The sequence below is a fragment of the Streptomyces sp. DH24 genome, from assembly GCF_029813775.1.
GTDB lineage: Bacteria > Actinomycetota > Actinomycetes > Streptomycetales > Streptomycetaceae > Streptomyces.
Map to the genome: position 1 here is coordinate 57,672 of NZ_JARVKW010000003.1, position 113,808 is coordinate 171,479.

Below are 113,808 nucleotides of genomic sequence, written 5' to 3' on the forward strand. Positions count from 1 at the left end.
AGGAGGCGCCGCGCAGCGTCCGCAGGGCGGGGGTGTACGGCTCGCCCTCCGTGCCGGCGGGCAGCCACAGCGTGCTGCCGCCGAGCGCGAGGGCACCGCCGCGCCCGGGGGCGAGCCGGCCGGCGAGGGCGAGGCGGGCCCAGCCCGCGTAGAGCTCGCCGAGGCTCACCCGGTGTTCCGGCCCGGCGTCGGCACCGGGCTCGGCGACCAGGCCGTGCCCCCAGGGACCCATCAGCAGGCGCGCCGAGGGTCCGCCCCAGCGGCGCCACAGGTCGAGGGTGTCCTCGGCGAAGTGGTCGTGGTGGCCGCCCACGGCGAGCAGGGGCATTCCGGCACCGGCCGCCCGCGCGGCGAGCCGGCCGCGTTCGCGGTGGCGCCACAGTCCCGGCCAGGAGGGCAGGTCGCGGCCGAGCCGTGCCGGGAGGCCGGTCAGCGGCAGATGTGTGAGGAGGCCGGGGTCGGTCGCGAGGGCTTTGCCCAGGGCGTGTTCGTCGGAGTCGCGCCGGTCGCCGTGCGCGGCCCACCATCCGGCGCGGGCCGCCAGGCGTTCCACGCCGGAGGGTTCGCGGGCGGTGTCGGCGGCGCCGGGTGCGGGCACGGCGGCGACGACGGCGTCGGGACGGGCGTCCTCGGGCCCGTCCAGCGCGAGCGCCAGAGCGCAGTGACCGGCGTAGGAGGCGCCCGCCGCGACCAGTCGCCCGTCGCTCCAGGGCTGCCGGCGGATCCAGCGGGCGGTCGCGGCCCCGTCGGCGGCCTCGGTGGCGTAGGGGCGCCACTGCCCCGGCGACGCGTGCCGGCCGCGTACGTCCTGGACGACCGCGGCGAAACCGCGCCGGGCCCAGCCGCGCGACTCGGCGCGGTGGCGCCGCCGGTCGTAGGGCGTGCGGACGAGGACGGCGGGGAAGGGTCCTTCGCCGTCCGGGAGTCGTACGTCGGTGGCGAGTCCGTCGACGGCGACGGTGCGGGGTGTCGTCATGCGGCCCTCTTCGGCATGGGGGCCACGGCGGGGACGGGCAGCACGGGGTGTGCGGTGACGGTCAGCGTGCGCAGGTCGACGGTCCGCAGCCGGCGCCGGGCGGGCAGTCCGGCGGCGTCGGGTGTGCCGGTGGCCCACCGGGTGAGGTCGTCGGCCAGCAGCGCGGCGATCGTCCCGGCCGCGGGCGGGGTGAGCCGGAAGGGCGCACCGGACGTGCGCGGTCCGCTCCAGTAGGCGTCCAGTTCGCGGTGCGCGGGTGTGGCGGCGAGGCGGCGGGCGCGGACGTGGGCCGAGGTGACGTCTCCGGGGGTGGCCGCGAGGGGTTCGACGTAGGCCTGCCAGCCCTCGCGGTGGCAGCGCAGCCAGGCGGTCCCGCGTTCGGGCAGCCGGTCGGCGGTGTCCCACAGGCCGTCCGGTACGGGCCCGTTGAGGCACCACACGACCGCGGCGGGCGTTCCGTCGAGCGCCTCACCGGGCGACACGGGGCGCGGCTCGGCGCCGGCCGTGCGCAGGTGTGCGGCGAGCGGTTCGGTCAGTTCGGCGTCGCCCACCAGCCGCACGTCGCGGCGTTCGGCGGGCCAGGCTCCGGTGTCCGGCTCCTCGGTGAGGTACCCGGCGTCGGCGAAGGCCCGCACGAGCCGGTCGAGTTCGGCGTCGGTGGTGCCGGTCGCCGTTCCGGCGAGCCGGGCGAGCAGGGTGCCGGTGTCCGTGTCGCCGGTGCGCACGCCGAGGAACTCCCCGTCCGCCGTACGGACGGCGAGCCCTCGTCCGGGTACGGCGACGACCTCTACACCGGGGGCGAGCTGACTGGGCGACACGTCGGATTCTCCTGTCGGGAAGGCCTGGAAGGAGGGCGTGGGCCCGCCCGGAAGGCAACGGGCGGGCCCACGGTCGGAGCGAGGGGGTTATCCCTCGGTCACTCCTCGGTGTCGTCGAAGGGGTTCTCGACGAGGGCGTTGGAGTGGGAGGCCGAGTCGTGGGCCAGCTGGCCGGGGTCGGCGATCGGGGTGAAGATCTGCTCGTTGTCCATGAACTCTCCTTGTGATGAAGGGAGATGCGGTGTTCGGTCGAGCACCGCGCAGCTCACACTAATGAATATGATTATCATTTACTAGGGGGCAGAGGGTGATCCGGGTAACACACCGGCCAGCCGCCCTCGGGGTCCGTGCCCACCCGGCCCGCCACCTGGAGGACGTCCGCCAGCAGCGCGGGCGTGACGACCTCCTTCGGCGCCCCGTCGGCCACCACACGCCCGTCCCGCAGCGCCACGATCCGCTCGGCGAACCGGGCCGCGTGCGCGAGGTCGTGCAGCACCATCACGACGGTGAGCCCGCGCTCCTCACGCAGCCGCACCACGGTGCGCAGCACGTCGAGCTGGTGGTGCAGGTCCAGATAGGTGGTCGGCTCGTCGAGCAGCAGGACCCGGGTGTCCTGGGCGAGCGCCATGGCGAGCCTGACGCGCTGCCGCTCACCGCCGGACAGCGCGTCGACGGGCCGCTCGGCCCACTGCTCCACGCCCACGTCACGCAGCGCCCGCCGTACGACCGGGTCGTCGCCCTCGCGCAGCATCCCGAGCGGGCCGCGTGCCGCGTACCGGCCCTGGCGGACCAGTTGACGCACCGTCATGCCGGGTACGGCCGGCGCCGACTGGTGCAGCAGCGCGACGCGCCGGGCCGTGTCCCGCCGGGAGAGCCGGGACAGGTCGTCACCGCCGAGCAGGACACGCCCCTCGTCGGGGCGCAGGAGGCCGGCGGCGAGCCTGAGGAGCGTCGACTTGCCGCAGCCGTTGAGGCCGATGAGGGCGGTCAGCTCACCCGGCCCGACGGTCATGTCGACGCCACGCAGCACGGGTCTGCCGGGGTAGCCGAAGTGGGCTCCCTCGACGCGGATCCCCACGGGTTCGGTCATGCTCTGTCCTCCGTCGACGTCAGAAGGTCTGGCCGGGCGCGCGGCGCACGACGATCAGCAGCAGCGCGGCACCGATGCAGGTGGTGAGCGCGCCGACCGGCACCGTGAGCCGCGTGGTGTCCAGCGCGACCGCCAGCAGCCGGGACACGAGCTGTGCCGCCGCGTCCGCCCCGCACACCACCACCGCCCCGGTGAGAGCGGCGCCGGGCAGCGCCACGCGCAGGTCGGCGCCGAGGACGCTCACCGCGACGTGCGGCACGAGGAGCCCGACGAAGCCGAGCGCGCCGACCGCGGCCACCGCTCCGGCCGTCAGCGCCACCGCGCACAGCAGGGCGGCGGTCCGGGCGCGTGCCGTGGACAGCCCGGCGGCGGAGGCGAGTTCGTCCCCGCAGCGCAGCAGGGTCAGCGGACCGGCCAGCAGCCACGCCGCGGCACCCCAGACGAGCGCCCACGGCCACAGCAGGTGCCAGTGCTGCCACACCCGGCCCTCGGTCGTGCCGACGAGCCACTGGACGACGCTGCCCAGCTCGCCCGGCGCGACCAGCAGCACCATGGCGGTGAGCCCGCCGAGCACCGCCGACACGAGCACCCCGTGCACGGCGGTCTGCGCCGGATCGCCCCCGCCGCGCCCGGCGAGCAGCCACAGCAGCGCGGCCCCGGTGCAGCCCCCCGCGCATGCGGCGACGACCACGGCGAGGGGCGACTCCCAGCCCGCGAGCCCGAGGCCGGTCGCCGTGACGGCTCCGAGCACCGCGCCCGGTGTCACGCCCGTGACCTCGGGTCCGGCGAGGGGGTTGCGCAGCGCGGACTGCAGGACGAGACCGGCGACCCCCAGGCAGGCCCCCGCTCCGAGGGCCACCAGCAGTCTGGGCAGCCGGAGTTGGAAGAAGATGTGCCGCTCGGTCGGGTCGCCGCCTCCACCGAGGACGTCCCACGCCACGGCCGGGGACATGCCCCGCCCGGCGAGCAACTCGACGCAGGCGCACACGAGGAGCAGCGCGCCGAGCACGGTGAAACGCCGGATCACCCGAACTCCCCCTTCCGGTTCGCCACGGGTCGTTTCGACGTGCGCCTCGGCCCGCCCGACCGCAGCAGCGCGACCCCGGCGGGCACGCCGAGCAGCGCCGTCCAGGCACCGGCCGGCGTCTCGACGGGCGCGAGTGCGAGGCGGGCCGGGACGTCGGCGACGGCCACCACGACCGCGCCCCACGCCGCCGACCAGGGCAGCCACCGCACCGCGTCGGCGGCCGGAGCGAGCCGGCGCGTCAGATGCGGGGCGAGGAAACCCACCCAGGCCACCGGCCCGCACACGGCCGTCACGGGCGCGATCAGCACGACGGCGATGGCCAGCGCGGCGAACCGGGCCCGCCGCGCCCGGACACCCAGCGCCTCGGCGTCCTCGTCGCCGAGCCGCAGCACCGAGAGCACCGGCGCGCACAGCACGAGCGCCGGGACGGCCACGAGCAGCCACGGCCACAGTCCGGTGACGTCGTCCCAGGTGCGCCCGGAGAGGGAGCCGAGCAGGTAGCGGTAGATGAGCTGGAGGTCGAGCTGGTCGGCCATCACCATGAGGACCAGCAGCGCGGCCTGCAACGCGGCGGCGACGGCGGCCCCGGTCAGCAGCACCGCGGACGGGCTGCGCCCCAACCCGGCCGCGAGCAGCGTGATTCCGCCGCCCAGCACGGCCCCGGCGATGGCGAGCAGCGGCTGGACGACGGCGGGCAGGGACACGGCCAGCACGAGCGGCGCGGCGACGCCCAGCGCTGCCCCCGAGGAGACGCCCAGCATCTCGGGCACGGCCAGCGGATTGCGCAGCGCCTCCTGCAGGACGAGGCCCGCCGCGCCCAGGCAGGCACCGGCGACGAGCGCCAGCACCAGCCGGGGCAGGCGCAGTTCGCCGACGACGATCCCGGCGAGCGAGGCGTCCCCGTCCAGCAGCGCGCCCGGCAGCCGGTGCGGCGGAACCCAGGGCGTGCCCAGACTCAGCGCGCAGCCGGACGCGACGACCAGCAACCCGACGAGGGCGGGCAGTTGCCATCGGTTCCGGGTGCGCGCTGCCGGTCCGGCGGTGGCGTCGTCCAAGTGGAGGGTGGACGCACTCACCGCAGCGCGGCCGTGGCCTCGTCCAGCACGATCCCCAGTGAACGGGTGCCGCGCCCCTTGGCCCACACCTCGGAGTCGACCTCGTGCACGTCCCCGTTCCGCACGGCGGGGATCTTGCCCCACAGGGGGTTCTTGGCGAGCTTCTCCGACAGCTTTCCGTCCGGCTCGCCGAAGGAGATCGTCTCGACGAACATCACGTCGACGTCACGCGCGAGGATCTCCTCAAGGCTGTAACTGCCCTCCACGCCCCGCGACTTCCACGGGTAGTGGGCGATCTTGGGGAAGAGACTGGCGGCCACGTCACCCTCCGGGGTGGCGACGCCGAAGTTCTCGTCGCTGCCGTAGATGACGAGCGCGGTCTTCTCGCTCCTGGCGGCCTCCGCCTTCGCGAGTTTGGTGCGGAAGGCCTTCTCGGCCTTCTCGCCCTCGGCGGTACGGCCGGTCAGCGCGGCGGTGTCGCGCAGGTATCCCACGCTGTCCTGCCACGTCTCGGGCTGCATGGGCCAGAACGTGGTGGCGTCCTTCAGTGCCGGGGCCAGCTTGCCGTGGGTGTCCTCCAGGCCGATCACGAGGTCGGGCTTGTGGGAGAGGATCGCCTCCACCTCGGGGGCGATGAAGCCGCCCGGGACGATGTCGACCTGCTTCGCCCTGTTCTTGCCCAGGAAGTCGGGGTGGGCGAGGAGCGCGCTGTTCGTGGCCGTCGGGACGATGCCGAGCTCGGTCAGGATGTCGTCGCAGAGCGCGAACAGGCAGACGATGCGCCGCGGTTCCTTCTTCAGGGAGATCTTCACGCCGCCCGTGTCGGTCAGCGTGCGCGTGGCCTTGATGGGTTCCACGGTGACGTCCGTCTTCGCGCCCGCCGCGCCCCGATCGTCCCCGGTGGGTTCGGTCGAGGTGCCGCACCCGGCCAGGACGCAGACCACTGTCGCGGCGGTGAGCCAACTTCGGACAAATCTCGACGGTGCGCGCAGCACGATGTCCTCGCTTCTTCTTCAGGGACCCGGAACGCGACGACAATACATGATAATCGTTTTCATTCTCAGGTCGTTCCTCCTCCTTGCCCCCTACCGATGGAGACCTCCATGTCCACCGATCCGCTGCTGCTCGTCTCCGACCATGTGGCCGGAGACGTCCATGTGTTGACCGTTCCGGACGGGGCGGAGGCGGGTCGTCTCGACGGCCGCCACCTGTCCGAGCACGCCGGGTTCCTGGCCCTGCCGGGCGGACGGGTGGCGTGCGTGGACGACCGCAGAGGCGAACTGCTGGTGCTCGATCCGTTCGGCCCCGCGCTCGTGGCGGCCGCGATACCGGTGGCGGCACCGGCCGAGCACCTCGCCGTCGACCCCTCGGGCCGGTGGGCGGCCGTCACGACGGGCCTCGGCAAGAACGGCGAGCCGTGGTCGGACGTACTGACGGTCGCCGACCTGGAGACGGGGGACGCGACGCGGGTACGCGCGCGCGTGGGCGAACCCGGCGTGACGGTCCTCGGAGGCGGCGACCCCCTCGTCGTCCTGCGGCACCGGGAGCCCGGGGCGCTTGACGTCCACCGGTTCGCCGACCTGCTGGCCGCCCCGCCCGGCTGCCCCACCGTCATCCCCTCGGCACGGCTCCCACTGCCCGACGACGGCCACGGCGACGCCCAACACCCCGGCCAGGGGGTGGTGTTCGCGGCGACGGGAGAGGGCGTCCACCGGGCGCGCCGCGCGGGCGAGGGGCTGGTTCCGCAACCGGTGATCCCGTGGGGCGCGGACGCCCGGGGCTGGTATCTGCGCCTCGACACCCGCCGGCCGGCCCTGTGGTCGACGCTGCGGGGCGGTCCCGCGGACCCGCTGCGGTGGCCGGAGTGGACCAACCGGGCCTGGCACCACGACCTGGCGACGGACGCGACGACATTGACCGACCTCGGCCCCGGCCTGGTCTTCCGGCTGGCCCCGGCCAGGGACCACACCGCGTTCACCCGTGTCCACCCGGACGGCGACGAACTGGTCCTGCTCGCCGCCGACGGCACCGTCCGCCGCGTCCCCCTCCCGGCCATGGCCGGCGCCCCGCGTCGCGGCGGCACACCCTGGGAGGGCGTCCAGCGTCGGGCGGTGGCGGCGTCACCGGGCTCGGACTGGGTCGCCGTCACCCGCGGCGGCCACGGCGAGGTCCACCTCTTCGACGCGCGGACGGGCACCGAGGCGGCCCGCCTGAAGCTGCCGACGCCTCTGGACCACGGGGGCCACGCGATTCTGCGCACCCGGTCGGACGGCGCCGAAGGGGATCCCGTGGGGCGGTGAGCAGCGCGCGGGGTGGGGTCAGCCCAGCGCGCCCGCGACGTGCGGCACGACCAATCCCCGGCTTGTCAGGCAAGTCAGCGCAGTTGTCCGACTTGCACATTCCCTTCGGCCTCCGAGCTAAAGTGGCCCTTCCCACTACTTCATGCGCCGAGTGCAATGACCGGCGGGAGTCGTGAGGTCAGGTCGCAGTTCCCGTGAAGGCGAGGGGTTCCGTTGGGGGGAGCGCAGGGGCGCCCTACGGTGGTCGTGCTCACAGCTTTACAGGTGGAGTACGAAGCGATGCGTCGGCACCTGGAGGACGTTCGCGAGGACGTGCTGCCGCAGGGCACCCGCGTCGAAGTCGGCAGGGTACCCGGCCTCGACTGGGAGGTGGCGCTGGCCGAGACGGGTCCCACCAACACCCGTGCCGCGCTCGTCACCCAGCCCACGATCGAGTACTTCGAAGCCGATGCTGTGTTCTTCGTCGGCGTCGCCGGTGCCCTGAAAGACGACGTGCACCTCGGTGACGTCGTCGTCGCCAGGAAGGTCTACGGCCATCACGGCGGCCGTGAAAGCGTGGAGGGATTCCAGGCTCGGCCCGAGGCCTGGGAACCGGCATACGAGATCGACCAGTTGGTGCGCTCGGCCCGCCGCAACGAACCATGGGCCTTCCTCTCCCCGCACACGCAGTCCGCCGCAACACCTCGGGTGCATTTCGAGCCGATCGCCTCGGGAGATGTACTGATCGGCTCCCGTGACTCCGAGACGTTCCACCGGATCCGTAGCCACTACAACGACGCCGTGGCCGTCGACATGGAAAGTCAGGGCGTGGTCCAGGCGGCCCGAATGCATCGCGCGGTACGGGCACTCTCCGTCCGCGGTATCAGCGACCTCGCCGACCCCGGCAAAGCCGCGTCCGACGCCGCCGGCTCTCAGGAAACAGCATCGCGGCACGCTGCCGCCTTCGCGCTGCGCGTGCTGCGCGACCTGCGCCCCGCAAGGCGGCCGGCCCGAGCGCGGTCACAGGGGCCCGCAGTCATCATGGTGGCCGGGCCGGACCGCGGCTCCCGCCCCGAAGCATGGGACGGTCGGCCCACCGTCGAGGTCGAAGGACAGCAGTACCTGCTGTACGAAGGCCCCGGCGACCTTCTCGACGAGGCGCGGGACGGCGACGTGGTACGGCGCCAGGCAGTGGCGCGTGCGCTCTCCGACCGGGATTCCCCCAATTCCTACGCCTGGCTGCGGCAGGTCGAGTGGACACGTCCGCTGCCCGGCCCAGGCCGCTTCGACCCTCTGGCCGCGCTCGAACAGGAAGCCGGGCTGTGCCGTGCCTTCCGCGGGCCCGCCGTCGTACAGCTGGCTCGTCGCGGGAACACCGCCACCCTGGCCCTGGCCTGGCCGGGCGACCCGAAGCTCGGCCGCCCACTCAAGACCCTGCACGAACTGCTGCCCCCTCCGCCCTCACCGACGGACCCGCTGCGGCTGTGGTCGATGGTGAGGGGGATCGCGGAGGTAGCCGAAGTCCTGGAGCGCTTGGCCGGCGAGAATCTCTCACACCGGGCACTCCGGCCGACTGCGATCGTCATAAGCCGCCCAAAAATGGTGCTGCGCGACTTCGGCCTCGCCGCAACGGCCCCTCGCCCGGGCGAAAACCCCGGGCCGTATCAGGCACCGGAGCAGCGGTACGGCTCCGCTTTCCGCCCCGGACCCGCCACCGACGTCTACCAGTTGGGCGCGCTCCTGTATCAAGCACTGGTCGGCCGAACCCTCGATCCCGGGTATCCCGCACTGAGTCCCGCCAACGCCCCGTCCTTCGCTCCCGACAGCCTCGTCCAGGTGGTCGGCAGTGCACTGCGGCAGGACCCGGGCGCGCGGCCAGGCGTGCGCGCATTCCGCCTCGCCGTGCTCGCCGCTGCCAGGGAGCTGTCGTCTGTCGCACCGAGCCAGCGCTGAGGAGCGCCGATGCCCGTCACCACCGTCGCCCTCCGCGCTCCCCTCGTACTGGTCCCAGGGCACGCACTGGACGAACAGCTCCGCGCGAAGGTTGCATCCAGCGCCGGGCTGCCGCCCTCCGTCTCGCAGATCATCCACGATCTGAACCAGCTCGAACGCGGCGTCGCTGTGAGTGTCAGCCTGGGCAACGGTAGGTACAAACCATCGTTACTGGTTCACACGCGCACTTACCGACTGCGCCTTGAGGTGACGAACCGCGGCACCGGCTATTTCGTCAAGCACATCGATCCCCTGCGCCTCACCGACCACGCGCGTCTCGCTCGGTCCTGCCTCCTGGTACGCCCCCCTGCGTGGCGGATGGTGTTCGAACTGCCGGCGGTACCCGAGGGGTCGGACGCTCAGTGGCAGGACATCGCAGAGGCCTGGCGGAATCTCGGTCAAGCGCATTCGCAGCGGCCGGCGATGTCCTCCGTCAGCGAAGCCCAGTCGAAGTTTCTCGACACGGTCGACCAGTTGATCGACGCGACTGAGGAGATCACCACCCGGGAGGCACGCGCAGCCGCCCCGTTCCCGTATCAGCGTATGACGGCTACCGGTGGAAGGCGGAGTAGTACTCCGCGGTCAGTGTATGAATTCCAGCTCCTTGGAGCGGAGTTACCGCCGACCGGTGCCTTCGTTCGCATTGAGGGTGACACCGAGACCCGCGGCCGAGTGAGCCGAGCCGCGGGAAGTTCCGTCACGGTCCGCTTCGACCAGCCTGTCTCGTGGGAGCGGCTACCGGCTCGGGGAGCACTGGAACTCATACCGAACAGCGTGGTCTTCAACAAGCAGCGGCAGGCCGTAGCGAGCCTCCGCACGGGGGACACACGGAATCCGGGTCTGCTCTCCGCATTGGTCGAACACCAGGTACGCCCGATCCCGGCCACCACCGCGCGACCGCATCAAGAGCTCGACCCCGAACAGCTCGATGCTTTCCGCAAGGCGCTGACCACCGAGGACCTGCTGGTGGTGCTCGGCCCGCCCGGTACCGGCAAGACCCGGACCATCACCGAGATCGCCCACACGACTGCGATCACAGCCACCACCGGCGGCGGCCGGGTCCTCGTCACCTCGCACACCAATCGAGCGGTGGACAACGTGCTGGCCCGGCTGCCATCGGACCTCGTCGTCATCCGAGTCGGAGACGAGAGCAAAGTCCACGCCGATGTGAAACCGCTTCTTCTGGAGGAACAGTCGGAGAACCTCGCCGAGGGAATTCGACGCACCATGGCACTGCGCACCCAGGCCTACCGGGAGGCGGAGGCCGCCGCGCCCTGGACGGCAGAACTCGCCGACCGCCTCCGGCAAGTCGACGATCTGGCCCAACAGGTGAGCGTCGCTACCCTGCGTCTGCAAGGCGCGATGCAGACAGCGGCGGCACCCGCCCAGGAGCGATTGGCAGCGCTCCTGCGTGAGGAGGAGGAACGGAAGTCGGGCTTGCAATCGCTGATTGAGCGGGCGTCGCAAATCGAGGCGAAGGTGCAGTCCGCACAACAGCGTTCCAACGCCTGGTTGACCGGTCGATGGCACCGCTCCAGGGCCCGCCGCGCAGAAGAAGAGCTCACCACAGTGCGGCACAAAGTCCGGAGGTTTGAGGCGCAGGGGCCTGAGCTGCGCCAGCAGGCCGAAGCAGCGAGCACCGAGGTGGACCGCGTGGTCCGCGAGTCTCCTGCCGTCGCCTCGGCACTGACCGCCCGACAGGCCCTGGAGCATCAGCTCGGTGAGAGTCTGCACTCTGCCTACGATGCCGCCGACATGGCCGTCCAGGCGCTCGGCACGGTCATGCCTGAGGTGTCCGCACCCACTCGGCTCCTGGATCCGACCGATGCGGCCGCCGCGCTGCACACTCTGCACCGGCAACTGGAGGCGCGGCTGCCGCTCGTTTCCCAACGCCAGGAGCTCACCCGGCAGTGGCAAGCTGCCATTGGCCAGGACACTGGCCAGTTGGTGCCCGAACTCGTGCGCTACGCCCAAGTGGTCGGCGCCACCTGCATCGGGGCCGCGTCTCGCCCTGAACTGTCCGGAGTGGACTTTGACTTGGGCATCGTCGACGAGGCGGGCCAAATCGGCGTCCCCGACGCACTGGTGCCGTTGACTCGAGTGCGCCGCGGCATCCTGGTCGGTGACGACCGGCAACTGCCGCCCTTCCACGATCGTGAGGTGGGCGACTGGGCCCAAGGCGTGGGCGACCCCGAACTGGTCAGTCTGATCTCGCAGAGCGCCTTGGAGCAGTTGCACACCGCGCTGCCCGCCACCCACGTCGTCCAGCTGACCCGGCAGCGCCGGATGCCCGCTGAGATCGCCGATTTCATCTCAACGGCCTTCTACCGTGGGGAACTGCTCACCGAGAAGGAACACCAGCACACCGACCCCTTGTTCGCGAGCCCGATGGCCTTCGTCGACACCGCCTCGCTGCCCGAGCGCGTACGTCGCGAATCAGGAGGGGGTCGTGCCGAGGACAGCGGCCGCAAGGGCACCTCCAACACCTGTGAAGCACGTCTCCTGGCCCGCCTCGCCGCCTTTTACCACCGGCGGGGTTCTGAATGGGTGGTGATCGTCCCGTACCTTGCGCAGCGCGCGGAGGTGATCCGCCACCTCACAGCCTTGATCGGAGATTCCCAGCTCGCCGAGGCCTCGGTCGGCAGCGTCGACTCCTACCAGGGCGGGGAAAGCGAGGTCGTGCTGTACGGCTTCACACGAAGCAATCCCTACGGCCGTATCGGCTTCCTCAAAGAGCTGCGCCGCGTCAACGTCGCCTTCACTCGCGCCAAGAGCCAATTGGTCCTGACGGGCGACTTGAGCACCCTGCTCCGCGCGGACGAGCCCGGCTTTCGCGCTCTTGCCGACGATCTGCACAAGCATCTGCTCGACCGCGGCGACCTGCGGGACTACCAGGACGTCATGGCAGCGCTCGACGAAGCGGCCCCCGACCTGGACGGAACCGCCGACCTGGCCCCGGAATGGGGCCGAGCATGACGTCCACCCGCCGTCTCATGCCCTTTCCCGAAGATCGAGTCCTGGAGGATGCCGCCTTCGGCCAGGGCATCATGCCCACCCGCCTGTACGCCCTGCTGCTGCCTGTCTGGCAGGTGGAGATCCGCGCCGACATCACCGAAGGCGAGGACTTCTTTCTCATCGACCGGTTCCTGGAGCGCGGACTGCGCCACGGCGCTTTGCGCACCGTCGACGAACTCACCGCGTTCTTCGCCCTGGATCGGACCCTGGTCGCGCAAGCTGTGCGCTTCCTCACCGCGATCGGGCACCTTCGAGAGTCCGGGGGCCAACTGTCTCTGACTTCACTGGGACAACGGTCCGTCGACGACGACATCCGTTATGTGGTCACTCGTCAGGACCGCCGCAAACTGTACTTCGAGGCCCTGAGTTGCACCCCGCTGACCCGAGCCCACTATGACGACGAGGTCGTGACTCTGCTGGCCGCTGACGAGTTGACCAGCGTGACTCGGAGCGACCGCTATCCGCGTTTCACCCCGATACACGTGACCTCCGGCTTCGACCGCTCAGCCCTGGACCGTCTCAGAGACCGCAAAGACCGAGTCCGGTTCAATCTGCCCGTCGCCCTGGACGCGATGGAGAGCCTGGAGGAAACACTCGTCTTCCTGCCCGTCTATCTGGTGCGTGGCCGAGAAGAGCTCCTGGTCTACGGCCAGGCCGGGGCCGGAGACACACACGACCCGGAGCTGAGCATGCTCTGCGCCCGCGCTCCAGAGTTGATCAACGCCCTCGACAACGAGGAGCAGGACGAGGAGACGGACGAGCGGGTCCTCCGGGCAGCCCGGAAATGGCTCCGTGAGCAGAACCTCGACTCCGTCGCCCCGGAACAGGACGCCGACGGCACCTGGTCGGTGTCACTCCCCGCCACTGCTTTTGGCGAAAGCGGGATCCCGGTGTCACGCATCGGCACCTACCGCATGGCGGGCAGCCGCTTCTTCCGCGTGTGGTGCTCGGCGACAACACCACGGAAGCGCGCTCTACTGGACCGCCTGGACCAACGCATCGGCTCGCGACGGCAGATCACACGGCAAGAGACGGAAGAACTCATCGCTCGCCTGGCCCGCCAACTTCGCCTGGAAGTGCCCGACCTGGCCCGACTCCGCGTCGGCGCCGGGAAAACCGGCCTCACCGGCCTGGAGGCACAACTGGCCCGACTGGAGAATGAACCAGGGTGATCGGCTCCGGCCGGCTCCTGTCGGGCCTCGCCCGCCTGGTACTCAGCCTGCGGCCTTCCACGCTGGGCGACGCTGTCCCGCAGTGGCAGGTGGCGGGGCGAAGAACCACTGATGAGGCGAGCGAGGTCAGGATCCCGCAAGGGACGTGAAACACACCCTTTGCTCAAGATCACTTGGGGTGGCCCAGGTACAGTCCCAGGCTCCATTCCTGCCAGCAGGCTAAGGGCTGTCCCGTAAGCGATCTTGCTCTGCGATGATCCTGACCGTGCGCCCGAGGCTCGCGTTGCACCCCCGCCAGTGGTTCGCCAAGGACGCTGGGCTGATCGTGGACGGCACTCTGGTGCCCACCCGGGACCATAAGGTGGCCGAGCAGTCGAAGAACTATCGCTATTCCACCAACCATCAGGTGGTCATCGACGCCGGCCGCACCGCCGCCGCAAGGGAGAGGATCTGCCCAACTGGAAACAGGCCCACAACAAGTCCCACAAGCAGGTCGCTCCCGCGTCGAGCACGTCTTCGCTCGGATGAAGACCTGGAAGATCCTGCGCGACTGCCGCCTACGAGGCGACGGCGTGCGCCACGCGGTGCACGGCATCGCCCGCCTGCACAACTCGCCCTTACCGGTCAATAGAGTTGGCATTCCCACGGCTCGATGTCCGGTTCTCCCGGGGGTAGTTCCCCGGTGCAGTAGCGGTAGAGCCAGGCTGCAGCCCTGCGCTCCGCGTGCTTCTCGTTGACTGGTTCTCCCTGCTCATCCAGTTTGAGGACGTTGGCGAAGATCGCGACGCAGATCTCCATCTGGGAGGGCGACTGGCGCAACTCTTTGCAGTAGTCGACCCCTTCCAGCATCGGGTGGCCTAGCGACCCCCGGGCGAGCCATCCAGCGAAGCGTCGGAGGGCTCCGGAAGCACCATGACTGAGATGCGAAGGCATACGAAGAATCTAACCCCAGCCTTCCTCGGCCGTTCGCCGACCGCCCGCCGCAGGAGGTGACAACCCTTCCGAAGCGCGGTGGTCATGCGTTCACCGGGACCGCGCAGTCTGGGACCCAATCACATGCACGACCGGGAAAGCGGGCTCGCGCGCCCCTGCGCACTTGCGCGCTCCGGTCGCCGCGCACGTACCTTCTCGGAGTTCATGAAGTGCCCACCCAAGCCGTAGGGGACGCATTGAATCCTGCCAAGAAGGTACTTCTCGACCTCGACGCATATTCGAACGTATCCGTCCGATCCAACGCCGAACTGCTCGGCAAGGTGGAGTCCGCCATCGCCGCGGACAACAAGGCCCGCAGGAAGAAGGAGGCCGAGCCGCTCCGCCGCAAGCCGGTCCTGTCCGAGATCCCGAGGAGCGAACTCGACCGCCGGACGCGGGTCTCCATGTGGGACGTGCTGCACACGCTCGGCCGGGCCACCACTCTGTCCTGGAAGGGGGCGGGACGCGGGCTGGCGGAGCACTGGGGAGCCCTGAAGTACAGCCAGGCGCTGGTAGGTAGCACAGACTCCTTCCTCAGGTTGACGGCCGAGGGCCGGAAGATCGCGGAACGCTACAAGAACATCCAGTCGCATGAACTCGGCATGGGCTTCGCGCTCACACTCACCAAGCAGGTGCTCGGGCGCAGGTTCCCCGAGCACTCTGTGAGCATCGTCCCCGCCGATACGGTCCTGCGGGCGGGATGGGCCCTCACGAGCAGAGAGAAGGGCAACAAGGTCAGGTATGGGTACCGACCGCAGTACTTCGCGGAGGTCTGGCGTCCGGGAGAGCCGTCCCTCGTGATCCCCATCGCCACCAAGGGCAACCACGGCAACGCGGCGATCTCGGCCGGTCAGCTGGCGTCCGCGTCGGCCCACGCCGAGGCCGTGCACATCGGCGCGTGGAACGAGACCCCGAGCCTGCTGTTCAGCACGGAGCTGCCCGCGGACGGCACCGTGACCGTTCACGCGCTACAGGCTCCGGGCCGTGACGGCCGGCTCGCCGACCCTCAGGGCGAGGGCCAGGCCGACCTGGACACCAATCCAGTAGAGAAAAACCCCTTCCCAGGCATCCAGCCACCCTGCGAAGGGGGCACGGTCCGCGAGCCCGTGCCCGGCTGCCACGTGACCCGCGAGTACTGCGGGTGGTTCCAGCAGGTCCTCGGCCATACGGCGGCGGCCGGGCTCATGGCTTTCACCGGCTCTGGTCAGGGCACTGCCCGCTACCTCACCAAACGGCAGGGCAACGACCGATTCGACGACATCGAACACGCCGCTGCCGGCAGCGTTCAGGACATCAGCCACCGACTCCTCGGACACACCTATGCCGGCACCGACCACGTTTTCCGGTTAAACGGGCCACGCGTCGAAGCATTCTCTGGCGTGGACAAGGAACTCTTCGGCCTCCTCATGGCAGGGAAGGTGGAGGAGTATCGCGGCCGCGTGCACGCGGCCCGGCACACCCGCCCCAAGCTCGCCTGGGACAAGGAGTGGGGCGGCCCAGTCTCCGTGCACGCCGACGGATCCGTCCTCGCCATCCGCTTGCTGCCCGGCCAACCCGTGGCGTGCAGCCACTGACCCCTTTCAGCGCTGCCTCTCCAGGGTGAGGGCCGCGGCGGCGATGACCGTCAGGCGGTTCGGGTTCCAGCGGCTTCGGCGGAAGATCCGCCAGGACTTCAGGCGGACGACGCCTCGTTCGACGGGAGCTCGGGCGTGGGCGAGTGCGCGGTTCAACGTCCGTTCCGTCTGTGACAGGTCGCCATCTTGTCCTGGCCACAGGGCGCGACCGTGTCGTGCGACGGAAGGACACGCTCCGAAACGGCTTCCTCCCTGGCGACCTTCTCTGCGGCGCATACCCGCGATGACATGAGGGTGGCCCGTCGAAAGCGGCTTCGCTTGGTTCGGCCGAGCTTCCGTCCTGGAGTCGCCATCCTGATCACGAAAGGAACGACAGCCGCACCCTGCGTTCGGCGTTGTCGACGTTCGTGTCCACCAGGCACACCGACTGCCACGTCCCGAGCTCCAGGCGCCCGCCGATCACCGGCAGCGTCGCGTGCGGCGGGATGAAGGCCGGCAGGACATGGTCGCGGCCGTGGCCGGGGCTGCCGTGGCGGTGCTGCCAGCGGTCGTCCGCCGGGAGCAGGGTGTGCAGGGCGGCGAGGAGGTCGTCGTCGCTTCCGGCTCCCGTCTCGATGACGGCGATCCCGGCCGTGGCGTGCGGGACGAAGACGTTGAGGAGGCCGTCGCGGTCGGCCGCCGCCTCCCGCAGGAAGGCCTCGCAGTCGCGGGTCAGGTCGACGACCCGCTCCTGGGATCCGGTGGAGACGGTCAGAACTCGGGTGGTGAACGCATCGGACATGCCCCCATCCTGACGCAAACAGGGCGGGGAACGCCCCACCGCCCGCTCGGCTGTTGATACGGAAGGTCCACTTCCCGAGATGCCCGTTGACCGTGCGCACGACATCTGGCTACGTTCAGCGGCATGTTGCGTTCAGCCCTGCTCACCACGCGCGGTCACATCGACCTGCTGCGGGTGGCTTCCGCCGCGTGTCGCCGCGGCTGCTGACGCCCTCTCTCCTCTCTTCCTTTTCGCTTCGGCGCCCCGCCCTGCCCCTCGTCTGACTCGCGCGGATCTCTGATCCCCGGCCGACCGCGCGGCGGCGCGCCGCGGCGTCCCCGCCTGCTTCCCGCCACTCTCCCGTGGAGCATCCATGAGCATCAGCCATGCCCCGCCCGACTCCTCCGAGCCGGATATTTCGCCTATATCAGCCTCCGAGGACGCCGCGCCGGCCGCGCCCTCCAAGGCAGGCGCACCCCACACCCCCGACAGCCGCGACGCCGTCGCGACCACGGACCAGGGTCTCGGCCCTGTCCCCCTCGTCCCCATCGTCCCCGCCTCCTCCCGCCGTGCCCGCGTCCCCCGCTGGCTGCGGCGCACCTCCGGGCCCGTCCTGCTGCTGGCGCTGTGGCAACTCCTCAGCAGCACCGGCCTGTTGACCGCCGACGTGCTGGCCTCGCCGGGACGTATCGCGCAGGTCGCCCGTGACATGGTGGCCGACGGCTCACTGCCCTCGGCCATGGGCACCTCCCTCCAGCGCGTCGCCGCGGGCCTGTTGCTGGGCTCCCTGGTCGGCACGGGACTCGCCCTGCTCTCCGGGCTGTTCCGGATCGGCGAGGACCTGGTGGACGCGTCGGTGCAGATGCTGCGGACCGTGCCCTTCGTCGGTCTCATCCCGCTGTTCATCATCTGGTTCGGCATCGGAGAGGCCCCGAAGGTCGCGATCATCACGCTCGGCGTGACCTTCCCGCTCTATCTCAACGTCTACGCCGGAATCCGCGGCGTGGACGCCCAGTTGATCGAGGCCGGTGAGTCCCTCGGCCTGTCGCGGTGGGGACTCGTCCGGCACGTCGTCCTGCCGGGCGCGCTGCCGGGTGCCATGACCGGCCTGCGCTACTCCCTCGGCATCTCCTGGCTGGCCCTCGTCTTCGCCGAGCAGGTCAACGCGGACTCCGGCATCGGGTTCGTCATGGTGCAGGCGCGGGACTTCCTGCGGACCGACGTGATCGTGGTCTGCCTCGTCGTCTACGCGTTCCTCGGCCTGCTGGCCGACTTCATCGTCCGCTCCCTCGAAAGGCTGCTGCTGCAATGGCGACCGACGTTCACCGGCCGGTGACCCGGCAGGCCGTGCGCGTCGAGGGGCTGACCCGCTCCTTCGACGGCCGGGCCGTCATCGACGACCTGCGACTCGACATCGAACCGGGCGAGTTCGTCGCCCTGCTGGGCCGCAGCGGCTGCGGCAAGTCCACCCTGCTGCGCGTCCTCGCCGGGCTCGACCGGGACATCGAGGGCACCGTCCTGGTGCCGCGCCGCAAGGCCGTCGCGTTCCAGGCGCCGCGGCTGATGCCGTGGAAGAAGGTGTGGCGCAACGTGCTGCTCGGGCTGCCCGGCAAGCCCGAACGCGCCGTCGCCGAGCAGGCCCTCGGCGAGGTCGGGCTCGGCCACCGCTCGGACGCCTGGCCCAAGACGCTGTCCGGCGGCGAGGCCCAGCGCGCCTCGCTGGCCCGCGCCCTGGTGCGCGAGCCCGATCTGCTGCTGCTGGACGAGCCGTTCGGCGCGCTCGACGCGCTCACCCGCATCAACGCCCAGCGTCTGGTGGGCGAGTTGTGGCAGCGGCGCGGCTGCGCGGTCCTGCTCGTCACCCACGACGTCGAGGAGGCCGTGCTGCTCGCCGACCGCGTCCTCGTCATGGACGGCGGTGTCATCGCCCACGAGCAGCGCGTCAACCTCGACCGGCCCCGTGACATCACCGACCCGCGCTTCGCCGGGCTGCGCGCCGGGCTCCTCGAACGCCTCGGCGTCGAACCTGCCGCCGAAGCCGCCTGAACTCCCCCTGTTCCACCCACACGAACGGACACGTCATGAGACGACGCCTCCTCCCCGCCGCGCTGCTGCTCACCCTCGCACTGCCGGCCTCCGCCTGCGGCGGCGACTCCGCCGCCTCCCCCGCGGGCGGCAACACCGACGGGCAGGGCTCCGTCACCCTCAACGTCGGTGATCAGAAGGGCGGTTCGGAGGCCATGCTGCGGGCCGCCGGGGAACTGAAGAACCTGGACTACAAGATCAAGTGGTCGACGTTCACGTCGGGCCCGCCGCTGCTTGAGGCCGTCAACGCGGGCGCCGTCGACATCGGCGGCGTCGGCAACACCCCGCCCGTCTTCGCCGCCGGCGCCGGCTCGAAGATCTCGGTGGTGGCCGCCTGGCACGGCACGTCCAGGGGCGACACCGTCCTCGTACCGAACGACTCACGGCTGAGGAAACCCGCCGAGCTCAAGGGGAAGTCCGTCGCGGTGGCGCAGGGCTCCTCCGCGCACTACCAGCTCGTCGCCTCCCTGAAGAAGGCCGGACTGAGCCTCGCCGACATCAGGGTCAAGTACCTTCAGCCGGCCGACGCGCTCGCCGCGTTCACGTCCGGCAAGGTCGACGCGTGGGCGGTGTGGGACCCGTACACCTCACAGGTCCTGCGGGCGAAGCAGGGGCGCATTCTCACGACAGGTGACGGCGTCACCAACGGGCTCAGCTTCCAGGTGGCGGCGCCGCGGGCCCTGGAGGACGGGAAGAAGGTCGCCGCGCTCAAGGACTACCTGGAGCGGCTGCGGCGCGCGACCGCGTGGGTCCACGACCACAAGGAGGAGTGGGCCGAGGTGTGGTCGAAGGACACCGGGCTGCCCTACGACGTGGCGCTGGACTCGGTGAAACGCACCAACGCCAGCCGCGTCGCCGTCGCCGTCGACGATCCGCTGGTCGCCTCCGAGCAGGAGATCGCCGACGCCTTCACCGAGCTGAGGCTCATCCCGCGCAAGGTCGACTTCGGCGACTTCGTCGACCGGCGCTTCAACGGCGACCTGCCGCCGTCGACCACCCCCGCCCGCGACTGAGACCCGCGACCGCGCCTCGCGACCGGCATGCACGGCCGGGATGCGCGACGGCGCCTCGCGGCCGAGAAGGGATCACGACATGACCGTACGACTCCACTGGTTCCTGCCCACGGGCGGCGACGGCCGCACCCTGGTGGACCGCCACGCCTACGCCCCCAACGACCTGGGCGCGGCCCGCAAGGTCAGCGGGGTGCGCCCGCCCGACATCGAGTACCTCGCGCAGATCGCCAAGGCGGCCGAGCACCTGGGCTTCGAGGCGGTGCTGACGCCGACGGGCACCTGGTGCGAGGACGCCTGGCTGACGACGGTGGCGCTCGCCCAGCACACCGAGCGGCTGAAGTTCCTGGTGGCGTTCCGGCCCGGGCTGCTCTCCCCGACGCTCGCCGCGCAGATGGCGGCGACCTACCAGCGCCTCACCCGCGGACGGCTGCTCCTGAACGTCGTCACCGGCGGCGACTCCGCCGAACAGCGGCGCTTCGGCGACCGGCTCGACCACGACCGGCGCTATGCCCGCACCGACGAGTTCCTGTCCGTCGTACGAGGCGTGTGGCAGGGCAGGCCGTACGACTTCGACGGCGTCCACTACCGGGTCGAGGGCGGGCTGACGGCGCTGCCGCCCGACCCGGTGCCGCCGCTGTTCTTCGGCGGTTCGTCACCGGCGGCCGGGCCCGTCGCGGCACGGCACGCGGACGTGTATCTGACCTGGGGCGAGCCGCCCGCGCAGGTCAAGGAGAAGATCGACTGGATCCGCTCCCTCGCCGGGGCGGAGGGCCGCACGGTCCGCTTCGGGGTCCGGCTGCACACCATTTCCCGGGACTCCTCGGCGGACGCCTGGGCGACGGCGAACCGGCTGCTGGACGACCTCGACGCGGACACCGTCGCGGCGGCGCAGGCCGCGCTCGGGCGCAGCGAGTCGGTGGGACAGCAGCGCATGCTGGCCCTGCACGGCGGCTCCCGCGCCGACCTGGAGATCCACCCGAACCTGTGGGCGGGCGTCGGCCTGGTGCGGGGCGGCGCGGGCACCGCGCTGGTCGGCAGCCACAGCGAGGTGGCGAACCTCATCGAGGAGTACCACTCACTGGGCATCGAGCACTTCGTGCTGTCCGGCTATCCGCATCTGGAGGAGGCGTACTGGTTCGGGGAGGGGGTGATTCCCGAGCTCGCGGCGCGCGGCCTGCTGGCGGACGCGGGGGCGGCCACGGGTGCGCCGTTTCTCGTCGCGGGCGGACGCTGAGCCCTGGGAATCCGCCGGGAAGACCGGCGGGCCCGCCCCTGTTGGTAGAAGCGTGAACAACACGCGTGAGGTCGAGGTCGTCGTCGTGGGCGCGGCACCGGCCGGCCGGCCCGGCCCCCACCACCTGCGGCGCACCGGTTTCCGCCCGGACCAGGACTTCGTGGTGCTCGACCACTCCCCCGGTCCGGGCGGCGCCTGGCAGTTCCGCTGGCCGTCGCTGACGTACGGCAAGGTGCACGGCATGCACTCGCTGCCCGGCATGGAGCTCACGGACGCGGACCCGGGGCGGCCGTCGTCGCAGGTCGTCGCGGAGTACTTCGCCGCGTACGAGCGGGCCTTCGATCTGCGGGTCCGGCGTCCGGTCGACGTGCGGGCGGTACGGGAGGGCGGCGAGGGGCGGCTGCTCGTGGAGACCTCGGACGGGAACTGGGCGACGCGGGCGCTGATCAACGCGACCGGCACCTGGGACCGCCCGTTCTGGCCGCGCTACCCGGGCCGGGAGACCTTCCGGGGACGGCAGCTGCACACCGCGCAGTACCCGGGGCCCGAGGCGTTCGCCGGGCAGCGGGTCGTCGTGGTGGGTGGCGGCGCGTCCGGCACACAGCACCTGCTGGAGATCGCGCCGCTCGCCGCCGCGACCACGTGGGTGACCCGGCGTCCGCCGGTCTTCCGGGAGGGACCCTTCGACGAGGAGGCGGGCCGGGCCGCGGTCGCGCTGGTCGAGGAGCGGGTACGGCAAGGGCTGCCGCCCAGGAGTGTCGTCTCGGTGACCGGCCTGCCGCTCAACGACGCGATCCGGCAGGGGCTGCGCGAGGGTGTGCTGGACCGGCAGCCCATGTTCGACCGGATCACGCCGGACGGCGTGGCGTGGGACGACGGGCGGCACGTGGCCGCCGACGTGATCCTGTGGGCGACCGGTTTCCGGCCCGCCGTCGGCCATCTCGCGCCGCTGCGGCTGCGCGAACCCGGCGGCGGCATCCGTGTCGAGGGCACGCGCGCGGTCGCCGACCCGCGCGTCCACCTCGTCGGTTACGGCCCGTCGGCCAGCACCGTCGGCGCCAACCGCGCGGGACGCGCGGCCGTACGGGACATCAGGCGGCTACTGGCCGGCGAGCCCGCGCCGGTGGCCGCGTGATGTCCCGCACGGCTCACTTGGCCGCGGGCGACGCCGAGTTCTTCTGAATGCGGTTGAACTCGGCGACGTTGCGCTGGTGTTCGGCGTAGTCGGCGGTGAAGCGGGTGTCGCCGGGCTTGACGGTGACGAAGTACAGCCAGTCTCCCGGCGTGGGGTCGATCGCGGCGCGCATCGCCTCCTCGCCCGGGTTGTCGATCGGTGTGGGCGGCAGGCCCATGCGCTGGTACGAGTTGTAAGGGCTGTCGAGCCGGGTGTCCTTCGTACTCGTCCTCAGTGTGGCGCGGCCCAGGGCGTAGTTGATGGTGGAGTCCATCTGGAGCGGCATGCCGCGCTCCAGCCGGTTGAAGATGACCCGGGCCACCTTGCCCATGTCGTCCTTGGTGGCCGCCTCGGCCTGCACGATGCTCGCGATGGTGACCGCCTGGTAGACGTTCATCGCGTTGCGCTCCGCGCCGGCGGCGATCGGGGCGCCGTTGAACTTCTTGTGGGCCGTCTCGGCCATGGCCCTGAGCAGTTGTTCCGGCGTCGTCTTCTCGTCGAGCGGGTACGTCGCCGGGAAGAGGTAGCCCTCGGGGTTGCCCTCGGCGTCGTTGGGCAGCTTGAGGTCGGTCTTGGCCAGGGACTTCTTGGTGGTGCCCGCGGGCAGGGCGAGGGCCTTGTCGACGGCCTCGTAGACCTGGGTCGCGCGCCAGCCCTCCGGGATCACCAGGGATGTGGGCCGGGTGTTCTCGTCACCGCCCATCACCAGCAGCGGCACCGCCACGGCGGTGCCGGCCACGACGGCTCCGGTCGCGATGAGGGCGAGACGGCCCCGGCGCGTCAGTCGAATCGTGCTCCGTGACGGAGTGTTCATCTGCATGCGGGCACGGTAACCCGCTAAACGTCACAAACCCGGCATATCATCATTTCGTCAGCTCCAGTCGGGCGTCCCTCCGGACCAGTGCCGCGTACTGGCCGTCGCGCTCCAACAGCTCCTCGTGCGTGCCCCGTTCGGCCACCCGGCCGGCGTCGAGGACCACGATCTGGTCGGCACCCCGAATGGTGGACAGGCGGTGCGCGATGGTGAGCGTGGTGCGGTTGGCCGACAGCGCGTCGATGGCCGCCTGTACGGCGTGCTCGGTGCGGGTGTCCAGGGCGCTGGTCGCCTCATCGAGGATGAGGACCGGCGGGTCGCGCAGGATGGTGCGGGCGATGGCCAGGCGCTGCTTCTCGCCGCCGGAGAAGCGGTGCCCCCGCTCGCCGACGACGGTGTCGTAACCGTCGGGCAGGGCGGCGATGCGGTCGTGGATCTGGGCGGCCTTCGCCGCCGCGTGCAGTTCCTCGTCGGTGGCGTCCGGCTTGGCGAAGCGCAGGTTGTCGGCGACGGAGGCGTGGAAAAGGTACGTCTCCTGGGAGACGACGCCGATCGCGCGTGCCAGGGTGTCGAAGTCGAGGTCGCGCACGTCGACCCCGTCGAGGGTGACCCGGCCACCCGTCACGTCGTACAGCCGCGGGACCAGGTAGCCGAGCGTGGACTTGCCGGCCCCGGTCGGGCCGACGACGGCGAGGCTGCTGCCCGCGGGGACGGCGATGTCGATGCCGTCGAGGACCGGGGCGCCCTTGTCGTCGTAGCGGAACTCGACGTTCTCGAAGCGGATCTCCCCCTTGATCCGATCGAGGCGGACCGGGTTCTCGCGCTCGGTGATGTCGATGGGCAGGTCCAGGTACTCGAAGATGCGCTGGAACAGCGCGAGCGAGGTCTGGATCTGCACGCCGGTCGACAGCAGACTGACGGCCGGACGGAACAGGCCCTGCTGGAGCGAGACGAAGGCGACGATCGTGCCGATGGAGACCTGCGGGCCGCCCAACTGGAGTGCCATCCCGGCGGTCCAGTAGATGACGGCGGGCATGGCGGCCATGACGATCGTGATCACGGCCATCCGCCAGCGCCCGGCCATGTTCGACCGCACCTCAAGGTCGACCAGGCGCTCGGACTCGTCGGAGAAGGCGCTGGTGAGCGAGTCGGAGCGGCCCATTGTGCGGCCCAGCAGAATGCCGCTGACGGACAGCGACTCGGTGACCGTGGCAGCCATCTCGGCCATCTGCTTCTGCTTGCGCGTGGTGATCTTCTTGCGTTCGTTGCCGACTCTCCGGCTGATCCACACGAACACCGGCAGCAGCAGGAGCGAGACGACGGTCAGCCGCCAGTCGAGGGCGAGCATCGCGACGATCGTGGCGATGACGGTGGTGAGGTTGGAGACCAGTGACGTCGCCGTGGAGGTGACGGTGGCCTGCATGCCGCCGATGTCGTTCGCGATCCGGGACTGCACCTCGCCGGTGCGGGTGCGGGTGAAGAAGGCGAGCGACATGCGCTGGAGCCGGCCGTAGACGGCGGTGCGCAGATCGTGCATGACGCGCTGGCCGACCGTGGTGGAGATCAGGGTCTGCAGCACACCGAAGACGCTGGTGAGAACAGCGCTGAGGATCATGCCGAGGGCGAGCAGGCTGAGCAGCCCCGTGCGGCCCTCCGGAATCGCGACGTCGAGCGTCTCCTTCAGCAGGAAGGGCGTGGCGACCGAGACCAGCGACGCGGCCCCGACCAGCAGGCCGACGATCGCGAGACGGCCCCGGTAGGGGCGGAAGAGCGTGAGGATACGGCGGACCTGCCGCGGCTGCTCCTCTGAGCCGGCCGGCGGGGTCCAGGCGGGTTCGTGATCGGGGTGCATGGGCTCCTACGGAGATGAAGGGGGCGTGACGACCGGTGCTCAGCGGTTCGGTGGACCGACGGTCGGTGGATCGGCAGTCGGGGGATCGCGACGAGTGCCTCGGTGAATCGGGGCTCCCGCCTGGGTGGCCGGGAGGCCGGGCCGCGGCACGGACCTAGACACGGCCCACGGCGCCCGAGGGAGCCTAACTCATTGTTACCTATACTCACAATGAACAGCATCCTGATATTGTTCCCGCATGACCACCGCCGACTCCGACGGCCCGCTCGCCGAACAGCTGCTGCGCCTCACCCGCCGGATGCACCGCATCCAGAAGCGCCATTTCCAGCAGGGCGGCCTGGGCGTCACGCCGGCGCAGGCCCGGCTGCTGCGCACGCTGGCGCACTACCCCTCGCCGCCCCGCATGGCCGACCTGGCCGAGCGCCTGGAAGTGGTCCCCCGCGCGGTGACGACACTCGTGGACGGTCTTGAGGCGAGTGGCAGGGTGCGCCGCGTTCCGGACCCGACGAACCGCCGGGTGATCCGGATCGAGCTCACGGACGACGGCCACCGGGCCGTGCGCGAACTGCACGGAGCGCGCCGGGCCGCGGCGAAGGAGATCCTGGCGCCCCTGACGGCTGAGCAGCGCAAGGTGCTCGGCGGTCTCCTGGACACCCTGGTGGACGGCGCACCCGAGGGGCACCTGCACCACCCCCACGGAGAACAGCCCACCTGCTGAGCCCCACCAGGACGAGAGTGACAGGCCGCATCTCGGCGCGGGCGACAGCAGGATCACCGTGCCCGCCGCCGCGGGCCCTCGGCATGCCCGGGGTACGGACCGAGGCTTCCACCGCCGCGTAAAAACCGTTTGCCTCCCACCACTCTGCGACGCGAACCTGTCACGGTTTGCTGTTCGCGCACAGCGACTCCCTCCTCCCCGACCTGACACGAGCCACTGGGACGTCATGCAGATCCAAGACCTTCCGTATCCCGACCCGGGAGAGCCGGACGCTCGCTCGGGGCCCCGATTCCTGTGGTGGCTCTTCCGGAACCAACTGGGCGGCCAGTCCAAGTCGTTGGCCTGGGGTCTGCTGCACTTCGGTGCCGTCTCCGCCCTGCCGTTCTGCGTGGGCCTCGCCGTGCAGGCCGTCGTCGACCGCTCCGGCAGCCGCCTCGCGCTGGCCGGTGCCCTGATGGCGCTGGTGTGCGTCGCCAACGCCGTCGGTGACACCTTCCTGCACCGCACCGCCGTCACCAACTGGATCACGGCCGCCGCCCGCGTCCAGCAGTTGCTGGCCCGCAAGACCGCCCGGCTGGGCTCGGCCCTGACCCGACGCGTCGCGGCCGGCGAGGTCGTGGCCGTCTCCACCGGGGACGTCGAGAAGATCGGCTGGTTCGTGGAGGCGCTGTCGCGCTTCACCGCCGCCGTCCTCACCATCGTGCTCGTCTGCATCGGTCTCCTCGTCTACCAGCCGGCCCTCGGCGTGATCGTCGCCGTGGGCCTGCCCGTCCTCGCCGTCGCCGTACTGCCGCTGCTGCCCCGCGCCACCCAACGCGCCGACGTACAGCGCGAGAAGGCTGGCCGCGCCACCGAGCTGGCCTCCGACACCGTCGCCGGTCTGCGCGTACTGCGCGGCATCGGCGGCGAGGAACTCTTCCTCGACCGCTACCGCCGCGCCTCCCAGGAGGTGCGCCGGGCGGCCGTGCGCAGCGCCCGCATGTGGTCGCTGATCGCCGCGATCCAGGTCCTGCTGCCCGGTCTGCTGCTCATCGCGGTCGTCTGGCACGGCGTGGGTCTCACCCGTGAGGGCCGCATCACCGTCGGCGAACTGGTCACGGTCTACAGCTCGGTCATGCTCCTGACGTATCCACTGCGCCATTTCGAAGAGATCGCGATGGCCTACTCCTTCTCCCGTCCCTCGGCGAAGCGGGCCGCGCGGGTGCTGTCGCTGGAGCGGGCCACCGACACTGCGGGGACGCGCGCCCCGGAGGTTGTGTCCGGTGACCTGTACGACCCGGCCACCGGTCTGCTCGCTCCCACCGGACGGCTCACCGCCGTGGTGTGCGGCGACCCGGACGCGGCGGGGCGGCTGGCGGAACGCCTGGGCGGACACGCCTCCGAGCAGAGCACCTCGGTACTGCTCGGCGGAGTACCGCTCGACGAACTGCCGCTGGACTCGGCGCGCACCGCCGTCCTCGTCCAGGACAAGGACCCGGTGCTGCTGTCGGGCTCCCTGCGGGAACTGCTCGACGTACCCGCCTCGGGCGACGTCGACCCGGCCGACGCGCTCGCCGCGGCCCAGTGCGACGACGTCCTCGCGGCGCTCGCGCAGGGCTCGCTGGACGCCGAGGACCCGATGGACGCCCGTATCACCGAGCGCGGCCGGTCGCTGTCCGGCGGCCAGCGCCAGCGGCTCGCCCTCGCCCGGTCCCTGGTCACCGACCCGGAGGTGCTCGTCCTGGACGAACCGACCTCCGCCGTCGACTCGCACACCGAGGCACGGATCGCGCGAGGCGTACGGGAGCTGCGGGCCGACCGCACGACCGTCGTGTTCACGTCGTCCCCGCTGCTGCTGGACCGGGCCGACCGCGTCGTGTTCCTGCACGACGAGCAGGTCGTCGGGGTGGGCGCCCACCGCGAACTGGTGGCGACCGAGCCCCGGTACCGGGCGGTCGTGACCCGGGAGACCGACGACGAGGTGTCCCTGGGCGAGGTAACGACCGGCAGGGCCGCGCCCGCGGACGAGACGCCCGAGCTGCACGACGTACTCGATGGACACGACGTACTTGAAGACCGCGACGTACTCGAAGAACTGGAAGAGATCGAGGAGACCGCATGATCGGCGTGGCGCCACCGGCGTACGACCCGGCGGCCCCGACCACGGCGAGCACCCTGCCGATCGGCGCCCCCGCGACCGTACGCGCCTACGTGTCCGAACTGCTGCGTCGGCACCGGCGCGCCTTCCTGCTCCTCGTCACCGTCAACACGGTCGCCGTGATCGCCTCCATGGCCGGTCCCTACCTGCTGGGCAGGCTCGTGGAGCGGGTGTCGGACGGGGCCGAGGACCTGCGTCTGGAGCTCACGGCCGGACTGTTCGTGATCGCGCTGCTCGTCCAGGCCGTGTTCGTGCGGCAGGTGCGGCTGCGCGGCGCGATGCTCGGCGAACGGATGCTGGCCGACCTGCGGGAGGACTTCCTCGTGCGGTCGGTCGGGCTGCCGCCCGGCGTGCTGGAACGCGCCGGGACGGGCGATCTGCTGTCCCGGATCACGACGGACGTCGACCGCCTCGCCAACGCCATGCGCGAGGCCGTACCGCAGCTGGCCATCGGCGTCGTCTGGGCGGGCCTCCTGCTCGGCGGGCTCGTCGTGACGGCTCCGGAACTGGCGCCCGCCGTGCTGCTCGCCGTGCCGCTGCTGGTGACCGGCTGCCGCTGGTACTTCCGCCGGGCGCCCTCCGCGTACCGCTCCGAGGCCGCCGGATACGCCGCCGTGGCAGCCGCCCTCGCCGAGACCGTGGACGCCGGGCGGACCGTCGAGGCCCACCGTCTCGGTGATCGCCGCGTGGCCCTGTCGGAACGCCGCATCAAGGAGTGGACCGCCTGGGAGAACTACACCCTCTGGCTGCGGTCGGTGCTCTTCCCGGTCATCAACGTCACTCATGTCACCGTCCTCGCTTCCGTGCTGCTGATCGGCGGCGTGTTCGTCCTGGAGGGCTGGATCGGGGTCGGTCAGCTGACGACGGGCGCGCTGATCGCCCAGATGCTCGTCGACCCGGTGGGGCTGATCCTGCGCTGGTACGACGAGCTGCAGGTGGCGCAGGTGTCGCTGGCCCGGCTGGTCGGGGTCCGGGACATCGAGCCGGAGGTGGGTGACGACTCGCTGACTCCCCAGGGGCGCGACGTGCACGCCGACCGGGTGCACTTCGGCTACCGCGAGGGCGTCGACGTGCTGCGCAAGGTGTCCCTGGAGGTGGCCCCGGGCACGCGGCTGGCGCTCGTCGGTCCCTCGGGCGCGGGCAAGTCCACCCTGGGCAGGCTGCTGGCCGGCATCTACGCGCCCCGGGACGGCAGGATCACCCTGGGCGGCGCCGAACTCTCCCGGATGCCCGCCGAGCGCACCCGCTCCCACGTCGCCCTTGTCAACCAGGAGCACCACGTCTTCGTCGGCTCCCTGCGCGACAACCTCAGGCTCGCCCGCGCCGCCGCCGAGGACGCCGAGCTGTGGGCGGCGCTGGGTGCCGTGGACGCGGACGGCTGGGCCCGGGCGCTGGACGACGGCCTGGACACCGAGGTCGGCTCCGGCAGCGTCGCGCTCACCCCGGCCCAGGCGCAGCAGATCGCGCTGGCCCGCCTGGTGCTGGCCGACCCGCACACGCTGGTCCTGGACGAGGCGACGTCCCTGCTCGACCCTCGGGCGGCACGTCATCTGGAGCGGTCCCTGGCCCGGGTCCTCGACGGCCGCACCGTGGTCGCCATCGCCCACCGGCTGCACACGGCCCACGACGCCGACGTGATCGCCGTCGTCGAGGACGGCCGCATCAGCGAACTCGGCAGCCACGACGAGCTGGTCGCGGCCGACGGGGCGTACGCGGCGCTGTGGCGGTCGTGGCACGGGTGACCCGGCCGCGTGCGGCGTGGCTCCCCCGGCACCGACGGCCGGGGCAGCCACGACGCCACCCCTGGTTCGGGCAGTCACCTTGGCGCCGACGGCCGGGGCGGTCACGACGATGCCCATGGTTTGGGCAGCAGTCGCCTCGGCGCTGACGGCCGGGGCGGTCACGACGATGCTGACGCCTCGGGCGGTCGCGGCGGCGCCGAGGCCCGGTTCGGTCGGGCCGGTGCCCTCGGCCGCGGCGGTCAGGGCGGTTCCGTCTGCTGGGGCCGGCAGGCCGCCGGTGTCCGGGCCGGGCACCGCCCCGGACACCCGGGCAGGCCGGCGGTCCCGGGCAGCGAGGTGCGAGGCGGGCCGTGGCGGGCCGGTCACCAGGCGCTGCCGCCTGCCGTTGCGCGGTCCCGAACCGGGGTGGAAGGCTGGAGGAAGGCACCGGCTCGGGGAGCGCCCGGGAACCATGTGGTTCGGCGACGGGTGGCGCCTGTGCTCCCGGCAGGCGAGGCCCACCGCGGTCCGCGACGAGAAGGGGCCCGTCCTCACCCCCTGGAGGTACCCGTGAACAGCGCCGACGGATGGGGAGACGACGTCTACCAGCCCGACGGATCCGAGCAGCGCGAGGACACGGGGCTTCTCGACGCGGAGGACACCCTGGAGTACGACGGTGTCGACGACCCGCTCGACCGCGGCTGGTCCCCACCGGAACGGCCCTTCGCGGTGGAACACATCGGCGTGACAGCCGCGGAGCGCCGTCAGGGCGAGACGCTGGACCAGAGACTCGCCGAGGAGACGCCGGACCTCGCGCCCCTCGACGGAGACGGTCTCGGTGACTCCCAGGGCACCGACGGCGAACTCCTGGACAACGAGGTCGGCGACGCGCGCTCCGGCCGGCTCGTCGCTCCCGACGAAGGGGCCCACGAGGACGAGGAAAGCGCGCTCGTCGCCATGGACGTGGGCATCGACGGCGCTGCCGCCTCCGCCGAGGAGGCCGCCGTGCACATCGTCGACGAGGAGAGCCTGCCCGGCTGACGCCGCCCGGCCCGCCGCACCGCCGCCGACTCCGCACGAGGAGCAGCATGCAGCAGGACAAGCACCCCGCCTACCACCCCGTCGTCTTCCGTGACCGCTCCGCCGGGTACGCCTTCCTGACCCGGTCGACCGCGACGAGCGACCAGACCATCGACTGGGACGACGGCGAGACCTACCCGGTCGTCGACGTGGAGATCTCCTCGGAGAGCCACCCGTTCTACACCGGCAAGGCCCGCACGGTGGACTCCGAGGGCCGCGTCGCCCGTTTCCAGCGACGGTACGGCGGCGGACAGGGACAGAGCACCGGCTGAGGAGCCGCCCACCGCCCGGACGCCCGATGCCGTCGGCCGAGCCGTGGCCGTCGGCGAACCGGAGGCCGCCGGACGTCCACCGGCCGTGGACCGCGCCCCGCCCGCCGGAGACGCACCGGGCACGGGATGATCACCGGCCGCCGGACCAGCACTGGCCGCCGGAGGCGCCCCCGCGGCCGGACCGGCACCCACCGCCGAGAGGAGCACGCCGGGCACGGGATGGGCAACGCCCGCCGGGCACCCACTGAGTCCGCCGGGCACCGGAAGCGCACCGCCCGCCCCACCCGCACCGAGTCCGGCGGCCACCGGAAGCGCATCGGCCGCCAGAGGACCACCGGCCGCCGGAAGCGCACCGCCCGCCCCCGCAACACCCGCCGTCAGATGAAGTTGAGCGCCGCCGCGCAGCCGACCCCGCCGAGCAGCATGAACGCCGGCATCAACACCTTGAGCTCGATCCAGCTGCCCGCCCGGAACCGCATGACCTTCGGCGGCCCGATCGGGTACCACCTCTTGCGGCCCACCGGGATCGGCCACAGGATCGGGCAGCCGGACACCGTCAGCGCGTCGCCGAGGTCGTGCACCAGCGCGCCCAGCACGATCGGCAGGCCCAGCCACAGGTACTCCTGGCCCGGCGCCGTGAACAGCCAGTCCGCGCCGTTGCCCGGCTTGTCCAGGACGCCCGCGAGGATCCAGGCGCTGGTCGCCGCCAGCAGCCAGACCAGTACGTCGCTGCTGGAGCCGCGGGTCGCCCTCCACAGCAGCCCTTCGATGGCCAGCACCATGTGCACGAAGAGGATCGCCAGCACGGCCCAGCGGCCCCCGGTGATCGCCAGCACCGAGGTGCCCGCGCCGATCAGCACGGCCCACAGCCACGTGTGCGTGAGCGTGCGGTGCCCGCCGGAGCGGCGCGGGTCGCCCTGTTTCTTGGTCGCCTTGTAGACGGCGTAGGACAGCTTGTCGACGATCTCGCACAGCCCACGGGACAGCGGCCCGAAGGCCCGTGAGATGGTGGCCGCCTTGTGGTCGAGGTCGGGGGCGAGCGCCGCCCCGGCGCAGATCAGCGCACCCACCAACAGGACGGGCCAGGGCATCGTGTGACCGGCCGCTGCGGCTGCCGCTCCGACGCCGAGCCAGGCGGCGGCTCCCGACAGTGAGTGTGCTGGTCCCATCATCGCGGTTGCCCGCCCCATTCCTCGTGTGCCGCTGTCCAGTTGACCGGGGGCGCTGACGCGCCGTCGGCGACACAGCGTAGCGTTCGCGATCTTCGGCCGGGCATCCGATTCCCGCATCGGGCGGGGGGCCAGGCAAGATGGGGGCGTGACCCTCATCGATCAGCTGCCGCCGACCGCCGACCCCGACGCCCTGTACGAAGCCTTCGAGTCCTGGGCCCAGGAGCGCGGTCTCACGCTCTACCCCCACCAGGAGGAGGCGCTGATCGAGGTGGTCTCCGGCGCGAACGTGATCGTGTCGACGCCCACCGGGTCCGGCAAGAGCATGATCGCGGCGGGCGCCCACTTCGCCGCCCTGGCCCGCGACGAGGTCACCTTCTACACGGCGCCGATCAAGGCACTGGTGTCCGAGAAGTTCTTCGAGCTGTGCAAGCTGTTCGGCACCGAGAACGTCGGCATGCTCACCGGCGACGCCTCCGTCAACGCCGACGCTCCGGTGATCTGCTGCACGGCCGAGGTGCTCGCCTCGATCGCCCTGCGCGACGGGAAGAACGCGGACGTCGGCCAGGTCGTCATGGACGAGTTCCACTTCTACGCGGAGCCCGACCGCGGCTGGGCCTGGCAGATCCCCCTGCTGGAACTGCCGCAGGCGCAGTTCGTCCTCATGTCGGCCACGCTCGGCGACGTCTCCTTCTTCGAGAAGGACCTGACGCGCCGCACGGGCCGCCCCACCGCCGTGGTCCGCTCGGCGACCCGTCCGGTGCCGCTGTCCTACGAGTACCGGTACACCCCGCTCACCGAGACACTGACGGACCTGCTGGCGGCCCGGCAGGCGCCCGTCTACATCGTGCACTTCACGCAGGCGCAGGCCGTGGAGCGGGCGCAGGCGCTGATGAGCATCAACATGTGCTCGCGCGAGGAGAAGGACCGGATCGCCGAGCTGATCGGCAACTTCCGCTTCACCACCAAGTTCGGCCGCAACCTCTCCCGGTACGTCCGGCACGGCATCGGGGTCCACCACGCCGGCATGCTGCCGAAGTACCGCCGCCTGGTGGAGAAACTCGCGCAGGCGGGCCTGCTGAAGGTCATCTGCGGCACGGACACGCTCGGCGTGGGCGTCAACGTGCCCATCCGTACGGTGCTGTTCACGGCGCTGACGAAGTACGACGGCAGCCGGGTGCGCACGCTGCGCGCGCGTGAGTTCCACCAGATCGCGGGCCGGGCCGGCCGGGCGGGCTTCGACACGGAGGGCTTCGTCGTCGCCCAGGCTCCCGAGCACGTCGTCGAGAACGAGAAGGCGCTCGCCAAGGCCGGCGACGACCCGAAGAAGCGCCGCAAGGTCGTCCGCAAGAAGGCGCCGGAGGGCTTCGTCGGGTGGACGGAGCAGACCTTCGAGAAGCTCATCGCGTCCGAGCCCGAGCCGCTGACCTCCCGTTTCCGGGTGACGCACACGATGCTGCTGTCGGTGATCGCCCGGCCCGGCAACGCCTTCGCGGCGATGCGGCACCTGCTGGAGGACAACCACGAGCCGCGCAAGCAGCAGCTGCGCCACATCCGGCGGGCCATCGCCATCTACCGGTCGCTGCTGGACGGCGGCGTCGTGGAGAAGCTCGACGAGCCGGACGCCGAGGGCCGCATCGTCCGCCTCACCGTGGACCTGCAGCAGGACTTCGCGCTGAACCAGCCGCTGTCCACGTTCGCCCTGGCCGCGTTCGAGCTGCTGGACCCCGAGTCGCCGTCGTACGCCCTGGACATGGTGTCCGTCGTGGAGTCCACGCTGGACGACCCGCGGCAGATCCTGGCCGCCCAGCAGAACAAGGCGCGCGGTGAGGCCGTGGCCGCGATGAAGGCGGACGGTGTCGAGTACGAGGAGCGCATGGAGCGTCTCCAGGACATCTCGTACCCGAAGCCGCTGGAGGAGCTGCTCTTCCACGCGTACAACACGTACCGCAAGAGCCACCCCTGGGTCGGTGACCATCCGCTGTCGCCGAAGTCGGTGGTCCGCGACATGTACGAGCGGGCCATGTCCTTCACGGAGTTGGTGTCGTTCTACGAGCTGGCCCGCACCGAGGGCATCGTGCTGCGCTACCTCGCCGGCGCCTACAAGGCCCTCGACCACACCATCCCCGACGACCTCAAGTCCGAGGATCTGCAGGATTTGATCGAGTGGCTGGGCGAGATGGTGCGCCAGGTCGACTCGAGCCTGCTGGACGAGTGGGAGCAGCTGGCCAACCCGGAGGAGATGACCGCCGAGGAGGCCCAGGAGAAGGCCGACGAGGTCAAGCCCGTCACCACCAACGCGCGCGCCTTCCGTGTGCTGGTCCGCAACGCGATGTTCCGCCGGGTCGAGCTGGCGGCCCTTGACCAGGTCGAGGAGCTGGGCGAGATGGACGCCGAGTCCGGGTGGGACGCCGAGGCGTGGGGCGAGGCGATGGACAAGTACTGGGACGAGTACGAGGACCTCGGTACCGGTCCCGACGCCCGTGGACCCAAGCTGCTGGTGATCCAGGAGGAGCCGCAGAACGCTCTGTGGCGCGTCCGCCAGATCTTCGACGATCCGAACGGCGACCACGACTGGGGCATCAGCGCGGAGGTCGACCTGACCGCGTCCGACGCGGAGGGCCGCGCGATCGTGCGCGTCACCGACGTCGGCCAGCTGTGAGCACAGGAGAACGCCACCCATGACGAACCCCGCCGAGAGCCTCGTCGACCTGCTCGACCTGGAGCAGATCGAGGTCAACATCTTCCGTGGGCGCAGTCCGCAGGAGTCCCTGCAGCGGGTCTTCGGCGGCCAGGTGGCGGGACAGGCGCTGGTCGCCGCCGGGCGCACCACCGAGGGCGACCGTCCCGTGCACTCGCTGCACGCGTACTTCCTGCGGCCCGGCCGGCCGGGCGTGCCGATCGTGTACCAGGTCGAGCGGGTGCGTGACGGGCGGTCGTTCACCACCCGCCGGGTCACCGCGGTGCAGCAGGGCCGCACGATCTTCAATCTCACCGCCTCCTTCCACAAGCCTGAACCGGGGAGTTTCGAGCACCAGTTGCCGCCGGCCCGCGAGGTCCCGTCCCCCGAGTCCCTGCCGACGGTCGTGGAGGAGATCCGGGAGCATCTGGGCATGTTGCCTGAGCAGTTGGAGCGGATGGCCCGCCGGCAGCCGTTCGACATCCGCTATGTCGACCGGCTCCGCTGGAGCGCCGAGGAGATCAAGGACGCCGATCCGCGCAGCGCCGTGTGGATGCGCGCGGTGGGCCCACTGGGGGACGACCCGCTGGTGCACACGTGCGCGCTGACCTACGCCAGCGACATGACTCTGCTGGACGCCGTGCGTATCCCCGTGGAGCCCCTGTGGGGTCCGAGAGGGTTCGACATGGCGTCGTTGGACCACGCGATGTGGTTCCACCGGCCGTTCCGTGCGGACGAGTGGTTCCTGTACGACCAGGAGTCGCCGATCGCGACGGGCGGGCGGGGCCTGGCCCGTGGCCGGATCTACGACGTCGAGGGACGTCTGCTCGTGTCGGTGGTCCAGGAAGGGCTGTTCAGGGCGCTGTAGGTCGCGTTCCTCTGCGGCGCAGCCAGCCGCGCAGGCCGCGCGGCCTGTCCGGCACCGCCGTGTCCTGTTCCGGTTCGGTGGTGTCCTGTGCTGCCCCGGCGGCGTGCCGTTTCGCTTGCGGGCCTGCCGCGTCCGGCTTCGCTGCCGGGCGGGGCGCCGGGCGGTGGTGCCGTGCTTCGTCCAGTGCCCGTGCCAGGTCGGCGCGGAGCCAGCCGATCTCGTCCGGGTCGCGCGCGGTCATGATGTCGTGGGCGAGGGCCGCGGACGGGGAGCCGGGTGCGCCGTGGGTGGGCACCCTGGGCCGGAGCCGGCTCAGGTAGGCGCGTTCGCAGGGGTCCTTGACGATCTCCGTCACCTGGACGGGATCGAGCAGGCAGGTCACGGCGGCGGCGCGGGCCCAGGGGTCGCCGTCGGCCTGGCGCAGCAGGAATCCGAGGTGGCGTCCCCGCCAGTTGCGCGGGCGCAGGTCCACTCCCGCCGCCAACTGGCTCCGCAGGCCTTCGGGTGTGCGGCCGCTCAGCAGCGGCGCGTTGTTCTCCTCGGCCGCGAACTGCCGCAGTTCCTCTGCCAGATAGAGCCAGACGACGGCCCTGTACCGATTCAGGTAGAACTTCACGGGCACGATGAGGCCCAGGCGGGCGAGGCGGGTGAACCTGCTCGGGGTCACGTCGACGATTGCCGCCCCGTCCTTGGTGCCGACGGCTTCGACGCGCTTGCGCAGCCCGTCCGGAAAGCCCTTGCCGGCGCGCAGCCGCTCGATCTCCTCGCGGGCGACGCGTCCGCCGCCCTCGTCGCGGACGGTCCTGATGCGGCCGAGGTGCACGGCGAGGTCGAACTCGCTGCGTTTCAGTCCCAGTTCCCTCGCGGCTCGGCTCGGCGCGAGCGATGTGGTCGTCGATGATGTGGCGGTGCTGCCGGTCATGGTCGGTCTCCCCCGTGGAGTGGTCGGCCCGCCCGGTCGGGACGGCCTCGGAAAAAAACCGTAGCCGCTTCCGCGAATCTCGTGGCGAGCCTGTGGAAAACTCCACGGGGCACAGCGAAAGGCCAGGTCAGGAGTCTGATCGCGGCTTCTGTTCCGGTTGCCGCGCGTCCACGTCGAGGTGCTCGCCGACCCGGTTGACGAGCAGGGTCATCTCGTAGGCGATCCGGCCGATGTCGGCCTCCGCGCCGCTCAGTACGCACAGGCAACTGCCCGTGCCGGCCGCGGTGACGAACAGCACCGCGTCATCGAACTCGATCATGGTCTGGCGTACGTCACCCGCGCCGAAGTACCGCCCCGAGCCCTTGGCGAGGCTGTGCAGCCCGGACGACACGGCGGCGAGGTGTTCCGCGTCCTCACGCCGCAGTCCCGTACTCGCCCCCGTCACCAGTCCGTCGTTGGACAGCACCAGCGCGTGCCGCACATGCGCGACGCGTTCGGTCAGGTCGTCCAGCAGCCAGCCGAGTCCCTTGGTCTGCGCCATGGTCCGGTCTCCCCGTGTTCTCCCCGTGCGATGTCTCCCCCTGGCGGGAGGAGCTCCCCCAGCCAGCCTTCCCCACCACATGGCCGCGGGCAAGGAGGATGGGGGCATGGCAGAGAAGATGACCGACGACGAATGGCGGGCGTTCGTCTCCCACGGCACCCGCACCGGAAAGCTCTCGACCGTTCGGGCAGACGGCAGCCCGCATGTGACGCCGATCTGGTTCCTGCTGGACGGTGGCGAGGTGGTGTTCACCACCGGCAAGTCGACCGTGAAGGGGCGCAATCTCGCCCGTGACGGACGGATCGCCCTCTGTGTGGACGACGACCGGCCGCCGTTCGACTTCGTCGTGCTGCAGGGCCGCGCCCGGCTCTCGGAGGACCTCGCGGAGCTGCGTCACTGGGCGGGGCGGATCGGGGCCCGGTACATGGGCGAGGAGCGCGCCGAGGAGTTCGGCGCGCGCAACGGCGTTCCGGGCGAACTCCTCGTCCGCGTCACGATCGACAAGGTCCTGGCCGAGAAGAACGTCGCGGACTGACCGTCCCGTCGAAGCGGCGCCCCAGCCGACCGGTCCGGTGCGCCGCACCGCACGCGAAGGTGCGGGATCATGCGGGCATGAGCGACGACCACACGCACGTGCAGGAGTTCTTCACCGCCCGGGCCGCCGGCTGGGACGCCAAGTTCCCCGACGACGGCCCGGCCTACGCGGCCGCCGTCGCCGACGTCGGACTGCGCGAGGGCGACCGCGTGCTCGACGCGGGCTGCGGCACCGGCCGTGCCCTGACGCCGCTGCGTGCCGCGGTGGGGCCCTCGGGGCTGGTCGTCGGCGCGGATCTGACGCCGGCCATGCTGGAGGCCGCCGTGCGGGCCGGGCGGGACCGTGAGGGCCGATTGCTGCTCGCGGACGTGGCGTCCCTGCCGCTGCGTTCGGGATCGCTGGACGCCGTGTTCGCGGCGGGGCTGATCGCGCATCTGCCGCAACCGGAGGAGAACCTGCGCGAGCTGGCGCGCGTGGTGCGCCCCGGCGGCAGACTCGCGCTGTTCCACCCGGTCGGCAGGGCCGCGCTCGCGGCACGCCAAGGCCGTCGGATCACCCCGGCCGACCTGCGCGCCGAGCCCAATCTCCGTCCGCTGCTGGCGGGCTCGGGGTGGCACCTGACGTCGTACGTCGACGAGGACGCCAGGTTCCTCGCTCTTGCGGTCCGATCGGACTGACGGCTTCCGGGACCGGCGCCTGCGGGCTCCGGCGACGCTCCGGACCGACGGCTTCCGCGAGTCCGGCGCCTGCCGGGCTCCGGCGACGCTCACTCGGTGGCCGGCCCGTTGAGGTGCCGGACGGGACAGCCGCGCACGCCGGGGACCGGGTGGGTGCCCAGCTCTTCGAGCCGGTAGCCGTCGGGGTAGCTCTTGATCTCCCAGTTCTGGCGCGCGTGGTGCGGCGCGCGCCGCGGGGGCAGCAGACGGACCGCGCGTCCCCGCAGCCGCACCGCACGGCGCACCAGCGCGCGCGTGCCTGGCCCGGGCGGCGGATAGCGGAAGGCCCGCAGCAGCGGCTCGTCGAGAAGGGCGAGCGTCGCGGTGCGCAGCAGCGGGCGCACCGGGCGCGGATACCAGGAACCCATCAGGGCGAGGGTGGCGTCCGACACCCGCCTGGCGCCCTCGTCCCAGCCGAAATGGGCTTCCTCGTAGCTGTCGAGGCAGTCGGCGAACTCCTCGTAGGTACCGGGGATGTCGTTGATGCCCATGTGGCGGCCCAGGGTGCGGTAGTGGACCGCGGCGGCGACGGTCTCGTGGCGCGAGAACGTGCGCCAGCCGTAGGCGTCGATCCACCGCTTGGGCATCACGACGAACGTGCAGAGCACGTACCGCATGTCGTCGTTGCTGATGTCGTAGCTGCGGTGCATCTGGTTGACGCGGCGGATCGCGGTTCTGCCCTGCGGGCTGCTGAAGCCGTGTTCCACGATCGCGTCGAGAAGGAGCGACGTGTCGTCGTACCGCTGCTGGGTGCGGTCGGTCAGCTCCGCCGTCTCGGCCAGCAGACGGCCGATGGAAGGCACCGCGTAGGTGCGGTAAAGGGCCAGTTCAAGGGCGCGTGTGAAGTCCCACGGGAACTCGTAGGCCGAGGAGAGCCGGTAGATCTCCGAGGCGTCCTCGTACGGATCCATCCGCCGGATCTGCTCCAGCCGTGCGTAGCGCTGCACCGGGCCGTCCCCCTTCTGCCGCCGGGGCACCAACTCTACGTTGAGCAGCGGGAGATGTACGGTCAGCCACGAGGGACGACACGAGGGAGGGTGATCGGCGTGTTCGACGGATTCCGCAGGATCTGGGCAGAACGGGTCAGTGCCCGGCGGACCGAGGGGGACACCGGCCGGGACAGGCGGGCGCACAATCTTTTCGAGGCCGCCGCCACCTATGTCGCGGCGTCCGCGGAGGACGACCGGGAGCGGATGGACGAGGCCGCGGAATGGGTGTCTCCGGAGGCTCTGTCGTTCGGCGTCAGCGAGCTCGCCTGTCGGGCCGTCATCGCGCTCGCCCGGGAGCGCGGCGAGTCGCCGCAGGCCGTGGCGCGTTCCCTCCTGGGGCTTCCGGCGGCCTGACGCGCGGGCCCGGCGCGCGGTCGATTCGCCTTTCCGCCCGGAAAGCCGCAGCTCCGGATGCCACTGGGAGTCGTGACAAGGGCGTTCCCGGCGCATTAGGGTGCGCGCCGTTGGACAAACCGATGGGGAGGCTGGGATGGCCGGGACGGATGAGAACGCCGTCGCCGCCGAGGACGATGCGCTCTATGTGCTCACGGCGGTGCTGCTGACGCCGGCGAAGTTCCCGAGTGTGCTGGGCGACGACTATCCGGAGGCTTGCGCCGCGCTCGGTCTCCCGCCGCTGGCCGACGGCTACGGCCTGGTGCTCGGCCAGGACGGCGACGGCGCGAGGTGGACCGTGGTGGTGGACGACGTGTCGCTGGTCGCCGTGGCCATCGCCTCCTGGGACTGCGGCATGGAGTACGACCTGTCGCCGGACGAGCGCAGCGTGGTCGCCGCCCTGCCCGGCTGGCCCCTCGCGGTCGCGGTCGCGGCGCCGAACGTGCCGGCGCCGCACGATCCCGCCCCGGAGGTCGCGGACCGTGCCCCGCTGTCGCCGCCGGACACCTCGACCTGGGGTCCGGCGCAGCGGCGCCTGGGGGCCGACGAGATCGCGCTGCAGTGGGCGATGTGGCGCGAGCAGATCGACGACGCCGAGTTCGCCGGCGCGACGGGCCCGGAGGCTGCCGCCGAGAGCCCTAAGGGCAGCGCGCAGACGCCCGGGGCAACGGGTGAGGCCGGGCGCGACGCTCCCCAGGGGCACGGCGGTGTCCGACGGGTCCTCGCCGAGGCGCGGGCCTACGTCGACTCGCCGCCGCCCCTCGGCCGGGTCCGGTCGTCGTTCGCCCCGGGCGACGCGCGGACGCTGCGCGCCGACGGGCCCGGCTGGTCGCTGGTGGCCAGGACCGACGACATCGCGTTCGTCCTGTTGGACGAGGAACCGGGCGAGGTCCTGCCGGTGGGCCGTGGCCCGGAACTGCCGGGTCTGCTGGAGGCCCTCGACAAGATGGCGGTACGCCCCAGCTGAGGCTCCCGTTCAGCGGGCGCCGTCGGGGTCGACGAGGAGCGCCTCCATCGCGGTGTCCGGGTCCGGGTAGGCGCGCAGCGCGTCGAGTTCGGCCCGCCAGGGCTCGTCCCAGTCGGCCGCGCGGCCGACGCCCTGCACCAGGCGCAGCGCGAGACTGCCTGCCACCCCGGTGCCGCGGGCGCGCAGGAAGCGGGCCGTCGTGAGGGCGGCGGCACGCACGTGTGCGGGGTGGAAGTCCACGGACACGTGCTGCGTCGCCGGCAGACGGCCGGGCGCCGTCTCGCACAACCGCAGCAGCCGCTCCCACCGCACCTGGTCGTGTTCGCCGTGCCGTACGGAGTCCAGGGCCGTGTCCCAGCCGAGCCGCGCGGCGTCGGCGTGCAGTCCGGCCTCTTCCAGGGCGTCGACCAGTGCCTCCACCACTCGCGGCGCCGTGTGAACCGTCTGGTGCGGGTGGAGGGCGTCCACGCACGCGTGCAGCCGCCACAGCGCGTCGACGCGCTCACGTGGGTCCCGGGCGCGTGCGGCGAGCGTCCGGAAGGCGTCGACGGCGGTCGGTCCGGGCGGCGTGCCGAGCAGCCCGCGTGCGGCTGCCTGCCACACCTTGCGGGGGCGCCCCGCATCCGTGACGAGGCCGGCGAGCACGGAGGCCTGGCCGGCCGACCAGGACGGCAGCACCGCACACGCGGCGACGACGGTGTCCTCGTCGCCCTCTTCGACGAGCCGGGTCAGGAAACCCGTGTACGCCATCGCGGCGGCGTCGGAAACCATCTGCACGCGTGCGTGCACGACGGTGTCGCGGACGGCCGGCTCGTGGACGGCGCCGAGGAGCCGGTCGGCGACGGCGGCGCGGTCGATCCGGGGCAGGAGCGCCCCGGCCAGCGCGGCCCGTACGTCGGGATGCTGTCCCGGTCTGTCCCAGGCGGTGACGAGCGCCTCGAAGGCGTCCTTTCCGGGCAGCGCGCCCAGCGCCCGGGCGGCTTCCTTGCGGCCACCGACCGGGGCGTCCACGGTGGCCGCCACGGACCCCAGCACCTGCACGGCGTCACCGTCCGGGAGCCGGTCGAGCAGGCGCCGGAGCGCGGCCGTGGCGGCCCGGCCGCGCACACCGCCGGTCGCCGCGTGGCGCAGCAGCAGGTCACGCAGGACCGGGGCGTCCGCGCCCGGCTGCCCGGTGCTCTCGCCCAGTGCCACGAGAGCCGCCGCCGCGACCGGCTGGGGCGCCTCGTCCGCGAGTGCCGCCAGCCGTGCCGGGTGTCCGAGGAATTTCACGGCACGGGCGCGGACGTGCAGCGGCGCGGTGTCGTCCCCTGCCACGCGCGCGTGGTGTGTGTGCCACGCCTCGACCTGGGCGGGCAGCCAGCGGCCCGTGACGTGGGGGGACAGCTGTGGTGTCCACGGCGTGGCCGTGCGGGTTCGGAGCCTGCCCGTCGTCCCGTCCTCGGCGGCGGCGATGACGAGGTCGAGCAGGTCCGTCCGGCGGGTCGCGACGGTCCGCTGGATCAGGGGCACGGTCGCGAAGGACGGGTCCAGGGCGAGCAGGTCGCCGCAGCGCTGTTCACGCAGGTGGGCGGGTTGTACCCAGGCCGCAGCGGCGCGGGCCACGAGCCGTGGGTGTTCGCCCCGGACCGCGATTTCGCGGACCTCGGCATCGAGGGCGGGCAGCGCGGCCACGTGCGGTGCGAGCAGTTCGGCGAGGGCGATCACCGTCGCCGGGCGGCGTACCGTTCCGGTTCGCGACGACGCCGCCCAGACGGCCCGGGCACCTTCCTCGCCCGCGCGCAGCGGGGTCAGCGAGGAGGTGTGGCGAGGCTCGGCGACGAACTCGCCGAGCAGGCCGACGGCGTACGCCGCGCGCTCCGCCCTGCCCTGCGCGACGGCACGTTGGACGACGCGGTACAGCAACCGTTCCGCGGCGCCCAGGGTGGCGGCGGTCGAGTCGCGGGACTGGACGGTGGTGAGGACGGCGTCGCGCAGCACCCGGTCGGGCAGGGCGGAGAGCAGGCGGGGTGTCACGCCCGCGAGCTGGCGGAGGGCCGCGCCCCGCACCTCGTCCCGGTCGTGCCAGGCCCGCTCGCAGTCGAGGGCGACGCGGGCGAACTGCTCGGGATCGCCTTCCAGTTCCGCGCAGGCCAGCAGGGCGGGCCAGGCGACGGCGCGGTGGTCCGCGCGGTGGTTGTCCGCGAGGTCACGCAGCAGTGGCTCTCCGTCGGCCAGGGGCAGGGCCACGGCCAGCCGCGCGCGGCCCCACGGGCTGCGGGCCGACTTCTCCACGCGCGGCAGCAACAGCGCCGCCCGGTCGTCGGGTTCGAGCGCCGCGAAGGTGGTGAGCGGTGCTCCACGCAGCCCGCGGCCGGATTCCGCGCGGGCCGCGACGACGCGGCGTCGCTCGGCCGGGGGCAGCAGCCGCAGGAGCCCGTCGGGCGCCACGTCGTGGCGCCGGGGGCCGCGTTCCCGGCTTCCGGTGGCCGGGCAGCAGCCGGCGAGCGCCACGAGGTCCTCAACGGGCAGGCCGCGCAGGATGCGGCGCAGGGCGGGCGGCAACGGTCCGGCCGGGATGGAGCGTTGCGGGCGGCGTCCCTCGGCGTCCGGCCGGGCCGCGCGCAGGACGGTGAGGGCCTCGGCGGGCCGGTACAGCACCGCACGGACTCCGAGCGGTGTGAGGAGGTCGGGAGCGCGGGCCAGCAGGACGAGGGCCGCGTCGGGGTCGCGGCGGGCCGCGAACGACGCCACGGCGCGATGCCGGTTGACGAAGCCGTACGCCTGCCGGTGCCCCTGTCGTCCGCGTTGCGCCGCCAGCAGGCGGGCGACGGCGCGGGGTGCGGTGCGGGCCAGGGAGTTGAGGGTGCCGGGGCCCGGTTCGACGCGAGGCAGCCAGGCGCTCACGGTTTCCGCGGGGCAGGCGGGCAGGAGGGCAGCCGCTTCGCGCGGCCCGTGCCGCTCGTGGACGGTCGGCAGCAGCCGGGCCGCGAGTTCCCCGCGGCGGCTGAGTGCGAGGAGCCGGTAGGTGTCGCGCCGGATCGCCCTGACATCGCTCAACGCAAGGCTTTCCAGGGCGGTTTCGGGCACGGGCAGGCGGATGGCGGCGGCGCGGGCGCGGCGGCCGAGGAGGGGGTCGTCGAGGGCCTGGCTCACCCGGTCGAGGTCGCGCCGTACGACGGCCAGGAACAGGGCGGTGTGCCGCTCGCCGGCGTCACCGGCGTCGAGGGCGTGCCGCAGCGTCTCGTAGGCGTGCGGGGTGAGAGTGCGCGCGTAGCGTGCCAGGGCACTCATGCGTGCCGGGAAGGGCAGGGGGTCGAAGTGGGCCCTCAGCCAGGCCGGCGTCAGGGGCGCGGGCTGGGTGTCGGGCCGGCGGGGCGGCGTCGGGGACGCCTCGTGTCGGGCCATCAGCGCTCACCGCGGAGCTGCTGGGCCCCCTTTCCATGCGTCATGGCCGACATGCTGGCCGCGCGCCGGTGCCTGACGCAAACGATTTTGGTCCTCCCGCCCCTCCCGGATCGCCTCGACGTCCTTCCTGCGCGGTCGAGTTCACCTCGCTCGCTGTGATCAGCCGCTATGCGGTGCTGCGATTCCATGTGGCCCCAACCCATGGATGAGGTGGTGGAGGGCCCGCACCATGGGCAGCCGTCGGCTCCACTGCCTGCCCCGCCGACTGTCCCGTCCCGCTCCGGAGGCCCCGATGCGTCTGTCCCCAGGTGTTCCGTTCGTCGCCGCCGTCCTCACGGCGGCGGCTCTCACCGGCCCGGCGCCCGCCGCTGCCGTGCCCGCCGGCGACACCTCCTGCGCCCAGCACGAGCGGCTGCGCGTACCGGGCGCCGCCCATCTGCGGAGCGCCTGTCTGGCCGATCTGACCACCACGGGGCTCGCCGGCACGCCCTACACCGACCCGGCCGACCAGGCGGGCCTCACGGCGGCCGGCACGCGCCTTCCCTCCGGGGTGCCGGGCATCCAGCTCGACGGCTACTTCCCCGACACCTCGCACTTCAACGCCACGCACGGCTGGCGGCACGACGCGCAGTTCGTGATCCGGCTGCCCGAGCGCTGGAACGGCGGTCTCGTCGTCACCGGCGCACCGGGCACGCGCAAGCAGTACGCGACGGACAAGGCGATCTCCGACCAGGTGCTCGCGCGGGGCTACGCCTACGCCGCGACGGACAAGGGGAACAGCGGGACCGACTTCTACCGGGACGGCGACCGGCCCGGCGACGCCGTGGCCGAGTGGAACACCCGCACCACCGAGCTCACGCGGGCGGCCCGGCGGGTGGTGGCCCAGCGCTACGGCCACGCCCCGCGCCGGACGTACATCACCGGTATCTCCAACGGCGGCTACCTCACCCGCTGGCAGTTGGAGAACCACCCGGAGCTGTACGACGGCGGCGTGGACTGGGAGGGCGCCCTGTGGACCACCGACGGCCCCAACCTGCTCACGTCGCTGCCGGCGACGGTGGCGCGGATGCAGGGCACGGCGCGGGACGAGGACCTGTACGCGGCGGGCTTCGCGCGGGGTTCGGAGTTCCTGTGGCCGTACCACGAGAAGGCGTACTGGGGTCTGACCCAGAAGATCTACCGCGCCGAGTTCGACCCGGGGTACGACCCGGCGTGTCCCGGTGCGTCCGCCGGAGGCACGGTGGAGCAGATCCTCGCGCCGTGCGCCTCCGACGCGACGTACGACTACGCGTCGCGTCCCGACGCCGTGCACCGGGCCGTGTCCCGCGTGGCGCTGACGGGGCGCATCGGCAGGCCGCTGATCACGCTGCACGGCGACATGGACGCGCTGCTGCCCAAGGCCGCCGACTCCGACGTGTACGCGCGCATGGTCGACGCGAGCGGGCGGGGGAGGCTGCACCGCTACTACGGCATCGAGGGCGGTACGCACGTCGACGGGCTGTACGACACGTATCCCGACCGGCTGCGGCCGATCCTGCCCTGCCACCGGTCGGCGTTCGACGCGCTGACCGCCTGGGTGGAGCGGGGCACCCCGCCGCCCGCGGACCGGACGGTCGGCAGGCCCGCGAACGGCGACGTGGTGAACTCCTGTGCCCTGGACGGCCCCGGCGCGGCGCGGCGTTAGGGCCTCAGCGTCCTATCTCCTTGCGGTTCATCCGGCGCAGCCTGCGCCGCTGCGAGGGGTCGAGTGCGAGATACGCGGCGGCCGGGACTCCCAGGACGATCAGGAGCGCGGCCCACCAGGGCAGCCAGATCAGCAGGATGAGCCCGGCCGCCACACCCCCCGCGGCGATCTTGGCGTTCTTCGACATGGCGTCGCCTCCTTCGCGGCCTTTGCCGCTCTCAGTCTCAAGAACGGCCGCGCGCTCCGCGCGGTTCCGGACTGTGACCCTGAGCCGTCCCTGAGGCCGGACCCTGACGGGCCTCGGGGACACACCTGCCCAGTGACCCACGTCACGCCTAAATCATGCGGGACGACGGCGACCGGTGCTGTACTCTCGGCGACTCCGCCCACTAGTCAAATTTGAGGAATGCGCCATCACTGTGCAGCGGTCTTCTGTGGCACCCCGCTCCGAGATCTCCGAACTGGCCCGATGCTGTGCCGTCTTCGTACCCGGTGATCCCGCCCGCACGGGCCGGGTCGCCTTCTGGCGTCCCGACGGCGAAGCGTTCGAGGCCGTCCCTGCCGGGTCGGCCGAGGACCTCGACGTCGTCGTGCCCGGCGGTGACGGCGTCGAGGTCGTCACCGTGTCCGCCGTCGTGCTGCCGGTGCGTGCGGCCCTGCCCGTCCTCACGCGCGTGCGTGCCGGCGGGGAGGGCCATGCGGCAGCCGTGTTCTGGGGCACGGCCGCCGTGCACGCCCTGCACCTCGTGGCGCGCGGGCTGCTGCTGCCCGGCCTGTCCCCCACCGACCACGACGCCTGGCGTGCCGGCCCGCTGCACGCCGAGGACATCGAGCGGATGCGAGGGCTCGCCGCCTCGATGCCGCCCGAGGCGCACGCCGTGCCGGTGGCCGGCGCCGGGCCCGTTCTGCTGCCCGACCCCGAGCCGCTGCTGCGCGCCTTCCTGGACGCCGTCGCCGACGCGCTGCCCCGCTCCCCCGCCGCGCCTCTCGTCACGGGCGGCCCCGCCTACGCGGCGCCCGAGCCGCAACACATGCCGGACCAGCGCGCGTGGGCCGCCGAGGTGGCCGCAGGCCACGACGCGGGCGTGCGGCTGTCCCTGCGGGTCGAGATGCCCGGTCTGGAGGTGGCTGCGTCGGACGACCGGGCCGTGACGTTCCGGGCCGTGCCGCAGGTGCACAGTGTGAGCGATCCCGCGCTGGTCGCGGATGCCGCCGAGGTGTGGCGCGGCGCCGCGGGCGAAGCGTTCGGCTCACGCGCCCGGCTCGACACCCTGCTGGCGCTGCGCCGTGCCGCCCGGGCCTGGCCCCCGCTCACGCCGCTGCTGTCGGCCGCCGTGCCCGACGCCGTCGAACTCGCCGACGACGAGATCACCGAGCTCCTCTCGGTGGGCACCCGCGCGCTGGCCGGCGCCGGAGTCGACGTGCACTGGCCGAAGGGCCTGGCCCGGGAGTTCACCGCGGGCGCCGAGGTCGGTCCGCCCGGCGATGAGGCGGAGCCGGGCAAGGCCACCTCGGACCTGCCGTCGTTCCTGTCCGCCGACGCGCTGCTCGCCTTCAACTGGCGCTTCGCGCTGGGCGGCAGGCGGCTCACGCGCGCGGAACTGGACCGGCTCGCCGAGGCCAGCCGCCCCCTGGTGCGGCTGCGCGACCAGTGGGTCCTGGTCGACCCGCACGAGGTGCGACAGGCCCGCGCCCGGCAGGACCGCCCGATCACGCCCGTCGACGCGCTCGGCGCCGCCCTGACGGGCTCGACGGAGGTCGACGGCCGCCGCGTGGAGGTGCGTCCCACCGGATGGCTGGCCGCCCTGCGAGAGCGGCTCGCCGAACCCGAAGGGCAGGAGCCCGTCCCGCAGCCCGACGCGCTCGCGGCCACCCTGCGGGACTACCAGCGCCGGGGCCTGAACTGGCTCGCCCGTATGACGTCGCTGGGGCTGGGCTGCTGCCTCGCCGACGACATGGGGCTCGGCAAGACCATCACGCTCATCGCCCTGCACCTGCACCGGCAGACCGACCCGTCGGCCGCCGGGCCCACCCTCGTGGTGTGCCCGACGTCCCTGATGGGCAACTGGCAGCGGGAGATCGAGAGGTTCGCGCCCGGCACGCGCGTGCGCCGCTTCCACGGCACGCGCCGCGGCCTGGAGGACCTCGCGGACGGCGAGTTCGTGCTCACCACCTACGGCACGATGCGGCTGGACGCCGAACGGCTGGCCACGGTGACGTGGGGCATGGTCGTCGCGGACGAGGCTCAGCACGTGAAGAACCCCTACTCGGCGACCGCACGGCAGTTGCGCACCATCGGCGCACGCGCACGCGTGGCGCTCACCGGCACCCCGGTGGAGAACAACCTCTCGGAGTTGTGGGCGATCCTCGACTGGACGACGCCGGGTCTGCTCGGCCGACTCAGCACGTTCCGCGCGCGCTACGCCCAGACCGTCGAGGGCGGCCAGGACCCGGCCGCCGCGGAACGGCTCACGCGGCTCGTCCGGCCGTTCCTGCTCAGGCGCCGCAAGTCGGACCCCGGCATCGCGCCGGAACTGCCGCCGAAGACCGAGACGGACCACCCGGTGTCGCTCACCCAGGAGCAGGCGGGCCTGTACGAGGCCGTGGTGCGCGAGGCGCTCGCCGAGATCTCCGGGGCCGACAGCATGGCCCGGCGCGGGCTGGTCGTGAAGCTGCTGACCGGGCTGAAGCAGATCTGCAACCACCCGGCGCAGTTCCTCAAGGAAGAGCGGCCCAGGATCGTGGGGCGCTCCGGGAAGCTGGAGCTCCTCGACGAACTGCTCGACACCATCCTCGCCGAGGACGCGGCCGTCCTCGTCTTCACGCAGTACGTGCAGATGGCGCGTCTGCTGGAACAGCACCTGGCGGCACGCGGGGTGCGCTCGCAGTTCCTGCACGGCGGGACGCCCGTCGCCGGCCGCGAAGCAATGGTGCGCCGCTTCCAGGAGGGCGAAGTCCCGGTTTTCCTGCTGTCGTTGAAGGCGGCGGGCACCGGCCTGAACCTGACGCGTGCCGAACACGTCGTGCACTACGACCGCTGGTGGAACCCCGCCGTCGAGGCACAGGCCACCGACCGCGCGTACCGCATCGGGCAGACACGGCCGGTGCAGGTGCACCGGCTGATCGCCGAGGGGACCATCGAGGACCGCATCGCGGACATGCTGAGCCGCAAGAAGGAACTGGCCGACGCGGTGCTCGGCGCGGGCGAGTCGGCGCTCACCGAGCTGTCCGACGCCGAACTGGCCGATCTGGTGGAGCTGCGAGGGGGCACGCGATGAGCGCGTACGACGGTCACACGGAACGCACGTTCGCGGCGCTGCCTCCCGCGCCCGGGAGGGGTTTCGCGCAGACGTGGTGGGGCCATGCCTGGCTGAAGGCCCTGGAGGACACGGCGCTGGACTCGGCGCAGCTGAAGGCGGGACGCCGGCTCGCACGCGCGGGTGCCGTGGGCGCGGTGTCGGTGCGGCCGGGCCGCATCACGGCCCTCGTCCAGGACCGCGACCGCACGGCGCACCGGGCCGACGTCCTGCTGGAGCAGCTCTCCGGCGAACAGTGGGAGTGCCTCCTGGACATGGCCGTCGAGCGGGCCGGGCACGTCGCGGCGCTGCTGGAGCGGGAGATGCCGCCCCACCTGGTCGAGGACGCGGCGCACGCCGGCGTGGAGTTGCTGCCGGGCCTGGGCGACCTGGAGCCGGAGTGCGAGTGCGGCGCCTGGGACCACTGCGCCCACACTGCCGCGCTCAGCTACCAGATGGCCCGGCTGATGGACCAGGACCCGTTCGTGCTGCTGCTGATGCGCGGACGCGGCGAACAGGACGTCATGGACGATCTCCAGGCCCGCAGCGGCACGCCCTCCGGGGAGCCGGCCCGGCCGGACGGAGTCGACGCGGCGGAGGCCTACGCGACGGGCGGTGTCCTGCCGCCGCTGCCCGCGCTGCCGGAGGTTCCCCAGGCCCCCGGCGTGCCGCCGTCCCTCGACACCGAGGCGGCACCCGCGCCCGGTGTCGATCCGGCCGCACTGGAGTACCTGGCCGCCCGGACGGCCGCTGAGGCCCACCGCCTCCTCGCGGACGCGCTGCGCGCCGGGCACGAACTGCGGGAACCGGCGGCCGAGCTGACAGTCGCGCAGGACGCGGCGCGCCTGGCCGCGGGCGACCCCGACGAGGCCGTGCGGGACCGGCTCGCCGACGGGCGGGACCGGGACAGCCTGGCACTGGCGGCACGCGCGTGGCGGCAAGGTGGCGTGACCGCGCTGTCCGTGCTGGAGGACGCGTGGCCGGTGGAGGGCGAGGCCCTCGCACGCGCGCGTGCCGCGCTGGACGCGGCCTGGGACGAGGACGAGCGGCCGCCGCTGCACGCCCGGGCCAACCGGTGGACCGTCGCCGGCTCCGCCCTGCAACTGCGGCTCGGCCGGGACGGTCGCTGGTGGCCGTACCGGGAGGAGGACGGCCGATGGGTGCCGGCGGGCGCCGCGTCCCAGGACCCGGCGACGGCACTGGCGGCGGCGGAGCAGCCGACGCCGGGGTGAACCCGCCGCACGGCCGCACGTCAGGACGCGACCCGGCACCCGCCCTCACGTCCGGAAGGCCCGGTCGGGGTCGGGGCGCGGCGGGAGGAACCGGGACTCACGAGTGAACCGGGCTCCGCTCCAGGGGGTTCCGACGGAAGGCGCCTGACAGGGAAGACTCCAGGTCAGGCGCCTTTCCTCGCGCCTCTAGAAGAATCCGAGCTTCTTCGGCGAGTAGGACACGAGAAGGTTCTTGGTCTGCTGGTAGTGCTCCAGCATCATCTTGTGCGTCTCGCGGCCGATGCCCGACTGCTTGTAGCCGCCGAAGGCCGCGTGGGCCGGGTAGGCGTGGTAGCAGTTCGTCCAGACGCGGCCCGCCTGGATCGCCCGGCCCGCGCGGTACGCCGTGTTGATGTCCCGCGTCCACACCCCGGCGCCGAGGCCGTACAGCGTGTCGTTGGCGATCTTGATGGCGTCGTCGAAGTTGTCGAACGACGTCACGGACACGACCGGGCCGAAGATCTCCTCCTGGAAGATCCGCATACGGTTGTCGCCCTCGAAGATCGTCGGCTGGACGTAGTAGCCGCCCTTCAACTCCCCGTCGTACTCGACGCGTTCACCGCCGGTCAGGACCCGGGCGCCCTCCTGGCGGCCGATGTCCAGGTAGGACAGGATCTTCTCCAGCTGGTCGTTGGAGGCCTGCGCGCCGATCATCGTGTCGGTGTCGAGGGGATGACCCGGCTTGATCTGCTCCGTGCGGGCGACCGCCGCCTCCAGGAACTCCGCGTAGTTGCCGCGCTGGACCAGCGCCCGGGACGGGCACGTGCACACCTCGCCCTGATTCAGCGCGAACATCGTGAAGCCCTCGAGCGCCTTGTCCCGGAAGTCGTCGTCCTGCGCCCAGACGTCGTCGAAGAAGATGTTCGGCGACTTGCCGCCGAGCTCCAGGGTGACCGGCTTGATGTTCTCCGAGGCGTACTGCATGATCAGCCGCCCCGTCGTGGTCTCCCCGGTGAAGGCGACCTTCGCGACCCGCGGGCTCGACGCCAGCGGCTTGCCGGCCTCCGCGCCGAAGCCGTTGACGATGTTCACGACCCCCGGCGGCAGCAGGTCGGCGATCAGGCTCATCCAGTAGTGGATGGAGGCCGGGGTCTGCTCGGCCGGCTTGATGACGACCGCGTTGCCCGCGGCCAGCGCCGGCGCGAGCTTCCATGTCGCCATCAGCAGCGGGAAGTTCCACGGGATGATCTGCGCGACCACACCCAGCGGCTCGTGGAAGTGGTACGCCACCGTGTCGTCGTCGACCTCGCCGAGCGAGCCCTCCTGCGCGCGGATCGCGCCCGCGAAGTAGCGGAAGTGGTCGATGGCCAGCGGGATGTCGGCCGCCAGCGTCTCACGCACCGGCTTGCCGTTCTCCCAGCTCTCCGCGACGGCGAGCTTCTCCAGGTTGGCCTCCATGCGGTCCGCGATCCTGAGCAGGACGGCGGAGCGCTCGGTCACCGACGTGCGGCCCCACGCCGGAGCGGCCGCGTGCGCCGCGTCGAGAGCCCGCTCCACGTCCTCCGCGGTGCCGCGCGCGACTTCGGTGAACGGCTGCCCGTTCACCGGCGACGGGTTCTCGAAGTACTGCCCCCGGGCCGGCGGCACGTACTCCCCGCCGATGAAGTGGTCGTAGCGCGCCTGGTAGGAGACGATCGCGCCCTCGCTGCCGGGCGCCGCGTAACGAGTCATGCTGGTCTGCCTCCGCACGATGCGCTGCCCGCCGTTGGGCAGCTCTCGTCGGCGACGGTAGGGAACGGGACGTTGCACCGACGTTGCAGCGACGTCACGCGGCGGGGGCGGCCGGGTCGGCGTCCTCCTGGCAGCGCCTCTCAGCGGTACCCCGCGAGGCCGGGCCACGTCGGGGGAGCTGCCAGCTCGGCCTCCAGGGCCGCGAGCCGGGACCGTACCGGCGCCGTCGGCCGGACCGCCGCGAGCGCGTGCCACACCTCCAGGTCGTCCTCGCCCCACGGCGCGTGCGCCCAGTCCGCCAGCAGGTCCGGGTCGCGGCGGGCTATCAGCGCCGTGCGCAGTCCGTCGGCGAGACGGTGCCGCAGCCGCACCACCGCCGGTGCCTGCGACCCGGGCAGCAGCGGACCGGCGTACGCCGCCGCGGCCCCCGTGACCGCCCCCGTCTCCAGGCGCCGCTCCACCACCGCGACGTCGGACTCGACGGGCACCGTCAGCCGGTAGGGCCGCGAGGCCAGCAGCCCGGGACCGAGGATCCGGCGCAGCCGGGCCAGCTCGGCCCGCAGCGTCACCGGCGTCACCGACTCGTCCTCGTACAGCGCGCACAGCAACTCGTCGCCGGTGAGGCCCTCCGGATGCCGAGTGAGCAGCACCAGGATCTCGCTGTGCCGGCGGCTGAGCCTGATCCTGCGCCCGTCGGCGGCCAGCAGCGCCTCGTCGCGGCCCAGCGCGGTCAGTTCGGGTGTGTCGGCGGAGGGCCGCTCCGGGGCGAGCAGCGCGAGCTGGGACTCGGCGGCCCGTGCGACCGCCTGCACGAAGCCCAGGCTGTGCGGGTGTGCCAGGCCGTCACCGCCGGTGATGTCCACGGCACCGAGCACCCGCCCGGTGCGCGGATCGTGCACCGGGGCCGCAGCGCACGTCCACGGCTGCACCTGCCGGATGAAGTGCTCGGCCGTGAACACCTGCACCGGCCGGTCCACGGCGACGGCCGTACCCGGCGCGTTCGTTCCGACTGCCGTTTCCGACCAGCGCGCGCCCGGCACGAAGTTCATGCCGTCCGCGCGCCGCCGGGTGGCCGGATGGCCCTCGACCCAGAGCAGTCTGCCGTGCGCGTCGCACACCGCGAGCAGGTGCTCGCCGTCGGCGGCGAACGTGCCCATCAGCTCCCGCACCAGCGGCATCACGCGGGCGAGCGGATGTTCCGCGCGGTACGCGCCGAGGTCCCCGTCCGTGAGCTCCACGCTGGCGGTGCCGTCCGGCCCCACGCCGGCGCGGGCGGAGCGCCGCCACGAGTCGGCGACGACGTCACGGACCGGCCGCGGCACCGTGCCCGCCTCGGTGAACCTCTCGTGCGCGCGCCGCAGCGTCCGCGTGCGCTCGGCAGGGTCGGCTCCCGGCTCCAGAGCCACCCAAGGATCGGTCAACTCGGCCTCCCGGAAGGTCGTGCGGTATGGGACATGGTTGCTCCGGGTGTCCGTGCGGACAATGCTTTGGACAGGTGTCACCCGAACGGCTGGTCCCGTGCTTGTGCACCTCCTCCCGCCTGCCCGCTGCTCCGCCTCCGCCGGTGGACGCCCCTTGCCCGGTGTCCGCCCGTGCTCGGCCCCGTGGCGTGAGGTGCGCCGGAGACGAGGAGGGCTCAGCCGCCGAACGCCGCTGCCCTCGCGCGCAGTTGCGCGTGCAGGCCCCGGTGCGTCTCGCGCGCGGGGAGCCATTCCTTGCGGAGCTTGGCCACGCACGTGTAGTTCGTGTCGCACACGTTGGCCAGCGGCGACTCCACGGTCTGCGTCGCGAACTGGTAGGCGTCCAGCTCCCCGAACCCGTAGTCCCGCACCAGCCACCGCACCAGGTCGAGCTGCGACATGCGGAAGGCGTCCTCCAGCGGGCGCGCCGATCCCGTCGAGATGATGTGCGTGTCCGACTCGATGCGCGGCCAGGGCGTGGCCACGCCCTGGAGCAGTTCGACGATCACGACCGTGTTCATCGCGCACTCGACGGCGACCCCGCAGGCCTCTCCCTCACCCTGCCGGGCGTGCCCGTCGCCGAGGCTCAGCAGCGCGCCCTCGACGTTCACCCCGAGGTAGCAGGTGACGCCGGCCCGCATCTCCGGGGTGTCCATGTTGCCGCCGTGGGCGTCGGGCACCAGGGCCGAGCGGACCTCCAGGTTGGCAGTCCTCCGTGTACAGGTCGAGGACGGTGCCGGGCGCGATGCGTGCCACGGGCGGTGCGCCGCCGAACGTCCAGGCGAAGTCGCCGGGTCCGGGCCGCACGGTCAGGATGCGGGGATCGCTCATCGGTGCGCGGTTCCGTTCTGCCGGGGCCGGTGGGAGAGGGCGTCGAGGCAGCCGCCGGGGTCGGCGGGCCGCGCCTCGCGGGAATCACGTTACGGCGCCCGTCGGTCGCGCAGAAGTGGGCGGCTCCCAGCCGTGGACGGCCGCCCCATTGTGGACAACTCCCTCACCCGATGGGGTGGTTGAGCTGTGGACCGGGCCGGAGCAAGCGGCTGATCAGCCGTGTTTCGCCGCCGCCGCCGGATCGTCGAGCACCGCCCGCACCACGGAGTGCGCCGCGCCCAGCAGCGGCCCTTCCGAGCCGAGCCGGGACACGGCGACCGGGCAGGCCGGTCCCGCCGTGCGCCGCGCCAGTTCCTCCCGCAGCGACGGCAGCAGCCAGGGCGCGAGTTCCGCCAGCGCGCCGCCCAGCACCACGCCCTGCGGATCGAGCAGGTTGACCGCTCCCGTGAGCGCGATGCCGAGCGCCGTGCCGGCCTCGCGCAGGGCACGGCGTACGTCCGCGTCGCCCGTCGCGGCACGGTCGGCGAGCAGCCCGACTCGGTCCTCGCCGGGCTCCAGTCCGGCGGCGCGCAGCACCGCCTCCTCACCGGCGTACTGCTCCAGGCAGCCCCGCCCGCCGCACGGGCACGCCGGGCCGTCGGGCCGGACGGGCACATGGCCGAGTTCGCCCGCGAAACCGCGTGTGCCGCTCAGTGGCCGCCCGTCCACGACCACCGCGCCACCGATGCCGATCTCGGCCGACACGTGCAGGAAGTCCCGCGGGGTGCCCTCCCCGAGCCAGAGCTCGGCGAGCGCGCCGAAGTTGGCCTCGTTGCCCACGGTCAGCGGGTATGCGGTGGGCAGCAGGGCGCCGAGGTCCGTGTCGTGCCAGTCGAGGTTCGGGGCGCGGACGACGGTCCGGGCGTCGCGCGCCACCAGGCCCGGTACGGCGACGGCGAGCCCGGCCGGCCACAGGCCCTCGCCCTCCGCCTGTGCGACGACCCGGTCCACCAGTTCGGTGAGTTCCGCGACGACCGGTTCCGGTGCCCGGCCGCGGTTCGCGCCGTGGCGCACGGCACGCGCGCGTATGTGCCCGCGCAGGTCGACCGCGCAGACCGCGAGGTGGTCGACACCCACCTCGGCACCGATCCCGGCCGGGCCCCGCCCGCTGACCGCCAGGGCCGACCCGGGGCGGCCGACCCGGCCCGGCCGCTCGGGGCCCAGCTCCTCCAGCAGCCCCGAGCGGATCAGCTCGTCCACGAGGGTCGACACCGCCGCACGGGTCAGCCCGATGCGCGAGGCGACGGCGGCGCGCGACAGCGGCCCCTCGGCGCTGACGGTGTGCAGCACCCGGGCGAGATTGCGGCGGCGCATGCCCTGCTGGGTGTCCGGGGTCCGGCGTCCGGGACCGGCGGGATGGGCCTCGTGCAGCGGTGCGGTCATGCCTGGGTCAGTCCTCAGTCCGTGCGCCGCTCCAGCAGCGGGGCCGCGTCGGAGAGTACCCCGGCGATCCTGGCGAGCGTCGCCTCGTCCCGCTCCACGGCGTCGAGCACCGGCCCGGCGGCCGTGTTCCAGCGCCGGGCGACGGCGGCCGGGTCCTCGCCGGTCAGCAGGCCGGCGGCCTGTGCGGCGGCGCCGAGCGCGACCAGCTCCTTGGCCTCGGGGATCTGCACCGGGCGGCCCGACAGCCGCCGTACCGTCTGCTGCCAGGCGGTGCCGCGGGCGCCCCCGCCGATCAGCAACAGCGGGGCCGACGGGTCCGCGTCCGCGTCGAGGACGAGGTCGAGGGCGCCCAGTAGCGAGTGCACCGCGCCGTCGTACGCGGCCTGGAGGAGCTGGCCGGCGCTCGTGTCGTGCCGCAGTCCGTGCAGCAGACCGGAGGAGTTCGGCAGGTTGGGGGTGCGCTCGCCGTCCAGGTAGGGCAGCAGCGTCACCGAGGTGCCCGGCTCGACGGCCTCGCGGTCCAGGCCCAGCAGGCCGGCGATCCGGTCGACGGCGAGCGTGCAGTTGAGCGTGCAGGCCAGCGGCAGCCAGTCCCCGCGCGCGTCGGCGAAACCGGCCACGGTGCCGGTCGGGTCGGCGGGCCGGTGCCGCGACACGGCGTACACCGTGCCGGACGTCCCGAGGCTCATCACCGGCGTGCCGGGGCGCACCCCGAGGCCCAGCGCGGCAGCCGCGTTGTCGCCGGTGCCGCAGGCGACCAACGTGCCCTTGGAGAACGGCAGGTCATGGCTGTCGCGCACGGTGCCGGCCACCTCGCCGGGCCGCACCACGCGGGGCAGCAGGGCGGGGTCGAGGCCGACGTGCGCGAGGATCTCCTCGTCGTAGGTCTCCGTGCCGGACGCCCACCAGCCCGTGCCGGAGACGTCGCCGCGGTCGGTGGTGCCCTGCCCCGTGAGCCGCTCGGTCAGGTAGTCGTGGGGCAGCCGTACCGCCCTGGTCGCGCGGACCGCGTCCGGCTCGTGCTCGGCGAGCCACGCCCACTTCGTGACCGTGAACGAGGCGGCCGGCACCGAGCCGGTCCGCTCCGCCCAGGACTTCGCGCCGCCCAGCTCCTCCGTCAGGCGGCGGGCCTGGGGCGCGGAGCGCACGTCGTTCCACAGCAGGGCGGGGCGCACCGGCTCGCCCCGCTCGTCCAGGGTGACGAGGCCGTGCTGCTGGCCGCCGATCGACACCGCGGCGGCCTCGTGCGCCGCGTCGCCGCACTGGCGCAGTGCCTCGCACAGGGCGTCCCACCACTGGCGCGGATCGCTCTCGCGGCCCGCGCCGGAGGTCACGGTGTGCGGCGCCTGGCCACTCGCGACGACCCGGCCGGTGGCCACGTCGACGACCAGCGCCTTGGTGGACTGGGTGGACGTGTCCACGCCGACGACGAGCGGACCCTCGGCTGCTGACATCGGGTTTCTCCCTTTTTCCGCGGCTCAGCGGGATTCTGACCTGGGGTTTTGCGGGCGTCCGGGCCGATTTCGACCCCGGCGCCGCCCCTCGGGGACATCTTGTCCCTTCCCAGAGGTGCGTCCGCATACTAATTTGTAAAGCGCCATGACGAAATAGTCTCAGCGAGCAAGGAGCCGCGGCATGAGCTACCAGCCCACCCCCGACGACAGGTTCACCTTCGGTCTGTGGACCGTCGGCTGGCAGGGACGGGACCCCTTCGGCGACGCCACCCGTGCCGCCCTCGACCCGGTCGAGTCGGTGCAGCGCCTGTCCGAGCTGGGCGCCTACGGCGTGACCTTCCACGACGACGACCTGATCCCCTTCGGCTCCTCGGACGCCGAGCGCGAGGGCATCGTCAAGCGGTTCCGCCAGGCGCTCGACGCGACCGGCATGCGCGTGCCGATGGCCACCACCAACCTGTTCACCCACCCGGTGTTCAAAGACGGCGCGTTCACCGCCAACGACCGCGACGTGCGCCGCTACGCGCTGCGCAAGACCATCCGCAACATCGACCTCGCGGTCGAGCTGGGCGCCGAGACCTACGTGGCGTGGGGCGGGCGGGAAGGCGCCGAGTCAGGTGCCGCCAAGGACGTGCGCGCCGCCCTGGACCGCATGAAGGAGGCCTTCGACCTGCTCGCCGACTACGTCACGGGCCAGGGCTACGACCTGAGGTTCGCGATCGAGCCCAAGCCGAACGAGCCGCGCGGCGACATCCTGCTGCCGACCGTCGGACACGCGCTGGCGTTCATCGAGAAGCTGGAGCGTCCCGAGCTGTTCGGTGTCAACCCCGAGGTCGGGCACGAGCAGATGGCCGGCCTGAACTTCCCGCACGGCATCGCGCAGGCCCTGTGGGCGGGCAAGCTGTTCCACATCGACCTCAACGGCCAGAACGGCATCAAGTACGACCAGGACCTGCGCTTCGGCGCCGGTGATCTGCGCGCCGCGTTCTGGCTGGTCGACCTGCTGGAGTCCGCCGGATACGCCGGGCCGCGGCACTTCGACTTCAAGCCGCCGCGCACCGAGGACTTCGACGGCGTGTGGGCCTCGGCGGCCGGCTGCATGCGCAACTACCTGATCCTCAAGGAGCGCGCCACCGCCTTCCGCGCCGACCCCGAGGTGCAGGAGGCGCTGCGCGCGGCCCGCCTGGACCAGCTGGCGCAGCCCACCGCCGCCGACGGCCTGGAGGCACTGCTCGCCGACCGGTCGGCGTTCGAGGAGTTCGACGTCGACGCCGCCGCGGCCCGCGGCATGGCCTTCGAGCGTCTGGACCAGCTGGCCATGGACCACCTCCTCGGCGCTCGCTGAGCCGCCCGGCGGTCGATCTCCGGGGACCGGAAAGGGCCGGGACGCGTCGTGCGACGCGTCCCGGCCCTCCGAGGCGGAACCTCAGACACCGCGCGGCACGCGCACGTACGTGATCGTCGTCTCGACGCCGCTGTCGACCAGCCGGCCCTCCGCGTCGAACGCCTCGGCGCCGTCCGCCATGCCGAAGTCGTTGTCGTTGACCAGGGCGAGCGTGTCGTGGCCCACGCGCGCGATGCCCTCGATCTTCCCCGGCACGCCCCCGACCGTGCCGAAGTCGACCACCAGCCGAGTGAGTCATCCGCCGGCGTCGGACCGGCCGTCGGGGCCACCGCTTCGGTACGGCCGGTCGTGCGGGCGTTTCGCGGCGGGGTCGTGCTGCGCTCCCCTTGCGTCGCCGGACTGGTAGATGTCGGGGATGCCGTCGGCATCCACGTCGGCGGTCTCCGCCTCGTACAGCCGTCTGTACTGGTTGTTCCGCAGTCGCAGCAGGACGCACGACAGCAGCGCGGCGGTCAGTGATCCGAGCAGGACGGCGGCCTTGATGTGCTCCTGGTCCGTCGGGCTCGGGTAGGACAGCTCACCGATGAGCAGCGAGACGGTGAAGCCGATTCCGGCCAGTACGGCCACGGCGAACACGTCCGGCAACGCGAGGTCCGGGCTGAGCCGGGCACGAGTGAAACGGATGGCCAGGTAGGTGCCGCCGAAGACGCCCAGGGCCTTTCCCGCTGCCAGGCCCAGAGCCACACCGAGAGGCTCCGGGCTGGTGACCACGGCTTTCAGCGTGTCGCCCGACACGCTCACCCCGGCTGCGAACAGGGCGAACAGCGGAACGGCCACCCCTGCCGAGATCGGCCGGACCAGGTGGGCGATCTGCTCGGCCGGTCGGCGGCCTGCCTCTCCGTCCTTCGCCACGCGCAGCAGCAGCCCCATGGCGACTCCGGCCACGGTGGCGTGGATGCCGCTGGTGTAGGTCAGGCCCCAGATCACCAGGGCCAGCGGGATGTACCAGTACCAGCCGTGCACCCGCCTCTGGTCGTGCAGGTGGAAGAACAGGCCGAGCCCGAGGATCGCGCCGATGAGGGCGGGCACGTGGATCGTGGAGGTGTAGAAGAGTGCGATGACGATGACGGCGCCCAAGTCGTCGACGACCGCCAGGGTCAGCAAGAAGGCGCGCAGTGCGGAGGGCAGATGGGTGTCGATCACCGCGAGCACGCCCAGGGCGAAGGCGATGTCGGTGGCCATGGGCACGGCCCACCCGTTCCAGGTCCCTCCCATGGACGTCGCGACGATGCCGTAGACGAGCGCGGGGACCGCCATGCCGCTGAACGCCGCGACCACGGGCACGGTCGCCGCCCTGGGTTCACGTAGCTCTCCGACCACCAGCTCGCGTTTCAGTTCCGCGCCGGCGACGAAGAAGAAGATCGCGAGCAGTCCGTCCGCCGTCCAGTGGGCGACGGAGAGGTCCAGGCCCAGGGCCTCGATACCGAAGTGGAAGTCCCGTATCTGCTCGTAGGACGTCCTCAGCGGCGTGTTCGCCCACACCAGTGCCACCGCTGCGGCGGCGAGGAGCACGATGCCGCCGACGGTCTCCGTGCGCAGAGCGTTCCCCACGAACGTGCGCTCCGGCAGAGGGAGACGGCCGAGGAAGGTGCGGGTGCTGTTGGTGCGGTGGCGCATGCGGTCGGTGCCTTTCGGACGCGGACCTCCGAGGCCTCAGGTCGGCATGTGCGCGACCTGGAGCAGACGTTCCAGCAGGCCCGCGGCCGTGATCACGCCGACGAGTCGACCTGAACCGTGGCCGGTCCGTTCGACCACGGCGATGAGCGGGCTCCGGGTGCGGGCCATGAGCTCGGCGACCTCGACGGCTGTCCAGTCGGAATCGGCGGTCGGCAGGAACGGTCGTCCTACGGGAAGGCAGTCGGCGACCGTACGTCCCTGGAGGGCGCGGCAGAGGCGATCGGCGTGCGGTTCGTCGATGACACGGGCCAGTCCACGGTCTTCCTGGACGTAGCCGGGAACCAGTGTCCTGACCACGTCGTGGGCGGGAAGCGCCGCGTACGGCTGCCCTTCGGAATCCGTCACCAGCAGTCCGGGCAGACGCTGCTCGACGATCAGGCGTACGGCCTCGATGGCGTCGGCGTCCTTGGCTACCGAGACGTAGGGCTCTGCGAGATCACGTGCGCGCACGGGTACCCCTTGGACAGGCCGTCGGTGGGTCGGTGGGCAGAAGCTGGGGGCCGCGGCGCGGGAGGCGTTGCCGTGGCGGTGTTCTTGCCGGGAAGCGGCGCTCGCTCTGGGTGGAGACGCCCGCACCGGGGCCGCGCGGTGGCCCCGTGTCCTGACTCGGACTGTTCAGCACAGCGGTGAGGAAGAGTCCCAGGAAGGCGATGATGGTGAACGCCGTGACAGCGACACGCCACCGGTCGCGCTGTTTCTCCCTTCCCTCAGGGACGTCAGCTCCCTCAGGGACGGCAGCGGGTTCTGCTGTCGGTTCGTCCACGAACTGCTGGTTGAGCGCATCCAGGGTCGCGGCCAGGGCGGGATCGTCCTGAGCAAGACGTCGTTCGAGTTGCGCGAGGATGCGTGCCTCGTCCATCTCGGGGTTCATGCCAACCACCTCGAAGCCTGAAGAGATGCTGTCCGTGCCGGGCTCGGGCCAGGGCTTTGCCCGTCCCGTCCACCTGCGTGACGGGCACGGTCGGTGTCCGCGCCGCACCGACGGTGGGAGCGGCGAGCAGACAGGCGAGAGCCACCAGGAGGAAATGGGCGGGCCTCCGGAACAGGGCTGGGGGACGGATTCGGGGCACAGGGCGTACCCCCTTGTTCGCTGTCGAGCGTCTCAGCTGAGCGTTTTACTCACGGATTACCCTGGCCGCCGCGCCGGACGCCTGCCGGACGCGGCCCAGACAATGCCGTCTCGTCTGGCTGTTCCTTGCCGACCTCCGGCAAAATGACCGTATGGCAAGTGGGCAGCAGGGCCCGAACGCACCTGGCGCGGCGGCCGATCCCGCGGTGGCGGTCACAGCGGGATCGTCCGGCAGGGAGTCCGCGGCGGCGAAAGCCCTGGATCCCTGTCTGAGGCAGCTCGCCGAGATCTCCGCCGGCAAAGGGCGGTGGGGTGCGGGCGACCTCGGAAGCCTGCGGGAGGTGGCCGCCGCCGCGGCCGGCCGTGGCGCCCCCCTCACGGCTCTGATCACCGAGTATCTCGACTCCGCCTGCCGCGTGTGGGCGGATTTGCCCGATGCGTGCCGGGAGGAGAGCGTGGAGGGCCTGGCGGCTGTGGCGTCCGCCCACCTGCGGGCGGTCGCCGATGCGACGGTGGCGCTGACCGAGGGGTACGAGACGGCCTTCCGGGCAGCGATCCGCGGGGAGGAGGCGACGCGGCGGGAGTTCGTCGACGACCTTCTGGAGGGGCGCACCAACCTCGGTCGGCTGGCGGAGCGGGCCGAGCGATTCGGGCTCCGGCTGCTCGGACCGCATACCGTCGCCGTCGCCCGCGCCGCGAACCTCTTCGGAGCGGGCGACCCCGCCACCCGCTACGTCGAGGAGGCGCTGATTACCCGGTTCAGCGTCCGCGACGTCCTGACCACCACCAAGGACGGCCTCCTGGTGTGCGTGTCCTCCGGAGAGGGAACGGACGTCTGCGAAGCCTTCGCCACCGCCGTGGGCAACGCGGTCGGCGACCAGTACCAGGTGGCCATCAGCCGGCCAAGGCGCGGTCCCGGCGGCATCGTCCGCTCCCACCAGGAAGCGCGCAGCACCCTCGACCTCGCTGTCCAGCTCAGCTTGCCCGCCCGGGTCGTGCACGCCTCGGACGTTCTGGTCTTCCAGGTCCTCGGCCGGGACCGCGCGGCCATCACCGACCTCGTGGCCACGGTCCTCGGCGGGCTGGAGCAAGCGCGCGGAGGTCCACAGCCGCTGCTGGACACGCTCACCGCCTACTTCGCCAGCGGTTGCCTGAACACCGCCACCGCACGCCGGCTGGGGATGAGCGTACGTACGATCGCCTACCGGCTCAGCCGCATCCGGCAGCTCACCGGCCATGACCCCACCGACCCCGACCAGCGGTACATCCTGCAGACCGCCGCGCTCGGGGCGCGCCTGCTGGACTGGCCTTCGCACCCCCTCCAGTCCGCCGACTGATCCGCTCCGCCGCACTCGGCGACCGACCCGCGCGCGAGGACCACGGGTTGCTGTACGGGGCGGCCGGGTTCGGGCCTGCGGCGGCCACCGCGACTCCCCCGGCGGGCAGGAGGACGGCTGCCGCGCAACCAGGAAGCCCGCCAGGGCGTCGACCCGACCGAACCGGATCGCCGGGACGCGAGGGGCGAGGGGCGAGGACGGCGCGACTCGTGGCCCGGGTCACGGCGGGCGGCCCGCCGACTCCTACGCGTCGTCATGCCCCTTTCCGCGACGCAGCACGAGCCAGGCCAGGACGGCGACCAAGGCCAGGTACTCCAGCCAGGCGAAGAGAACGACCAGCCCTTCCGTCGTCATGAGGCGGACCGCTCGTCGCCGGGGCGGACCACGAGGCGCCGCTGCCGGAAAGAGACGACCCGGGCCCACGGGACCGGCCGGTTCCTGCGGCCGAGTCGGCACGCCAGGGCGGCCAGGAGCCTGGGGCCGTCGACGACGTGTTCGGCGTAGCCGAGGCGGTATGCCAGGGCCGACGGCCCGACGACGACGGCGTCGATGCGCCAGGCCGCGTCCTGCCCGGAGCGGGCGAGGCGCACATCGTGCACCCGGCCGAGCCGACGGCCGTCGGTGTCGACCGCTTCGGCACCGAGCAGGTCAGTCGCTTTCACGCATTCCTCCCGGGAGACGTGAGATCAGATGGCGGCGCAGCCACCGCTCGGGGGCTGTCAGCGCGGGGAACGCGTCGGCCGGGGACGCCAGCCGTACCACGGTGCCGATGTCGTCGATCGCGGCGACCGGGACCTCGACGGGGCCGCGGCGGCCGGACAGCCGTTCGGCCAGACACCTCCACCACCGGCCCGTCCTGCCGCCGAGGCGAGCCGCGAAAGCCTGCTGTCCGATGAGCACCGCCGCGAGGACGGGCGGCCCGTGCTCGCCGGTTGTGAAGAGAAGGTCGTCGACCTTGCCCAGCGAGGTTCCTCCGCTGTCCACGACGTGGCGGTCGAGGAGTTCGAGGCCGGCGTCCAGGTATTCGGTCACAGTCCCGCCTTGGTCGCGATCAGCAGGGGCAGCGCGGCCACCGCTCCGGCGACCACGATGACGAGGTAGACGACCCCGACCGCGTTGGCCACGCGGCCGTTGACCCGGTCGCCCAGGTACCGGCGGTCGTTGGCGATGACCAGGATCGGCAGATAGGTCACCGGCAGGACGGCCGCGCCCAGGTAGACGGCGTAGATGGTGACCGTGACCGGGTTGATCGTGGTCAGGGCAACGGCCACCGCGGCGAGCAGGGTGACCAGCAGCAAGGTGTGGAAGCGGCTGGCGTCGGCCGGGCGGCCGGTCTTGCCCCAGGTCCAGCCGAAGTGGTGCGCGACGGTGTAGCCGGACGACAGCAGCGTCTCGATGGTGGAGCCGAAGACCGCGGCGACGATACCGAGGACGGCCAGCGCAAGTCCGACCTTCCCCAGGGCCAGGACCACGGGCAGAACGGTCTGGCTGAGGTTCTCCACCTGGATCCCGGCCGGCTGAAGGACCTGGTGGGCAACGACCTGGATGCCGATGGCGAGGATGCCTCCGATCGGGTAGCCCACCCAGCAGTTCATCCTCACCTCCATGAGGTTGCGGGCCCGCCAGCGGTGCTCGACGGCCGCGGAGGAGAAGAAGAACACCTCGTAGGGAGTCATCTGCGCGCCCAGCATGACCAGCGCGTAGAAGAAGTACGTGGGCAGTCCCTCACCGAACGGAAGGCTCGGGTGAGTGACATCGTGCGCCATCTGTCCCCAGTCGGGGCCCAGATGCCAGACGGCGACCACGAACACGAACAGCGCCATCCCGGCGAGGCCGTAGACGCGCTCCATCATCGCGAACGGCACCCGCCAGACAACCAGCCAGGCCAGGAACGCCACCGGCGGCACCCACAGCAGGTAGTGCACATCGGTGAGCAGTTCGATCGCCAGCGCGATGCCGCACAGCTCCGCGATCAGAGCGATGGCGTTGACAAGGTAGGAGACCACTACGGCGGCCAGCCCCGTCCGGGCGCCCATCCGCTCGCGGATCAGGTCGAAGACGGTCCGGCGGGTCACCACCGCCACCCGGCCCGCCATCTCCGAGTACAGGGCCACACCGATCACCGCGACGACCGTGACCCACACCAGAGCAAGCCCGAACCGGGCCCCGATCAGGGCATCGGTGATCAGGTCACCGATGTCGATGAACCCGCCGATCGCCGTGAACACCCCGAGCGCCAGGCTGAGGACCTTCTTCACGTCGGCCTCAGCCCTTCCAGTCGCTGCAGCCGGGCGGCGAGTCTCGGCAAAGGCTCGGCGAGCCGGCCCAGTTCACCGAAGCGCCCGGCACGAGCGGCGATCCGCAGGTCGGCCAGCGCGGCCCGGCAGTCCTCCAGCACAGAGGTCACCCTGCTGCGCAACGCCGTGCTGTGCGTGGTGGGTGGCTGGACGGACCCGATGTGGGTGGCGACGGAGTCCAGGGCCGTTTCGGCGTCCGACAGGGCCCTGGCCGTGTACGGGCCGAGAGCCCTGCCTTCCTCGGCCGCGTCCACGACCAGCCGTGCGGTCTGCACCGCCGAGCGCGCCGCCTCCGCCGTGTTGGCGACTTTCTCCTGGTAGTCCGTCTCCGACCGTGAAGGTCCCACGCATGCGCTCAGCGCGACGACCAGCGTCAGGACGCAGCAGGCCTGCCGCGCCGCGCGCCCCGGAGGTCTGTCGGCCGGGACCGTCGTGTCATGGGGCTTCATACGCGGCAGACCGTAGCCGCATGCCGCCGTCGCGCCGGTCGTGCCTCGCCGACGCGGTGAGAAGCCGCCCCTCGACTTCCGCCGTTTCGCGGCAGGACCTGCGCCGACCGGGTCTGTCCGCCGGTGGGGGCGGCGGCTCGTGATCGCAGACTTGTGGAGCTTCGAGAAGGCGGCGCTGACAGGCGACCGCCCAGGCCGTGCGAAGGGGGAGCCCGGTGCGAAGGCGGCATGTGCCGAAGACGCTGCGGCAGATCACGGTGATCCGTTCATGGCAGGGACGTAGCCCGGAGCTCACCGGTGCCGGTGGGACTCCCTCTCCTCGGTCGGTGGACGCAGAGAGGCGCCCGACCGCGATGATGCCGGTCGGGCGCCTCCCATGGCGCCGTCGGAACGCGCGCGGCGGCGGTCAGCCGCGGATCAGCAGGACCAGGCCGCCGAGCACCACGGCGAGCGCCACGGCGGCGGCGCTGTGGGTGAGCCGGTGCGCGCGCAGTCCGGGCAGGAAGCGGTCGACGGCGATCCGGCCGGGCCCGGTGAGGGTCAGTCCGGCCGCACCGGCGATCAGCAGGAGCTCGTACTCGACGCCCTGCGGGGCGAAGAAGCCGCCGCCCCACTTGACGGCCAGCGCGTTGATCATGGTGCCGAGGACGGCGGCGCCGGCGAGCGGCGTGAGCACTCCGAGCGCGAGACCGAGCCCGCCGAGGGTCTCGCTGAGGCCGGCGATCACGGCCATGGCCTGGCCGGCGGGGTAGCCACTCATGGTGAAGAACTGGCCGGTGCCGTCGAGCCCTCCGCCGCCGAACCAGCCGAACAGCTTCTGCGCACCGTGCACGGCGACCGTCAGGCCCAGGGCGACGCGGATGATCAGCAGCCCGGCGTCGTAGGCGTGCGGCGAGGTGCCCTCGTGGGTGGCGGAGGTGCCGGTGGTGCGGGTCAGGGTGGAAGTCATGCGGTTCGGCCCTTCGGGGAGACGACGAGGGTCGCTTGAACTTTCAAGCTTGCGGCCGAGGGTACCTAATGCATGAATGTTCAACAACCTGGCTCGACCCGACCGACCCGGCCGGACCGACCGACCCGACCGGACCGCCCGGCGTGCGTCAGGGGCGTCCGACCGGCCTCGGCCCGTCGGACGCCCTCGGTTCACTCACTCACCGTGGCATCACGGATACGACGTCACCGTCGACGGGACGGTCGAGGTGCCCGACGTCGGCGCGCCGGTGTCGTTGATGACGTGTTCGTACTGGCCGTTGCCGCTCAGCGAGACCACCAGGAGGCTGTGGAACCTGACTCCCGGCTTGACGGGGGCCTTGAAGCCGTGGTCCTGACGGATCGTCGGGTCCACGTTGTAGTAGCAGTAGCTGCCCATGCCCCAGCCTTCGTGGGTGTTCACCGAGTCGTCCACGCGGTAGGCGGCGTAGCCCTTCGTGGCGCCGTTCTGGATGGCTGCCTGGTTGGGCGCGTCGTAGGCCTTCTCGTTCTGGAAGAAGATGGTCCGGCCGCGTTCGCCGTACCACTCGACGTCGTACTTGTTGAAGTGCTCCACGAACAGGCCCGTGGCCAGCACGTCGTCGCCGTTGACGCGGACGCCGTAGTCGGCGCGGTTGGTCTCCCAGCCGACGCCCTCGCCGTGGTCGGCGCGCCACACCCAGGTGTGGTCCACGATCGTGTCGTCACTGTTGACGACGAGGCTGGTGGTGGCCTTGCCGGGACCCGCTCCGCCGATGCGGAAGTAGACGTCCTGGAGGCTGGTGGGGTTGGCGGCGTGGTCGGCGGAGGCGTTCGCCGGGCCGATCTCCATCAGTGTCGGGGAGTTGACCGTGCCCGCGTCGATGAGGAAGCCCGCGAGCTTCACCCCGTCCACGTCGGCGACCCGCATGGCCGTGACGCCGTTGTCCGGGATGATCGTGGCCAGACCGAGGCCGAGGACGACGGTGTTGGCCCGGTCGACGTCGATGGTCTGGTCGACGTGGTAAATGCCGGGCGTGAACAGCAGGTTCAGGCCCTGCGCGAGCGCGGCGTTGAGGGTGGCGGCGGTGGCGCCGGGCTTGACCACGTAGAAACGGCTCAGCGGGATGGACTCGCCCTGCGGGGTGCCGCTCGCCCAGGTGGTGCCGCGGGCGTTGGTGCGCTTGGCGGGCACGAACACCTTGAACTCGCCGCCGTCCTGGTACAGGAACGGCTTCTCGCGGGAGACGGGCGTGGTGTCGAGCGTGGTGTAGCGGGGCTCCGGGAAGGAGTTGGCGGGCGCGCCCTCGACGCCCGAGAAGGTCATGTTCCAGACGCTGTTGGTCCAGCCGCCGACGGTGCTGTCGCGGGTGTACCACTGCTGCTGCGAGTACGGTCCGACGGTGCCGTCCACCTTGGTGTCGGCGATGTAGCCGCCGCTGGCCCAGCCGTAGCCCGCCGGGGCGAGGTTGAGGCCGCCCTTGACGTGCATGCGGCGGAAGGATGCGGCCTGGGAGACCGCCCAGCGGTTGGTGCCGTTGACCGGGTTGAGCGCCAGGTTCTCGGCGGCCCGCCAGAAGTTCTGGGTCGCGTTGCCGTTGAACCAGCCCGCGTCGACGGTCACGTCACCGTTGATGGTGGTGTCGTCGGGGCGCAGGCCGAGCCCGGCGATCTGGGTGTAGAAGCCGATCTGCGCGTTGAGGTTGTTGTACGTGCCCGGCTTGAAGAAGAACGCGTGCCGGCCGGTGCCGAACTGCGCCGACTCCTGCTGGCGGAAGACCTGGTCGAGCCTGCCCTGGATGTCGGGCGTGGTGGGGTCGATGATGTGCACGTTGGGGCCGAGGTCGCCGCCGCCGGGCAGCGTCGGGCCGCCGTCGCCCGCGGTGCCGTACACCTGGAACTCCCACAGCGAGTAGCCGTAGGGGGTCGCGCGGGTCTCGCCGTGCACGCGGACGTAGCGCGCGCTGCCGGAGACGTTGACCGTCTCGGTGCCGCCGGCACCGGTCGTGGTGGAGTACGCGGTGGTCCAGTCGGTGCCGTTGGCGGACAGCTGGATGCGGTAGGCCTTGGCGTGGGCGACCTCCCAGCGCAGGACGACCTGTTCGACGGAGGCGGTGGCGCCGAGGTCGACGCGGATCCACTGGGGGTCGGAGAAGGCGCTCGACCAGCGGGTGGTGAGGTTGCCGTCGACGGCGGCGCCGGCGGGGGTTCCGGCGTTCTCCTGGCTGGACGCGGTGACCGGCTTGCCCTGCGAGAGCAGCACCGGGGCGGCCTGGGCCGCGGAGGCGGGCAGGAGGGCGAGCAGCGTGCCGAGGAGGGCGGCGACGACCGTGCCGGCGATCCCTCTCCGGGCGGCGGGCACGGGGTGCGGTCTGCGCGGCGGTCTCGCCGCGGTGGGGCCGACTGCGGGCATGAAAGTGTCTCCTCGTAAGGGGAGTTGAGGGGATGCGCCGGAGTGCGGGAGAGCGCTCTCCCCGCACCTTGCCCGCGCGCCGGATGCCGGTCAAGAACCCTGACAGCACTTTCCTTCGACCTTGACTTAAGTAGGGGTGGAATCAGGGCGGGACGGCGGAAGGACCGCGGGACAGGGGTTGGCGCCCGGCGGGTCAGTCCTTGGTCGCCACGTAGTACACGTTGATCGGATCGCCCTCCACCGACGTGACGTCGACGTTCCGGAAGCCCGCCTCACGGAGCATCCGCACCGCCGTCTCCGTACCCCACACCGTGCCGAGGCCCGCCCCGCCGGTGCTGAGGGAGGTCGTCATGCAGTAGAAGACGGAGAAGCCGTACAGGGCGGGCCCGAAGGGGTGCCCGATGTTCTTCTCCAGGCTGCTGGACGCGGCGATGTCGCACATCAGGAACGTTCCGCCGGGGCGCAGCGCCCCGGCGATCGCCGTGAGCGTCTCGGCGGGCCGGGCCAGGTCGTGGATCACGTCGAACGCGGTGATCAGGTCGTACTCGCCGGTGATCCGCGTGGAGTCGCCGACACTGTGGCGGACGTTGCCGACGCCCGCCCGGGCCGCCTCGGCGCGCGCCGCCTCGATGCCGGCCTCCGACTGGTCCAGGCCGTGGAACCGGCTCGCCGGGAAGGCCCGCGCCAGCACGAGCGGGGCGTGGCCGTGACCGGTGCCGACGTCGAGCACGTCGATGCCCTCGGCGAGCCGCTCCGGGAGTCCCGGCACGAGCGGCACGATGAGGCTCACGAGCGCCTGGTCGTAGACCCGGGCGGTCTCCTCGGCCTGCAGCGCCTGGAACCTGGGGTAGGCCGAGTACGGCACGCCGCCGCCCTCGCGGAAGCAGCGCAGCACCCGCTGTTCGACCTCGCCCATCAGCGCGATGTACGGCATCATCCCGGCGAGGTTGTCCGGGCCGGCCGCGCTGGTCAGCGAGGCGGCGTGCTCGGGCGGCAGGGTGTACGTCCCGGTCTCCGGCTCGTACTCGACGATGCCGCCGACGACCATGCCGCCCAGCCATTCGCGTACGTACCGCTCGTCCAGGTCCGCCGCCTCGGCGAGGTCGGCGCCGGTCACCGGCGGCAGGCCGGCGAGCGTGTCGAACAGGCCGCTCTGGTGGCCGACACTGACGAGCAGGGCGAGGGCGCCCTTGTTGAGCACGTCGGCCATGTCGCCCGCGAAGGCGTCACGCCGGGCCGGATCGAGTGGCGTCCGCCGAGGTGCGGGACTGGACATGTCCACTCCTTCCCTCGGGCCGGTGCCGACGAGAGACGGTCCCGTTCATCACGCTACGCCGGAATCGTGACGCGGACCTCGCGGAGCGGACCTCGCGGAGCGGAGGCGGCGGTCCGGCCCGCCGCGCCTCAGCTGTCGAAGTCGACCGTGAGCGTGTCGGAGGCCGGGAAGCTCTGGCACGTCAGGACGTAGCCCGCGTCGACCTCGGACCGTTCGAGGGCGTAGTTGCGGCGCATGTCGGCCTTGCCCTCGGTGACCAGCGCGCGGCAGGTGCCGCACACACCTCCCTTGCAGGCGAACGGCAGGTCGGGGCGGATCCGGGAGGCCGCGTCGAGGACGGTGGACTCGCGGGACAGGGCGGAGGTCGTGGAGCGGCCGTCCAGGACGACGGTGACCTGGCTGACCGGCCCGTCGGCGCGCGGTTCCTCGTGGCGCAGGGGCCGCACCGGTTCGTCGTCGGCGTAGAACAGCTCCTGGTGGACGCGCTGTTCGGGCACGCCGAGCCCGGTGAGCAGGCGGCGCGCGTCGCGCACCATGCCGTGCGGGCCGCACAGCCACCAGTGGTCGGCGCCGTTCACGTCGACCAGGCCGTCCACGAGGGCGGCGAGCCGGTCGGCGTCCAGCCGTCCGGACAGCAGGTCGGCCTCGCGCGGCTCGCGCGACAGGACGTGGGCGAGCTGGAAGCGGGTGGGGTACAGGTCCTTCAGGTCGGCCAGCTCGTCGGCGAACATCACCGTGCCGGTACGGCGGTTGCCGTAGAACAGCGTGACCCGGGACCGGTCGTCGGCGGCCAGGACCGACTCGGCGATGGACAGCATCGGCGTGATGCCGGAGCCGGCCGCGATCAGGACGTGGTGGCCGGGCGTGCTCAGGTCGGGCGTGAACGCGCCGGTGGGGGCCATGACGTCGACGGTGTCGCCGGGCCGGACGTCGCGGACCAGCCAGGAGGAGAACAGTCCGCCGGGCACCTCCCGCACACCGATCCGCGGCGCGGCACCGGCCGGTGAGCAGATGGAGTACGAGCGCCGCTCGTCGCGTCCGTCCACCCGGCGGCGCAGGGTGAGCGACTGGCCCGGCGCGAAGGCGAACTCGTCGGCCAGTTCGGCGGGGATGTCGAAGCCGACGGCGACCGCGTCCTCGCACAGCCGCTGGACCGTGGCCACGCGCAGGGCGTGGAAGGCCGGGCGGCGGCGCGGGCGCGGGGCGACTGCCGCGGTGGGGGCCGACACGTCCTGCATCAGATCTCCTTGACGTACTCGAAGGGTTCGCGGCAGGCGAGGCAGCGCCACAGCGCCTTGCAGGAGGTGGCGCCGAAGCGGGAGGTCTCCTCCGTGTCCGCGGAGCCGCAGCGCGGGCAGGGCACGGTCCGCCGCGTGGCGGACAGCACCAGCGGCACCGGTCCGGGTGCCGGGCGCGGGGCGGGGCCGGGCGGTGCGATGCCGTGCTCGGCGAGCTTGCGCCGGCCCTGCGGGGTGATCCAGTCGGTGGTCCACGGCGGGTCGAGGACCGTGCGCACCCGCACCTGCTCGTACCCGGCGGCCCGCAGCCGCGCGGCCACGTCGGCGCGCATCTCGGACATGGCCGGGCAGCCGGAGTACGTCGGGGTGAGGTCGGCGACCACCGTGCCGTCGGCCTCGACGCGCACGTCCCTGAGCACGCCGAGGTCGGCGAGGGTCAGCATGGGCAGCTCGGGGTCCGGGACCCCCTCGGCGATGTGCCGCGCGCGCCGGGCGTCGGCCAGGGTGGTCACCATGTCGCCCCCGGGTGGGCGCGGGCCACGCTCTGCAGTTCGGCCAGCAGCGGGGCGAGGTGCTCGGTGTGCTCGCCGGCGCGCCCGGAGCCGGGCAGCGGCGTCGCCTGCGGCAGCGGCAGACCCGCGGCCCCGGTGACCTGCCGCAGGACGGCGTCGACCTCCGTGCGGGCGTCGTGCGCGGCGAACAACTCGCCGACGTAGGGCATGACGCGCTCCAGCCCGGCCCGCATCCGCCGGTGGGACTCGTCGGTGCCGTCGCCGAGCCGGACGACCCATTCGGCGGCGTACTGCCGGTGGTACGTCAGCTCCTTGACGCCCTTGGCGGCGACGGCGGCGAGCACCGGGTCGGCCGTGGTGGCGAGGTGCTGGAAGTGCGCGAGCCGCCAGCTGGACAGGACCAGCAGCCGGGCGACGCAGAACGCGAAGTCGCCGCCGGGGAGTTCGGCGAGGCGGACGTTGCGGAAGTCGCCGGCGTCGCGGAAGTAGGCGTAGGCGTCCTCGCCGCGTCCGGTGCCGTCGACCTGGCCGCAGCGGGCGTACAGCAGGCGGGCCTGGCCGAGCAGGTCGAGGCCGATGTTGGCGAGCGCCACCTCCTCCTCCAGCTCCGGAGCGCGGGTGGTCCACTCGGCGAGGCGCTGCGCCGAGACGAGGGCGTCGTCGCCGAGGGCGAGGCAGCTCGCGGCCAGCTCCGCGGTGTCCACGCCGTCGGGCACGGCGGTGCTGACGCCGTGCAGGGGGTCCTCGAAGCCGGTCCCGAAGGCCCAGCGCGCGTCGCTGTCCTCGTGGTCCTCGGCGAGGGACAGGTAGACGTGGTCGTCGCTCATGCCGTGCTCCTGGAGTCGCTCATGCCCGGCTCCTAGATGTGCGGGACGTCGTCGGGGATGTCGTAGAACGTGGGGTGCCGGTAGACCTTGTCGGCGGCGGGCGCGAAGAAGGGGTCCTTCTCGTCGCGTGTGGAGGCCGCGATGTGCTCGGAGCGGACCACCCAGATGCTGACGCCCTCGTTGCGCCGGGTGTACAGGTCGCGGGCGTGGGTGAGGGCCATGCGGTCGTCGGCGGCGTGCAGCGAGCCGACGTGGACGTGGTTCAGCCCGCGCTTGCCGCGGACGAACACCTCGTACAGCGGCCAGTCGGCCTTCGGTGCCTGCGTGTCACTCATGCGACGGCTTCCTTCCGTGCCCGGGCGGCCTGCTTGGCGGCGTGCGCGGCGGCGGCCTCGCGCACCCAGGCGCCCTCCTCGTGTGCGGTGCGGCGGCGTTCGACGCGCTGCGCGTTGCAGGGGCCGTCGCCCTTGATGACCCGCATCAGCTCGTCCCAGTCGGGGGTGCCGAAGTCGTGACGCCCGCGCTCCTCGTTCCAGCGCAGCTCGGGGTCGGGCAGGGTCACGCCGAGCTTCTCGGCCTGCGGGACGGTCATGTCGACGAAGCGCTGCCGCAGTTCGTCGTTGCTGTGCCGCTTGATCTTCCAGGCCATGGAGGCGGCCGAGTTCGGCGAGTTGTCGTCGGGCGGGCCGAACATCATCAGCGACGGCCACCACCAGCGGTTCACCGCGTCCTGCACCATCTCCCGCTGGGCGTCGGTGCCGCGCATCATCGTCATCAGCAGCTCGTAGCCCTGCCGCTGGTGGAAGGACTCCTCCTTGCAGATCCGCACCATGGCACGCGCGTACGGGCCGTAGGAGCTGCGGCACAGCGGCACCTGGTTGCAGATGGCCGCGCCGTCCACGAACCAGCCGATCACACCGACGTCGGCGAAGGTCGGCGTCGGGTAGTTGAAGATCGACGAGTACTTCTGCCGTCCCTCGATCAGCCGCTCGGTCAGGTCCGCGCGGTCGGCACCGAGGGTCTCGGCGGCCGAGTACAGGTAGAGCCCGTGCCCGGCCTCGTCCTGGACCTTGGCGAACAGGATCGCCTTGCGGCGCAGCGACGGCGCCCGGGTGATCCACTCCCCCTCCGGCTGCATGCCGATGATCTCGGAGTGGGCGTGCTGGGCGATCTGCCGGATCAGCGTCCTGCGATAGCCCTCGGGCATCCAGTCGCGCGGCTCGACGCGCTGGTCCCGCGCGATGGTGCGGTCGAACTGCTCCTGGAGCTCCGGCGGAGCCTCGTCCTCCGTCGTGGAGCGGGTGTGCGCTGCGGTCATCCGTACCACCTAACCCTACCGACCATTCGTTCGGTCCATGATATGCCGAGAACCCCGGCTCGGGGCAACAGTCCGTCCGCACTCGCCCGGCCTCTTGACAGGCGCGGCGTCCGGCGGATTTCCTGACTGCGCCGCACGATAACCGAATGTTCGGTCGGGAGACAGGGTGGTGCACGCAGTGACGCGGACGACGGACGCGACACCGGGACCCGTCGAGCGGATGCTCGCCGCGGACGAGGCGTCCCGGGGCCTCGGCATCGAACTGCTGGAGCACGGCGAAGGGACCGCCGTGCTGCGCATGACGGTGACCGCCGCCATGGTCAACGGCCACCGGATCGCCCACGGCGGGTACCTGTTCCTGCTGGCCGACAGCGCCTTCGCCTGCGCCTGCAACAGCCACGGCCCCGTCACCGTGGCGGCCGGCGCCGACATCGACTTCGTCGCGCCCGCGTACGAGGGCGACGTCCTGGTGGCCACGGCCCGGGAGCGCACCCGGTTCGGCCGCAGCGGCATCTACGACGTGAGTGTCGTACGCGGTGACACGGTCGTCGCGGAGTTCCGCGGCCGAAGCCGCAGCATCCGGAGCACGGAACGCGAGGAGTCGCCATGATCAGCGAACCGACCCCGACGGCCGCCGCGCCCCGCCGGGGGGAGCCGCTGCCCGCGCAGTTGCTGGACGAGGCCGAGCGCATGACCCGCGAGGAGGTGCGGGACCTCCAGCTCCGGCGCCTGCGGGCGACACTGCGGCACGCGTACGACAACGTGGAGCTGTACCGCAAGAAGTTCGACGGCGCCGGTGTCAGGCCCGAGGACTGCCGCACTCTGGAGGACCTGGCGCGCTTCCCGTTCACCACCAAGGCCGATCTGCGCGACACCTACCCCTTCGGCATGTTCGCCGTCCCCATGGCGGACGTGCGCCGCGTGCACGCCTCCAGCGGCACCACCGGGCGGCCCACCGTGGTGGGCTACACCGAGCGGGACCTGTCGAACTGGGCCGATCTGGTGGCCCGTTCGATCCGCGCCGCGGGCGGCCGTCCCGGCCACAAGGTCCATGTCAGCTACGGGTACGGCCTGTTCACCGGCGGCCTCGGCGCGCACTACGGCGCCGAGCGCGCGGGCTGCACCGTGATCCCCGCCTCCGGCGGCATGACCGCACGCCAGGTGCAGATCATCCAGGACTTCCGGCCCGAGATCATCATGGTCACGCCGTCCTACATGCTCACTCTGCTGGACGAGTTCGAGCGGCAGGGCGTCGACCCGCGCTCCACCTCGCTGCGCGTCGGCATCTTCGGCGCCGAGCCGTGGACCGAGGAGATGCGGCGCGAGATCGAGGACCGCATGGACATCCACGCCGTCGACATATACGGCCTGTCCGAGGTGATGGGCCCGGGCGTCGCCCAGGAGTGCGTGGAGACCAAGGACGGCCTGCACGTGTGGGAGGACCACTTCTACCCCGAGGTCGTCGACCCGCTCACCGACGAGGTCATGGCCGACGGAGACAGCGGCGAACTCGTCTTCACCACGCTCACCAAGGAGGCGCTGCCGGTCGTCCGGTACCGCACCCGCGACCTGACCCGGCTGCTGCCGGGCACGGCGCGGCCCGGTTTCCGCCGCATCGAGAAGATCACCGGCCGCTGCGACGACATGATCATCCTGCGCGGGGTGAACGTCTTCCCCAGCCAGATCGAGGAGATCGTGCTGCGTACGCCCGGCGTCGCCCCGCACTTCCAGATCCGGCTGACCCGGCGGGGCCGCATGGACCACATGACCGTCCTGGTGGAGGCCAGGCCCGACGCGGCGCCCGCCCAGCGGGAGGCGGCGGCCCTCGCCGTCGCCCGGGGCGTCAAGGACGGCGTCGGCGTGAGCGTCGAGGTGACCGTGGTCGACCCGGAGACCCTGGAACGCTCGGTGGGCAAGCTGCGCCGGGTGAAGGACCTCCGGGAGGACTGAGGGGGCGGTCGTGATCGGGCGGCGCGCCGGCTCGGACCGGCCGGGGCACGAGCCGGCCGGCACGGACACGCCGGGACACGAGCCGGCCGGGGCACGGACAGGCACTCCTGGGTCGGCAGCGGCCGCCGGCCGACCGAGGGGCCGACGGCCGCCGAGCGGGGAGGAAGACGGCCGGCCAAGGAGGAGGACGGCCGACCGTACGGGGATGGGGACGGCCGGCCGTGCGGGGAACGATGATCGTCCGCTCACGGGGAAGGATCACCACGGGCGCCCTCGCCCCGGCCCAGCCGCCCGGAAGGAACCGCCATGACGCTCCGCACCCCGCCGTCCGGCCCGGCGTACCCGGTCGTGCGCACGGCCCACGGCCCCGTCCGTGGCGAGCGCCGCACCTCCGGGGTGCGGTTCCTCGGTGTTCCGTACGCCCGGCCGCCGGTCGGTCCGCTGCGGTTCGCGGCGCCCGTGCCACCGGAGCCGTGGACGCGGGTGCGCGACGCGACGGCGTACGGGCCGACCGCGCAGCGGCGTGCGTTCGCCGAGGTCACCACGATCCCCGAGCCGACGGTGCCGGGCCCGGACATCCTCAACCTCAACGTGTTCACGCCCGACCCCTCCCCCGGCGCCGGCCTGCCGGTGCTGGTGTGGATCCACGGCGGCGGGTTCGTGGCCGGGTCGGCGGCCAGTCCCTGGTACGACGGCGCCGCCTTCAACCGGGAGGGCGTCGTGGTCGTGTCGGTCGGCTACCGGCTCGGCGTCGAGGGCTTCCTGAGCCTGCCGGACGCACCGGACAACAGGGGTGTGCGGGACTGGATCGCCGCTCTGGAGTGGGTGCGCGACAACATCACCGCCTTCGGGGGCGACCCGGCGAAGGTCACCGTCGCCGGGCAGTCGGCGGGCGGCGGGGCCGTCCTGACGCTGCTGGCGACGCCGTCCGCCCAGGGCCTGTTCCGTGCGGGCATCTCCGCGTCCGGCGCCGTGATGCGGCCGCAGGGGCGGGACGTGGCCGACGCGGTGCGGCGCCTGTTCACCGCCCGCACCGGCGTCCCGGCCACGGCCGCCGCGCTCCAGGACCTCACCGACGCCCGGCTCCTCGCCCACCAGGACCGGTTGAACGCCCCGGGGCCGGAACGCACGGCGCTGCCGATGCTGGCCCTCGCCCCGTTCGCCGACGGCGAGCTCGTCCCCGAACCGGTGCCGGACGCCCTCGTCGCGGGCGACGCGGGGGCGGACGTCCCGCTGCTGCTGGGTTGCACCGCGCACGAGTTCAACGGCATCCCGCAGCCGGACACCACGCCCGAGGACGTCCGGGTGATGCTCACCGCGCACGGTCTGGACGAGGCGCACATCCGGCGGTTCCTGGACAGCTGTGACGGCGGTCCCGGCGATCTGCTGAACCAGGCCGTCACGGACACCACGTTCCGTTTCCCCGCCGTCGCCGTCGCCGAGGCCCGCGCCCGGCGCGAACGGCCCACGTGGCTCTACGAGTTCCGGTGGCCGTCCACCGCGCCGGCGTTCGCCGGTCTCGCGCACCACTGCACGGACCTGCCCTTCGCCTTCGACCTCCTCGGCGCCGAAGGTGTCACGGCCGTCCTCGGTACGCGTCCGCCCCAGCACCTGGCCGACGCCGTGCACGGTGCCTGGGTCGCCTTCGTGCGCGATCTCGATCCCGGCCCCGACTGGCCCCGCCACACGACGCGGGACCGCTCGACCCGGATCTGGGACAGCACGCCGCGCAGCGAGAGCGATCCGCTGGGCGCGCTGCGGGAGATCTGGTCTCCGCTCCTGTCGGACCCGACCTCGATCCTGGAGAACTGAACCGGTTCTGTAAAGGCAGGGGGCCATAAGGATCGCGCAACCCACTAAACCCGAACTGAACCGAGGCTCCGCTCTAGGCAACGTTGTCAGACCTGTGCACAGTGTGCTGCGCGGGACGCCGCGTCCCGCGTCGCTCACGAAGGGCTGAGGTGATGGTGTACGGAGCACTGGACATCGGCGGCACGAAGATCGCCGGCGCGCTGGTCGACCCGGAGGGCCGGCTGGTAGCGCGGGCGCAGCGGCCGACTCCCGCCACCGAACCCGCCGAGGCGCTGATGGCCGCGGTCACGGCGGTCCTGGACGACCTGTCCGCGCATCCGGCCTGGGACGCCCTCGGCTGCCTGGGCATCGCCGGCGCGGGTCCGGTCGACACGGCGGCCGGGACCGTGAGCCCCGTCAACATCCCGGGCTGGCGCTGCTTTCCGCTGGTCGCGCGGGTGGCGGCGCATCCCCGGGTGCCCGCGCGCGTGGCGCCCGTACTGGTAGGTGACGCCGTCGCGATGACCGCGGCCGAGCACTGGCTGGGCGCCGCCCGGGGCGTGGACAACGCCCTGTGCATGGTGGTGTCGACGGGGGTCGGCGGCGGGCTCGTGCTCAACGGGCGGCTGCACACGGGGCGTTCGGGCAACGCCGGACACATCGGGCACATCCCGGTCGATCTGAACGGGCCGCGGTGTCCGTGCGGCGGCCGTGGCTGCGTGGAGCGCATGGCGAGCGGCACGGCGATCGCGGCGCACGCCCGCGCCCTGGGGTGGACCCCTCCCCCGGGCGGCACGGCGACGGCCGCCGCGGTCGCCGCCGCCGCACGCGCGGGCGAGGGCAGGGCGCTGGCGGCGTACGAGCGGGCGGCGCGGGCGCTGGCCGCCGGCATCGCCGCGACGATCACCCTCGTCGAACTGGACCTGGTGGTGATCGGCGGCGGCGTGTCCCAGGCCGGCGACACGCTCTTCGCGCCGCTGCGCCGCCTGATGGCCGAGTACGCGGCCCTGGACTTCGCCCGCGACGTGCCGATCGTGCCGGCCCGGCTGGCGCTGGACGCCGGGCTGATCGGCGCGGCCGCCGCCGCGCACCGAAGCGCGGCGGAGGCGTTCGCGAGGAGTCCGGAACTGAACTCCAGCTAAACTTAACCGGTTTGGCGACAGCGGTTGTCACCCCGGTTTTCTCGCTCTAGCCTCTTTCCCAGTCGCCGATCGGAACGCGTACGACGACCGCCCTTTCGCCCTGCCGGGCACGAACGGCGGATTTCCTTCGGTGAATTGCCGTCCCGCTGTCCCGGGTGAGCCGCACTTCGCGCCCGGTCGACAGCGGGAATCCACGCCGGAACGACGGCCCGTTTCCCCTGCTCGGAAACGGGCCGCAATTCCCGGTACCCGTGCGACCACGTTGGGAGCAGGAATGAAGAAGAGACTGGCCACCGCCGCGGGAGCGCTGCTGGCCGTCGCGGCCTCGGTGCTCGCCGCCCCTTCGGCCGCCCAGGCGAAGGAGACCGCCGCGGCGGGCTTCCACGTCAGTGACGGCCGGCTGCTGGACGCCAACGGCAACAACTTCGTGATGCGCGGCGTGAACCACGCCCACACCTGGTACACCTCCCGGACCCCGCAGGCACTGAAGGACATCAAGGCGCTGGGCGCCAACTCCGTTCGTGTGGTGCTGAGTTCGGGTCACCGGTGGACCAGGAACGACACCGCGGACGTGGCCGCCGTGGTCTCCCAGTGCAAGGCCAACCGGCTCGTCTGCGTCCTGGAGGCGCACGACACCACGGGCTACGGCGAGCAGAGCGGCGCGGCCACCCTGGCCCAGGCGGTGGACTACTGGCTGTCGGTGCAGGACGCCGTGAAGGGCCAGGAGAAGTACGTCGTCGTCAACATCGGGAACGAGCCGTACGGCAACACCGGTCACAGCGCCTGGACCTCGGACACGAAGAACGCCATCGCGCGGCTGCGGAACGCCGGTTTCGACCACACGCTCATGGTCGACGCCCCCAACTGGGGCCAGGACTGGTCGTTCACGATGCGGGACAACGCGGAGCAGGTGTTCGCCACCGACCCCGACCGCAACACCGTGTTCTCGATTCACATGTACGGCGTCTTCGACACCTCGGCGGAGGTGTCCGACTATCTGAACCGGTTCGTGTCCAAGAAACTCCCGATCGTGGTCGGGGAGTTCGGCAACGACCACTCGGACGGCAACCCGGACGAGGACGCCATCATGGCCACCACCCAGCGGCTCGGCCTGGGCTACCTGGGCTGGTCCTGGAGCGGCAACGGCGGCGGCGTCGAGTACCTCGACATGGCCACCGGCTTCGACGCCTCGCAGCTCACCCCGTGGGGCCGGCGGATGTTCGACGGCGCCAACGGCATCAAGCAGACGTCCCGTGAGGCGAGCGTCTTCTCGGGCGGCGGCCAGACCCCGACGATCGGCAGCTGCGCCGTCTCCTACCGGGTCAACGGCTGGGGCGGCGGCTTCAACGCGGACGTGACCGTCCGCAACACCGGCACCGCCGCGGTGCAGGGCTGGCAGCTCGACTTCGCCTTCGGCGGCGAGCAGACCGTGAAGTCCGCGTGGAACGCCAAGGTCACCCAGTCCGGCAAGCAGGTACGGGCCACGCCGGAGCCCTGGACCGGGACGATCCCGGCGGGCGGCAGCGTGAGCTTCGGCTTCAACGCCTCCTCCACCGGCGGCGACACGGTCCCGGCCTCGTTCACGCTCAACGGCACGACCTGCGCCAAGAGCTGAGCCGGACGCCGCGGGACGGGCGACCGTACGCCGGGCACAGGACGAAGGGCCGCGCCCCCACCGGGGCGCGGCCCTTGCGCGTCTCGCCCGGCTCCTAGGCGCCGGGCGCGGCCGGTGCCGGCGCCGTGGACCCCCGCGGCGTCAGCGACGGCGTCGGCACCTGGTGGGAGGCGCTGTGCGTCCCGTTGATGACCTCGAACAGGACGCGTGCGACCTCGGCGCCGAACTGGTGCACGTCGTGGCTCATCGCCGACAGCGTCGGATGCGTGATCCGGCACAGCTGGGAGTCGTCCCACGCCAGCAGCGACAGGTCGTCGGGGACCGTGAAACCCATCTCGGCGGCGACGCCGGCGCCCGCGACCGCCATGATGTCGTTGTCGTAGACGATCGCGGTGGGCCGGTCGGCGGCCAGCAGCAGGGAGCGCGTGGCGCGGGCGCCCTCCTTCTCGTCGAACCCGGTCGCGATCTGCCGGGCCTCCTCCAGGCCGAGCTCCCGCGTCGTCGCGCTGAACGCGCGGGCCCGGATGGCGCTGTGGCCGAGGTCGGCGGGGCCGCCGACGCGGGCGATCCGGCGGTGGCCGAGCGCGGCGAGGTAGCGGACGGCCTCGGCGACGGCCGAGGCGTCGTCGGTCCACACCGCCGGGAAGGGCCCCGTCAGGGACGGATGCCCGACCGCGACGGCGGGCAGTCCGACGGCCCCCAGCGCGGGCACCCGGGGATCGTCCTCGCGGAAGTCCACGAGGATCGCGCCGGCGATCATCCGGCCCCGCCACCAGTCCCGGTACACGGCGATCTCCTCGTCGAGGTCGCGCACCAGCCGCAGCAGCAGCGAGCAGGAACGCTCGGCCAGGACGCTCTCGATGCCGGAGATGAAGTCCATGTAGAAGGGTTCGAGGCCGAGCAGCCGGGCGGGCCGGCACAGCGCAAGGCCGACGGTGTCGACCCGCTGGTTGGACAGGCTGCGGGCGGTGGCGCTGGGCGCCCAGCCCAGCTCCCGGGCGGCCTGGAAGATCCGCTCGCGGGTGGCCGCGGAGACGCCGGGCTTGTGGTTGAACGCCAGCGACACCGCGCCCTTGGACACCCCGGCACGGGCGGCGACGTCCTTGATGGTGACGCGTTCCGTCGAGCTGCTCACACCACGTCCACGCAGAAGAGGGCGGCCCGGACGTCCTGGGGGTCCACGGGGCCGCAGCCGGTCACTCGGAATCGGGCCCGCTCGCCGGGCAGCAGGGTCAGCGGGCCGCTGTCGCAGGCGGCGGCCGGGCCGAGCCGGTCCGCCTGCAGCAGCAGGTCTCTGACGAGGGTACGGGCGCTCACCACGACGTCGACTCTATCCCTCTGGCCGGGCACGGGTTCGAGGGCGACGTCGTAGCGCGGCGCCGGGTGGGCGAAGTCCTTGTCGGGGACCGGGAAGTGCAGGGCCCGCAGCTCTTCCCCGCCGCCGGCCCCGGCCGACCCCGACGCGTCGGCCACCAGGAACTCCTTCCCGGACCGCTCGTCGGGTGTCAGCGCTCCCGGCACCGCGAGGCGGACGACGGACCGGGCGGCGGCGGCCACGTCGAGGGTGCCTTCGAGCAGGGTGGTGCCGTCCGCCTCCAGGCGGCGCAGCGTCACCGTGGTGTGCCAGGGCTCGGCGGACTGGTTGACGGCGGCGAGGACGAGGCCGTCGGCAGTGGGCTGGAGGGTGAGGAGCCGGTCGGCGTACACCCGCTTCAGCTCGTGGTAGAGCGGCTTGGTGCGGCCGTCGCCGTCGATGGCGGCCCAGGAGGTGACGGGCCAGCAGTCGTTGAGCTGCCACACGACGGTGCCGGCGCAGACGGGCCAGTGCGAGCGCCAGTGCTCGATGCCCGCAGCGACGGCGCGGGCCTGGACGAGCTGGGTCAGGTAGTGCCAGCGGTCGAAGTCGCCGTCGGGCAGCGGGAAGTGGCGGGCGACGCCGCGGTTCAGCTTGCCGTTGCCGTCCTCGGCCTTCTGGTGGTGGAGCATGCCCGGGGAGTCGGGGGCGAGTTCCTCGCCGGGCAGGGCGCGGCGCAGGGTGGCCAGGGCGGGTGGCGCCTGCCAGCCGAACTCGGCGACGAAGCGGGGCACACTGGCCCGGTACTCGGCGTAGTCCTGCCGGTTCCACACCTCCCACGAGTGGTGGGTGCCGTGCGCCGGGTCGTTGGGGTGGTGGTCCCAGGAGCCGGACCAGGGGCTGCCGGCGGTGTACGGCCGGGTGGGGTCGAGCTCGGCGACGACGCGGGGCAGCAGGCCGAGGTAGTAGCCCTCGCCCCAGGAGTCGCCGGCCAGGGCGGGCTCCCAGTCCCAGTCGCGAAAGCCCCACAGGTTCTCGTTGTTGCCGTTCCACAGGACGAGCGAGGGGTGCGGCATCAGTCGGACAACGTTGTCCCGCGCCTCGGCCTCGACCTCGCCGCGCAGCGGCTGTTCCTCGGGGTAGGCGGAGCAGGCGAAGAGGAAGTCCTGCCAGACCATCAGGCCGAGTTCGTCGCAGGCGTCGTAGAACGCGTCGTCCTCGTAGATGCCGCCGCCCCACACCCGTACGAGGTCGATGTTGGCCTCGGCGGCCTGGGTCAGCCGGGTGCGGTAGCGCTCGGGGGTGACGCGGGACGGGAAGGCGTCGTCGGGGATCCAGTTGGCGCCGCGGGCGAAGATCCGCACGCCGTTGACGACGAGGGTGAAGCCGGTGCCGTGCTCGTCGGGCGAGCGGTCGAGTTCGACGGTGCGGAAGCCGATGCGGCGGTGCCAGGTGTCGAGCGGTCCGGTGTCGTCGCCCAGTGTGATGTCGAGGTCGTAGAGAGGCTGTTCGCCGTAGCCGCGCGGCCACCACAGGCGGACGTCGGGCAGGTCCAGGCGCAGGACCGTCTCGTCGCCGGTGAGGACGGCCTCGGCGCGCACGCCGGCCACGCGGGCCTCGGCGGTCAGGGTGCGGTCCTGCCCCTGCCGGGTGCGCTCGACGTCGAGGCGTATCTCAACGCGGCCGGTGGTGCCGTCGACGGTGACGAGGGGGCGGACCCGGGAGATGCGCGCGGTGGACCAGTGCTCCAGGCGGACGGGGCGCCAGATCCCGGCGGTGACCAGGGTGGGTCCCCAGTCCCAGCCGAAGTTGCACGCCATTTTGCGGATGTACTGCGAGGGTTCGGGATAGACGTTGGGCCGCTCCCCGGTCACGGCGCGCACGGCGGCGGCCTCGTCGTAGGCGGAGGCGAAGCGGACCTCCAGGTCGCCGTCGAGGCCGGTGACGTCGAACCGGTAGCGGCGGTGCATGTTGCGGGTGGTGCCGAGCGGCCGGCCGCCGAGGGTGAGGGAGGCGGCGGTGTCGAGCCCGTCGAAGACCAGGTCGGTGCGCTCGTGCGCGCTGTCGTGGGCGAGGCGCCGGACGTAGGTCCAGGCGCGGCGCCCCACCCACTCCACCTCCTTCTCGCCCAGGCCGGTGAACGGGTCCTCGATGACCTGGGCCGCGAGCAGGTCGGTGTGGACGCAGCCCGGTACCCGCGCCGGCAGCAGCGCGTCTCCGTGGCGCAGGCTCCAGCCCTCGGTGAGCTGGGTGACGTCCTTCATGGTGCGGCTCCAATCGCCTGACTCAGGCCGGGGTGATGGACAACGGCGGACAACGTAACCCGCTGACCAGCCCGTGTCCATAAACCGGTCTAGTCAGATGCAAGCTCCACTCATCCAGTGAAGTACCTGCCCAGGCACTGGGCTCTTGACGCATCCGGTAACGATTGGGCATCGTGCTCGAAATCCCTGCTTTACCGGTTCACCAACCGCTGACATAGTGCCGACATCCCACCCGCAGACCTGAGCCGCATTCCTGAAGGAGCTGGGCACATGGGGAAGAAGAAGACGCTCACGGGCACGCTCGTGGCCACCGCGATCCTGACCGTCGCGGGGTGCAGTGGCCAGGGCGCGGCCTCCGGCGAGACCGCGACGGCGCCCACCGAGCCCGGCGACGTCTCGGGCACGATCAAGGTCCTGACGCACCGCACCGACCTCGTCCAGAACGGGGCGATGGACGAGTACGCCGCCGAGTTCCGGAAGATCTACCCCAAGGTGAGGGTCGAGTTCGAGGCGCTCACCGACTACGAGGGCGAGGTCAAGATCCGGATGAACACCGAGGACTACGGCGACGTCCTCATGATCCCCGGTGTCGTCGCCAAGAACGACTACCCGAAGTTCTTCGCCCCGCTCGGCTCCAGCGCGGACCTCGGCGGGAAGTACCGTTTCAGCGACAAGACCGACGTCGGCGGCAAGGTCTACGGCATCGCCCAGTTCGGCACCGCCAACGGCTTCGTCTACAACAAGTCCGTCTGGAAGCGGGCCGGCATCACCGACTGGCCGGCCACGCCCGCGGAGTTCCTGGAGGATTTGCGGGCGATCAGGTCGGCCACGGACGCGGTGCCGTACTACACGAACTTCAAGGACGGCTGGCCGCTGACCGCCTGGAGCAACAACGTCGGCACCATCACCTGCGACGGCAAGGCCAACGACAGGCTCGCCGGCGCGGTCTCCCCCTGGAAGCGGGGCAGCGAACTGCACGTGATCGACTCGCTGCTGCACGACGTCGTCCAGGGCGGCCTGTCCGAGAAGGACCCGAGCACCACCAACTGGGAGTCCTCCAAGAGCCTGATCGCCCGCGGCGAGATCGCCACCATGCACCTCGGGTCCTGGGCGATCACACAGATGCGGGACGCGGCCGAGAAGGCGGGCACCGACCCGGACGACATCGGGTTCATGCCGTTCCCCATCCAGGAGCACGGCACGTTCTGCGCGACGCTCGCCACCGACTACCAGCAGGCGGTCAACGTCCACTCGGACCACAAGGCCGCCGCGCGGGCCTGGATCGACTGGTTCACGGTGAAGTCCGGCTACTCCGAGAAGGAGGGCGCGGTGCCGACGCTGAAGTCCGCGCCCATGCCGGCCACCCTCAAGGACTTCGTGGACAACGATGTCAGGTTCGTGGAGCGCTCCGAGGAGAAGACCGGTGAGGTCAACGCGATCGACAACGCGGCCGAGATCGGGCTGAACAAGCCGGACTACCGCCAGAAGCTGGTCGACATCGCACGCGGCGCGCAGAAGGGCAGTCTCGACGGCTATCTGGCGGACCTCGACAAGAGGTGGAACGAGGCCGCCGCGGCCGCCGGCTCCTGACCGCCAGCCGGCCCCGGCCGCGGCAACCGGCCGGGGCCCACCGCCCGTCGCGCACCCCGCGGACGATGAAAGGCCCGACATGACCGAGACCACCGACACGGCGCCCGCGAAGCCGCCGCGCACCGCCGCACCGCCGCCCCGGGCACAGCACAAACGCCCCGTCCGGGGCGGGAGTTCGCGATCCGGCCCGCTGCTGCGCCGCCTCACGCCCTGGCTGTACCTGGCCGTCCCGCTCGCCCTGCTGATCACGTTCACCTATGTGCCGGTGGCGAACATGATCTGGTTCAGCTTCACCGACTGGGACGGCGTCAGCCCCGACCGGAACTTCACGGGCGTCGACAACTACCGGCAGATCTTCACCCGGCCCGAGCTGTTCCGGGTGTTCCTCGTCAGCTTCTACTACCTCGCCGCGTCGGTCGCGCAGATCGCGATCGCGCTGTACTTCGCGACCGTCCTCAGCTTCGACCTGCGCTTCCGCAATCTGTTCAAGGGGATGCTGTTCTTCCCCTACCTGATCAACGGCGTCGCGATCGGGTTCGTCTTCCTGTACTTCTTCCAGGACGGCGGCACGCTCGACTCGGTGCTGTCCTGGTTCGGCACCGACCCCGACCACGCCTGGCTCGGCGACCCGGCCTCGGCCAACACCTCCCTGGCGGGCGTGTCCGTGTGGCGCTTCACGGGCCTGAACTTCGTGCTGTTCCTCGGCGCGATCCAGTCCATCCCAGGCGAGCTCTACGAGGCGGCGCAGCTGGACGGGGCCACCCGGTGGCAGCAGTTCCGGCACATCATCGCCCCGAGCATCCGGCCGGTGATCGGGCTGAGCGTCATCCTGGCGATCTCCGGGTCCCTGTCGGTCTTCGAGATCCCGTACATCATGACCGGCGGCGCGACCGGCACCTCGACCTTCGTCATCCAAACGGTGAAGCTCGCCTTCCAGTTCAACAAGACCGGCCTGGCCTCGGCCGCGGCCGTCGTGCTGCTCCTGATCATCCTGCTGATCACCTGGATCCAGCGCCGCCTCGTGCCCGACGACAAGGTGGACCTCGTATGACCTCGACCGTTGCCAAAGCCACGCCGGCTCCCGCGCGGCGCCGCCCCCGGATCGCGCCCGCCCTGACCTATCTGTCGCTGGTCCTCGCGTCGCTGGTCGTGCTGGTGCCGCTCGCCGTGGTCTTCCTGACCTCGCTGAAGACCCCGGACGAGGTCGCCGAGGGCGGTGCGCTGTCGCTGCCGGGCAACTGGCTCAACCTCGGCAACTACGCCACGGCGTTCTCCGACGGCAAGATGCTCCCGGCGTTCGCCAACACCGCGTTCATCCTGCTCTTCTCGATCACCGGGACCGTGCTCATCGGATCGATGACGGCGTACGCGGTGGACCGGTTCCGGTTCCGTGCCAAGAAGCCCGTCATGGCGCTGTTCCTGATCGCCACGCTGGTCCCCGGTGTCACCACCCAGGTCGCGACCTTCCAAGTGGTCAACAGCTTCGGCCTGTTCAACAGCCTCTGGGCGCCGATCCTGCTGTACATGGGGACGGACATCGTCTCGATCTACATCTTCCTCCAGTTCATCCGCGGCATCCCGGTCTCGCTCGACGAGGCGGCGCGGCTCGACGGAGCCAACTCCCTCACCATCTACTGGAAGATCATCCTGCCGCTGCTGAAGCCCGCGATCGCCACCGTCGTGATCATCAAGGGCATCACGGTCTACAACGACTTCTACATCCCGTTCCTGTACATGCCGTCGGAGGACCTCGGCACCATCTCCACGGCCCTGTTCCGCTTCAAGGGTCCGTTCGGGGCGCACTGGGAGCACATCTCGGCCGGCACCGTCCTCGTGATCGTGCCGACGCTGATCGTCTTCCTGTTCCTCCAGCGGTACATCTACAACGGCTTCGCCCGGGGGGCCACGAAATGAGTCAGGGAACGCAACCATTCGGCCAACCAGGGTGTCTCATGCCATAACAGCACATCAACGCCCTGGGGGACACAATGGGACGAAACAGAAGGGCGCTCGCCACGGCCGCGCTCATGAGTGCCGCGTTGGCGTTCACCACCCTCCCGGCCGGAGCCGCACCGGTCACCGCCACGCAGGCCCCGGCGTGCCCCACCGGCTGGGGCAGCGTCGCCAAGAGCGGTGCCGCCGGCACGGCAGACCCGCTCAAGGCCGTCAGGACCGGTCGGCACGCCTGCTTCGACCGGATGGTCATCGACGTCCCGGGCGCGGGCAAGGGCGTCGGCTACTGGGTGCGGTACGTCAGCCAGCTCCGCCAGGACGGGTCCGGGCGTCCCGTGGCCGTCGGCGGCGGAGCCGTCATCGAGGTCCGGGTGGCGGCGCCGGCCTACGACGAGGCGGGGCAGCCGACCTACCCCGGCCGGGTCGGCCGTCCGCTGCCGGGCGTCGACCTCACCGGGTACCGCACGTTCCGGGACACCCGGTTCGCCGGCAGCTTCGAGGGCGAGACCCAGATCGGACTCGGCGTCCGGGCCCGGCTGCCGTTCCGGGTGCTGTCGCTGACCGACCGGATCGTGGTGGACGTCGCCCACAACTGGACCGGCGCTCGCTGACCGCCGGGGGTTCAGGCGTCCCGCGACTCCACGGACCCGGCCGGTCGGGCCAGTATCACGCGCGTGCCCGTCTCGTTCTCCGAGGCGGGCACCGCGCCCCGGACGCCTCAAGGACCACGAGCACGTCCGTACCGCCGCCGACGGCGTCCGTGCGCGCCCGGTGAACCGCCGCGCCCCGGGCGCCTTCACAGGGCACCGGACCCGCGACGCGTACCTGAGGCCATCGCGGCGCCGGCCGCCCCGTGCAGTGCCCGTGCCGTCCGACCGCCACGGACCGCGCCTGCCGGTTCGCCGCCTCACGGCACGGTTACAAATCGCTCAACCTCTGGTTGCGAGGCGGTGATCGGGCGACGATGTGCACATGACTCTGGCCCAGCGCGCCTTGGAGCAACTCGAGGCCTGGCCCGACCTGACGGCGGGACCGGCCGGTTGCGGCACCGGGCGGGCGCTTCGCACCGCCCGCGCGGAGATCGTCCACTTCCATTCGGAGCGGGACGTGGATCTTCATCTCACCCAGCGGGCCATCCAGCGCTTCCACTACGACCTCCAGGGGTCGAGCGCGCTCCACCTGGTGCCCGGGTCGCGGTGGGTGACGGTCCACCTCGACTGCGAGACGGACGTGGCCCTGCTGATGAGTCTGGTGAGCATCGCCCTGAAGGCCCACCAGACCTGGCCGAGCCCGGACGACGGGCCCGCGCCCGGCCGGTGCAACTTCCACCGCGTCACGGTGCTTCCCCGCGACAGCGTGGGCGGCTGACGTCCCGCCGTCCGGCTGCAACCTCCTCGCAACCTCTGCCGTGGTGTGCTGCCCGGTGCCGGTCCGACGACGGGCCGGTCATCCGGACGCGGCTTCCCTGGGACGGTTGGCATGTACGAGGAGACCCCGCGCGTCGAGCTCACGCCCGCCGCGGCCGAACTGCTGCGCACGCTGCGCGCGACACACGGCCCGCTGATGTTCCATCAGTCCGGCGGCTGCTGCGACGGCAGCGCCCCCATGTGCTATCCGGCGGGTGAGTTCCGCACGGGCGACTCCGACGTGCTCCTCGCGGAGCTGGACGTGGAAGACGTCGAGGAGAGCGTGCCGTTCTGGATGTCGCGGAGCCAGTACGCCGTCTGGAGCCACACCCGCCTGATCGTGGACGTCGTCGAGGGCCGGGGCAGCGGCTTCTCCCTGGAGGCGCCCGAAGGCGTACGTTTCCTCATCCGTTCGCGCCTGATCGAGGAGTAGTCCCCCGGACGGTCGTCGCCGTCTGGTGCACTCCCCTTGCGTGCTGGGACATTTGACGCGACCTCAGGGGGTGCTGTGACGCGTCGGCGTGGGCGGTCCGGGACAGGCGGAAGACGAGCAAGGGGCGGAAGCTGCGGATCGGTCCTGGCGGTTCTCGCGGCGCTCGGCGCACTGGTCGGCACGGGCCTGGCGGGTGCCGCACCGGCCGGCGCCGCACCGGGCGGGACCGCCGTATCCGCCGGTGTCGGATACGAGGAGTTCGACATCCCGGCGTCCCACGGCACGACGCACGCGCACGTGCTGCGCGTCGACCTGGACGATCCGCGCGTCCGGGTCGGCCTGCTGCACCCGGGCGCGGTCGCCTCGCGTGCGCCCGTCTCCGTCATGGCGGACGCCCGGGGCGCCGTCGGCGGTGTCAACGGCGACTTCTTCAACATCTCCGAGACGCAGCACCCGGGTGTCGAGGCGACCGGCGCGAGCGTGGGGCCGGTGATCGCGAGCGGGCGCGCGTGGAAGGCGGCGGTGCCGAACGGGCAGCGGTTCGGTCCGGCGCTGCCGCCCGGCACCACCACGGAGGACGTGATCGGCGTGGGCGTGGACGGCAGGGCCCGCCTGGACCGGCTGGCGCTCGACGGGTCGGTGCACACCCGCGAAGGGCGGCTGCCCCTCGAGGGCCTCAACCAGTACGCCCTGCCGGAGGGTTCGGTCGGCGCGTTCACCGCCGAGTGGGGCAGCGCGTCCCGGGTGCGCGCCACCTGCGGCACGGACACGGACCGGGCGGCGCCGTGCAGCACCGACACGTACGAGGTGACCGTCCGGGACGGCCGGGTCGTGTCGGCCGCCGGCACCCCGGGCAGCGGTCCCGTCGCGCCCGGGACCACCGTGCTCGTCGGACGGGAGGCGGGCGCGCGGCAGTTGCGCGAGCTGTCCGCCGGGGAACCGGTCACGGTGCGGCACCGGCTGGTGGCGGCCGCGTCCCGGGTTCCGTACCGCTTCGCGCTCGGCGGCTGTCCGGTGCTGGTGGGCGGGCAGCCGCTCGCGGGGCTCGACGCCCGGACGTCGGCGGTGCGCACCGCCGTCGGCATCGCGGACGGCGGGCGGCACCTGCTGCTGCTCGCGGTGGACGGGGCGCCCGCGTACCGCAGCGGCCTGACCGTCGCCGAAGTCGCCGACACCATGCGGCGCCTGGGCGCGGACGACGCGTTCAGCCTGGACGGCGGTGGCTCGACCACGCTGGTCGCCCGGGAGCCGGGCGCGGCCGGCGTCTCGGTGCGCAACCATCCGAGCGGCGGCGCGGAACGCCCGGTCCCCAACGGCATCGGGGTCTTCTCGGCGCCCTGACGTCAGCGCCCGTCCGGGGCGGGCTTCACGGTCTCAGGCTGCTGACGATGTCGGCGGTGGCCGTGAGGCCCTCGTGGATGGTGGGGGCGATGCTCGTGCTGGCCAGGTAGAAGCCGAGCAGCAGGCACACCAACGCGTGGGAGAGCTTCAGTCCCCCGCTGCGCAGGAAGATCACCGCCAGGATCAGCAGCAACAGCACCACAGAGATGGACACGGCCATCGCGAACCTTTTCCGCCACGTCCGCTTCGCGGCGTTCGGCCGTAAGTGTGGCGTAGCGGAGGGTTCGTCCGTGCGGCTGACCTGTCCTCCGAACGTGTGGTGTTACGCCCGGTCGTGTGCGTCGAGGAACGCTTCCAGGCCCTCAAGGTCGTCGGTGTTGAGGTGGTCGACGTCCGCGGCGACGAGTTCCGTCCACAGCGCGTCCCGTTCGGGGCCGGGCGTGTCGGGGGTCGCCCAGAACCGCACCCGCTGCCCGCGGGCGTGTGCCGCCTGGACGATGCCGTGCAGCTTCTGCCGTTCGACGGCCGGGAAGGCACCGGTGCCCCGCCAGGTGAAGTGGTTGGTCCAGTTGTCGCTGATGAGCGGGATGAACGAGGCGGGCGCGGAACCGCCGAGGTCGGCGAGCCGGCCGTCGTAGAAGGCGCGGCGCGAGGTCTGGGCCGCCATGGGGACGCGGGCGGCGCGGTCGCCGGAGATCACGGCGGTGACCGGGCCGGGGAACACCCGGCCGTGGGCGTAGGTCGTGAACAGGTGCTTGTAGCGGGCGAGGTGCCGGTCGAGTTCGAGGTAGGTCGACGCGCCCTCGGTCTTGATGTCGATGAGCAGTTGGAGCGGCTCGCGGTGGCCGCGGTACACGGACCCGTGGTGGGCGCGGACGCGGGCGGCGAGCGGGTCGAGGTAGAGGGACTCCAGCGTGCGGGCCGGGTCGAGGTCCTCGGGGTCGTGCGCGACGAGGAGTTGGCCGCCGACGAGGTAGATGTCGGCCTCGACGCTGGTGAAGCGGTGGTCGAGGGCGTCGAGGAGGGGGCGCGGGTGCTCGTAGTCGTTGTGGGCGTGGGCGCGCCGCAACGGGCGCGGGCCGTGCCGGTTGTCGCCCGCGACCGCGCGGGTCGCGGGCAGGGCGACCGCGCCCGTGAGGGCGGCGCCGAGGGTGGTGAGAGCTCTGCGACGGGTGGTGAGGGCCATGCGCTGCCTCCTGGTCGTGCCGTACGGAACCTCTGCGAGTATGAGGTTCGGCGGTGACCAAGCAGCAGTACCGGGACGGGAGTTGGCCCGACGTCCGCCGGGCGTTCACTTCGCCGGAGCAGGGCGCACGGGAAAGCCCGCCCCAGGTGGGGCGGGCTTTCCCCGGCCGTCGGCCAGGTGTACGTCAGGGAGCTGGGAGGTCGGCCAGTTCCGCCAGTGCCTCGCGGTGGGCGCCGGGTGTGCCGTGGGCGATCGAGTCGGCCTTGGCACGCTTCAGGTAGAGGTGGGCCGGATGCTCCCACGTCATGCCGATGCCGCCGTGCAGTTGCACCGCCTCCTCGGCGGCGCGGACGGCGACCGGTGCCGCGTAGGCCTGCGCGACGGCGACCGCGACCTCGGTGTCCTCGCCGGTGGACAGCGCGTCGGCGGCGCCCCGGGCGGCGGCCCGCAGGCTGACGACCTCCAGCCAGAGCTGGGCGAGCCGGTGCTTGAGCGCCTGGAAGCCGCCGACGGGCCGGTTGAACTGCTTGCGTTCCTTCAGATAGCGCACCGTCTCGGTCAGCGCCCAGTCGGCGACGCCGAGTTGCTCGGAGGCGAGCAGCCCGGCCCCGGCGCGCAGGGCCCGGCGCACGGCGGGTCCGGCGTCGCCGAGCCGGCGGCCCGGGGCGCCGTCGAGCGTGACGGTGGCGACGGGGCGGGTCAGGTCCAGGGACGCCTGCGGCGTGACGGTGACGGCGTCGGACTCCACCGCGTACAGGCCGCCGTCGTCGGCGGGCACCAGCAGTACGTCCGCGACGGCCGCGTCCGCGATGCCGGTCAACTCGCCGTGCAGCGTGCCGTTCTCCACCCGTGCGGTCCCGAAGGCGCCGCCCGGGGCGACGTGCAGGCCGACGGCGAGGGCGCCGATGCGCCGCCCGGACGCGAGCTCGCCGAGCAGGTCGGCGGCGTCGGTCGCCAGCAGCGCCTCGGTGGCGACGACGGCGCTCGTGAGGTAGGGCACGGGGGCGACGGCGCGGCCCAGTTCCTCCAGGACGACGGCGGCCTCGCGGTGGGTCGCGCCCTGACCGCCCAGGTCCTCGGGCACCAGCAGTCCGGCGAGGCCCATGCCGTCGGTGAGGGACTTCCACAGCGCGAGGTCGTGCGGGGCGTCCGACTCGATGCGCGCGATGACGCCGGCCGGGTCGCAGTGGTCGGTGAGCAGGTCGCGGACGGCGGCGCGGAGGGCCTCTTCCTCCTCCGAGTACAGCAGGTCGGGCTGTGTGCTCGTGGTGCTCATCGGGCGAGGTCCTTCCAGGCGACGTCCTTGTCGGTGCGCGGCTCGCCGGGCAGGCCGAGGACGCGCTCGGCGACGATGTTCAGCAGGATCTCGCTGGTCCCGCCCTCGATGCTGTTGCCCTTGGCGCGCAGGTAGCGGTAGCCGGCGTCGCGACCGGTGAAGTCGACCAGCTCGGGGCGGCGCATGGTCCAGTCGTCGTACAACAGGCCCTCCTCGCCGCGCAGTTCGACCTCCAGGCCGCTGATCTCCTGGTTGAGGCGGGCGAAGGCGAGCTTCATGCCGGCGCCCTCGGGGCCGGGCTGGCCCACGGCGAGCTGCTGGCGCAGGCGTTCGCCGGTGAGGCGGACGACCTCGGCGTCGACCCACAGCTTCAGCAGCCGCTGGTGCAGGTCGTGGGTGCGCAGCGCGGGGCGCTCCCGCCAGGTCTTCGCGACCGGGCCGACCATGCCGCCCTCGCGGGGCAGCCGCATGCCGCCGATGGCGACGCGTTCGTTGTTCAGCGTGGTCTGCGCGACCCGCCAGCCGTCGCCGACCTCGCCGAGGCGGCGGGAGTCGGGGATGCGGACGTCGGTGAGGAAGACCTCGTTGAACTCGGCCTCACCGGTGATCTGGCGCAGCGGCCGGACCTCGACGCCGGGGTCGGTCATGTCGCACACGAAGTAGGTGATGCCCCGGTGCTTGGGCACGTCCGGGTCGGTGCGGGCGATGAGGATGGCCCAGCGGGCGTTGTGCGCGCTGGACGTCCACACCTTCTGCCCGTTGACCACCCAGGTGTCGCCCTCGCGGACGGCGCGGGTGCCGAGCGCGGCGAGGTCGGACCCGGCGCCTGGCTCGCTGAACAGCTGGCACCACACCTCCTCGCCGGTCCACAGGGGCCGCAGGAAGGTGCGCTTCTGCTCCTCGGTGCCGTAGCGCAGGACGGTCGGCGCGGCCATGCCGAGCCCGATGCCGTTGCGGCGCGGGTCGTTGTCGGGGGCACCCGCGGCCTCCAGCTCGGCGTCCACGACGGCCTGCAGGGACCGGTCGGCGCCGAGTCCGCCGAGGCCCTCCGGGAAGTGCACCCAGGCCAGTCCGGCGTCGAAGCGGGCCCGCAGGAAGTCGAGGCGGTCGGTCCGCGCGGGCGGGTGCGCGGCCAGGAACTCCCGGGTGCGGCGGCGCAGTTCCGCGGCGTCGGTCATGCTGCCTCCTCCGTGACGACGGCGATCCGGCCGGTGGTGAGGCCGTCGGCGACCTTCTGCACGGCGGCCGCGGCGCCGTCCAGTCCCACCCGCTCGCTGACCAGCGGCTTGATCGCGCCCCGCGCGGCCAGCTCGGTGAGCTGCTCGTGGCAGTGCTGGACCAGCTTCGGGTTTTTGGTGTTGTACAGGCCCCAGTGCAGGCCCATGATCGAGTAGTTCTTCACCAGGGCGTGGTTGAGCGCGGGGCTCGGGATGGTGCCGCTCGCGAAGCCGACGACGACGATCCGGCCCTCGAAGGCGGCGAGTTTGGCGGACTGGGCGTAGGCCTCGCCGCCGACGGGGTCGTAGATCACGTCCGCGCCCCGGCCGCCGGTGGCCTCCTTGACGGCGGCGACGACGTCCTCGCCGCGCCGGTCGACGACCACGTCGCAGCCCAGTTCGCGGGCCACGGCCGCCTTGTCGGCGCCGCCGACGACCCCGACGACCGTCGCGCCGGCCGCCTTGCCGAGCTGCACGGCGGCGCTGCCGACCCCTCCGGCGGCGGCGTGGACCAGCAGCGTCTCGCCGGCCTCCAGACCGGCCCGGCGGTGCAGTCCGAACCAGCCCGTCTGGTAGCCGATGTGCAGGGCCGCGGCCTCGGCGTCGTCCAGGGCGTCCGGCGCGGGCAGCAGGGCGGCGGCGTCCGCGACGGCGTACTCGGCGAAGCCGCCGTGCGGCAGCACGGGGTTGGCGATCACCCGGCGCCCGTCCTCGGTCTCGCCGCAGATCTCCACGCCGGGCGTGAACGGCAGCGGGGGCCTGACCTGGTAGTGGCCCCGGCACATCAGCGCGTCCGGGAAGTTGATGTTGGCGGCGCGCACCCTGAGCAGGACCTGGCCGTCGCCCGGTGTCGGCGGCGCCACGTCCGTCAGGCGCATCACCTCGCCCGGCTCGCCGTTCTCGTGCACTTGCCATGCCTGCATGCGGGGCCTCCACGTCGACTGCGTCGTCCGACCGGTCCACCGCATACTAAGCGGTCGCTTGCCGATCAGGGAACAGTCGGGCGCGTCACGGCCCCGGCGGGGCAGCGCCACGGGTCACGACCGCTTGGGCCTCGCCCGTACGTGCATCCGCTCGCCCTGCGGGCCGAAGAGGCTGAGGAACTCCACCGGCCCCTCCCCCGTCGACCCGAACCAGTGCGGCACGCGCGTGTCGAACTCGGCGGCCTCCCCGGCCGTGAGCACCACGTCGTGCTCGCCGAGCACCAGCCGGAGCTTCCCCGACAGGACGTACATCCACTCGTAGCCCTCGTGGGTGCGGGGGTCCGGTTCGGCGCGGCGTGCCGGTTCGAGCACCTTGTACGCCTGGAGTCCGCCGGGCTGGCGGGTCAGCGGCCAGTGGGTGCGGCCGTGCCGCACGATGGGCTCGGACCGCACGCGCGGATCGCCGACCGGCGGGGCGCCGACCAGTTCGTCCAGCGGCACCTGGTGGGCCTGCGCGATCGGCAGCAGCAGTTCGAGGCTGGGCTTGCGCAGCCCGGACTCCAGCCGCGAGAGCGTGCTCACCGAGATGCCGGTCGCCTCGGACAGCCCGGCGAGCGTGGCGCCGCGCTCCTTGCGGACGCGGCGCAGCCGGGGTCCGACGCCCGCGAGGACCTCTTCCGTTTCGTCAGTCATCCGGCCATTGCAGTTTCAGCAAACGCATTTGTCAATCTGCCCGTCGTGGGCGAACGTCGGAGGCGGAGGTGGTCACCATGACCGAGAAGCTGGACGTGTACGACCTGTACGACGCGGTCGTCGTCGGGGGCGGCGCGGCGGGGCTGTCCGCCGCGCTGGTGCTGGGCCGGGCCCGGATGCGGGCGCTGGTCGTCGACGCGGGCGAGCCGCGGAACGCGCCCTCGGCGCACATGCAGGGGTATCTGTCGCGGGACGGCATGTCGCCCGCCGAGTTCCTCGCCGTCGGCCGGGAGGAGATCTCCCGGTACGGGGTGGAGCTCGTCCGGGACCGGGCCGTGGAGGTCACCGGCGGCGAGCACTTCGCCGTGTCGCTCGCCTCGGGCCGGACGGTGCGCGCCCGGCGGCTGGTGGTGAGCACCGGTCTGAAGGACGAACTGCCCGCGGTCCCCGGCGTCGCCGAGCGGTTCGGCCGGGACGTGCTGCACTGCCCGTTCTGCCACGGCTGGGAAGTGCGCGACGAGGCGTTCGGCGTGCTGGCCACGAGCGTGGCGAGCGTGCACCAGGCGCTGATCGTGTCCCAGTGGTCGAAGGACGTGACGTTCTTCCTGCACACGGTCGCCGAGGAGGAGCTGTCCGACCAGGACCTGCGCCGCCTCGCCGCGGCCGGGGTGAAGGTCGTGCCGGGCGACGTCGGGGGTCTGGTGGTCGAGGACGACCGGCTCACCGGGGTGCGGCTCGCGGACGGCACGACGCACGCCCGCTCCGTGGTGTTCGTCGCGCCGCGGGCCGTGCCGCAGACCGGGCTCCTGGAGCAGCTGGGCGCGGAGCTGCACGAGACCCCGTTCGGCGCGTACCCGGTGGTCGACCAGACCGGCCTGACCACGGTGCCCGGGGTGTGGGCGGCCGGCAACGCGATCGGCTTCGCCGAACAGGTCGTCCACGCGGCGAGCGGCGGCTACCGCGCGGCTACCGCGATCGTCGGCGACCTGGTCATGTCGCGCCTGAACGAGGCCGTGGGCGACTGAGGCCTGCCGGTTCCCCGCCGCCCGGCCCGCCGGGCGGGTACCCGGTCGGCGACGTACGTCGGACCCCTTGGCTCGGGCCGGCCACCGGGCAACCGGCCGGGAAGCCGCGCGATCCGCCGGCCGGTGCCCGGCGGCATCCGGCGGGCCGCCGGTGGAGCCGGGTGTCGTCGTCAGGGGTCGTTCGTCAGCCGGCCTTCGCGCACTCCGAGGGCGCACAGCCCTGCGTGAGGACCCACAGGTTTTACGGCCCGACCGGCGCGCTCGGTAGCACCTGCGGGGCGTGCGGCCGGTGCCGTCCGGGTGTGGCCCCGCCCGCCTCGGTGCACCATGACTGCATGCTGCTGACCCGGCTGGCCGACGTGTCCAGGGAAGTCGCCGCCACCTCGGCGCGGTCCCGGAAGATCGCGCTGCTCGCGGAGCTGTTCCGGGAGGCGGAACCCGACGACGTGCCGATCGTCATCCCGTATCTGGCGGGACGGCTGCCGCAGGGGCGGATCGGCGTCGGCTGGAAGGTGCTGGGCCGGCACGTGGACCCGGCGGCCGAGCCGACACTGACGGTGCGCGAGGTGGACGCCCGGCTCACCCGGCTCGGGGCGGTGTCCGGCGCCGGTTCGCAGGCGCAGCGGGCCCTGCTGGTGGGCGAGCTGATGGGCGCCGCCACCGAGGGCGAACAGCGGTTCCTGCTCGGACTGCTGACCGGCGAGGTGCGCCAGGGCGCCCTGGACGCCGTCGCCGTCGAAGGGCTGGCGCAGGCGACCGGGGCGCCGCCGCCGGACGTGCGGCGGGCGGTGATGCTGGCGGGCTCGCTGCAGACGGTGGCCGAGGCGCTGCTCGCGGACGGCCCCGCGGCCCTGGATCGGTTCCGGCTCACGGTCGGCCGCCCGGTGCTGCCGATGCTGGCGCACTCCGCGTCCTCGGTGGCCGAGGCCGTCGGCAAGCTGGGCGCCTGCGCGGTGGAGGAGAAACTCGACGGCATCCGCGTCCAGGTGCACCGGGACGGCGCCACCGTACGGATCCACACCCGCACCCTGGACGACATCACGGACCGCCTGCCCGAGGTGAGCGCCGCGGCTCTGGAGCTGCGGGGCGAGCGGTTCATCCTGGACGGCGAGGTCATCTCCTTCGACGCGGACGGCAGGCCCCGCTCGTTCCAGGAGACCGCCGGACGCGTCGGCTCGCGGGTGGACGTCGCCACGGCGGCCCGCCAGGTGCCCGTCTCCCCCGTCTTCTTCGACGCGCTGTCCGTCGACGGCCGCGACCTGCTCGACCTGCCGCTGACCGAACGGCACGCCGAGCTGGCGCGGCTGGTGCCGGAGCCGATGCGGGTGCGCCGCAGGCTGGTCTCCGGGCCCGAGGACGTCCGGGCGGCCGAGGAGTTCCTCGCCGAGACGCTCGAGCGCGGCCACGAGGGCGTGGTCGCCAAGGGCCTGGACGCCGCCTACAGCGCGGGCCGGCGCGGCGCGTCCTGGCTGAAGGTGAAGCCCGTGCACACCCTCGACCTGGTGGTGCTGGCCGCCGAGTGGGGCCACGGCCGCCGCACCGGCAAGCTGTCCAACCTGCACCTGGGCGCCCGCACCGCCGACGGCGGCTTCGCCATGCTCGGCAAGACCTTCAAGGGCATGACCGACGCGATGCTGGCCTGGCAGACCGAGCGGCTGCCGCAGCTGGCCGTCGAGGAGCACGGCTGGGGCGTGACCGTGCGCCCCGAACTCGTCGTCGAGATCGCCTACGACGGCCTCCAGCGCTCCACCCGCTACCCGGCCGGCGTCACCCTCCGCTTCGCCCGCGTCGTCCGCTACCGCGAGGACAAGCGCCCCGAAGAGGCCGACACGGTGGAGACGCTGCTGGCGATGCACCCCGAGGTGCGGCCGTGACGGGCGCCCGCAGTGCCGGGCTGCTGTTGTTCCGGCACACCCCCGAGGGCCTGGAAGTCCTGCTCGGCCACATGGGCGGCCCGTTCTTCGCCCGCAGGGACACCGGGGCGTGGACGGTCCCGAAGGGCGAGTACGACCCGGCCGAGCCCGCTCGGGACGCGGCCCGGCGTGAATTCCAGGAGGAGCTGGGGCTGCCACCGCCCGACGGGGAGACGATCGCGCTGGGCGAGGTCCGCCAGCGCGGCGGCAAGACCGTCACCGTCTGGGCGGTCGAGGCCGACCTGGACCCGGCGACGGTGGTCCCCGGCACCTTCACGATGGAGTGGCCGCCGCGGTCGGGGCGCATGCGGGAGTTCCCCGAGCTGGACCGGGTGGCGTGGTTCGGCCTGGAGCGGGCGCGCGAGGTGATCGTCACGGCGCAGGCCGCGTTTCTCGACCGGCTCGCGGAGCACTCGCCCTTGTAGCCGCACCGCGTTGCGGGCACCACCGCCGCGCGCGAAGGTCGGAACACGGTTCGCTCCCAGGGAGGTCGGTCATGCCCATCGCAACGGTGAATCCGGCGAACGGCGAGACGCTCAGGACGTACGAGGCCATGGGCGAGGAGGAGATTGAGCGCAGGCTCCGGCTGGCCGAGGCCACCTTCCGCACGTATCGCACCACCGGCTTCGACGAACGCGCCCGGCTCCTGCGGCAGGCCGCCGACCTCCTGGAGAAGGACCAGCAGGATCTCGGCCGGCTGATCACCACCGAGATGGGCAAGCCGGTCAAGCAGGCCCGCGCCGAGGTCGCGAAGTGCGCCAAGGCCATGCGCTGGTACGCCGACCACGCCGCCGGCCTGCTCGCCGACGAGGAGCCCGCCGACGCCGACGTGCGCGACTCGGGCGCCTCCCGGGTCCGGGTGCGCTACCGGCCGCTGGGCCCGGTGCTCGCGGTGATGCCGTGGAACTTCCCGCTCTGGCAGGTGATCCGGTTCGCGGCGCCGGCGCTGATGGCGGGCAACGTGGGCCTGCTCAAGCACGCCTCCAACGTCCCGCAGACGGCCCTGTACCTGGAGGACCTGTTCCACCGGGCGGGCTTCCCCGAAGGCTGTTTCCAGACGCTGCTGATCGGCTCGGCGGCGGTCGACGACATCCTGCGCGACGAGCGCGTGAAGGCGGCCACCCTCACGGGCAGCGAGCCCGCGGGCCGCGCGGTCGCCTCCACCGCCGGGGAGATGATCAAGAAGACGGTGCTGGAGCTGGGCGGCAGCGACCCGTTCGTCGTGATGCCGTCCGCCGACCTCGACCGGGCCGCCGAGGTCGCGGTGAACGCGCGCGTGCAGAACACCGGGCAGTCGTGCATCGCCGCCAAGCGGTTCATCGTGCACGCCGACGTCTACGACGCCTTCGCCGAGCGGTTCGTCGCGGGCATGAGGGCCCTGAAGGTCGGCGACCCGCTGGACGAGGACACCGAGGTCGGTCCGCTCTCCAGCGAACAGGGCCGCGACGACGTCGAGGAGCTGGTCGACGACGCGGTGCGGGCCGGCGCCGAGGTGCTGTGCGGCGGCGAACGCCCCGACGGGCCGGGCTGGTACTACCCGCCGACCGTCCTCGCCGGCATCAACCGCGAGATGCGCATCCACCGCGAGGAGGCCTTCGGACCGGTCGCCACGCTGTACCGCGCCGCCGACCTGGACGAGGCCGTCCTGATCGCCAACGACACGCCGTTCGGGCTGAGTTCCAACGTCTGGACCCGGGACGACGCCGACGTGGACCGGTTCGTCCGCGACCTGGAGGCCGGCAGCGTGTACGTCAACGGGATGACGGCGTCCCACCCGGCGTTCCCGTTCGGCGGGGTGAAGCGGTCCGGGTACGGGCGTGAGCTGTCCGGACACGGAATCCGGGAGTTCTGCAACATCACCACCGTATGGCACGGAGCGTGAGCGTTCCGCAGCTACGATCCCCTTTGTGAACCGCGAAGTGACTCTGCCTCTGATCGTCGACGACCGCGGTACCTTGCAGGTGGCCGCCAGCGACGTGAGCAAGCTGCTGCGCACGGTGGGCGGCCGGTGGCTGCGTCTGGTGGAGGCAGGCGAGGAAGGGCTCGACGAGGACACCGTGGCCGCCCTCACGATCGAGCTGGCGAAACTGGCCGACCGTATCGACGTGGCCTGCATCGCGCACAGCAGCGGCACCACGCCCTAAGCGGTCCCCTCCAGCGTCGACCAGAACGTCGCCTCGTAGTGCTGCAGGAGGCGGCCGTACCGGTGCGCCTGCCGTTCGTCCAGGCGGCCGGTGTCCAGGCCCTCCCGCACGGCCGCCGTCGCCCGCCGGTCCAGGTCGGGGGCCGGTTCGGCGAAGAAGTCGAAGAAGGCGCAGCTCTCGTCGGTGAAGCCGTAGTGCTCGCGCAGGGCCCCCGCGATGGTGGCGCAGTAGCCGCCCCACGCGGAGAAGTTGGCGGTCAGGGCCAGGACCACGTCGGCCGGTGAGCCGTTCAGGGCGAGCCAGGCGACGTACGCCGGATAGGCCTGGCAGCCCGGCAGGGGCTCGTGGTCGCGGGCCCGGCTCTCGTCCACGCCGCAGGCCGCGGCGAAGCCCTCCAGCCGCTCCCCCGCCACCGCCTCGCCCTCGGCCAGCACCGTGAAGAAGGCGGCGGCCTCCGGGGCGTCGGCGGAGCGCTGCGCCAGGTGGAGGAACGAGCGGCGGTCCGCGGCGATCACCAGGCGCTGTTCCAGGGCCAGCGCCGCGAGGGTGGTCCGGCGGTCGGCCTCGCCCCGGGCGATCAGCGGGACGAGCCGGTTGGCTCCCGGATCGGGCGCGAGTTCGCGGATGGTCGACTCCAGCAACTGCCGGGCGGTGCGTGTCATCGCTGCCTCCGTCGCATCGGGCACGGGCCTGCCGCTCCGACCTTGGCACGGGGTCCCCCGGGATGGAGTAGTCCGGCGCGAGATCGTCGCCCCGGCGGGTGATCGTGGAGTGGACCACTCTCCGAGAACCACCCCTTCCGGAACCGGGAGCGAAGGGGCCTTTGGAACGCGAAAGCAGGCACGGTTCATGGCGACTTTGTGCAGACCCTCGGTGTCGGTTCCCGAGCACGTGATCACGATGGAGGAGACGCTTGAGCTGGCGCGGACCCGCCATGCCGATCACCCCCAACTCGCGCTGGCGCTCCGGCTGATCGAGAACACCGGAGTGCGCACCCGGCACATCGTGCAGCCCATCGAGGAGACCCTCCAGCACCCCGGCTTCGAGGAGCGCAACAAGCTCTACGAGTCCGAGGCGAAGGCCCGGGTCCCGGCGGTCGTGCAGCGGGCGCTCGACGACGCGGAGCTCCTCACCACCGACATCGACGTGATCATCTACGTGTCGTGCACGGGCTTCATGATGCCCTCGCTCACGGCCTGGCTCATCAACTCCATGAGCTTCGACAGCACCACCCGGCAGATACCCATGGCCCAGCTGGGCTGCGCCGCGGGAGGCGCCGCGATCAACCGGGCGCACGACTTCTGCACGGCCTACCCGGAGGCCAACGCGCTGATCGTCGCCTGCGAGTTCTGCTCGCTGTGCTACCAGCCCACCGACATCGGCGTCGGATCGCTGCTCTCCAACGGCCTGTTCGGTGACGGCATCGCCGCGGCCGTGGTGCGCGGCCGGGGCGGCGAGGGCATCCGGCTGGAGCGCAACGGCTCGTACCTGATCCCCAAGACCGAGGAGTGGATCATGTACGACGTCCGGGCCACCGGATTCCACTTCCTGCTGGACAAGCGGGTGCCCGCCACCATGGAGCCGCTCGCCCCCGCGCTCAAGGCCCTGGCGGCGCAGCACGACTGGGACGCCTCCGACCTGGACTTCTACATCGTCCACGCCGGCGGGCCACGCATCCTCGACGACCTCAGCAAGTTCCTGAAGGTCGACCCGCACGCGTTCCGGTTCAGCCGGGCGACGCTCACCGAGTACGGCAACATCGCCAGCGCCGTCGTCCTGGACGCGCTGCGGCGGCTGTTCGACGACGGTGGCGCCGAGCACCAGGCGCGTGGACTGCTCGCCGGGTTCGGGCCCGGCATCACCGCGGAGATGGCGCTGGGCCGCTGGCACCGCGCCGACGAGAGGGCGGCGTGAGGACGTCATGACCGAGGAGACGCTCACCGAGACCCTGCCGCCGGTGCGGAACTGGCCGGCGCTCGACCTGCCCGGCACGGACTTCGACCCCGTGCTGCGGGAGCTGATGGCCGAGGGCCCGGTCACCCGCATCAAGCTGCCCAACGGCGAGGGCTGGGCCTGGCTGGTGACCCGGCACGACGATGTGCGCCTGGTCACCAACGATCCGCGGTTCGGCCGCGAGGCCGTGATGGACCGGCAGGTCACCCGGCTCGCGCCGCACTTCATCCCGGCGCGCGGCGCGGTCGGCTTCCTGGACCCGCCGGACCACACCCGGCTGCGCCGCACGGTCGCCGCCGCCTTCACGGCACGGGGCGTGGAGCGGGTGCGGGAGAGGTCCCGGCGGATGCTGGAGGAGCTGGTCGACGCGATGCTGTCGCAGGGCCCGCCCGCCGACCTCACGACCGCCGTGCTGGGCCCCTTCCCCATCGCGGTGATCTGCGAGCTGATGGGCGTGCCGGCCGCCGACCGGGAGGCCATGCACACCTGGACGCAGCTGATCCTGTCGTCCGCGCACGGCGCCGACGTCAGCGAGCGGGCCAAGCAGGAGATGAGCGCGTACTTCTCCGACCTGATCGGCCTGCGGGAGGACAGCACCGGCGAGGACGTCGCCTCGCTGCTGGGCGCGGCCGTGGGGCGCCGCGAGGTCACCCTGGACGAGGCCGTGGGTCTTGCGGTGCTGCTCCAGATCGGCGGCGAGGCGGTCACCAACAACAGCGGCCAGATGTTCCACGTGCTGCTGACCCGCCCGGAGCTCGCCGAGCGGCTGCGAGCCGAGCCGGAGATCCGGCCGCGGGCCATCGACGAGCTGCTGCGCTGGATTCCGCACCGCAACGCCGTCGGGCTGTCGCGCATCGCCCTGGAGGACGTGGAGATCAGGGGGGTGCGGATCCGGGCGGGCGACGCGGTCTACGTGTCGTACCTGGCCGCGAACCGTGACCCGGAGGTCTTCGCCGACCCGGACGCGATCGACTTCTCGCGCAGCCCGAACCCGCACGTCTCCTTCGGCTTCGGTCCGCACTACTGCCCCGGCGCGATGCTGGCCCGGCTGGAGTCCGAGCTGCTGGTCGGCACGCTCCTCGACCGTGTGCCGGGCCTGCGGCTGGCGGTGCCGCCCGAGGAGGTGCCGTTCAAGAAGGGCGCGCTGATCCGCGGCCCCGAGGCCCTGCCGGTGACGTGGTGAGGGGACGATGACGGCGACGGACGGACTGCTGGTGCCGCCGGGCCACGGCCGGGTGGTGGCGGCACCGGCACAGCACGTCACCTTCAAGGTGACCGGCTCGCACTCGCGGACGGCGTCCACCTTCGAGGTCGTCGTACCGCCGGGCTTCGACGTGGGCGCCCATGTGCACACGCGCAGCGAGGAGCTGTTCTACGTCCTGGAGGGCGAGCTGGACGTGCTCGCCTTCGAGCCGCGCGTGCGCACGCCCGACAACTGGCAGAAGTGGGAGTCGAGTTCGGGCAAGCGGGTGGTGCGGGCGACCCCCGGCACGGTGATCGTCGTGCCGCCGGGCTGCCCGCACGCGTTCGCGAACCCGACGGACGGCCCGGCGAAGATGTTCTTCCAGGCGTCCCCGCCCCCGGATCACGAGCGCTACTTCGAGGAGCTGCTGGAGATCCTGGGGAGCGGGGGGCCGCCCGACCACGGGGCCATCGAGGCCCTGCGGACGAAGTACGACATCGAGCAGCTGACGCCGCTGCGGCACCGTTAGCGGATCGGCATGCCCGCGAGGGTCCGGGCGATCACGAGGCGCTGGATCTCGCTCGTGCCCTCGAAGATCGTGTAGATCGCGCTGTCGCGGTGCATCCGCTCCACCGGGTACTCGCGCGTGTAGCCGTTGCCGCCCAGGATCTGCACCGCCTGGGCGGTGACCTTCTTGGCCGTCTCGCTGGCGAACAGCTTCGACATCGAGCCCTCGGCCGCCGTGAACGGCTTGCCGTTGACCGCCATCCAGGAGGCCCGCCACACCAGCAGGCGCGCGGCGTCGATGGACGTCCGCATGTCCGCGAGCTGGAAGGCGACGCCCTGGTTGTCGATGATCGGCCGGCCGAACTGCTCCCGGGTCCTGGCGTAGTCGAGGGCGACCTCGTACGCGGCGCGCGCGGTGCCCACCGCCATCGCGCCGACCGCCGGGCGGGACGCCTCGAACGTGGCCATCGCCGCGTTCTTCACGCGCTCGCCGCCGGTCCTGGCCCGCTCGCGGGCGCGGGCGAGGCGCTCGTCCAGCTTCTCCTTGCCGCCGAGCAGGCAGGAGCCGGGCACGCGCACGTTGTCCAGGATGACCTCGGCGGTGTGCGAGGCGCGGATGCCGTGCTTCTTGAACTTCTGGCCCTGCGAGAGGCCGGGCGTGTTCGGCGGCACGATGAAGGAGGCGTGGCCCTTGGAGCCGAGGTCCGGGTCGACGACCGCGACGACGACGTGGACGTTGGCGATGCCGCCGTTGGTCGCCCAGGTCTTGGTGCCGTTGAGGACCCACTCGTCCTTGGCCTCGTCGTAGACGGCGCGGGTGCGCATGGAGGCCACGTCGGAGCCGGCGTCGGGCTCGGAGGAGCAGAACGCGGCGACCTTGACGTCGTTGGCGTCGCCGTACATCTGGGGGATCCAGGTGCCGATCTGCTCGTCGGTGCCGTTGGCGAGGACGCCGACGGCGGCGAGGCCGGTGCCGACGATGGAGAGCGCGATGCCGGCGTCGCCCCAGAACAGCTCCTCCATCGCCATCGGGATGCCGAGGCCGGTGGGGTCGAAGTACTGCTGGGCGTAGAAGTCGAGGGAGTAGATGCCGACCTTGGCGGCCTCCTGGATCACCGGCCAGGGGGTCTCCTCACGCTCGTCCCACTCGGCGGCCGCGGGGCGGATCACGTCGGCGGCGAAGCCATGGAGCCAGTCCCGGACTTCCTTCTGTTCGTCGTTGAGCTCCATGGTGAACTCGGCCATGTCCCCTCCAGCGGCGCACGTGCGTGTTACTTACGGTAACCCGAGTCTGTTACCCACGGGTAGGAAAAGTCAACTCCCGACCACCGCTCGGCTGCCCGTTCGATCTCCCGGGCCGGTCGGGTGTTAGTTTGCGCAGGCGTCACCGAAACAGCACGGGTGGGGAGAGCACATGAACACCACGCAGCCGACCGAGCAGCAGCGGTCCGCCGACCGCAGACGCCGCGAGCTGCTGGAAGCCGCCGACCGAGTGGTGCTGCGCGACGGCCCGCAGGCGTCGATGAACGCCATCGCCGCGGAGGCCGGCATCACCAAGCCGATCCTCTACCGGCACTTCGGCGACAAGGGCGGACTGTACGCGGCACTCGCCAAGCGGCACACGGACGCCCTCCTCGACTCGCTGCGCGCGGCGCTGGACGCCCCGGCACAGCGGCGCCGGCGCGTGGAGGCCACCCTCGACACCTACCTCGCGGCGATCGAGGCCCGTCCGCAGGTCTACCGCTTCCTGATGCATCCGGCGGAGACCGGCCAGGGCGGCGAGCCCGGGTTCGACATCGGCGCGCACTCCGCGCCGCTGCTGCGGCGCATGGGCGAGGAGCTGGCGCAGGTCATCGAGGAACGGGTCGACCTCGGACCCGGCGGCGGGCAACTGGCACGGGTCTGGGGCCACGGGATCGTCGGCATGATGCACGCCGCCGGCGACTGGTGGCTCGGCGAACGGCCCTGTTCCCGGGCGGAGTTGGTGACGAGCCTCGCCGATCTGCTGTGGGGGCGGCTGGCCGCAGCCGGGGACCGGACCGGGGCGCCCGGGTTCTGACGCCTCACCCGCTCCAGGAGGCCCGCGCGACCTGCCTCAGCAGACGGCGCCGGCGCCACCCCGTGACGCGGTCGGCGTACACCGTGCCGTCCAGGTGGTCCGTCTCGTGCTGCAGGCACCGCGCGAAGAAGCCCGTGCCGTGCACGGTGACCGGTTCGCCCGTCACCGTCACGCCCTCGACCACGGCGTGGTCGTAGCGCCGCGTGCCCGCCTCCAGGCCCGGCAGGGACAGACAGCCCTCGGGACCGCGCAGCACCAGGCCGTCCGCCTCGACCAGCCGCGGGTTCACGACATGGCCGACGTGACGTACGTCATCGTCGTCCGGGCAGTCGTACACGAACACGCGCAGCGGCTCGCCCACCTGGTTGGCGGCGAGGCCGACGCCCTGCGCCGCGTACATGGTCGCGAACAAGTCCTCGACGAGGCGGGCGAGTTCGGGGCCGAAGTCGGTGACGTCCGCGCACGGCGTGCGCAGCACCGGGTCGCCGAGCAGGGTGAGGGGCCGGACGCGCCCGCGGGCGCCCGGGATGGAGGCGTGTGGCATGGCGGCAAGAGTACGGTCCGTGCCGGAACACCCCCGGCCTCGCCTCCCCCGCGAACGCCCGAGCGGTGCCATGATTCGGGAGTGCGAATGGATCTCGATAGGCTGAGCTCCACCACCACGTTGCCGTCAGGCCACAGGCGCGGCGCGTACGCAAGGAGGATCGAGAACTGATGGCAGGCAACTCGGACCCGCTCACGCCGCGGGCCAAGCTGGCCGTGACCGCGGGCAAGGCGGTCGCAGCGGCATCGCGCGCCGCGGGACGCGGCAGCGGTTCGGTGATCGGCGGCCGGGTGGCTCTCAAGCTCGACCCCGACCTCCTCGCCCGGCTCGCCCAGAACCTGGACGTCGTCCTCGTCTCGGCGACCAACGGCAAGACCACCACCACCCGGCTCATCGCCGAGGCCCTGCGCGCGGCGGGCCCGGTCGTCTCCAACGCGCTCGGCGCGAACATGCCCGCCGGCATCACCTCGGCGCTCGCCGGCAACTCGGACGCCCGGTACGGCGTCATCGAGGTCGACGAGAAGTACCTGGCGGGCGTCGCCCGGGACACCGATCCGAAGTGCATCGCGCTGCTGAACCTCTCCCGCGACCAGCTGGACCGCGCCGCCGAGACCCGCATGCTCGCCGAGAACTGGCGTGAGGGCCTGGCCGGTTCGAAGGCCGTCGTCGTGGCCAACTGCGACGACCCGCTCGTGGTGTGGGCCGCGTCGTCCTCCCCCAACGTGATCTGGGTCGCCGCCGGGCAGATGTGGAAGGACGACGCCTGGTCCTGCCCGTCCTGCGGCGGTGTGATGCAGCGCCCCGGTGACGACTGGTTCTGCGGCGAGTGCGGCTTCCGCCGTCCCACCCCGACCTGGGCGCTGTCCGGCGACCACGTCCTCGACCCGCACGGTTCGGCCTGGCCGATCCACCTCCAGCTGCCGGGCCGCGCCAACAAGGCCAACGCCACGTCCTCGGCCGCCGTCGCCGCCGTCTTCGGGGTGCCGCCGCAGGTCGCCCTGGAGCGCATGTACCAGGTGCAGGCGGTCGCCGGCCGCTACGACGTCGTGCAGTTCCAGGGCCGCGACCTGCGGCTGCTGCTCGCGAAGAACCCGGCCGGCTGGCTGGAGACGTTCTCCCTGATCGACCCGCCGCCCACCCCGGTGGTCCTCTCGGTCAACGCGCGCTCCGCCGACGGCACCGACACCTCCTGGCTGTGGGACGTCGACTACACGCGTCTGACCGGGCACCCGATCTTCGTGGTCGGCGACCGCAAGCTCGACCTCGCGGTGCGCCTGGAGGTCGCGAACCAGCACTTCCAGGTGTGCGAGGACCTCGACCAGGCGGTGCAGATGTGCCCGCCCGGCCGGATCGAGGTCATCGCCAACTACACCGCGTTCCAGGACCTGCGCCGCCGCGTCGGCAACTGACGCACTCCAGAGGACCCAGCACCCAGGACCCAGGACCCAGGACCCAGGACCCAGAGGACCCAGAGGACACTGACTTCATGAGCGACAACAGCCTGCGGCTCGTCTGGATCTACCCGGACCTGCTCAGCACCTACGGTGACCAGGGCAACGCCCTCGTCGTGGAGCGCCGGGCCCGGCAGCGCGGCCTGGACGTGGCCCGGCTCGACGTGCGCAGCGACCAGCCGATCCCCACGTCCGGCGACATCTACCTGATCGGCGGCGGCGAGGACCGGCCGCAGCGCCTCGCGGCCGAGCGGCTGCGCCGGGACGGCGGTCTGCACCGGGCGGTGGCGAACGGCGCGATCGTGTTCTCGGTGTGCGCCGGCTACCAGATCCTCGGCCACGAGTTCATCAACGACCTCGGCCAGCGCGAGCCCGGCCTCGGCCTGCTCGACGTGGTCTCGGTGCGCGGCGAGGGCGCCCGGTGCGTCGGCGACGTCCTCGGGGACATCGACCCGCGCCTCAACCTGCCCCCGCTGACCGGCTTCGAGAACCACCAGGGCGTCACCCACCTCGGCCCCTCGGCCCGCCCGCTCGCCAGGGTGCGGTTCGGCAACGGCAACGGCACGGGCGACGGCACGGAGGGCGCGTACAACGACACGGTCTTCGGCACGTACATGCACGGCCCGGTGCTGGCCCGCAACCCGCAGATCGCGGACCTGCTGCTGAAGCTGGCGCTCGACGTGAACGCGCTGCCGCCGGTCGAAGACCACTGGTACGAGGCGCTCCGCAACGAGCGCATCGCCGCGGCCCAGCAACCCGCGTGAGCCCGGCGTTCACCGCCCGTACGGGCGGTGGGAACCGGCCCGTCTGACGCCCCCTCCGCACAGGTGAGCGGGGTCGTCCAGCAGGCGGACGCATGCTTCGGCCCCGCCCCCCGATGCCGCTAGGGTGGCGGGGATTCGAGCCGGACAGCGTGGTCCGGATCCGGCCCACGTCGAGAAGGTAATTCGGGCTATGCGCATTGGTGTCCTCACGTCCGGCGGCGACTGCCCCGGCCTGAACGCCGTCATCCGGTCCGTCGTGCACCGTGCCGTCGCCGACCACGGCGACGAGGTCATCGGTTTCCGGGACGGCTGGAAAGGCCTCCTGGAGTGCGACTACCTCAAGCTCGACCTGGACGCGGTGGGCGGCATCCTGGCCCGCGGCGGCACGATCCTCGGCTCCTCCCGGGTCCGTCCCGAGCACCTGCGGGACGGCGTGGAGCGGGCCCGCGGACATGTCGCGGAGCTCGGCCTCGACGCGATCATCCCGATCGGCGGCGAGGGCACGCTGAAGGCGGCCCGGCTGCTCTCCGACAACGGCCTGCCGATCGTGGGCGTACCGAAGACCATCGACAACGACATCGCGGGCACGGACGTGACCTTCGGCTTCGACACGGCGGTCACCGTCGCGACCGAGGCCCTGGACCGGCTGAAGACCACCGCGGAGTCCCACCAGCGCGTGCTGATCGTGGAGGTCATGGGCCGCCACACCGGCTGGATCGCGCTGCACTCCGGCATGGCGGCCGGCGCGCACGCCGTGGTCGTGCCGGAACGGCCCTTCGACATCGACGAGTTGACCGCCAAGGTCGGTGAGCGGTTCTCGGCGGGCAAGCGGTTCGCGATCGTGGTCGCCGCGGAGGGAGCCAAGCCGAAGGCGGGCACCATGGACTTCGACGAGGGCGGCAAGGACATCTACGGCCACGAGCGGTTCGCCGGGATAGCGCGGCAGCTCTCGATCGAGCTGGAGGGCCGCCTCGGCAAGGAGGCCCGGCCGGTGATCCTCGGGCACGTACAGCGGGGCGGTACGCCCACCGCGTACGACCGGGTGCTGGCGACGCGGTTCGGCTGGCACGCGGTGGAGGCCGTGCACCGGGGCGAGTTCGGGCGGATGACGGCCCTGCGCGGGACGGACATCGTGATGGTGCCGCTGGCGGAGGCCGTGGAGACGTTGAAGACGGTTCCGGTGGAGCGGTACACCGAGGCGGAGTGCGTGCTGTAGCTGCAGGGGACGCGCCGTAGGGCTCCTGTTTCGTCGCCGGGTGCGGGCACGTCGCGGTCTGTCGCGCAGTTCCCCGCGCCCCCCACGCCTGCCGCAGGCCCGCTGTCCTGCCCCCGGTCAATGGTGTGACCGGGGGCCGTCCTACTCTGGTTCGGACACACCCCCACGAATCAGGAGCCGGCGGATGGAACACAGCGGGCACGGCATGGTCATGGATCTGCCGCCGTTCACGCTGGGGCGCGGACTTCAGTGGTCGGCGGACCCGTTCTTCCTGGTCGCCTGTCTGCTGGGACTCGCGCTGTACGGATGGGGGGTCGTCCGGCTGACGCGGCGCGGCGACAAGTGGCCGGTCGGACGGACGGTGGCGTACGTCGCCGGTGTGCTGTCCGTCGCGCTGGTGATGTGCACCGGGCTCAACGACTACGGCATGGTCATGTTCAGCGTGCACATGGTGCAGCACATGGTCATCAGCATGCTGTCGCCGATCCTGATCCTGCTCGGCGCCCCGATCACACTGGCGCTGCGGTCGCTGCCTCCCGCCGCCCGCGGTCACAAGGGTCCGCGCGAGCTGCTGCTGATGCTGCTGCACAGCCGCTACATGAAGATCGTCACGCACCCCGTGTTCACGATCCCGCTGTTCATCGCGAGCCTGTACGCCCTGTACTTCACCCCGCTGTTCGACTTCCTGATGGGCTCGAAGACGGGCCACGTCGCGATGATGGTGCACTTCCTCGCCGTCGGCCTGGTCTTCTTCTGGCCGATCATGGGCGTGGACCCGGGGCCGAACCGGCCGGGCCACCTGATGCGGATGCTGGAGCTGTTCGCGGGCATGCCCTTCCACGCGTTCTTCGGCATCGCCCTGATGATGGCCTCGACGCCCATGGTCGAGACGTTCCGGAATCCGCCGTCCTCGCTCGGCATCGACGCGCTCTCCGACCAGAACGCGGCCGGCGGCATCGCCTGGGCGTTCAGCGAGATCCCGTCCGTGCTGGTGCTGATCGCGCTGATGTTCCAGTGGTACGCCTCCGACCAGCGGCAGGCCAAGCGCAAGGACCGGGCCGCCGACCGCGACGGCGACCAGGAGCTGGAGGCGTACAACGCCTATCTCGCCTCGCTGAACGCACGCGGCAACTGACGACTCTGCGTCGTTCCTGATTCGCAGGGCGCCCGGACGGGGCACCATGGAGGGAACGAACCATGAGGAGGGTGTTGCGATGCCCGGTTCCACGGACAGTTCCACCAAGACGATGGGGGTGCTCACCGTCGGCGGTCTCGTGATGGTGACCGCCTACACGGTGGCTCTCGGAAGCAACGGATGGCTGTGGTTCGGCTGGGTCGTCCTCGGACTGCTCACCCTGGGGATGGTGCTCAGCCAGGGGTGAGCGCGCCGGCGGGCCGCCCGCCGGGGTTCACTGGGCCAGTCGCCCGGCCGAGTGCACGCCGGGCTGGTACTTCGGCAGGCGGATCGTGATCTTCATGCCGGCTCCGACCGCGGTCTCGATGACGAGGCCGTGGTCGTCGCCGTAGACCTGGCGGAGCCGGTCGTCGACGTTGGACAGTCCGATGCCGCCGGACGGGCTGACCTCACCGGCGAGGATGCGGCGCAGCAGGCCGGGGTCCATCCCGGCGCCGTCGTCCTCGATGACGACGAGTGCCTCGGCGCCCGCGTCCTGCGCGGTGATCTGGATGTGGCACGTGCCCGAGGACACGGCCTTGCCCTCAAGACCGTGCTTGACGGCGTTCTCGACCAGCGGCTGCAGACACAGGAACGGCAGCGTGACCGGCAGCACCTCGGGCGCGATCTGCAGGGTCACCGCGAGGCGGTCGCCGAAGCGTGCCCGCACCAGCGCCAGGTAGTGGTCGATGGCGTGGAGCTCGTCGGCGAGGGTGGTGAAGTCGCCGTGCCTGCGGAACGAGTAGCGGGTGAAGTCGGCGAACTCCAGCAGCAGCTCGCGGGCGCGCTCGGGGTCGGTGCGTACGAAGGACGCGATCACCGCGAGCGAGTTGAAGATGAAGTGCGGGGAGATCTGGGCGCGCAGTGCCTTGATCTCGGCCTCGATGAGCCGGGTGCGGGACTGGTCGAGGTCGGCCAGTTCGAGCTGCACGGACACCCAGCGGGCGACCTCCCCGGCGGCGCGGACGAGGACGGCGGACTCGCGGGGCGCGCAGGCGACGAGCGCGCCGTGCACCCGGTCGTCCACGGTGAGTGGCGCGACCACGGCCCAGCGCACCGAGCAGTCGGGGGTGTCGCAGGTCAGCGGGAAGGCCTCGCCCCGGCCGGTCTCCAGGGGCCCGGCGAGGCGGTCCATGATCTCCGTGCGGTGGTGGGCGCCCACCCCGTCCCAGACCAGGACCTCCTTCAGGTCGGTCAGGCACAGCGCGTCCGTGCCCAGCAGTGAGCGCAGTTTCCGGGCCGATTTGCGGGCCGTCTCCTCGGTCAGGCCGGCGCGCAGCGGGGGCGCGGCGAGGGAGGCGGTGTGCAGGGTCTGGAAGGTGGCGTGCTCGACGGGGCTGCCGAGCCCGGCGAGGTTCGCCGGCCGGGCGGTGCGCCGGCCCAGCCAGAAACCGGCGGCGAGCAGCGGGAGCACGGCCACGCACAGACCGGCCACGAATCCGCTCACGGCGACACCTCCGTCCGCAGTTCCTCGGGCAGGTGGAACCGCGCGAGGATCGATTCCGTGCCGGTCGGGACCCGCCCCGGCGTGGCGAGCGACACCAGCACCATGGTGAGGAAGCCCAGCGGCACGGACCACAGCGCCGGCCAGGCCAGCAGGGCGTGCAGGGCGCCGCCGTCGGGCAGGCCCGCCATGGTCGCGGCGACGGCGAGCAGCGCGGAGCCGCCGCCCACCAGCATTCCGGCGGCGGCGCCCGGCGGGGTCAGCCGGCGCCACCAGATGCCGAGCACGAGCAATGGGCAGAACGACGACGCGGACACGGCGAAGGCGAGTCCGACGGCGTCGGCGACGGGCAGCCCGCCGACGATGACGCTGGCGGCGAGCGGCACGGCCATGGCGATGACCGTGCCGAGCCGGAAGTGCCGGACGTGGAAGTGCCGCACGCCCCAGGAGGGCAGGACGTCCTGGGTGAGGACGCCGGCCACGGCCATGGTCAGTCCGGAGGCCGTGG

The 113,808-nt window shown here is 72.3% G+C and carries 101 protein-coding genes and 5 pseudogenes (2 of these 106 running past the window's edge); 54 read left to right on the forward strand and 52 right to left on the reverse strand.

From position 1 onward, the window contains the following. The 7 genes and pseudogenes from QC282_RS02805 to QC282_RS02835 form a co-directional block, all read right to left on the reverse strand. Positions 1-976 carry the 5' portion of a CocE/NonD family hydrolase gene (locus QC282_RS02805; protein ID WP_279547550.1) on the reverse strand. It extends 509 nt beyond the left edge of the window, so only the first 976 of its 1,485 coding nucleotides appear in the window; its start codon is at positions 974-976; its stop codon lies off the left edge, out of view. Further along, positions 973-1,794, reverse strand: coding sequence for a hypothetical protein (locus tag QC282_RS02810; RefSeq protein WP_279547551.1), 822 nt, complete (start codon positions 1,792-1,794; stop codon positions 973-975). The genes QC282_RS02805 and QC282_RS02810 overlap by 4 nt, the downstream gene beginning before the upstream one ends. Positions 1,795-1,892: 98 nt before the next feature. Then, positions 1,893-2,006 (reverse strand): streptamidine family RiPP, encoded by a 114-nt coding sequence (gene amiA, locus QC282_RS02815; RefSeq protein WP_279547552.1) that lies wholly within the window; start codon positions 2,004-2,006, stop codon positions 1,893-1,895. Positions 2,007-2,064: 58 nt separating this feature from the next. Then, positions 2,065-2,884: pseudogene (locus QC282_RS02820) on the reverse strand (ABC transporter ATP-binding protein). Between the two features lie 19 nt (positions 2,885-2,903). Further along, positions 2,904-3,911, reverse strand: coding sequence for an iron ABC transporter permease (locus tag QC282_RS02825; protein ID WP_279547553.1), 1,008 nt, complete (start codon positions 3,909-3,911; stop codon positions 2,904-2,906). After that, positions 3,908-4,894, reverse strand: coding sequence for an iron ABC transporter permease (locus tag QC282_RS02830; protein WP_279547770.1), 987 nt, complete (start codon positions 4,892-4,894; stop codon positions 3,908-3,910). Before QC282_RS02830 ends, QC282_RS02825 begins: the two co-directional genes overlap by 4 nt. 89 nt (positions 4,895-4,983) lie before the next feature. Continuing rightward, positions 4,984-5,898 (reverse strand): ABC transporter substrate-binding protein, encoded by a 915-nt coding sequence (locus tag QC282_RS02835; RefSeq protein ID WP_336621058.1) that lies wholly within the window; start codon positions 5,896-5,898, stop codon positions 4,984-4,986. Positions 5,899-6,069: 171 nt separating this feature from the next. Between QC282_RS02835 and QC282_RS02840 the strand changes: the two genes are divergently transcribed. From QC282_RS02840 to QC282_RS02860, 5 genes and pseudogenes are all read left to right on the forward strand, one after another. After that, the gene (locus tag QC282_RS02840) at positions 6,070-7,266 is read left to right on the forward strand and encodes a hypothetical protein (protein ID WP_279547555.1); all 1,197 of its coding nucleotides are present in this window, start codon (positions 6,070-6,072) and stop codon (positions 7,264-7,266) included. Between the two features lie 246 nt (positions 7,267-7,512). Continuing rightward, on the forward strand, positions 7,513-9,198 hold the full coding sequence (locus tag QC282_RS02845) for a hypothetical protein (RefSeq protein WP_279547771.1): 1,686 nt from the start codon (positions 7,513-7,515) through the stop codon (positions 9,196-9,198). A gap of 9 nt (positions 9,199-9,207) precedes the next feature. After that, entirely contained in the window at positions 9,208-12,213 is a 3,006-nt protein-coding gene (locus tag QC282_RS02850) for a DEAD/DEAH box helicase (RefSeq protein WP_279547556.1), read from the forward strand. Then, positions 12,210-13,424 (forward strand): hypothetical protein, encoded by a 1,215-nt coding sequence (locus QC282_RS02855; protein WP_279547557.1) that lies wholly within the window; start codon positions 12,210-12,212, stop codon positions 13,422-13,424. Before QC282_RS02850 ends, QC282_RS02855 begins: the two co-directional genes overlap by 4 nt. 223 nt (positions 13,425-13,647) lie before the next feature. Beyond that, positions 13,648-14,035 (forward strand): annotated as a pseudogene (locus QC282_RS02860) (transposase); the annotation flags it as partial. Positions 14,036-14,048: 13 nt separating this feature from the next. Here QC282_RS02860 and QC282_RS02865 read toward each other — a convergent pair. After that, complete coding sequence (locus QC282_RS02865) at positions 14,049-14,357, reverse strand: hypothetical protein (RefSeq protein WP_279547558.1); 309 nt, start codon at positions 14,355-14,357, stop codon at positions 14,049-14,051. Positions 14,358-14,566: 209 nt separating this feature from the next. Between QC282_RS02865 and QC282_RS02870 the strand changes: the two genes are divergently transcribed. Continuing rightward, positions 14,567-15,970 carry a hypothetical protein gene (locus QC282_RS02870; protein ID WP_279547559.1) on the forward strand — a complete coding sequence of 468 codons (1,404 nt, stop codon included), beginning with the start codon at positions 14,567-14,569 and terminating at the stop codon, positions 15,968-15,970. Between the two features lie 6 nt (positions 15,971-15,976). Here the strand turns inward: QC282_RS02870 and QC282_RS02875 are convergent. Both QC282_RS02875 and QC282_RS02880 read right to left on the reverse strand, forming a co-directional pair. Then, positions 15,977-16,150 (reverse strand): annotated as a pseudogene (locus tag QC282_RS02875) (transposase family protein); the annotation flags it as partial. Positions 16,151-16,328: 178 nt separating this feature from the next. Beyond that, on the reverse strand, positions 16,329-16,751 hold the full coding sequence (locus tag QC282_RS02880) for a YjbQ family protein (RefSeq protein WP_279547560.1): 423 nt from the start codon (positions 16,749-16,751) through the stop codon (positions 16,329-16,331). 123 nt (positions 16,752-16,874) lie between these two features. Between QC282_RS02880 and QC282_RS32385 the strand changes: the two genes are divergently transcribed. The 6 genes from QC282_RS32385 to QC282_RS02905 all read left to right on the forward strand — a co-directional run bounded on the left by QC282_RS32385 (position 16,875) and on the right by QC282_RS02905 (position 22,197). Further along, positions 16,875-16,958 carry a putative leader peptide gene (locus QC282_RS32385; protein WP_349817350.1) on the forward strand — a complete coding sequence of 28 codons (84 nt, stop codon included), beginning with the start codon at positions 16,875-16,877 and terminating at the stop codon, positions 16,956-16,958. A gap of 145 nt (positions 16,959-17,103) precedes the next feature. Next, complete coding sequence (locus QC282_RS02885; protein WP_279547561.1) at positions 17,104-18,066, forward strand: ABC transporter permease; 963 nt, start codon at positions 17,104-17,106, stop codon at positions 18,064-18,066. Beyond that, complete coding sequence (locus QC282_RS02890; RefSeq protein ID WP_279547562.1) at positions 18,039-18,776, forward strand: ABC transporter ATP-binding protein; 738 nt, start codon at positions 18,039-18,041, stop codon at positions 18,774-18,776. The genes QC282_RS02885 and QC282_RS02890 overlap by 28 nt, the downstream gene beginning before the upstream one ends. A 35-nt stretch (positions 18,777-18,811) precedes the next feature. Further along, complete coding sequence (locus QC282_RS02895; RefSeq protein WP_279547563.1) at positions 18,812-19,828, forward strand: ABC transporter substrate-binding protein; 1,017 nt, start codon at positions 18,812-18,814, stop codon at positions 19,826-19,828. Positions 19,829-19,907: 79 nt separating this feature from the next. Further along, on the forward strand, positions 19,908-21,062 hold the full coding sequence (locus QC282_RS02900) for an LLM class flavin-dependent oxidoreductase (protein ID WP_279547564.1): 1,155 nt from the start codon (positions 19,908-19,910) through the stop codon (positions 21,060-21,062). Between the two features lie 52 nt (positions 21,063-21,114). After that, positions 21,115-22,197: an NAD(P)-binding domain-containing protein gene (locus QC282_RS02905; protein WP_279547565.1), complete on the forward strand. Its 1,083-nt coding sequence runs from the start codon at positions 21,115-21,117 to the stop codon at positions 22,195-22,197. Between the two features lie 13 nt (positions 22,198-22,210). Here the strand turns inward: QC282_RS02905 and mltG are convergent, their stop codons facing one another. Together mltG and QC282_RS02915 are read right to left on the reverse strand one after the other, a co-directional pair. Next, positions 22,211-23,056, reverse strand: a complete 846-nt coding sequence (mltG, locus tag QC282_RS02910; RefSeq protein WP_279547566.1) for an endolytic transglycosylase MltG — start codon at positions 23,054-23,056, stop codon at positions 22,211-22,213. Between the two features lie 43 nt (positions 23,057-23,099). Beyond that, positions 23,100-24,902 carry an ABC transporter ATP-binding protein gene (locus QC282_RS02915; RefSeq protein ID WP_279547567.1) on the reverse strand — a complete coding sequence of 601 codons (1,803 nt, stop codon included), beginning with the start codon at positions 24,900-24,902 and terminating at the stop codon, positions 23,100-23,102. Positions 24,903-25,140: 238 nt separating this feature from the next. Here QC282_RS02915 and QC282_RS02920 point away from each other — a divergent pair, with 238 nt between their 5' ends. From QC282_RS02920 to QC282_RS02940, 5 genes are all read left to right on the forward strand, one after another. Further along, positions 25,141-25,620 carry a MarR family transcriptional regulator gene (locus QC282_RS02920; protein ID WP_279547568.1) on the forward strand — a complete coding sequence of 160 codons (480 nt, stop codon included), beginning with the start codon at positions 25,141-25,143 and terminating at the stop codon, positions 25,618-25,620. Between the two features lie 226 nt (positions 25,621-25,846). Further along, a complete protein-coding gene (locus QC282_RS02925) occupies positions 25,847-27,721 on the forward strand; it encodes an ABC transporter ATP-binding protein (RefSeq protein ID WP_279547569.1) in 1,875 nt (624 codons plus the stop codon). After that, entirely contained in the window at positions 27,718-29,499 is a 1,782-nt protein-coding gene (locus QC282_RS02930; protein WP_279547570.1) for an ABC transporter ATP-binding protein, read from the forward strand. Before QC282_RS02925 ends, QC282_RS02930 begins: the two co-directional genes overlap by 4 nt. 549 nt (positions 29,500-30,048) lie before the next feature. Next, positions 30,049-30,519 (forward strand): DUF5709 domain-containing protein, encoded by a 471-nt coding sequence (locus QC282_RS02935; protein WP_279547571.1) that lies wholly within the window; start codon positions 30,049-30,051, stop codon positions 30,517-30,519. A gap of 47 nt (positions 30,520-30,566) precedes the next feature. After that, positions 30,567-30,830, forward strand: a complete 264-nt coding sequence (locus QC282_RS02940) for a type B 50S ribosomal protein L31 (protein ID WP_279547572.1) — start codon at positions 30,567-30,569, stop codon at positions 30,828-30,830. A gap of 377 nt (positions 30,831-31,207) precedes the next feature. Here the strand turns inward: QC282_RS02940 and QC282_RS02945 are convergent, their stop codons facing one another. Then, positions 31,208-32,002: a metal-dependent hydrolase gene (locus QC282_RS02945; protein WP_279547573.1), complete on the reverse strand. Its 795-nt coding sequence runs from the start codon at positions 32,000-32,002 to the stop codon at positions 31,208-31,210. Between the two features lie 145 nt (positions 32,003-32,147). Here QC282_RS02945 and QC282_RS02950 point away from each other — a divergent pair, with 145 nt between their 5' ends. Together QC282_RS02950 and QC282_RS02955 are read left to right on the forward strand one after the other, a co-directional pair. After that, positions 32,148-34,661, forward strand: coding sequence for an RNA helicase (locus QC282_RS02950; RefSeq protein WP_279547574.1), 2,514 nt, complete (start codon positions 32,148-32,150; stop codon positions 34,659-34,661). Positions 34,662-34,680: 19 nt separating this feature from the next. Then, positions 34,681-35,547 carry an acyl-CoA thioesterase II gene (locus QC282_RS02955; protein WP_279547575.1) on the forward strand — a complete coding sequence of 289 codons (867 nt, stop codon included), beginning with the start codon at positions 34,681-34,683 and terminating at the stop codon, positions 35,545-35,547. On the opposite strand, the gene QC282_RS02960 is transcribed toward QC282_RS02955, so the two are convergent. After that, on the reverse strand, positions 35,534-36,469 hold the full coding sequence (locus QC282_RS02960; RefSeq protein ID WP_279547576.1) for a DUF6397 family protein: 936 nt from the start codon (positions 36,467-36,469) through the stop codon (positions 35,534-35,536). The genes QC282_RS02955 and QC282_RS02960 overlap by 14 nt on opposite strands. A 127-nt stretch (positions 36,470-36,596) precedes the next feature. After that, entirely contained in the window at positions 36,597-37,010 is a 414-nt protein-coding gene (locus QC282_RS02965; protein ID WP_279547577.1) for a roadblock/LC7 domain-containing protein, read from the reverse strand. A gap of 106 nt (positions 37,011-37,116) precedes the next feature. On the opposite strand from QC282_RS02965, the gene QC282_RS02970 reads away from it, so the two are divergent. Together QC282_RS02970 and QC282_RS02975 are read left to right on the forward strand one after the other, a co-directional pair. Further along, positions 37,117-37,545, forward strand: coding sequence for a PPOX class F420-dependent oxidoreductase (locus QC282_RS02970; RefSeq protein WP_279547578.1), 429 nt, complete (start codon positions 37,117-37,119; stop codon positions 37,543-37,545). Positions 37,546-37,622: 77 nt separating this feature from the next. Then, positions 37,623-38,222 carry a class I SAM-dependent methyltransferase gene (locus tag QC282_RS02975; protein ID WP_279547579.1) on the forward strand — a complete coding sequence of 200 codons (600 nt, stop codon included), beginning with the start codon at positions 37,623-37,625 and terminating at the stop codon, positions 38,220-38,222. 89 nt (positions 38,223-38,311) lie between these two features. Here the strand turns inward: QC282_RS02975 and QC282_RS02980 are convergent, their stop codons facing one another. Then, positions 38,312-39,208, reverse strand: a complete 897-nt coding sequence (locus QC282_RS02980) for an oxygenase MpaB family protein (protein ID WP_279547580.1) — start codon at positions 39,206-39,208, stop codon at positions 38,312-38,314. Positions 39,209-39,307: 99 nt separating this feature from the next. On the opposite strand from QC282_RS02980, the gene QC282_RS02985 reads away from it, so the two are divergent. Further along, positions 39,308-39,604, forward strand: coding sequence for a hypothetical protein (locus tag QC282_RS02985; RefSeq protein ID WP_279547581.1), 297 nt, complete (start codon positions 39,308-39,310; stop codon positions 39,602-39,604). Between the two features lie 136 nt (positions 39,605-39,740). After that, positions 39,741-40,610 (forward strand): hypothetical protein, encoded by an 870-nt coding sequence (locus QC282_RS02990; RefSeq protein WP_279547582.1) that lies wholly within the window; start codon positions 39,741-39,743, stop codon positions 40,608-40,610. 9 nt (positions 40,611-40,619) lie between these two features. On the opposite strand, the gene QC282_RS02995 is transcribed toward QC282_RS02990, so the two are convergent. Next, entirely contained in the window at positions 40,620-43,997 is a 3,378-nt protein-coding gene (locus QC282_RS02995) for a hypothetical protein (RefSeq protein ID WP_279547583.1), read from the reverse strand. A gap of 292 nt (positions 43,998-44,289) precedes the next feature. On the opposite strand from QC282_RS02995, the gene QC282_RS03000 reads away from it, so the two are divergent. Next, on the forward strand, positions 44,290-45,681 hold the full coding sequence (locus QC282_RS03000) for a tannase/feruloyl esterase family alpha/beta hydrolase (protein ID WP_279547584.1): 1,392 nt from the start codon (positions 44,290-44,292) through the stop codon (positions 45,679-45,681). A gap of 4 nt (positions 45,682-45,685) precedes the next feature. On the opposite strand, the gene QC282_RS03005 is transcribed toward QC282_RS03000, so the two are convergent. Continuing rightward, a complete protein-coding gene (locus QC282_RS03005) occupies positions 45,686-45,868 on the reverse strand; it encodes a hypothetical protein (protein ID WP_279547585.1) in 183 nt (60 codons plus the stop codon). Between the two features lie 232 nt (positions 45,869-46,100). On the opposite strand from QC282_RS03005, the gene QC282_RS03010 reads away from it, so the two are divergent. Together QC282_RS03010 and QC282_RS03015 are read left to right on the forward strand one after the other, a co-directional pair. Next, the gene (locus QC282_RS03010) at positions 46,101-48,959 is read left to right on the forward strand and encodes a DEAD/DEAH box helicase (RefSeq protein WP_279547586.1); all 2,859 of its coding nucleotides are present in this window, start codon (positions 46,101-46,103) and stop codon (positions 48,957-48,959) included. Continuing rightward, complete coding sequence (locus tag QC282_RS03015) at positions 48,956-50,209, forward strand: SWF or SNF family helicase (protein WP_279547587.1); 1,254 nt, start codon at positions 48,956-48,958, stop codon at positions 50,207-50,209. Before QC282_RS03010 ends, QC282_RS03015 begins: the two co-directional genes overlap by 4 nt. A 186-nt stretch (positions 50,210-50,395) precedes the next feature. On the opposite strand, the gene QC282_RS03020 is transcribed toward QC282_RS03015, so the two are convergent. The 5 genes and pseudogenes from QC282_RS03020 to xylB all read right to left on the reverse strand — a co-directional run bounded on the left by QC282_RS03020 (position 50,396) and on the right by xylB (position 57,086). Further along, positions 50,396-51,919: an aldehyde dehydrogenase gene (locus tag QC282_RS03020; RefSeq protein WP_279547588.1), complete on the reverse strand. Its 1,524-nt coding sequence runs from the start codon at positions 51,917-51,919 to the stop codon at positions 50,396-50,398. A 140-nt stretch (positions 51,920-52,059) separates the two neighbouring features. After that, a complete protein-coding gene (locus QC282_RS03025; RefSeq protein WP_279547589.1) occupies positions 52,060-53,340 on the reverse strand; it encodes a GAF domain-containing protein in 1,281 nt (426 codons plus the stop codon). 215 nt (positions 53,341-53,555) lie between these two features. Then, positions 53,556-54,210: pseudogene (locus tag QC282_RS03030) on the reverse strand (acetamidase/formamidase family protein). A 213-nt stretch (positions 54,211-54,423) separates the two neighbouring features. Next, entirely contained in the window at positions 54,424-55,632 is a 1,209-nt protein-coding gene (locus QC282_RS03035) for an ROK family transcriptional regulator (RefSeq protein WP_279547590.1), read from the reverse strand. Between the two features lie 14 nt (positions 55,633-55,646). Then, positions 55,647-57,086, reverse strand: coding sequence for a xylulokinase (xylB, locus tag QC282_RS03040; RefSeq protein ID WP_279547591.1), 1,440 nt, complete (start codon positions 57,084-57,086; stop codon positions 55,647-55,649). Between the two features lie 181 nt (positions 57,087-57,267). Here xylB and xylA point away from each other — a divergent pair, with 181 nt between their 5' ends. Then, positions 57,268-58,431, forward strand: coding sequence for a xylose isomerase (gene xylA, locus QC282_RS03045; protein ID WP_279547592.1), 1,164 nt, complete (start codon positions 57,268-57,270; stop codon positions 58,429-58,431). 81 nt (positions 58,432-58,512) lie between these two features. On the opposite strand, the pseudogene QC282_RS03050 reads toward xylA, so the two are convergent. From QC282_RS03050 to QC282_RS03065, 4 genes and pseudogenes are all read right to left on the reverse strand, one after another. After that, positions 58,513-58,719: pseudogene (locus tag QC282_RS03050) on the reverse strand (esterase-like activity of phytase family protein); the annotation flags it as partial. Positions 58,720-58,725: 6 nt separating this feature from the next. Further along, on the reverse strand, positions 58,726-60,108 hold the full coding sequence (gene nhaA / locus QC282_RS03055; protein ID WP_279547593.1) for a Na+/H+ antiporter NhaA: 1,383 nt from the start codon (positions 60,106-60,108) through the stop codon (positions 58,726-58,728). A gap of 36 nt (positions 60,109-60,144) precedes the next feature. Further along, positions 60,145-60,618 (reverse strand): CBS domain-containing protein, encoded by a 474-nt coding sequence (locus QC282_RS03060; RefSeq protein WP_279547594.1) that lies wholly within the window; start codon positions 60,616-60,618, stop codon positions 60,145-60,147. Further along, entirely contained in the window at positions 60,605-61,039 is a 435-nt protein-coding gene (locus tag QC282_RS03065) for a DUF3040 domain-containing protein (RefSeq protein ID WP_279547595.1), read from the reverse strand. The genes QC282_RS03060 and QC282_RS03065 overlap by 14 nt, the downstream gene beginning before the upstream one ends. 350 nt (positions 61,040-61,389) lie before the next feature. On the opposite strand from QC282_RS03065, the gene QC282_RS03070 reads away from it, so the two are divergent. Continuing rightward, positions 61,390-62,574: a CdaR family transcriptional regulator gene (locus QC282_RS03070; protein ID WP_279547596.1), complete on the forward strand. Its 1,185-nt coding sequence runs from the start codon at positions 61,390-61,392 to the stop codon at positions 62,572-62,574. A 350-nt stretch (positions 62,575-62,924) separates the two neighbouring features. Here the strand turns inward: QC282_RS03070 and QC282_RS03075 are convergent, their stop codons facing one another. From QC282_RS03075 to paaA, 12 genes are all read right to left on the reverse strand, one after another. Then, complete coding sequence (locus QC282_RS03075) at positions 62,925-63,236, reverse strand: PRC-barrel domain-containing protein (RefSeq protein ID WP_279547597.1); 312 nt, start codon at positions 63,234-63,236, stop codon at positions 62,925-62,927. After that, the gene (locus QC282_RS03080) at positions 63,223-63,606 is read right to left on the reverse strand and encodes a hypothetical protein (RefSeq protein WP_279547598.1); all 384 of its coding nucleotides are present in this window, start codon (positions 63,604-63,606) and stop codon (positions 63,223-63,225) included. The genes QC282_RS03075 and QC282_RS03080 overlap by 14 nt, the downstream gene beginning before the upstream one ends. Then, positions 63,603-64,832: an NRAMP family divalent metal transporter gene (locus tag QC282_RS03085; RefSeq protein WP_279547599.1), complete on the reverse strand. Its 1,230-nt coding sequence runs from the start codon at positions 64,830-64,832 to the stop codon at positions 63,603-63,605. The genes QC282_RS03080 and QC282_RS03085 overlap by 4 nt, the downstream gene beginning before the upstream one ends. Continuing rightward, complete coding sequence (locus QC282_RS03090) at positions 64,829-65,320, reverse strand: hypothetical protein (RefSeq protein ID WP_279547600.1); 492 nt, start codon at positions 65,318-65,320, stop codon at positions 64,829-64,831. Before QC282_RS03090 ends, QC282_RS03085 begins: the two co-directional genes overlap by 4 nt. A gap of 406 nt (positions 65,321-65,726) precedes the next feature. Then, complete coding sequence (locus QC282_RS03095; protein ID WP_279547601.1) at positions 65,727-66,269, reverse strand: DoxX family protein; 543 nt, start codon at positions 66,267-66,269, stop codon at positions 65,727-65,729. 210 nt (positions 66,270-66,479) lie between these two features. Then, complete coding sequence (locus QC282_RS03100; RefSeq protein ID WP_279547602.1) at positions 66,480-68,678, reverse strand: discoidin domain-containing protein; 2,199 nt, start codon at positions 68,676-68,678, stop codon at positions 66,480-66,482. A gap of 193 nt (positions 68,679-68,871) precedes the next feature. Beyond that, entirely contained in the window at positions 68,872-69,954 is a 1,083-nt protein-coding gene (locus tag QC282_RS03105) for a class I SAM-dependent methyltransferase (protein WP_279547603.1), read from the reverse strand. Between the two features lie 128 nt (positions 69,955-70,082). Beyond that, entirely contained in the window at positions 70,083-71,192 is a 1,110-nt protein-coding gene (gene paaE, locus QC282_RS03110) for a 1,2-phenylacetyl-CoA epoxidase subunit PaaE (protein WP_279547604.1), read from the reverse strand. Further along, positions 71,192-71,707 carry a 1,2-phenylacetyl-CoA epoxidase subunit PaaD gene (gene paaD, locus QC282_RS03115; RefSeq protein ID WP_279547605.1) on the reverse strand — a complete coding sequence of 172 codons (516 nt, stop codon included), beginning with the start codon at positions 71,705-71,707 and terminating at the stop codon, positions 71,192-71,194. Before paaD ends, paaE begins: the two co-directional genes overlap by 1 nt. Further along, entirely contained in the window at positions 71,701-72,531 is an 831-nt protein-coding gene (gene paaC / locus QC282_RS03120) for a 1,2-phenylacetyl-CoA epoxidase subunit PaaC (RefSeq protein ID WP_279547606.1), read from the reverse strand. Before paaC ends, paaD begins: the two co-directional genes overlap by 7 nt. Positions 72,532-72,563: 32 nt before the next feature. Then, on the reverse strand, positions 72,564-72,866 hold the full coding sequence (gene paaB / locus QC282_RS03125) for a 1,2-phenylacetyl-CoA epoxidase subunit PaaB (RefSeq protein WP_279547607.1): 303 nt from the start codon (positions 72,864-72,866) through the stop codon (positions 72,564-72,566). Continuing rightward, positions 72,863-73,849, reverse strand: coding sequence for a 1,2-phenylacetyl-CoA epoxidase subunit PaaA (gene paaA / locus QC282_RS03130; RefSeq protein ID WP_279547608.1), 987 nt, complete (start codon positions 73,847-73,849; stop codon positions 72,863-72,865). The genes paaB and paaA overlap by 4 nt, the downstream gene beginning before the upstream one ends. Before the next feature lie 178 nt (positions 73,850-74,027). Between paaA and paaI the strand changes: the two genes are divergently transcribed. From paaI to QC282_RS03155, 5 genes are all read left to right on the forward strand, one after another. Next, positions 74,028-74,459 carry a hydroxyphenylacetyl-CoA thioesterase PaaI gene (gene paaI, locus QC282_RS03135; RefSeq protein WP_279547609.1) on the forward strand — a complete coding sequence of 144 codons (432 nt, stop codon included), beginning with the start codon at positions 74,028-74,030 and terminating at the stop codon, positions 74,457-74,459. Further along, the gene (gene paaK / locus QC282_RS03140; protein WP_279547610.1) at positions 74,456-75,799 is read left to right on the forward strand and encodes a phenylacetate--CoA ligase PaaK; all 1,344 of its coding nucleotides are present in this window, start codon (positions 74,456-74,458) and stop codon (positions 75,797-75,799) included. The genes paaI and paaK overlap by 4 nt, the downstream gene beginning before the upstream one ends. Before the next feature lie 306 nt (positions 75,800-76,105). Continuing rightward, complete coding sequence (locus QC282_RS03145; RefSeq protein WP_279547611.1) at positions 76,106-77,611, forward strand: carboxylesterase/lipase family protein; 1,506 nt, start codon at positions 76,106-76,108, stop codon at positions 77,609-77,611. Positions 77,612-77,763: 152 nt separating this feature from the next. Next, positions 77,764-78,732 carry an ROK family protein gene (locus QC282_RS03150; protein WP_279547612.1) on the forward strand — a complete coding sequence of 323 codons (969 nt, stop codon included), beginning with the start codon at positions 77,764-77,766 and terminating at the stop codon, positions 78,730-78,732. 274 nt (positions 78,733-79,006) lie between these two features. Next, a complete protein-coding gene (locus QC282_RS03155; RefSeq protein WP_279547613.1) occupies positions 79,007-80,347 on the forward strand; it encodes a cellulase family glycosylhydrolase in 1,341 nt (446 codons plus the stop codon). A 94-nt stretch (positions 80,348-80,441) separates the two neighbouring features. Here QC282_RS03155 and QC282_RS03160 read toward each other — a convergent pair whose 3' ends face one another. After that, positions 80,442-81,482, reverse strand: a complete 1,041-nt coding sequence (locus QC282_RS03160) for a LacI family DNA-binding transcriptional regulator (RefSeq protein ID WP_279547614.1) — start codon at positions 81,480-81,482, stop codon at positions 80,442-80,444. After that, positions 81,479-83,905, reverse strand: coding sequence for a glycoside hydrolase family 2 protein (locus tag QC282_RS03165; protein WP_279547615.1), 2,427 nt, complete (start codon positions 83,903-83,905; stop codon positions 81,479-81,481). Before QC282_RS03165 ends, QC282_RS03160 begins: the two co-directional genes overlap by 4 nt. Positions 83,906-84,175: 270 nt before the next feature. Between QC282_RS03165 and QC282_RS03170 the strand changes: the two genes are divergently transcribed. The 7 genes from QC282_RS03170 to QC282_RS03200 all read left to right on the forward strand — a co-directional run bounded on the left by QC282_RS03170 (position 84,176) and on the right by QC282_RS03200 (position 90,628). Continuing rightward, positions 84,176-85,495 carry an ABC transporter substrate-binding protein gene (locus tag QC282_RS03170; RefSeq protein WP_279547616.1) on the forward strand — a complete coding sequence of 440 codons (1,320 nt, stop codon included), beginning with the start codon at positions 84,176-84,178 and terminating at the stop codon, positions 85,493-85,495. A 79-nt stretch (positions 85,496-85,574) separates the two neighbouring features. After that, positions 85,575-86,546, forward strand: coding sequence for a sugar ABC transporter permease (locus QC282_RS03175; RefSeq protein WP_279547617.1), 972 nt, complete (start codon positions 85,575-85,577; stop codon positions 86,544-86,546). After that, complete coding sequence (locus QC282_RS03180) at positions 86,543-87,409, forward strand: carbohydrate ABC transporter permease (RefSeq protein ID WP_279547619.1); 867 nt, start codon at positions 86,543-86,545, stop codon at positions 87,407-87,409. The genes QC282_RS03175 and QC282_RS03180 overlap by 4 nt, the downstream gene beginning before the upstream one ends. Before the next feature lie 113 nt (positions 87,410-87,522). After that, positions 87,523-88,059: a hypothetical protein gene (locus tag QC282_RS03185; RefSeq protein WP_279547772.1), complete on the forward strand. Its 537-nt coding sequence runs from the start codon at positions 87,523-87,525 to the stop codon at positions 88,057-88,059. A gap of 361 nt (positions 88,060-88,420) precedes the next feature. Continuing rightward, entirely contained in the window at positions 88,421-88,816 is a 396-nt protein-coding gene (locus tag QC282_RS03190) for a luciferase family protein (protein WP_279547620.1), read from the forward strand. Positions 88,817-88,927: 111 nt separating this feature from the next. Further along, positions 88,928-89,287: a DUF779 domain-containing protein gene (locus tag QC282_RS03195; RefSeq protein ID WP_279547621.1), complete on the forward strand. Its 360-nt coding sequence runs from the start codon at positions 88,928-88,930 to the stop codon at positions 89,285-89,287. A gap of 144 nt (positions 89,288-89,431) precedes the next feature. Then, a complete protein-coding gene (locus tag QC282_RS03200) occupies positions 89,432-90,628 on the forward strand; it encodes a phosphodiester glycosidase family protein (RefSeq protein WP_279547773.1) in 1,197 nt (398 codons plus the stop codon). Between the two features lie 25 nt (positions 90,629-90,653). On the opposite strand, the gene QC282_RS03205 is transcribed toward QC282_RS03200, so the two are convergent. From QC282_RS03205 to QC282_RS03230, 6 genes are all read right to left on the reverse strand, one after another. Further along, positions 90,654-90,848, reverse strand: coding sequence for a hypothetical protein (locus QC282_RS03205; protein WP_279547622.1), 195 nt, complete (start codon positions 90,846-90,848; stop codon positions 90,654-90,656). 102 nt (positions 90,849-90,950) lie between these two features. Next, the gene (locus QC282_RS03210; protein WP_279547623.1) at positions 90,951-91,814 is read right to left on the reverse strand and encodes a phosphatidylinositol-specific phospholipase C/glycerophosphodiester phosphodiesterase family protein; all 864 of its coding nucleotides are present in this window, start codon (positions 91,812-91,814) and stop codon (positions 90,951-90,953) included. 184 nt (positions 91,815-91,998) lie between these two features. Further along, the gene (locus QC282_RS03215; protein ID WP_279547624.1) at positions 91,999-93,090 is read right to left on the reverse strand and encodes an acyl-CoA/acyl-ACP dehydrogenase; all 1,092 of its coding nucleotides are present in this window, start codon (positions 93,088-93,090) and stop codon (positions 91,999-92,001) included. After that, a complete protein-coding gene (locus tag QC282_RS03220) occupies positions 93,087-94,268 on the reverse strand; it encodes an acyl-CoA dehydrogenase family protein (RefSeq protein ID WP_279547625.1) in 1,182 nt (393 codons plus the stop codon). The genes QC282_RS03215 and QC282_RS03220 overlap by 4 nt, the downstream gene beginning before the upstream one ends. Further along, complete coding sequence (locus QC282_RS03225) at positions 94,265-95,230, reverse strand: NADPH:quinone oxidoreductase family protein (protein ID WP_279547626.1); 966 nt, start codon at positions 95,228-95,230, stop codon at positions 94,265-94,267. Before QC282_RS03225 ends, QC282_RS03220 begins: the two co-directional genes overlap by 4 nt. 114 nt (positions 95,231-95,344) lie before the next feature. Next, the gene (locus tag QC282_RS03230) at positions 95,345-95,923 is read right to left on the reverse strand and encodes an XRE family transcriptional regulator (RefSeq protein ID WP_279547627.1); all 579 of its coding nucleotides are present in this window, start codon (positions 95,921-95,923) and stop codon (positions 95,345-95,347) included. A gap of 77 nt (positions 95,924-96,000) precedes the next feature. Between QC282_RS03230 and QC282_RS03235 the strand changes: the two genes are divergently transcribed. The 5 genes from QC282_RS03235 (at position 96,001) to QC282_RS03255 (ending at position 101,005) form a co-directional block, all read left to right on the forward strand. Continuing rightward, entirely contained in the window at positions 96,001-96,948 is a 948-nt protein-coding gene (locus QC282_RS03235) for an NAD(P)/FAD-dependent oxidoreductase (RefSeq protein ID WP_279547628.1), read from the forward strand. 335 nt (positions 96,949-97,283) lie between these two features. Continuing rightward, positions 97,284-98,822: an ATP-dependent DNA ligase gene (locus QC282_RS03240; RefSeq protein ID WP_279547629.1), complete on the forward strand. Its 1,539-nt coding sequence runs from the start codon at positions 97,284-97,286 to the stop codon at positions 98,820-98,822. Further along, complete coding sequence (locus QC282_RS03245; RefSeq protein ID WP_279547630.1) at positions 98,819-99,286, forward strand: NUDIX domain-containing protein; 468 nt, start codon at positions 98,819-98,821, stop codon at positions 99,284-99,286. Before QC282_RS03240 ends, QC282_RS03245 begins: the two co-directional genes overlap by 4 nt. Before the next feature lie 71 nt (positions 99,287-99,357). Beyond that, positions 99,358-100,743: an NADP-dependent succinic semialdehyde dehydrogenase gene (locus QC282_RS03250; protein WP_279547631.1), complete on the forward strand. Its 1,386-nt coding sequence runs from the start codon at positions 99,358-99,360 to the stop codon at positions 100,741-100,743. Positions 100,744-100,768: 25 nt separating this feature from the next. Beyond that, positions 100,769-101,005 carry a DUF6213 family protein gene (locus tag QC282_RS03255; RefSeq protein WP_279547632.1) on the forward strand — a complete coding sequence of 79 codons (237 nt, stop codon included), beginning with the start codon at positions 100,769-100,771 and terminating at the stop codon, positions 101,003-101,005. Here QC282_RS03255 and QC282_RS03260 read toward each other — a convergent pair. Beyond that, on the reverse strand, positions 101,002-101,667 hold the full coding sequence (locus QC282_RS03260; RefSeq protein ID WP_279547633.1) for a transcriptional regulator: 666 nt from the start codon (positions 101,665-101,667) through the stop codon (positions 101,002-101,004). The genes QC282_RS03255 and QC282_RS03260 overlap by 4 nt on opposite strands. On the opposite strand from QC282_RS03260, the gene QC282_RS03265 reads away from it, so the two are divergent. From QC282_RS03265 to QC282_RS03275, 3 genes are read left to right on the forward strand one after another with little or no spacing between them, the layout of a single operon-like run. Continuing rightward, positions 101,630-102,919: a type III polyketide synthase gene (locus tag QC282_RS03265; protein ID WP_279547634.1), complete on the forward strand. Its 1,290-nt coding sequence runs from the start codon at positions 101,630-101,632 to the stop codon at positions 102,917-102,919. The genes QC282_RS03260 and QC282_RS03265 overlap by 38 nt on opposite strands. 7 nt (positions 102,920-102,926) lie before the next feature. Next, positions 102,927-104,141 (forward strand): cytochrome P450, encoded by a 1,215-nt coding sequence (locus QC282_RS03270; RefSeq protein ID WP_279547635.1) that lies wholly within the window; start codon positions 102,927-102,929, stop codon positions 104,139-104,141. 7 nt (positions 104,142-104,148) lie between these two features. Further along, a complete protein-coding gene (locus tag QC282_RS03275) occupies positions 104,149-104,670 on the forward strand; it encodes a cupin domain-containing protein (RefSeq protein WP_279547636.1) in 522 nt (173 codons plus the stop codon). Here QC282_RS03275 and QC282_RS03280 read toward each other — a convergent pair. Then, positions 104,667-105,893 (reverse strand): acyl-CoA dehydrogenase family protein, encoded by a 1,227-nt coding sequence (locus tag QC282_RS03280; RefSeq protein WP_279547637.1) that lies wholly within the window; start codon positions 105,891-105,893, stop codon positions 104,667-104,669. The genes QC282_RS03275 and QC282_RS03280 overlap by 4 nt on opposite strands. A 169-nt stretch (positions 105,894-106,062) precedes the next feature. Between QC282_RS03280 and QC282_RS03285 the strand changes: the two genes are divergently transcribed. Further along, positions 106,063-106,707, forward strand: coding sequence for a TetR family transcriptional regulator (locus QC282_RS03285; protein ID WP_279547638.1), 645 nt, complete (start codon positions 106,063-106,065; stop codon positions 106,705-106,707). A gap of 4 nt (positions 106,708-106,711) precedes the next feature. Here the strand turns inward: QC282_RS03285 and def are convergent, their stop codons facing one another. Beyond that, positions 106,712-107,251 carry a peptide deformylase gene (gene def / locus QC282_RS03290; protein WP_279547639.1) on the reverse strand — a complete coding sequence of 180 codons (540 nt, stop codon included), beginning with the start codon at positions 107,249-107,251 and terminating at the stop codon, positions 106,712-106,714. 170 nt (positions 107,252-107,421) lie between these two features. On the opposite strand from def, the gene QC282_RS03295 reads away from it, so the two are divergent. From QC282_RS03295 to QC282_RS03315, 5 genes are all read left to right on the forward strand, one after another. Next, positions 107,422-108,660, forward strand: coding sequence for a MurT ligase domain-containing protein (locus QC282_RS03295; protein ID WP_279547640.1), 1,239 nt, complete (start codon positions 107,422-107,424; stop codon positions 108,658-108,660). Positions 108,661-108,737: 77 nt separating this feature from the next. Then, positions 108,738-109,466 (forward strand): glutamine amidotransferase, encoded by a 729-nt coding sequence (locus QC282_RS03300; RefSeq protein ID WP_279547641.1) that lies wholly within the window; start codon positions 108,738-108,740, stop codon positions 109,464-109,466. Between the two features lie 190 nt (positions 109,467-109,656). Further along, positions 109,657-110,682: a 6-phosphofructokinase gene (locus QC282_RS03305; RefSeq protein ID WP_279547642.1), complete on the forward strand. Its 1,026-nt coding sequence runs from the start codon at positions 109,657-109,659 to the stop codon at positions 110,680-110,682. Positions 110,683-110,866: 184 nt separating this feature from the next. Beyond that, a complete protein-coding gene (locus QC282_RS03310) occupies positions 110,867-111,817 on the forward strand; it encodes a cytochrome c oxidase assembly protein (protein WP_279547643.1) in 951 nt (316 codons plus the stop codon). Positions 111,818-111,896: 79 nt separating this feature from the next. Further along, entirely contained in the window at positions 111,897-112,064 is a 168-nt protein-coding gene (locus QC282_RS03315) for a hypothetical protein (RefSeq protein ID WP_279547644.1), read from the forward strand. 27 nt (positions 112,065-112,091) lie between these two features. Here the strand turns inward: QC282_RS03315 and QC282_RS03320 are convergent, their stop codons facing one another. Both QC282_RS03320 and QC282_RS03325 read right to left on the reverse strand, forming a co-directional pair. Continuing rightward, positions 112,092-113,303 carry a sensor histidine kinase gene (locus tag QC282_RS03320; RefSeq protein ID WP_279547645.1) on the reverse strand — a complete coding sequence of 404 codons (1,212 nt, stop codon included), beginning with the start codon at positions 113,301-113,303 and terminating at the stop codon, positions 112,092-112,094. Next, positions 113,300-113,808, reverse strand: the end of a protein-coding gene (locus QC282_RS03325; RefSeq protein WP_279547646.1) for a cation acetate symporter. 1,219 nt of this gene lie beyond the right edge of the window; only the last 509 of its 1,728 coding nucleotides appear in the window; its start codon lies beyond the right edge, outside the window; its stop codon occupies positions 113,300-113,302. Before QC282_RS03325 ends, QC282_RS03320 begins: the two co-directional genes overlap by 4 nt.

Bases quoted from the DNA above. Each gene is read 5' to 3' on its own strand.
- amiA (WP_279547552.1), bottom strand. From the start codon at position 2,006: ATGGACAACGAGCAGATCTTCACCCCGATCGCCGACCCCGGCCAGCTG.
- QC282_RS02840 (WP_279547555.1), top strand. From the start codon at position 6,070: ATGTCCACCGATCCGCTGCTGCTCGTCTCCGACCATGTGGCCGGAGAC.
- QC282_RS02850 (WP_279547556.1), top strand. From the start codon at position 9,208: ATGCCCGTCACCACCGTCGCCCTCCGCGCTCCCCTCGTACTGGTCCCA.
- QC282_RS02855 (WP_279547557.1), top strand. From the start codon at position 12,210: ATGACGTCCACCCGCCGTCTCATGCCCTTTCCCGAAGATCGAGTCCTG.
- QC282_RS02865 (WP_279547558.1), bottom strand. From the start codon at position 14,357: ATGCCTTCGCATCTCAGTCATGGTGCTTCCGGAGCCCTCCGACGCTTC.
- QC282_RS02880 (WP_279547560.1), bottom strand. From the start codon at position 16,751: ATGTCCGATGCGTTCACCACCCGAGTTCTGACCGTCTCCACCGGATCC.
- QC282_RS32385 (WP_349817350.1), top strand. From the start codon at position 16,875: ATGTTGCGTTCAGCCCTGCTCACCACGCGCGGTCACATCGACCTGCTG.
- QC282_RS02885 (WP_279547561.1), top strand. From the start codon at position 17,104: ATGAGCATCAGCCATGCCCCGCCCGACTCCTCCGAGCCGGATATTTCG.
- QC282_RS02890 (WP_279547562.1), top strand. From the start codon at position 18,039: ATGGCGACCGACGTTCACCGGCCGGTGACCCGGCAGGCCGTGCGCGTC.
- QC282_RS02895 (WP_279547563.1), top strand. From the start codon at position 18,812: ATGAGACGACGCCTCCTCCCCGCCGCGCTGCTGCTCACCCTCGCACTG.
- QC282_RS02900 (WP_279547564.1), top strand. From the start codon at position 19,908: ATGACCGTACGACTCCACTGGTTCCTGCCCACGGGCGGCGACGGCCGC.
- mltG (WP_279547566.1), bottom strand. From the start codon at position 23,056: ATGCAGATGAACACTCCGTCACGGAGCACGATTCGACTGACGCGCCGG.
- QC282_RS02915 (WP_279547567.1), bottom strand. From the start codon at position 24,902: ATGCACCCCGATCACGAACCCGCCTGGACCCCGCCGGCCGGCTCAGAG.
- QC282_RS02920 (WP_279547568.1), top strand. From the start codon at position 25,141: ATGACCACCGCCGACTCCGACGGCCCGCTCGCCGAACAGCTGCTGCGC.
- QC282_RS02925 (WP_279547569.1), top strand. From the start codon at position 25,847: ATGCAGATCCAAGACCTTCCGTATCCCGACCCGGGAGAGCCGGACGCT.
- QC282_RS02930 (WP_279547570.1), top strand. From the start codon at position 27,718: ATGATCGGCGTGGCGCCACCGGCGTACGACCCGGCGGCCCCGACCACG.
- QC282_RS02940 (WP_279547572.1), top strand. From the start codon at position 30,567: ATGCAGCAGGACAAGCACCCCGCCTACCACCCCGTCGTCTTCCGTGAC.
- QC282_RS02945 (WP_279547573.1), bottom strand. From the start codon at position 32,002: ATGATGGGACCAGCACACTCACTGTCGGGAGCCGCCGCCTGGCTCGGC.
- QC282_RS02955 (WP_279547575.1), top strand. From the start codon at position 34,681: ATGACGAACCCCGCCGAGAGCCTCGTCGACCTGCTCGACCTGGAGCAG.
- QC282_RS02960 (WP_279547576.1), bottom strand. From the start codon at position 36,469: ATGACCGGCAGCACCGCCACATCATCGACGACCACATCGCTCGCGCCG.
- QC282_RS02965 (WP_279547577.1), bottom strand. From the start codon at position 37,010: ATGGCGCAGACCAAGGGACTCGGCTGGCTGCTGGACGACCTGACCGAA.
- QC282_RS02970 (WP_279547578.1), top strand. From the start codon at position 37,117: ATGGCAGAGAAGATGACCGACGACGAATGGCGGGCGTTCGTCTCCCAC.
- QC282_RS02975 (WP_279547579.1), top strand. From the start codon at position 37,623: ATGAGCGACGACCACACGCACGTGCAGGAGTTCTTCACCGCCCGGGCC.
- QC282_RS02990 (WP_279547582.1), top strand. From the start codon at position 39,741: ATGGCCGGGACGGATGAGAACGCCGTCGCCGCCGAGGACGATGCGCTC.
- QC282_RS02995 (WP_279547583.1), bottom strand. From the start codon at position 43,997: ATGGCCCGACACGAGGCGTCCCCGACGCCGCCCCGCCGGCCCGACACC.
- QC282_RS03000 (WP_279547584.1), top strand. From the start codon at position 44,290: ATGCGTCTGTCCCCAGGTGTTCCGTTCGTCGCCGCCGTCCTCACGGCG.
- QC282_RS03005 (WP_279547585.1), bottom strand. From the start codon at position 45,868: ATGTCGAAGAACGCCAAGATCGCCGCGGGGGGTGTGGCGGCCGGGCTC.
- QC282_RS03015 (WP_279547587.1), top strand. From the start codon at position 48,956: ATGAGCGCGTACGACGGTCACACGGAACGCACGTTCGCGGCGCTGCCT.
- QC282_RS03020 (WP_279547588.1), bottom strand. From the start codon at position 51,919: ATGACTCGTTACGCGGCGCCCGGCAGCGAGGGCGCGATCGTCTCCTAC.
- QC282_RS03035 (WP_279547590.1), bottom strand. From the start codon at position 55,632: ATGACCGCACCGCTGCACGAGGCCCATCCCGCCGGTCCCGGACGCCGG.
- xylB (WP_279547591.1), bottom strand. From the start codon at position 57,086: ATGTCAGCAGCCGAGGGTCCGCTCGTCGTCGGCGTGGACACGTCCACC.
- xylA (WP_279547592.1), top strand. From the start codon at position 57,268: ATGAGCTACCAGCCCACCCCCGACGACAGGTTCACCTTCGGTCTGTGG.
- nhaA (WP_279547593.1), bottom strand. From the start codon at position 60,108: ATGCGCCACCGCACCAACAGCACCCGCACCTTCCTCGGCCGTCTCCCT.
- QC282_RS03065 (WP_279547595.1), bottom strand. From the start codon at position 61,039: ATGAACCCCGAGATGGACGAGGCACGCATCCTCGCGCAACTCGAACGA.
- QC282_RS03070 (WP_279547596.1), top strand. From the start codon at position 61,390: ATGGCAAGTGGGCAGCAGGGCCCGAACGCACCTGGCGCGGCGGCCGAT.
- QC282_RS03090 (WP_279547600.1), bottom strand. From the start codon at position 65,320: ATGAAGCCCCATGACACGACGGTCCCGGCCGACAGACCTCCGGGGCGC.
- QC282_RS03095 (WP_279547601.1), bottom strand. From the start codon at position 66,269: ATGACTTCCACCCTGACCCGCACCACCGGCACCTCCGCCACCCACGAG.
- QC282_RS03100 (WP_279547602.1), bottom strand. From the start codon at position 68,678: ATGCCCGCAGTCGGCCCCACCGCGGCGAGACCGCCGCGCAGACCGCAC.
- QC282_RS03105 (WP_279547603.1), bottom strand. From the start codon at position 69,954: ATGTCCAGTCCCGCACCTCGGCGGACGCCACTCGATCCGGCCCGGCGT.
- paaE (WP_279547604.1), bottom strand. From the start codon at position 71,192: ATGCAGGACGTGTCGGCCCCCACCGCGGCAGTCGCCCCGCGCCCGCGC.
- paaD (WP_279547605.1), bottom strand. From the start codon at position 71,707: ATGGTGACCACCCTGGCCGACGCCCGGCGCGCGCGGCACATCGCCGAG.
- paaC (WP_279547606.1), bottom strand. From the start codon at position 72,531: ATGAGCGACGACCACGTCTACCTGTCCCTCGCCGAGGACCACGAGGAC.
- paaB (WP_279547607.1), bottom strand. From the start codon at position 72,866: ATGAGTGACACGCAGGCACCGAAGGCCGACTGGCCGCTGTACGAGGTG.
- paaA (WP_279547608.1), bottom strand. From the start codon at position 73,849: ATGACCGCAGCGCACACCCGCTCCACGACGGAGGACGAGGCTCCGCCG.
- paaK (WP_279547610.1), top strand. From the start codon at position 74,456: ATGATCAGCGAACCGACCCCGACGGCCGCCGCGCCCCGCCGGGGGGAG.
- QC282_RS03145 (WP_279547611.1), top strand. From the start codon at position 76,106: ATGACGCTCCGCACCCCGCCGTCCGGCCCGGCGTACCCGGTCGTGCGC.
- QC282_RS03150 (WP_279547612.1), top strand. From the start codon at position 77,764: ATGGTGTACGGAGCACTGGACATCGGCGGCACGAAGATCGCCGGCGCG.
- QC282_RS03155 (WP_279547613.1), top strand. From the start codon at position 79,007: ATGAAGAAGAGACTGGCCACCGCCGCGGGAGCGCTGCTGGCCGTCGCG.
- QC282_RS03165 (WP_279547615.1), bottom strand. From the start codon at position 83,905: ATGAAGGACGTCACCCAGCTCACCGAGGGCTGGAGCCTGCGCCACGGA.
- QC282_RS03170 (WP_279547616.1), top strand. From the start codon at position 84,176: ATGGGGAAGAAGAAGACGCTCACGGGCACGCTCGTGGCCACCGCGATC.
- QC282_RS03175 (WP_279547617.1), top strand. From the start codon at position 85,575: ATGACCGAGACCACCGACACGGCGCCCGCGAAGCCGCCGCGCACCGCC.
- QC282_RS03180 (WP_279547619.1), top strand. From the start codon at position 86,543: ATGACCTCGACCGTTGCCAAAGCCACGCCGGCTCCCGCGCGGCGCCGC.
- QC282_RS03185 (WP_279547772.1), top strand. From the start codon at position 87,523: ATGAGTGCCGCGTTGGCGTTCACCACCCTCCCGGCCGGAGCCGCACCG.
- QC282_RS03190 (WP_279547620.1), top strand. From the start codon at position 88,421: ATGACTCTGGCCCAGCGCGCCTTGGAGCAACTCGAGGCCTGGCCCGAC.
- QC282_RS03195 (WP_279547621.1), top strand. From the start codon at position 88,928: ATGTACGAGGAGACCCCGCGCGTCGAGCTCACGCCCGCCGCGGCCGAA.
- QC282_RS03205 (WP_279547622.1), bottom strand. From the start codon at position 90,848: ATGGCCGTGTCCATCTCTGTGGTGCTGTTGCTGCTGATCCTGGCGGTG.
- QC282_RS03210 (WP_279547623.1), bottom strand. From the start codon at position 91,814: ATGGCCCTCACCACCCGTCGCAGAGCTCTCACCACCCTCGGCGCCGCC.
- QC282_RS03215 (WP_279547624.1), bottom strand. From the start codon at position 93,090: ATGAGCACCACGAGCACACAGCCCGACCTGCTGTACTCGGAGGAGGAA.
- QC282_RS03220 (WP_279547625.1), bottom strand. From the start codon at position 94,268: ATGACCGACGCCGCGGAACTGCGCCGCCGCACCCGGGAGTTCCTGGCC.
- QC282_RS03225 (WP_279547626.1), bottom strand. From the start codon at position 95,230: ATGCAGGCATGGCAAGTGCACGAGAACGGCGAGCCGGGCGAGGTGATG.
- QC282_RS03230 (WP_279547627.1), bottom strand. From the start codon at position 95,923: ATGACTGACGAAACGGAAGAGGTCCTCGCGGGCGTCGGACCCCGGCTG.
- QC282_RS03235 (WP_279547628.1), top strand. From the start codon at position 96,001: ATGACCGAGAAGCTGGACGTGTACGACCTGTACGACGCGGTCGTCGTC.
- QC282_RS03240 (WP_279547629.1), top strand. From the start codon at position 97,284: ATGCTGCTGACCCGGCTGGCCGACGTGTCCAGGGAAGTCGCCGCCACC.
- QC282_RS03250 (WP_279547631.1), top strand. From the start codon at position 99,358: ATGCCCATCGCAACGGTGAATCCGGCGAACGGCGAGACGCTCAGGACG.
- QC282_RS03265 (WP_279547634.1), top strand. From the start codon at position 101,630: ATGGTCGACTCCAGCAACTGCCGGGCGGTGCGTGTCATCGCTGCCTCC.
- QC282_RS03260 (WP_279547633.1), bottom strand. From the start codon at position 101,667: ATGACACGCACCGCCCGGCAGTTGCTGGAGTCGACCATCCGCGAACTC.
- QC282_RS03270 (WP_279547635.1), top strand. From the start codon at position 102,927: ATGACCGAGGAGACGCTCACCGAGACCCTGCCGCCGGTGCGGAACTGG.
- QC282_RS03275 (WP_279547636.1), top strand. From the start codon at position 104,149: ATGACGGCGACGGACGGACTGCTGGTGCCGCCGGGCCACGGCCGGGTG.
- QC282_RS03280 (WP_279547637.1), bottom strand. From the start codon at position 105,893: ATGGCCGAGTTCACCATGGAGCTCAACGACGAACAGAAGGAAGTCCGG.
- QC282_RS03285 (WP_279547638.1), top strand. From the start codon at position 106,063: ATGAACACCACGCAGCCGACCGAGCAGCAGCGGTCCGCCGACCGCAGA.
- def (WP_279547639.1), bottom strand. From the start codon at position 107,251: ATGCCACACGCCTCCATCCCGGGCGCCCGCGGGCGCGTCCGGCCCCTC.
- QC282_RS03295 (WP_279547640.1), top strand. From the start codon at position 107,422: ATGGCAGGCAACTCGGACCCGCTCACGCCGCGGGCCAAGCTGGCCGTG.
- QC282_RS03300 (WP_279547641.1), top strand. From the start codon at position 108,738: ATGAGCGACAACAGCCTGCGGCTCGTCTGGATCTACCCGGACCTGCTC.
- QC282_RS03305 (WP_279547642.1), top strand. From the start codon at position 109,657: ATGCGCATTGGTGTCCTCACGTCCGGCGGCGACTGCCCCGGCCTGAAC.
- QC282_RS03310 (WP_279547643.1), top strand. From the start codon at position 110,867: ATGGAACACAGCGGGCACGGCATGGTCATGGATCTGCCGCCGTTCACG.
- QC282_RS03315 (WP_279547644.1), top strand. From the start codon at position 111,897: ATGCCCGGTTCCACGGACAGTTCCACCAAGACGATGGGGGTGCTCACC.